The sequence below is a fragment of the Pseudomonas sp. 1176_21 genome (assembly GCF_052850635.1).
Genome location: NZ_VXCV01000005.1, coordinates 1 through 113,351 on the forward strand (window position 1 = coordinate 1; position 113,351 = coordinate 113,351).

Annotated in this window: 99 protein-coding genes, 1 tRNA gene, 1 rRNA gene and 1 pseudogene (1 of these 102 running past the window's edge); 63 read left to right on the top strand and 39 right to left on the bottom strand. The window is 65.5% G+C overall.

Annotated elements, in window-relative coordinates; genetic code table 11:
• Nucleotides 1-84: 84 nt before the first annotated feature.
• Nucleotides 85-200, top strand: a 5S ribosomal RNA gene (rrf, locus tag FW760_RS13310).
• A 140-nt stretch (nucleotides 201-340) separates the two neighbouring features.
• Here the strand turns inward: rrf and FW760_RS13315 are convergent.
• The 5 genes from FW760_RS13315 to FW760_RS13335 form a co-directional block, all read right to left on the bottom strand.
• Nucleotides 341-1,519, bottom strand: a complete 1,179-nt coding sequence (locus FW760_RS13315) for a PepSY-associated TM helix domain-containing protein (RefSeq protein ID WP_116052466.1) — start codon at nucleotides 1,517-1,519, stop codon at nucleotides 341-343.
• A gap of 86 nt (nucleotides 1,520-1,605) precedes the next feature.
• Nucleotides 1,606-4,110 (bottom strand): TonB-dependent siderophore receptor, encoded by a 2,505-nt coding sequence (locus FW760_RS13320; RefSeq protein WP_054915877.1) that lies wholly within the window; start codon nucleotides 4,108-4,110, stop codon nucleotides 1,606-1,608.
• 92 nt (nucleotides 4,111-4,202) lie between these two features.
• Complete coding sequence (locus FW760_RS13325; RefSeq protein WP_043861333.1) at nucleotides 4,203-5,171, bottom strand: FecR domain-containing protein; 969 nt, start codon at nucleotides 5,169-5,171, stop codon at nucleotides 4,203-4,205.
• Nucleotides 5,161-5,658: a sigma-70 family RNA polymerase sigma factor gene (locus FW760_RS13330; protein WP_043861340.1), complete on the bottom strand. Its 498-nt coding sequence runs from the start codon at nucleotides 5,656-5,658 to the stop codon at nucleotides 5,161-5,163. Before FW760_RS13330 ends, FW760_RS13325 begins: the two co-directional genes overlap by 11 nt.
• Before the next feature lie 95 nt (nucleotides 5,659-5,753).
• On the bottom strand, nucleotides 5,754-6,443 hold the full coding sequence (locus FW760_RS13335) for a GntR family transcriptional regulator (RefSeq protein ID WP_116052467.1): 690 nt from the start codon (nucleotides 6,441-6,443) through the stop codon (nucleotides 5,754-5,756).
• Nucleotides 6,444-6,654: 211 nt separating this feature from the next.
• Between FW760_RS13335 and lapG the strand changes: the two genes are divergently transcribed.
• Both lapG and lapD read left to right on the top strand, forming a co-directional pair.
• On the top strand, nucleotides 6,655-7,347 hold the full coding sequence (gene lapG, locus FW760_RS13340) for a cysteine protease LapG (RefSeq protein ID WP_043861331.1): 693 nt from the start codon (nucleotides 6,655-6,657) through the stop codon (nucleotides 7,345-7,347).
• A gap of 9 nt (nucleotides 7,348-7,356) precedes the next feature.
• Nucleotides 7,357-9,294 carry a cyclic di-GMP receptor LapD gene (lapD, locus tag FW760_RS13345; RefSeq protein ID WP_116052468.1) on the top strand — a complete coding sequence of 646 codons (1,938 nt, stop codon included), beginning with the start codon at nucleotides 7,357-7,359 and terminating at the stop codon, nucleotides 9,292-9,294.
• 76 nt (nucleotides 9,295-9,370) lie between these two features.
• Here the strand turns inward: lapD and FW760_RS13350 are convergent, their stop codons facing one another.
• Nucleotides 9,371-9,682: a hypothetical protein gene (locus FW760_RS13350; protein WP_043861329.1), complete on the bottom strand. Its 312-nt coding sequence runs from the start codon at nucleotides 9,680-9,682 to the stop codon at nucleotides 9,371-9,373.
• A gap of 168 nt (nucleotides 9,683-9,850) precedes the next feature.
• Here FW760_RS13350 and FW760_RS13355 point away from each other — a divergent pair, with 168 nt between their 5' ends.
• From FW760_RS13355 to FW760_RS13410, 12 genes are all read left to right on the top strand, one after another.
• On the top strand, nucleotides 9,851-10,750 hold the full coding sequence (locus FW760_RS13355) for a TauD/TfdA dioxygenase family protein (RefSeq protein ID WP_043861328.1): 900 nt from the start codon (nucleotides 9,851-9,853) through the stop codon (nucleotides 10,748-10,750).
• Nucleotides 10,751-10,770: 20 nt separating this feature from the next.
• Nucleotides 10,771-11,790: an ABC transporter substrate-binding protein gene (locus FW760_RS13360; RefSeq protein WP_043861327.1), complete on the top strand. Its 1,020-nt coding sequence runs from the start codon at nucleotides 10,771-10,773 to the stop codon at nucleotides 11,788-11,790.
• Nucleotides 11,791-11,794: 4 nt separating this feature from the next.
• Nucleotides 11,795-12,658 carry an ABC transporter ATP-binding protein gene (locus FW760_RS13365; protein WP_043861326.1) on the top strand — a complete coding sequence of 288 codons (864 nt, stop codon included), beginning with the start codon at nucleotides 11,795-11,797 and terminating at the stop codon, nucleotides 12,656-12,658.
• A gap of 15 nt (nucleotides 12,659-12,673) precedes the next feature.
• Nucleotides 12,674-13,543, top strand: a complete 870-nt coding sequence (locus FW760_RS13370) for an ABC transporter permease (protein ID WP_054915880.1) — start codon at nucleotides 12,674-12,676, stop codon at nucleotides 13,541-13,543.
• A gap of 90 nt (nucleotides 13,544-13,633) precedes the next feature.
• Nucleotides 13,634-14,446, top strand: a complete 813-nt coding sequence (locus FW760_RS13375; RefSeq protein ID WP_043861324.1) for a tetratricopeptide repeat protein — start codon at nucleotides 13,634-13,636, stop codon at nucleotides 14,444-14,446.
• Nucleotides 14,447-14,543: 97 nt separating this feature from the next.
• Nucleotides 14,544-14,996: a MarR family winged helix-turn-helix transcriptional regulator gene (locus FW760_RS13380; protein WP_043861339.1), complete on the top strand. Its 453-nt coding sequence runs from the start codon at nucleotides 14,544-14,546 to the stop codon at nucleotides 14,994-14,996.
• On the top strand, nucleotides 14,993-17,083 hold the full coding sequence (locus FW760_RS13385; RefSeq protein WP_116052469.1) for an FUSC family protein: 2,091 nt from the start codon (nucleotides 14,993-14,995) through the stop codon (nucleotides 17,081-17,083). The genes FW760_RS13380 and FW760_RS13385 overlap by 4 nt, the downstream gene beginning before the upstream one ends.
• Nucleotides 17,080-17,292: a DUF1656 domain-containing protein gene (locus tag FW760_RS13390; protein WP_043861322.1), complete on the top strand. Its 213-nt coding sequence runs from the start codon at nucleotides 17,080-17,082 to the stop codon at nucleotides 17,290-17,292. Before FW760_RS13385 ends, FW760_RS13390 begins: the two co-directional genes overlap by 4 nt.
• Nucleotides 17,289-18,164: an efflux RND transporter periplasmic adaptor subunit gene (locus tag FW760_RS13395; RefSeq protein WP_054915882.1), complete on the top strand. Its 876-nt coding sequence runs from the start codon at nucleotides 17,289-17,291 to the stop codon at nucleotides 18,162-18,164. Before FW760_RS13390 ends, FW760_RS13395 begins: the two co-directional genes overlap by 4 nt.
• Nucleotides 18,161-19,561, top strand: coding sequence for an efflux transporter outer membrane subunit (locus tag FW760_RS13400; RefSeq protein ID WP_043861320.1), 1,401 nt, complete (start codon nucleotides 18,161-18,163; stop codon nucleotides 19,559-19,561). The genes FW760_RS13395 and FW760_RS13400 overlap by 4 nt, the downstream gene beginning before the upstream one ends.
• 278 nt (nucleotides 19,562-19,839) lie before the next feature.
• Complete coding sequence (locus tag FW760_RS13405; RefSeq protein WP_116052470.1) at nucleotides 19,840-20,082, top strand: DUF2789 domain-containing protein; 243 nt, start codon at nucleotides 19,840-19,842, stop codon at nucleotides 20,080-20,082.
• A 69-nt stretch (nucleotides 20,083-20,151) separates the two neighbouring features.
• Nucleotides 20,152-20,790: a hypothetical protein gene (locus tag FW760_RS13410; RefSeq protein WP_054915884.1), complete on the top strand. Its 639-nt coding sequence runs from the start codon at nucleotides 20,152-20,154 to the stop codon at nucleotides 20,788-20,790.
• A 3-nt stretch (nucleotides 20,791-20,793) separates the two neighbouring features.
• Here the strand turns inward: FW760_RS13410 and FW760_RS13415 are convergent, their stop codons facing one another.
• Nucleotides 20,794-21,234 (bottom strand): CBS domain-containing protein, encoded by a 441-nt coding sequence (locus FW760_RS13415; RefSeq protein WP_043861317.1) that lies wholly within the window; start codon nucleotides 21,232-21,234, stop codon nucleotides 20,794-20,796.
• Between the two features lie 104 nt (nucleotides 21,235-21,338).
• Entirely contained in the window at nucleotides 21,339-21,965 is a 627-nt protein-coding gene (locus tag FW760_RS13420; protein WP_116052471.1) for a LysE family translocator, read from the bottom strand.
• Nucleotides 21,966-22,089: 124 nt separating this feature from the next.
• On the opposite strand from FW760_RS13420, the gene FW760_RS13425 reads away from it, so the two are divergent.
• The 8 genes from FW760_RS13425 (at nucleotide 22,090) to FW760_RS13460 (ending at nucleotide 39,625) form a co-directional block, all read left to right on the top strand.
• Entirely contained in the window at nucleotides 22,090-23,508 is a 1,419-nt protein-coding gene (locus tag FW760_RS13425; RefSeq protein ID WP_043861315.1) for an aminotransferase-like domain-containing protein, read from the top strand.
• A gap of 58 nt (nucleotides 23,509-23,566) precedes the next feature.
• A complete protein-coding gene (locus FW760_RS13430) occupies nucleotides 23,567-25,564 on the top strand; it encodes a TonB-dependent receptor family protein (protein ID WP_446443820.1) in 1,998 nt (665 codons plus the stop codon).
• A 367-nt stretch (nucleotides 25,565-25,931) separates the two neighbouring features.
• On the top strand, nucleotides 25,932-27,704 hold the full coding sequence (locus FW760_RS13435) for a ShlB/FhaC/HecB family hemolysin secretion/activation protein (RefSeq protein ID WP_054915887.1): 1,773 nt from the start codon (nucleotides 25,932-25,934) through the stop codon (nucleotides 27,702-27,704).
• A gap of 8 nt (nucleotides 27,705-27,712) precedes the next feature.
• Nucleotides 27,713-28,231 (top strand): protein-lysine palmitoyltransferase, encoded by a 519-nt coding sequence (locus FW760_RS13440; protein ID WP_116052472.1) that lies wholly within the window; start codon nucleotides 27,713-27,715, stop codon nucleotides 28,229-28,231.
• A gap of 40 nt (nucleotides 28,232-28,271) precedes the next feature.
• Entirely contained in the window at nucleotides 28,272-37,352 is a 9,081-nt protein-coding gene (locus FW760_RS13445; RefSeq protein ID WP_116052473.1) for a hemagglutinin repeat-containing protein, read from the top strand.
• Nucleotides 37,352-37,966 carry a GAD-like domain-containing protein gene (locus tag FW760_RS13450; protein ID WP_043861310.1) on the top strand — a complete coding sequence of 205 codons (615 nt, stop codon included), beginning with the start codon at nucleotides 37,352-37,354 and terminating at the stop codon, nucleotides 37,964-37,966. Before FW760_RS13445 ends, FW760_RS13450 begins: the two co-directional genes overlap by 1 nt.
• Nucleotides 37,967-37,970: 4 nt before the next feature.
• Nucleotides 37,971-38,588 (top strand): hypothetical protein, encoded by a 618-nt coding sequence (locus FW760_RS13455; RefSeq protein WP_043861309.1) that lies wholly within the window; start codon nucleotides 37,971-37,973, stop codon nucleotides 38,586-38,588.
• 131 nt (nucleotides 38,589-38,719) lie between these two features.
• Nucleotides 38,720-39,625 carry a hypothetical protein gene (locus tag FW760_RS13460; RefSeq protein WP_043861308.1) on the top strand — a complete coding sequence of 302 codons (906 nt, stop codon included), beginning with the start codon at nucleotides 38,720-38,722 and terminating at the stop codon, nucleotides 39,623-39,625.
• 69 nt (nucleotides 39,626-39,694) lie between these two features.
• Here the strand turns inward: FW760_RS13460 and FW760_RS13465 are convergent.
• Nucleotides 39,695-39,771, bottom strand: a tRNA-Arg gene (locus FW760_RS13465).
• 262 nt (nucleotides 39,772-40,033) lie between these two features.
• Between FW760_RS13465 and gabD the strand changes: the two genes are divergently transcribed.
• The 3 genes from gabD to FW760_RS13480 all read left to right on the top strand — a co-directional run bounded on the left by gabD (nucleotide 40,034) and on the right by FW760_RS13480 (nucleotide 44,278).
• On the top strand, nucleotides 40,034-41,476 hold the full coding sequence (gene gabD, locus FW760_RS13470; protein WP_043861307.1) for an NADP-dependent succinate-semialdehyde dehydrogenase: 1,443 nt from the start codon (nucleotides 40,034-40,036) through the stop codon (nucleotides 41,474-41,476).
• A 182-nt stretch (nucleotides 41,477-41,658) separates the two neighbouring features.
• Nucleotides 41,659-42,939 (top strand): 4-aminobutyrate--2-oxoglutarate transaminase, encoded by a 1,281-nt coding sequence (gene gabT, locus FW760_RS13475; protein ID WP_043861306.1) that lies wholly within the window; start codon nucleotides 41,659-41,661, stop codon nucleotides 42,937-42,939.
• 136 nt (nucleotides 42,940-43,075) lie between these two features.
• Nucleotides 43,076-44,278 (top strand): response regulator, encoded by a 1,203-nt coding sequence (locus FW760_RS13480; RefSeq protein ID WP_043861305.1) that lies wholly within the window; start codon nucleotides 43,076-43,078, stop codon nucleotides 44,276-44,278.
• Nucleotides 44,279-44,374: 96 nt separating this feature from the next.
• On the opposite strand, the gene FW760_RS13485 is transcribed toward FW760_RS13480, so the two are convergent.
• Nucleotides 44,375-45,364, bottom strand: a complete 990-nt coding sequence (locus FW760_RS13485) for a sensor domain-containing diguanylate cyclase (RefSeq protein ID WP_058541701.1) — start codon at nucleotides 45,362-45,364, stop codon at nucleotides 44,375-44,377.
• A 150-nt stretch (nucleotides 45,365-45,514) separates the two neighbouring features.
• On the bottom strand, nucleotides 45,515-46,699 hold the full coding sequence (gene desA, locus FW760_RS13490) for a delta-9 fatty acid desaturase DesA (protein ID WP_043861303.1): 1,185 nt from the start codon (nucleotides 46,697-46,699) through the stop codon (nucleotides 45,515-45,517).
• 150 nt (nucleotides 46,700-46,849) lie between these two features.
• Between desA and dibA the strand changes: the two genes are divergently transcribed.
• The 6 genes from dibA (at nucleotide 46,850) to FW760_RS13520 (ending at nucleotide 53,004) form a co-directional block, all read left to right on the top strand.
• A complete protein-coding gene (dibA, locus tag FW760_RS13495) occupies nucleotides 46,850-48,745 on the top strand; it encodes a phosphodiesterase DibA (protein ID WP_043861302.1) in 1,896 nt (631 codons plus the stop codon).
• A gap of 236 nt (nucleotides 48,746-48,981) precedes the next feature.
• Nucleotides 48,982-49,164 (top strand): sulfur starvation response protein OscA, encoded by a 183-nt coding sequence (gene oscA / locus FW760_RS13500; protein WP_007941032.1) that lies wholly within the window; start codon nucleotides 48,982-48,984, stop codon nucleotides 49,162-49,164.
• Nucleotides 49,165-49,210: 46 nt separating this feature from the next.
• On the top strand, nucleotides 49,211-50,218 hold the full coding sequence (locus FW760_RS13505; RefSeq protein ID WP_446443821.1) for a sulfate ABC transporter substrate-binding protein: 1,008 nt from the start codon (nucleotides 49,211-49,213) through the stop codon (nucleotides 50,216-50,218).
• 87 nt (nucleotides 50,219-50,305) lie between these two features.
• Nucleotides 50,306-51,124: a sulfate ABC transporter permease subunit CysT gene (gene cysT / locus FW760_RS13510; RefSeq protein WP_043859898.1), complete on the top strand. Its 819-nt coding sequence runs from the start codon at nucleotides 50,306-50,308 to the stop codon at nucleotides 51,122-51,124.
• 14 nt (nucleotides 51,125-51,138) lie between these two features.
• Complete coding sequence (gene cysW, locus FW760_RS13515) at nucleotides 51,139-52,011, top strand: sulfate ABC transporter permease subunit CysW (protein ID WP_043859899.1); 873 nt, start codon at nucleotides 51,139-51,141, stop codon at nucleotides 52,009-52,011.
• 3 nt (nucleotides 52,012-52,014) lie between these two features.
• Nucleotides 52,015-53,004, top strand: coding sequence for a sulfate/molybdate ABC transporter ATP-binding protein (locus FW760_RS13520; RefSeq protein WP_043859900.1), 990 nt, complete (start codon nucleotides 52,015-52,017; stop codon nucleotides 53,002-53,004).
• Between the two features lie 119 nt (nucleotides 53,005-53,123).
• Here the strand turns inward: FW760_RS13520 and FW760_RS13525 are convergent, their stop codons facing one another.
• Nucleotides 53,124-54,722: an alkaline phosphatase family protein gene (locus FW760_RS13525; RefSeq protein WP_116052474.1), complete on the bottom strand. Its 1,599-nt coding sequence runs from the start codon at nucleotides 54,720-54,722 to the stop codon at nucleotides 53,124-53,126.
• Nucleotides 54,723-54,822: 100 nt separating this feature from the next.
• On the bottom strand, nucleotides 54,823-55,767 hold the full coding sequence (locus tag FW760_RS13530) for a LysR family transcriptional regulator (RefSeq protein WP_088514085.1): 945 nt from the start codon (nucleotides 55,765-55,767) through the stop codon (nucleotides 54,823-54,825).
• A gap of 144 nt (nucleotides 55,768-55,911) precedes the next feature.
• Here FW760_RS13530 and FW760_RS13535 point away from each other — a divergent pair, with 144 nt between their 5' ends.
• The 12 genes from FW760_RS13535 to FW760_RS13590 all read left to right on the top strand — a co-directional run bounded on the left by FW760_RS13535 (nucleotide 55,912) and on the right by FW760_RS13590 (nucleotide 67,471).
• Nucleotides 55,912-58,251 carry a TonB-dependent receptor gene (locus FW760_RS13535; protein WP_116052475.1) on the top strand — a complete coding sequence of 780 codons (2,340 nt, stop codon included), beginning with the start codon at nucleotides 55,912-55,914 and terminating at the stop codon, nucleotides 58,249-58,251.
• Between the two features lie 252 nt (nucleotides 58,252-58,503).
• Complete coding sequence (locus tag FW760_RS13540; RefSeq protein WP_116052476.1) at nucleotides 58,504-59,301, top strand: energy transducer TonB; 798 nt, start codon at nucleotides 58,504-58,506, stop codon at nucleotides 59,299-59,301.
• Between the two features lie 29 nt (nucleotides 59,302-59,330).
• Nucleotides 59,331-60,053 carry a MotA/TolQ/ExbB proton channel family protein gene (locus FW760_RS13545; RefSeq protein WP_043859905.1) on the top strand — a complete coding sequence of 241 codons (723 nt, stop codon included), beginning with the start codon at nucleotides 59,331-59,333 and terminating at the stop codon, nucleotides 60,051-60,053.
• A 1-nt stretch (nucleotide 60,054) separates the two neighbouring features.
• A complete protein-coding gene (locus FW760_RS13550; RefSeq protein ID WP_043859906.1) occupies nucleotides 60,055-60,456 on the top strand; it encodes an ExbD/TolR family protein in 402 nt (133 codons plus the stop codon).
• 226 nt (nucleotides 60,457-60,682) lie between these two features.
• On the top strand, nucleotides 60,683-61,264 hold the full coding sequence (locus FW760_RS13555; protein ID WP_043859907.1) for an alpha/beta hydrolase: 582 nt from the start codon (nucleotides 60,683-60,685) through the stop codon (nucleotides 61,262-61,264).
• Between the two features lie 66 nt (nucleotides 61,265-61,330).
• Nucleotides 61,331-62,272 (top strand): sigma 54-interacting transcriptional regulator, encoded by a 942-nt coding sequence (locus FW760_RS13560; RefSeq protein WP_043859908.1) that lies wholly within the window; start codon nucleotides 61,331-61,333, stop codon nucleotides 62,270-62,272.
• A gap of 163 nt (nucleotides 62,273-62,435) precedes the next feature.
• On the top strand, nucleotides 62,436-63,074 hold the full coding sequence (locus FW760_RS13565; protein WP_116052477.1) for a hypothetical protein: 639 nt from the start codon (nucleotides 62,436-62,438) through the stop codon (nucleotides 63,072-63,074).
• A gap of 211 nt (nucleotides 63,075-63,285) precedes the next feature.
• On the top strand, nucleotides 63,286-64,071 hold the full coding sequence (locus tag FW760_RS13570; protein ID WP_043859910.1) for a MetQ/NlpA family ABC transporter substrate-binding protein: 786 nt from the start codon (nucleotides 63,286-63,288) through the stop codon (nucleotides 64,069-64,071).
• Between the two features lie 449 nt (nucleotides 64,072-64,520).
• Nucleotides 64,521-65,186, top strand: coding sequence for an amino acid ABC transporter permease (locus FW760_RS13575; protein WP_043859911.1), 666 nt, complete (start codon nucleotides 64,521-64,523; stop codon nucleotides 65,184-65,186).
• Nucleotides 65,167-65,826, top strand: a complete 660-nt coding sequence (locus FW760_RS13580) for an amino acid ABC transporter permease (RefSeq protein ID WP_446443822.1) — start codon at nucleotides 65,167-65,169, stop codon at nucleotides 65,824-65,826. The genes FW760_RS13575 and FW760_RS13580 overlap by 20 nt, the downstream gene beginning before the upstream one ends.
• Nucleotides 65,823-66,596 carry an amino acid ABC transporter ATP-binding protein gene (locus FW760_RS13585; protein WP_078481739.1) on the top strand — a complete coding sequence of 258 codons (774 nt, stop codon included), beginning with the start codon at nucleotides 65,823-65,825 and terminating at the stop codon, nucleotides 66,594-66,596. The genes FW760_RS13580 and FW760_RS13585 overlap by 4 nt, the downstream gene beginning before the upstream one ends.
• Entirely contained in the window at nucleotides 66,593-67,471 is an 879-nt protein-coding gene (locus FW760_RS13590) for a transporter substrate-binding domain-containing protein (protein ID WP_116052478.1), read from the top strand. Before FW760_RS13585 ends, FW760_RS13590 begins: the two co-directional genes overlap by 4 nt.
• A gap of 115 nt (nucleotides 67,472-67,586) precedes the next feature.
• On the opposite strand, the pseudogene FW760_RS13595 reads toward FW760_RS13590, so the two are convergent.
• Nucleotides 67,587-67,724 (bottom strand): annotated as a pseudogene (locus tag FW760_RS13595) (AAA family ATPase); the annotation flags it as partial.
• 101 nt (nucleotides 67,725-67,825) lie between these two features.
• On the opposite strand from FW760_RS13595, the gene FW760_RS13600 reads away from it, so the two are divergent.
• Genes FW760_RS13600 through FW760_RS13610 form a run of 3 tightly spaced genes read left to right on the top strand, consistent with a single transcriptional unit; the run spans nucleotide 67,826 to nucleotide 73,022 of the window.
• The gene (locus FW760_RS13600; RefSeq protein WP_043861586.1) at nucleotides 67,826-68,914 is read left to right on the top strand and encodes an efflux RND transporter periplasmic adaptor subunit; all 1,089 of its coding nucleotides are present in this window, start codon (nucleotides 67,826-67,828) and stop codon (nucleotides 68,912-68,914) included.
• Nucleotides 68,911-69,978, top strand: a complete 1,068-nt coding sequence (locus tag FW760_RS13605; RefSeq protein ID WP_043861587.1) for an efflux RND transporter periplasmic adaptor subunit — start codon at nucleotides 68,911-68,913, stop codon at nucleotides 69,976-69,978. Before FW760_RS13600 ends, FW760_RS13605 begins: the two co-directional genes overlap by 4 nt.
• Nucleotides 69,975-73,022 carry an efflux RND transporter permease subunit gene (locus FW760_RS13610; RefSeq protein ID WP_058541695.1) on the top strand — a complete coding sequence of 1,016 codons (3,048 nt, stop codon included), beginning with the start codon at nucleotides 69,975-69,977 and terminating at the stop codon, nucleotides 73,020-73,022. Before FW760_RS13605 ends, FW760_RS13610 begins: the two co-directional genes overlap by 4 nt.
• Nucleotides 73,023-73,107: 85 nt before the next feature.
• Here FW760_RS13610 and FW760_RS13615 read toward each other — a convergent pair whose 3' ends face one another.
• The 12 genes from FW760_RS13615 to FW760_RS13670 form a co-directional block, all read right to left on the bottom strand.
• Nucleotides 73,108-73,563, bottom strand: a complete 456-nt coding sequence (locus FW760_RS13615) for an REP-associated tyrosine transposase (protein WP_043861589.1) — start codon at nucleotides 73,561-73,563, stop codon at nucleotides 73,108-73,110.
• Nucleotides 73,564-73,733: 170 nt separating this feature from the next.
• Nucleotides 73,734-74,378: a methionine ABC transporter permease gene (locus tag FW760_RS13620; protein ID WP_054915900.1), complete on the bottom strand. Its 645-nt coding sequence runs from the start codon at nucleotides 74,376-74,378 to the stop codon at nucleotides 73,734-73,736.
• Entirely contained in the window at nucleotides 74,368-75,489 is a 1,122-nt protein-coding gene (locus FW760_RS13625) for a methionine ABC transporter ATP-binding protein (RefSeq protein ID WP_043861591.1), read from the bottom strand. Before FW760_RS13625 ends, FW760_RS13620 begins: the two co-directional genes overlap by 11 nt.
• A gap of 1 nt (nucleotide 75,490) precedes the next feature.
• Nucleotides 75,491-76,297, bottom strand: a complete 807-nt coding sequence (locus FW760_RS13630) for a MetQ/NlpA family ABC transporter substrate-binding protein (protein ID WP_054915901.1) — start codon at nucleotides 76,295-76,297, stop codon at nucleotides 75,491-75,493.
• Nucleotides 76,290-77,672: an LLM class flavin-dependent oxidoreductase gene (locus tag FW760_RS13635; protein WP_116052479.1), complete on the bottom strand. Its 1,383-nt coding sequence runs from the start codon at nucleotides 77,670-77,672 to the stop codon at nucleotides 76,290-76,292. Before FW760_RS13635 ends, FW760_RS13630 begins: the two co-directional genes overlap by 8 nt.
• Complete coding sequence (locus tag FW760_RS13640; protein WP_446443823.1) at nucleotides 77,672-78,877, bottom strand: SfnB family sulfur acquisition oxidoreductase; 1,206 nt, start codon at nucleotides 78,875-78,877, stop codon at nucleotides 77,672-77,674. Before FW760_RS13640 ends, FW760_RS13635 begins: the two co-directional genes overlap by 1 nt.
• Before the next feature lie 21 nt (nucleotides 78,878-78,898).
• On the bottom strand, nucleotides 78,899-80,140 hold the full coding sequence (locus tag FW760_RS13645; RefSeq protein ID WP_078481611.1) for an SfnB family sulfur acquisition oxidoreductase: 1,242 nt from the start codon (nucleotides 80,138-80,140) through the stop codon (nucleotides 78,899-78,901).
• A gap of 183 nt (nucleotides 80,141-80,323) precedes the next feature.
• Nucleotides 80,324-81,049, bottom strand: coding sequence for a hypothetical protein (locus tag FW760_RS13650; protein ID WP_043861596.1), 726 nt, complete (start codon nucleotides 81,047-81,049; stop codon nucleotides 80,324-80,326).
• A gap of 182 nt (nucleotides 81,050-81,231) precedes the next feature.
• Nucleotides 81,232-81,993 (bottom strand): L-cystine ABC transporter ATP-binding protein TcyN, encoded by a 762-nt coding sequence (tcyN, locus tag FW760_RS13655; protein WP_116052480.1) that lies wholly within the window; start codon nucleotides 81,991-81,993, stop codon nucleotides 81,232-81,234.
• A gap of 3 nt (nucleotides 81,994-81,996) precedes the next feature.
• Entirely contained in the window at nucleotides 81,997-82,665 is a 669-nt protein-coding gene (gene tcyL, locus FW760_RS13660) for a cystine ABC transporter permease (RefSeq protein ID WP_088514101.1), read from the bottom strand.
• Nucleotides 82,662-83,456 carry a cystine ABC transporter substrate-binding protein gene (gene tcyJ, locus FW760_RS13665; RefSeq protein WP_116052481.1) on the bottom strand — a complete coding sequence of 265 codons (795 nt, stop codon included), beginning with the start codon at nucleotides 83,454-83,456 and terminating at the stop codon, nucleotides 82,662-82,664. Before tcyJ ends, tcyL begins: the two co-directional genes overlap by 4 nt.
• 21 nt (nucleotides 83,457-83,477) lie before the next feature.
• A complete protein-coding gene (locus FW760_RS13670) occupies nucleotides 83,478-84,491 on the bottom strand; it encodes a D-cysteine desulfhydrase (protein ID WP_116052482.1) in 1,014 nt (337 codons plus the stop codon).
• Nucleotides 84,492-84,684: 193 nt separating this feature from the next.
• Between FW760_RS13670 and epsC the strand changes: the two genes are divergently transcribed.
• Entirely contained in the window at nucleotides 84,685-85,617 is a 933-nt protein-coding gene (epsC, locus tag FW760_RS13675) for a serine O-acetyltransferase EpsC (RefSeq protein ID WP_043861603.1), read from the top strand.
• Between the two features lie 236 nt (nucleotides 85,618-85,853).
• Nucleotides 85,854-87,851, top strand: a complete 1,998-nt coding sequence (gene betT / locus FW760_RS13680; RefSeq protein ID WP_054915907.1) for a choline transporter BetT — start codon at nucleotides 85,854-85,856, stop codon at nucleotides 87,849-87,851.
• Between the two features lie 150 nt (nucleotides 87,852-88,001).
• On the opposite strand, the gene tauD is transcribed toward betT, so the two are convergent.
• Genes tauD through tauA form a run of 4 tightly spaced genes read right to left on the bottom strand, consistent with a single transcriptional unit; the run spans nucleotide 88,002 to nucleotide 91,480 of the window.
• Nucleotides 88,002-88,835 carry a taurine dioxygenase gene (tauD, locus tag FW760_RS13685; RefSeq protein WP_116052483.1) on the bottom strand — a complete coding sequence of 278 codons (834 nt, stop codon included), beginning with the start codon at nucleotides 88,833-88,835 and terminating at the stop codon, nucleotides 88,002-88,004.
• Between the two features lie 21 nt (nucleotides 88,836-88,856).
• Entirely contained in the window at nucleotides 88,857-89,696 is an 840-nt protein-coding gene (tauC, locus tag FW760_RS13690; protein ID WP_116052484.1) for a taurine ABC transporter permease TauC, read from the bottom strand.
• The gene (gene tauB / locus FW760_RS13695; protein ID WP_043861607.1) at nucleotides 89,693-90,487 is read right to left on the bottom strand and encodes a taurine ABC transporter ATP-binding subunit; all 795 of its coding nucleotides are present in this window, start codon (nucleotides 90,485-90,487) and stop codon (nucleotides 89,693-89,695) included. Before tauB ends, tauC begins: the two co-directional genes overlap by 4 nt.
• 15 nt (nucleotides 90,488-90,502) lie before the next feature.
• Nucleotides 90,503-91,480: a taurine ABC transporter substrate-binding protein gene (tauA, locus tag FW760_RS13700; protein WP_043861608.1), complete on the bottom strand. Its 978-nt coding sequence runs from the start codon at nucleotides 91,478-91,480 to the stop codon at nucleotides 90,503-90,505.
• A 490-nt stretch (nucleotides 91,481-91,970) separates the two neighbouring features.
• Here tauA and FW760_RS13705 point away from each other — a divergent pair, with 490 nt between their 5' ends.
• The 8 genes from FW760_RS13705 (at nucleotide 91,971) to FW760_RS13740 (ending at nucleotide 99,117) form a co-directional block, all read left to right on the top strand.
• The gene (locus FW760_RS13705; protein WP_116052485.1) at nucleotides 91,971-93,323 is read left to right on the top strand and encodes an OprD family porin; all 1,353 of its coding nucleotides are present in this window, start codon (nucleotides 91,971-91,973) and stop codon (nucleotides 93,321-93,323) included.
• Between the two features lie 157 nt (nucleotides 93,324-93,480).
• Complete coding sequence (locus FW760_RS13710) at nucleotides 93,481-94,119, top strand: peroxiredoxin (protein ID WP_054915909.1); 639 nt, start codon at nucleotides 93,481-93,483, stop codon at nucleotides 94,117-94,119.
• Between the two features lie 277 nt (nucleotides 94,120-94,396).
• On the top strand, nucleotides 94,397-94,990 hold the full coding sequence (gene ssuE / locus FW760_RS13715; RefSeq protein WP_043861611.1) for an NADPH-dependent FMN reductase: 594 nt from the start codon (nucleotides 94,397-94,399) through the stop codon (nucleotides 94,988-94,990).
• Between the two features lie 96 nt (nucleotides 94,991-95,086).
• Nucleotides 95,087-96,052 carry a sulfonate ABC transporter substrate-binding protein gene (locus tag FW760_RS13720; RefSeq protein ID WP_054915910.1) on the top strand — a complete coding sequence of 322 codons (966 nt, stop codon included), beginning with the start codon at nucleotides 95,087-95,089 and terminating at the stop codon, nucleotides 96,050-96,052.
• A gap of 58 nt (nucleotides 96,053-96,110) precedes the next feature.
• Nucleotides 96,111-97,259 (top strand): FMNH2-dependent alkanesulfonate monooxygenase, encoded by a 1,149-nt coding sequence (ssuD, locus tag FW760_RS13725; protein ID WP_043861613.1) that lies wholly within the window; start codon nucleotides 96,111-96,113, stop codon nucleotides 97,257-97,259.
• Between the two features lie 10 nt (nucleotides 97,260-97,269).
• Complete coding sequence (gene ssuC / locus FW760_RS13730; RefSeq protein ID WP_043861614.1) at nucleotides 97,270-98,064, top strand: aliphatic sulfonate ABC transporter permease SsuC; 795 nt, start codon at nucleotides 97,270-97,272, stop codon at nucleotides 98,062-98,064.
• The gene (ssuB, locus tag FW760_RS13735) at nucleotides 98,061-98,873 is read left to right on the top strand and encodes an aliphatic sulfonates ABC transporter ATP-binding protein (protein ID WP_446443824.1); all 813 of its coding nucleotides are present in this window, start codon (nucleotides 98,061-98,063) and stop codon (nucleotides 98,871-98,873) included. Before ssuC ends, ssuB begins: the two co-directional genes overlap by 4 nt.
• Before the next feature lie 28 nt (nucleotides 98,874-98,901).
• Complete coding sequence (locus tag FW760_RS13740; RefSeq protein ID WP_043861616.1) at nucleotides 98,902-99,117, top strand: TOBE domain-containing protein; 216 nt, start codon at nucleotides 98,902-98,904, stop codon at nucleotides 99,115-99,117.
• Nucleotides 99,118-99,223: 106 nt separating this feature from the next.
• Here the strand turns inward: FW760_RS13740 and FW760_RS13745 are convergent, their stop codons facing one another.
• The 4 genes from FW760_RS13745 to FW760_RS13760 form a co-directional block, all read right to left on the bottom strand.
• Nucleotides 99,224-99,850, bottom strand: coding sequence for a TetR/AcrR family transcriptional regulator (locus FW760_RS13745; protein ID WP_043861617.1), 627 nt, complete (start codon nucleotides 99,848-99,850; stop codon nucleotides 99,224-99,226).
• 1 nt (nucleotide 99,851) lies between these two features.
• Nucleotides 99,852-101,438 carry a glutamate--cysteine ligase gene (gshA, locus tag FW760_RS13750; protein WP_043861618.1) on the bottom strand — a complete coding sequence of 529 codons (1,587 nt, stop codon included), beginning with the start codon at nucleotides 101,436-101,438 and terminating at the stop codon, nucleotides 99,852-99,854.
• 153 nt (nucleotides 101,439-101,591) lie between these two features.
• Complete coding sequence (locus tag FW760_RS13755; RefSeq protein WP_052504261.1) at nucleotides 101,592-101,978, bottom strand: PaaI family thioesterase; 387 nt, start codon at nucleotides 101,976-101,978, stop codon at nucleotides 101,592-101,594.
• Nucleotides 101,975-104,290, bottom strand: coding sequence for a Tex family protein (locus FW760_RS13760; protein ID WP_058541685.1), 2,316 nt, complete (start codon nucleotides 104,288-104,290; stop codon nucleotides 101,975-101,977). The genes FW760_RS13755 and FW760_RS13760 overlap by 4 nt, the downstream gene beginning before the upstream one ends.
• A 242-nt stretch (nucleotides 104,291-104,532) precedes the next feature.
• Here FW760_RS13760 and ompR point away from each other — a divergent pair, with 242 nt between their 5' ends.
• Both ompR and FW760_RS13770 read left to right on the top strand, forming a co-directional pair.
• Nucleotides 104,533-105,273 (top strand): osmolarity response regulator transcription factor OmpR, encoded by a 741-nt coding sequence (gene ompR / locus FW760_RS13765; RefSeq protein ID WP_043861620.1) that lies wholly within the window; start codon nucleotides 104,533-104,535, stop codon nucleotides 105,271-105,273.
• Nucleotides 105,274-105,397: 124 nt separating this feature from the next.
• A complete protein-coding gene (locus FW760_RS13770; RefSeq protein ID WP_116052486.1) occupies nucleotides 105,398-106,711 on the top strand; it encodes an ATP-binding protein in 1,314 nt (437 codons plus the stop codon).
• Nucleotides 106,712-106,723: 12 nt separating this feature from the next.
• Here FW760_RS13770 and rimK read toward each other — a convergent pair whose 3' ends face one another.
• Together rimK and rimB are read right to left on the bottom strand one after the other, a co-directional pair.
• The gene (gene rimK / locus FW760_RS13775; RefSeq protein WP_043861622.1) at nucleotides 106,724-107,629 is read right to left on the bottom strand and encodes a 30S ribosomal protein S6--L-glutamate ligase; all 906 of its coding nucleotides are present in this window, start codon (nucleotides 107,627-107,629) and stop codon (nucleotides 106,724-106,726) included.
• On the bottom strand, nucleotides 107,626-108,108 hold the full coding sequence (gene rimB, locus FW760_RS13780; RefSeq protein ID WP_054915912.1) for a retropepsin-like aspartic endopeptidase RimB: 483 nt from the start codon (nucleotides 108,106-108,108) through the stop codon (nucleotides 107,626-107,628). The genes rimK and rimB overlap by 4 nt, the downstream gene beginning before the upstream one ends.
• Nucleotides 108,109-108,217: 109 nt before the next feature.
• Here rimB and FW760_RS13785 point away from each other — a divergent pair, with 109 nt between their 5' ends.
• On the top strand, nucleotides 108,218-108,619 hold the full coding sequence (locus tag FW760_RS13785; protein ID WP_043861624.1) for an RNA-binding S4 domain-containing protein: 402 nt from the start codon (nucleotides 108,218-108,220) through the stop codon (nucleotides 108,617-108,619).
• Here FW760_RS13785 and FW760_RS13790 read toward each other — a convergent pair.
• The gene (locus FW760_RS13790) at nucleotides 108,616-109,419 is read right to left on the bottom strand and encodes a phosphatase PAP2 family protein (RefSeq protein ID WP_058541684.1); all 804 of its coding nucleotides are present in this window, start codon (nucleotides 109,417-109,419) and stop codon (nucleotides 108,616-108,618) included. The two genes, FW760_RS13785 and FW760_RS13790, sit on opposite strands and share 4 nt — an antisense overlap.
• Nucleotides 109,420-109,524: 105 nt before the next feature.
• On the opposite strand from FW760_RS13790, the gene hslO reads away from it, so the two are divergent.
• Both hslO and FW760_RS13800 read left to right on the top strand, forming a co-directional pair.
• On the top strand, nucleotides 109,525-110,427 hold the full coding sequence (hslO, locus tag FW760_RS13795; RefSeq protein ID WP_043861626.1) for an Hsp33 family molecular chaperone HslO: 903 nt from the start codon (nucleotides 109,525-109,527) through the stop codon (nucleotides 110,425-110,427).
• A gap of 179 nt (nucleotides 110,428-110,606) precedes the next feature.
• Nucleotides 110,607-112,148 (top strand): phosphoenolpyruvate carboxykinase, encoded by a 1,542-nt coding sequence (locus FW760_RS13800; RefSeq protein WP_043861627.1) that lies wholly within the window; start codon nucleotides 110,607-110,609, stop codon nucleotides 112,146-112,148.
• A 63-nt stretch (nucleotides 112,149-112,211) separates the two neighbouring features.
• On the opposite strand, the gene FW760_RS13805 is transcribed toward FW760_RS13800, so the two are convergent.
• Nucleotides 112,212-112,499 (bottom strand): helix-turn-helix domain-containing protein, encoded by a 288-nt coding sequence (locus FW760_RS13805; protein ID WP_043861671.1) that lies wholly within the window; start codon nucleotides 112,497-112,499, stop codon nucleotides 112,212-112,214.
• On the bottom strand, nucleotides 112,499-112,813 hold the full coding sequence (locus FW760_RS13810; RefSeq protein ID WP_043861628.1) for a hypothetical protein: 315 nt from the start codon (nucleotides 112,811-112,813) through the stop codon (nucleotides 112,499-112,501). The genes FW760_RS13805 and FW760_RS13810 overlap by 1 nt, the downstream gene beginning before the upstream one ends.
• Nucleotides 112,814-112,992: 179 nt before the next feature.
• Between FW760_RS13810 and FW760_RS13815 the strand changes: the two genes are divergently transcribed.
• Nucleotides 112,993-113,351 carry the 5' portion of an acyl-CoA thioesterase gene (locus FW760_RS13815; RefSeq protein WP_088514113.1) on the top strand. The gene runs 70 nt beyond the window's last position, so 359 of the gene's 429 nt are visible here — the first part of the coding sequence; the start codon lies at nucleotides 112,993-112,995; its stop codon lies beyond the right edge, outside the window.

Sequence of the window (113,351 nt, forward strand, 5' to 3'; positions counted from 1 at the left end):
CTGCAGGTAGGGGTTTTGTCTTTAGAGTAGAAGCATCAAGAATTCGCCGGCACGTCGCAATGTACGGGCCAGCACACAGAATTTCTTGACGACCATAGAGCATTGGAACCACCTGATCCCATCCCGAACTCAGCAGTGAAACGATGCATCGCCGATGGTAGTGTGGGGTTTCCCCATGTGAGAGTAGGTCATCGTCAAGATTCAATTCCAGAACCCCTGTCTGCGCTGCAGACAGGGGTTTTGTCTTTTCAGGGGCTAGGGTAGCGGGTTGTTCCTGGCACCCTCTGCGCCGGCCAGGCCGGCCCCTGCACACAATGGGCTGCAGGAGCCGACCTTCAGTCTATGCAGTGCGCCGAGCCCGGCTACTGCGCCGCGCCAGCAACTTGCGCCACCAGATATACACCCCTGTCACCGACAGCACCGCAATCACTACCCCCAGCACCGCGATCATCACCTGGCCTGTAGTGCCGAGGATCCTGCCGCCATGTATGGGTAGTTGCAGCCGGTAGAAGCGTTCCCCCAGGGTGCCCTGGCCAGCGATCTCCTGCCCCAGCAGGCGCCCGTCGGTGCCATGGAAGAACAACCACGACTTGCCCTGGGCATCGGTGTCGTGCTGTCCGAAACCGGCGCCATAGAAGTTGTACTCGAAGCTGTAGTACAACTCGCCGATCGGCGCCGTCAGCCCCAGCCGCTGGCCCTCCTGCTGCGCCAGCTGATGGGCTTGATGCCATGTCAGCTGGGTCTGCCCCAGTTCTTCTCTGGGCAGCCTGCCACGGGCCTCATAGACGCTTGGTTCCACCGGCGAGAACAGCGACACTGCCGGCTTGAACACCTGGCTGGGCAGGTTCATCGCCACACTGCTGACGGCCACCGGCAACAGCAGCAGCCACAGCCACAAGCCCCCAGCCCTGTGGATATCCATGTTCAGTCGATACGCATGCCCGCCCTTGATCTTCCAGGCCGTGCTCCATTTGCGCCAGAACGGACGACCACGGGGCAGGGTCAGCAGCAGGGCGATGAAGCAGTCGAGCACCCACAGGATCGCCACCACGCCCATCAGCCACAGCCCCCAGTTGCCCGGCAGGGTCAGGTTGTAGTGCAGCTCGAGGACGAACGGCATGAAGTTCTCCCGCGAGAAACAGCACTCGCCCCAGTAGCGCTGGCCCAGCGTCTGGCCGCTGACCGGGTCGAGGTAGAACACCGTGTTCTTCTCGGCATACGGCTTGTCGGTGGCCGGGTCGTTGCGCGGCACCATCGCCAGCAACGCCGAATGGCCGGGCTCGTCGGGGTATTCCATGTACCACACCTGCAGGCGCGGGTATTCGGCCTGCACCTTGTCCACCAGGTTGCCGGGGTCCTGGCGGGGGCCTTGTGCCGGGGCTTCATAGAACGAAGGGTTCAGCCATTCGTCGATCTCGTGGTTGAACGCCAGCACGCTCCCGGTGAGCCCTGCCAGGGCAAGGAACAGCGCGGTGGCCAGGCCGATATAGCGGTGCAGCAATACGTAGAGGTGGCGCATATAAAAGGATTCCAGATCAGGTCGCCAGATGCGACAAAGCCAGCGCCTGGAATCAGGCACTGGCTTTGCGGCTCACGGGGGTGTGGTCAGAACTGATAGCTGACCGTGGCGCTGACATTGCGCTCTTCACCCATGTAGCAGTAGTTCAGGCTCGCGCACGAGGCGATGTAGCTCTCGTTGGTGAGGTTGTTGGCATTGAGCCGCACATCCACGCCCTTGAGCCCGACCTTGCCCAGGTCGTAGCCCACCGACGCATCGAACAGGGTGTACGACGGTACCTTCATGGTGTTTTCCGCATCCACCCAGCTGTAGCCCACGTAACGCACGCCACCGCCTACGCGCACACCGTCCAGCACCCCCTGGCGGAAGTTGTAGTCCGCCCACAGCGAGGCCATGTGCTTTGGCGCCTGGGTTGGCGAGTTGCCCTTGTTGTCGAGTGTGCTGCCAGCCAGGGTGCTCGGCATCGTCTTGCTGTACTCGATGTCGGTGAAGGTGTAGCTGCCTAGCACCTTGAGGTTTTCGCTCAACTGCATGTGCGCTTCCAGCTCCAGGCCTTGGGAGCGTACCTGCCCGACCGGGTAGTAGAAGTCGTCCTGCGGCTGTTTGGTGGCCAGGTTCTCCTGCTCGATGCGGAACACCGAGGCGGTGAACAGGTTGTCGGTGCCCGGCGGCTGGTACTTGATACCGGCCTCCCACTGGGTGCCTTCGGTCGGTGCCAGCGGGTTGCCGGCGGCATCGGCGTAGGAGTTGGGGTTGAACGACTCCGAATAGCTCAGGTAAGGCGCAATACCGTTGTCGAACAGGTACAGCACGCCCGCGCGGCCGGTGAGCTTGGTGCGGTCATCGCTGATCTTGGTGCCCAGTGGGCGGGTAGGCTCGGCGATACGATTCTCATCCGAGGTCTTCACCCAGTCCTGCCGCAGCCCCAGCGAGAAGCGCCACTTGTCCAGCTCGATCAGGTCCTGGGCGTAGATGCCGGTCTGCTGCAGGCGCCGGGTGTAGCTGGTCGGTGCGTAATAGGTGATCTGCGAATTGCCGTACTGCGGGTTGAACGCATCGATCGACGCCAGGCCGCCGCTGCTCCAGTCCACCACGGTCTTGCGTCGCTGGTAGTCCAGGCCCACCAGCGTGGTGTGCTTGGCCGCGCCGGTGAAGTACTCGGCCTGCAGCATGTTGTCAATGATGTAGGAGTGCAGTTTCTCGTCGGCACCGGTGTAGTAGCGGTTCAGCTTGTTGCTGGTGGGCGACTCGTAGCCCCAGGCGTACACCTGGTCCATCTTCACCGTCGAGTCCAGGTAGCGGAAGTTCTGGCGTGCGGTGAACACATCGTTGAAGCGATGCTCGAACTGGTAGCCGAACGACTGCTGATTGCGCTCGTAGCTGTCGATGCCCGGCTCGCCCTCGAAGAAGTGTTCCGAGATACGCTGGCCGTTGCGTTTGTGCAGCGCGCCATCGGCGGGCACGCCGGCGTGGTAGCCGCCTTCCGGATCGTTCTGCAGGTAGGCCTGCAAGGTCAGCGAGGTGTCCTCGGTGAAGTCGATGCTCAGGGTCGGCGCCAGCGCATAGCGCTTTTCTTCGTTGTGATCGAACTGGGTGTCGGACTGATGCGTCAGGCCGGTCAGGCGGTAGGCGATACGCTTGTCGTCGTCCAGCGGGCCGCTGAAGTCGAAGCCCACCCCACGCTGGCCCTGGGTGCCGACGGTAGCCTGCACCTGGCGGAAGGTCTCGTACAGTGGCTTCTTGGTGGTCAGCGCCACCAGGCCACCTGGCGAACTGCGGCCATACAGCACCGACGACGGACCTTTGAGAATATCCACGCGCTCGAGGAAGTACGGGTCGATCTGCATGGTGCTGAAGGTGCCGCTGTCACCCATCGACTTCAGGCCGTCGATGTAGATGTTGTCCACCGAGCCATCGTTGAAGCCGCGCATGGCCACATAGTCATAGCGGTGGGTCGCGCCATACGGGTTGGTCAGCACGCCCGGGGTGTAGCGCATGGTCTGCGAGACCGTCTGCGCGCCCTGGTCGTCCATCTGCTGGCGGGTTACCACAGACACCGACTGCGAGGTCTCCAGCAGCGCGGTGCTGGTCTTGGTCGCGATCTGGCTGTGGGTGGCGTTGTAGCCCTCCATGCTGCCCAGCGCGTTGCCCAGGGCAAAGCCGCGCACGTCGGTGGTAGGCAATGCCAGTGCGGCGTCCTGCGGGGCCGCATGCAGCACATAACTGGTGCCATCCTGGCTCACCGCCTCCAGCCCCGTGCCATTGAGCAACTGGCGCAGCGCCTGGTCGGTGGCGTAGCTGCCCTGCAGGCCGGGCGACTGCGCGCCCTGGGTCATCTGCGGGGTGCTCGACAGCGTGATGCCGGCCTGGCGTGCGAACTGGTTCAGCACCTCGTCCAGCGAGCCGGCGGGGATGTTGTACTGCTGGCTGGCGCTGCCCGCAGGTTCGGCCATCACTACCATCGGCACGCTGGCCAGGCCCAGCGCGGTACCGAACAGTGCGGCGCGCACCGCCTTGCCCAGGCGTGAATCTAAGAGAGGTTGAAACTCATTACTGTCAGTGAGCCGCGGCTGGGCCAGGGTATCGCGCATGAAGAGCATCCGTAGGGTCGGTAAGGGCAGAAGGGAGTCGCTTACTGTCCTAGCCGGACGTGCCGACAAAACCCGCCAAAAAAATCAGCGCATCACGCCTGGCGTTCCAGGCGTACCCACCAGCGCGTGCGATAGCTGACATGCACCGGCAGGGTCTGCGGCAGCAGGTGCAGCAGCTTGTCGGTGTCTTCCAGGCGGAACACCCCGGACAGGCGCAGGTTGGCGATATCGTCGGAGCAGCTCAGGTAGCCGTGGCGGTAGCGCGCCACCTCGTCGATGAAGTCCCCCAGGCGCATGTTGCGCGTGACGATCAGGCCATCGGCCCAGGCACCGGGGTCCATGTTCTGCTGCGCCACGGGTGTGGCGCCCTGGGCATTCACCAGAAAGGCTTCGCCAGCAGCCACCCATTGCAGCCCGGCGGGGCCGGGGTGATGGATCGCCACCTTGCCCTGGCTGACCGTGACGCGGGTGCAGTCGCGCTCCTGGCGCACCACGAAGCGCCCATCGAAGCCTTCGAGCAGCGCATCGCGGCTCTGCACCAGCAACGGCCGCCCAGCCGGGCCGAGCGGGTGTTCGGCGCAGGTCAGCATCAACTCCCCGTGCTTGAGGCGCACCAAGCGCTGGCGGCTGTCAAAGGCCAGGTCTGCCGCGGTATGGGTATTGAGATTGAGCAGGCTGCCATCGGGCAGGCGGACGCTGCGCCGCTCGCCGGTGGCCGTGGCGAAATCCGAGGTCCACGGGTCGAGCAGGCCAACGTCCTTGCTGACCCAGGCCGCTGAGCCAAGCATCACCACGCCGCCCAGCAGCTTCAGGGCCTGGCGCCGGTGCAGCCGCTGCTGGCTGTTCTCCAGGGTCTGCAGGGCGACGACACCGGCGCCCGGCACCGCACGCAGGTTCATTTCCTGCTGCAGGCTGTGCACCCGCTGCCAGGCCAGTTCGTGCTCGTGGCTGGCGCTGCGCCACTGCTCGCACTGGGCCTGCAACTGCGGGCTGGCGCCGTTCTCGCGCACCCGCAGCATCCAGTGAATGGCCTGCTTGACCACGCGCGGGCTAGGGTTCATAGCGCAGCAGGTAGCAGTGATAGAGGGCGTCGGCCACATACCGCTCCACCGAGCGCAGCGAGATACCCATCTGCTCGGCGATCTGCTTGTGGCTCAACCCTTCGCACTGGGCCAGCAGGAACGCGGTGCGCACCTTGGGCCTGAGGCCGTCGAGCAGGCACGCAATGCGTTCCAGTAGCTCCAGCAGCAGCTCGCGGGTTTCCGCTGATGGCACCTCGGCCTCGGGCAGCTGCGCCAGGGCTTCGAGGTAGGCACGCTGCAGCTCTTCGCGGCGCCAGTGATCGATCACCAGCCCCCGTGCGATGGTACGCAGGAATGCGCGTGGTGCATTCAGCTCCAGTTGTTCGCGCCGCTGCAGCAGGCGCAGGAAGGTGTCCTGGGCCAGGTCCGCAGCATCGGCCGCATTGCCCAGGCGGCAGCGCAGCCAGGTGTTCAGCCAGCTGTGGTGTTGCTGATAGAGCCTGTGCACAGAGTCGTGGGAGGACATGAAGGCGCGCTGCAACCAAGGTCATAAATGATAATTAGTCTCATTGTTATGGGGCCTTGCGCAATTTGCAACCACTGACCGACCCGGCGGCGCGTTCAGCCCTGCGGCTGACTGGCCAGGTACTGCCTGATGGCCTGCATGCCCTTGTCCAGGTGCTGGGTCAGAAGCTGTACAGCTTCGGCCACCTGGCCGGCCTGGGCTGCGTCCACCAGCGCGATGTGATCGTCCTGGGTCAGCTTGCCCAGCCCCATCGACGACAGATGAAACCGCAGGAAGCGCGCCTCTTCGCTCAACTCGTTGTCGATCAGGCGCAGCAACTTCTGATTGGGCGCCTTGCGGTACAGGGCCATGTGCAACAGGCGGTTGAGCTGGCCCATCTCGGCGTGCCGGGTCTCGTTCTGCAGTTGCTCGATGTAGCCCCGGGCCAGGGCGATGTCCTCGGCGTCCAGCAGCGGGATCGACTGGCGCAGCGCCTCGCTCTCCAGGATCACCCGCAGCCCGTAGGAGTCCATTGCATCTTCGCTGATCAGCGGGGCCACCACCGCGCCCTTGTGCGCCACCACCTGCAGCAGCGACTGCGCCTCCAGCTGACGCAGGGCCTCGCGCACCGGCATGCGGCTGACCCCGAACAGCGTCGCCAGCTCCTGTTGGCGCAACGCCATGCCGGGTGCCAGGCGCCCGTCGAGGATGGCGCTGCGCAGGCGCTCTTCGATCACGCTGCGCGCCAGGTGAGCAGGCACCTGCTCGTCACCCAGAATGCTCAGGAGTTTGATTTTTTCGGCCACGCTGACTGCCCTGCTAGCAAAGATTGGATCCAATGACCCTAGTGATGACGGTTGCGCCTGTCAAATTCAGGCCGGCGCGGGCCTGCGGGCGTTCGCGGCGGCTATCCTGAATGAAGTCGCAGCGCTTTGGAAGCTTGCCGCCGTGCGCCATTGTCTTTTGCCCGCCCAGCCTGCACCATCGCGATTCCACGATCTGCATGGACCGCCGGCCTTGGCGATACGTTGGGCTTTGCCTCTGACCCCGCGCCGGGCTGGCCTGGCGCTGTTGCTCGGCTGCGTATTGCTGGGCAACCTGCGCGCGGACTGGGACTTTTCCCAGATCAGCCGCAAGGCCCAGGCCCTGTACGGCCCCCTTGGTGCCGGCCAGCAGCGTATCGATGCCTGGCAGCAGTTGCTTGCCACCCAGCGCCAAGGCAGCGAAGCCGAGCGCCTGCAGGTGGTCAACCAGTTCTTCAATCGCCAGTTGCGCTACGTCGAAGACCCCGAACTGTGGCAGCAGGCCGACTACTGGTCCACCCCGATCCAGTCACTGATCAAGGGCGCCGGCGACTGCGAAGACTACGCCATCGCCAAGTATTTCAGCCTGCGCCGCCTGGGTATCCCCAGCGAGAAACTGCGCATTACCTACGTCAAGGCGCTGCGCCAGAATCGCGCGCACATGGTCCTGACCTACTATTCCACTCCAGAGGCGATGCCGCTGGTGCTCGACAGCCTGATCGACACCATCGAGCCGGCCAGCCAGCGCACCGACCTGCTGCCGGTGTATGCCTTCAATGGCGAGGGCCTGTGGCTGACCGGGGCGGGTGGCAATCGCAAGGTCGGCGACAGCAAGCGCCTGTCGCGCTGGCAGGATCTGTTGAAGAAGATGCAGGCCGAGGGGTTTCCCACCGAGCCGGCTTACTGAGGATTGCGGATGTCACTGTTCAAGCAATTGTTGCTCGCCATCTGCCTGTTTCTGGTGGTCGCCTTCAGCGGCAGCTTCATGGTCGGCCTGGAAAGCTCGCGCAGCCAGTACGTCAATCAGCTGCGCGCGCATGCGCAGGACGCCGCCACCGCGCTGGCGCTGTCGCTCACGCCGAACATCGACGACCCGGCAATGGTCGAGCTGATGGTCAGCTCCATCTTCGACAGCGGCTACTACGCCAGCATCCGCGTGATCGACCTGGGCCCCAATGCCCTGCTGGTGGAGCGTCACGCCGAGCCGGACAGCAGCGGTGTGCCGGCCTGGTTCATCCGCCTGATCAACCTGGAGCCGGCCGGCGGCGATGCCATCGTCAGCCGCGGCTGGCAGCAGGCGGCGCGGGTCGAGGTGGTCAGCCACCCGATGTTCGCCCTGGCCAAGCTGTGGCGCAGCGCGCTCGGCAGCCTGGCCTGGCTGCTGGCCTGCGGGGTGGTCAGTGCACTGCTGGGGGCGCTGCTGCTGCGCCGTCAGCTGCGACCGCTGGACTACCTGGTGGCGCAGTCCCAGGCCATTGCGCGTCGCGAGTTCCTCAGTGCGCCGCGCCTGCCGCGCACCCCGGAGCTGCGCCGGGTGGTGCAGGCCATGAACCAGATGGTCGAGAAACTCAAGGCGCTGTTTCTCGAGGAGGCCCAGCGCAGTGAAGCCCTGCGCGCCGAGGCCTGGCAGGACAGCCTGACCGGCCTGGGCAACCGGCGCTTCTTCGAGATGCAGCTGTCTGCCCGGCTCAGCGCCCAGGACGATAGCCCCGGCTACCTGATGCTGGTGCACGTGCAGGACCTGGCCGGGCTCAACCTGCGCCTGGGCGGCCAGCGCACCGATGCCCTGCTGCAGGCTCTTGCGCAGCAGGTGCAGCGGGTGTGCGCGCACTATCCCAAAACCCTCGACCTGATCGCCCGTAGCCGTGGCGGCGAGTTCGCCGTGCTGGCACCGGGGCTGGTGCATGACGAGGCCGTGCACCTGGCCCAGGAACTGGAGCAGACCCTGCACAGCCTGTACGACACCGGCGCTTCCGACCGTAACCCGGTGGCCTGGATCGGCCTGGCCCCCTACAGCCCGGGCGACGCCCCGCAGGCCCTGCTCGAGCGCTGCGACGAAGCCCTGGCCCAGGCGCAGAGCCAGCAGCTGCCGACGTGGGTCTGCCTGCCCGCGCACGCCCCGGCGCTGCTGGACCACGACTGGCATGCCCTGCTGCAGCACGCCCTCGACCAGCGCCGTTTCGAGCTGTTCTTCCAGCCGGTGGTGGCGACGCACGAGCTGGGCCGCGTATTGCAGTACAAGGTGCTGTCGCGCCTGCCCGACGGGCATGGGCAAACCCTCCCCGCCGGGCGCTTCCTGCCCTGGCTCGAGCGTTTCGGCTGGTCGATCCGGCATGACCTGCTGATGCTCGAACAGGTGCTGGCCCACCTGCAGCGCCATGACCAGGCGCTGGCGCTGAACCTGTCGGCGGCCACCCTGGCCGACCCCCAGGCGTTGCAGGCGGTGTACGGGCTGCTGGGGCGTCACGCGGTGCTGGGCCCGCGCCTGACCCTGGAGATCGGCGAAGAGCAGTTGCCCGACCAGGCCGCGCTCGAGCAGCTGGCACGGCAACTGGGCGCGTTAGGCTTCAAGCTGAGCCTGCAGCACTTTGGCGGGCGCTTCAGCATGATCGGCAACCTGGCGCACCTAGGCCTGGCGTACCTCAAGGTCGACGGCAGCTTCATCCGCGCCATCGATCAGGAGCCGCACAAGCGCCTGTTCATCGAGGCGATCCAGCGCGCAGCGCACAGCATCGACCTGCCATTGATTGCCGAGCGGGTGGAAACCGAAGGCGAACTGGAGGTGCTGCGCGAAATGGGGATTTTCGGGGTGCAGGGGCGCTTGATCGGCGAGCCCCGGCCCTGGGCGCCGTAGTGGCTTCTTCGCCGGCCAGGCCGGCGCCTGCAGGCGGCGGTGAACCCCGCAGGCGCCGGCCTGGCGGGCGAAACTGCTAGATCAACGGCCGCTCCTCATCGATCAGCTTGTTCAAACCCCCCATGGTCTGGCGCGCGCTCGAACGGCTGAGCAGCTTGGCCTGTGCGCTCGCCGGCAGGTCGGTGATGCTGATCACGCCCTTGCTGGTCAGTACCTCGATCAAGTCCTCCAGCACCCGGATCATGTCCAGGTCGCTCTGCTGCAGCTTCTTGGCAAACCAGGCCTGGGCCTCCGGCGAATCGTTGGGCAGCGCTTCGTTCTCCTCGGCAAAGGGCGTCGACTCCAACCGCACGATCTGCCCACGGGTGTCGCGTTGCACATAGAACATGGCTTTTCCCCCTGATGACATCTGCTTGATGGCCTCAGCAGCATAGGCCACGCGAGGCGGACAACCCTCTCTATGCTTATTCTCTAAAGGTATTTAAATTATTTTTCTTATGCATTTATATTTATTTCCACGCGCAGTTACCGACCCGACACGTGGGAGTGAAAAGATATGTCAGCGGCCCCTGGCGCCTTGTCGTACACCGACAGCGCCCAACCCCAAGCCTTCGAGATTCGTCCGTTTGCCGGTGCCGTGGGCGCCGAGATCATCGGCCTGGACCTGAGCCGTCCGGTCAACGCTGGCGATTTTGCGCGCATCCACCGCGCGCACCTGGACCACCACGTGGTGGTGTTCCGCGACCAGCGCATCACCCCCCAGCAGCAGATCGACTTCAGCCGCCGCTTCGGCGTGTTGCAGATCCACGTGCTCAAGCAGTTCCTGCTCGGCGGCCACCCCGAGATCCTGATCGTCTCCAACATCATCGAGAACGGCCAGAACATCGGCCTGGGCGATGCCGGCAAGTTCTGGCACTCGGACCTCTCCTACAAGGAACTGCCCAGCCTGGGCTCGATGCTGCATGCCCAGGAGCTGCCCAGCGAGGGCGGCGATACCCTGTTCGCCGACATGCACAAGGCCTGGGACCAGTTGCCCGCCCACCTGCGCGCCGCCGTCGAAGGCCGCAGCGCCGCGCATTCCTACACCGCGCGCTACAGCGAAACCAAATTCGAAGGCAACTGGCGCCCCACGCTCACCGCCGAGCAACTGGCCCAGGTGCAGGAAGTGATCCACCCGGTGGTGCGTACCCACCCGGAAAACGGGCGCAAGGCGCTGTTCGTCAGCGAGGGCTTCACCACCCGCATCGTCGGCCTGCCCGAGGACGAAAGCCGCCAGATCCTAGCCGAGCTGTACGCCCACAGCGTGCTCGAACACAACATCTACCGCCACCAGTGGCAACCCCACGACCTGGTGTTCTGGGACAACCGCTCGCTGATCCACCTGGCCGCCGGCTGCCCCGCGCACCTGCGCCGCAAGCTGTACCGCACCACCATCCAGGGCGACGCCCCGTTCTGACCCGTCTTCAGGAGTACCGCATGCGCAACTCAATCAGCCGCCTGGCGGCCAGCATCGGCCTGGGCGTCAGCCTGCTCGCCGGCAGCCTTGTCGCCCCCGCCACGGCCCAGGCCGAAGGTGAAATCCGCATCGCCGAACAGTTCGGCATCGTCTACCTGCTGCTCAACGTGGTGCGCGACCAGCACCTGATCGAGAAGCACGGCAAGGCCCAGGGCATCGACATCAAGGTCGACTGGACCCAGCTCTCGGGCGGCGCCGCGATCAACGACGCGCTGCTGTCCGGCTCGGTGGACATCGCCGGTGCCGGCGTCGGCCCGCTGCTGACCATCTGGGACCGCACCTACGGCCGCCAGAACGTCAAGGCCGTGGCCTCGCTGGGCAACTTCCCGTACTACCTGGTCAGCAGCAACCCCAACGTCAAGACCATCGCCGACTTCACCGAAAAGGACCGCATCGCCCTGCCGGCGGTTGGCGTCTCGGTGCAGTCGCGCTTCCTGCAGTACGCCGCCGCCCAGCAGTGGGGCGACAAGGACTACGCGCGCCTGGACAAGTACACCCTGGCGGTCCCGCACCCCGACGCCACCGCCGCGCTGCTGGCCGGCGGCACCGAGCTCAATGCGCACTTCTCCAACCCGCCGTTCCAGGACCAGGCGCTGGCCAACAAAAGCGTGCACGTGGTGCTCGACACCTACGACCTGCTCGGGCCCAACTCGCCCACCGTGCTGTTCGCCACCGAAAAATTCCGCAACGACAACCCCAAAACCTACCAGGCCTTCGTCGACGCTTTGGCCGAGGCGGCCGACTTCGCCCAGCACGACAAGGGCGCGGCGGCCGATACCTACATTCGCGTGACCAAGGCCAAGATCGACCGCGAGGCGCTGCTCAAGATCATCGACAACCCGCAATACGAATTCAGCGTCACGCCGAAGAACACCTACAAGCTGGCCGACTTCATGTACCGCATCGGCGCGATCAAGCACAAACCCGAATCGTGGAAGGACTACTTCTTCCAGGACGCCAAGCCACTGCAGGGGAGCTGAGCGCATGACCGCCCGCTTGCCAGGCCACACGGCCAGCAACCTGAGCCCCGTGAGCGCACCGGCGCTGCTGCAGGTGGACAACCTCAGCCTCGAATACCGCACCGCCCAGCGCGTGGTGCGGGCCACCCACCAGGTCAGCTTCGAAGTGGACAAGGCTGACCGTTTCGTCCTGCTCGGCCCCTCAGGTTGCGGCAAGTCGACCTTGCTCAAGGCCGTGGCCGGCTTCATCGAGCCCCGTGAGGGCGCGATCCGCCTGCAGGGCCAGCCGGTGCACGGGCCGGGCCCGGACCGCATCGTGGTGTTCCAGGAGTTCGACCAGCTGCCGCCGTGGAAAACCGTCAGGCAGAACGTGATGTTCCCGCTGCTGGCCTCCGGCACGCTCAAGCGCGCCGAGGCCGAACAGCGCGCCCTGCATTACCTGGACAAGGTCGGCCTGGCGGCATTTGCCGATGCATACCCGCACACCCTCTCCGGCGGCATGAAGGCGCGCGTGGCCATCGCCCGGGCGCTGGCCATGCAGCCCAAGATCCTGCTCATGGACGAACCCTTTGCCGCCCTCGACGCGTTGACCCGGCGCAAGATGCAGGAAGAACTGCTGCTGTTGTGGGAGGAGGTGCGCTTCACCCTGCTGTTCGTCACCCACTCCATCGAGGAGGCGCTGGTGGTGGGCAACCGCATCCTGCTGCTGTCGCCGCACCCGGGGCGCGTGCGCGCCGAGATCCACAGTCACCAGTACGACCTGCACAGCCTGGGCGCTGCCGACTTCCAGGCCAGCGCGCGGCGCATCCATCGTCTGCTGTTCGACGATGATGCCGCCGCCGAGCAGGACGCCGCCCTGGATTTCACCGACATCCGCATCGCCTACTGACCGGGAGCCCCACCGATGACCACCTCTGCACCGGCTCCGCGTCAGGAGTACGAAGTCACCCTTGAACCCCTGCTCAGCGTACCGCTGGAACGCGAGCTGCCCCTGGGCCAGCGCCTGTGGCAACAGGGCTGGCTGCGCAAGAGCCTGATCCTGATCCTGCTGGCGCTGGCCTGGGAAGCCGTGGCGCGCTATCAGGGCAACGACCTGTTGCTGCCCAGCTTCCTGCAAACCGCCGCGGCGCTGTACGACGGCCTGCTCAGCGGCGAACTGCCGGCCAAGGTGGGGGTGTCGCTGGTGGTGCTGCTCAAGGGCTACCTGCTGGGCATCGTGCTGGCCTTCGGTCTCACCAGCCTGGCCGTGTCGACCCAGATCGGCCGCGACCTGCTCAGCAGCCTGACCTCGATGTTCAACCCGCTGCCGGCCATTGCCCTGCTGCCGCTGGCGCTGCTGTGGTTCGGCCTGGGCGACAACAGCCTGATCTTCGTGCTGGTGCACTCGGTGCTGTGGGCGCTGGCGCTCAACACCTATGCCGGCTTCATGGGTGTGTCCGAAACCTTGCGCATGGCCGGGCGCAACTACGGGCTGCGCGGCTTGCGTCTGGTGGTGCACATCCTGATTCCGGCGGCGCTGCCGTCGATCCTGTCGGGGCTCAAGATCGGCTGGGCGTTCGCCTGGCGCACCCTGATCGCCGCCGAACTGGTGTTCGGTGCCACCAGCGGCAAGGGCGGGCTGGGCTGGTACATCTTCCAGAACCGCAACGAGCTGTACACCGACAAGGTGTTCGCCGGCCTGGCCGTGGTGATCCTCATCGGCCTGCTGGTCGAGAGCCTGGTGTTCAATACCCTCGAGCGCGTCACAGTACGGCGCTGGGGCATGCAGCGCTGAGCGCATCGGGGCGACAAAAGTGCGCGTCCTTGTCTAGGCTTGCCTCACAGGGTGGCATGGGCCACCCACCGGTCAGTCAGGGATGAACCGTTGTCTGCTGCCAGCACCATCTACCCACTGCTCGCGCGGCTGTTGCCCAGGGCGATCGCCCCCGATCCGGGCGGGCAGACCCAGCGCCACACGGCCGGCATCGGCATGCCGGCCCAGCGTGCGGTGCTCGGCAGGGGCTTCTGCCTGGTCAACCGCCTGGACGAAGCCGTCGACCTGCAGGCGGTGTATGCCGACCTGCGCCAGCAGGCGCTGGATGGCAGCGTGGTGGCGCTCAACGACCTCGGCTGGGTATGGCTCAACGGCAAGTACTGGCGTGCCGAACCGGCCCTGGCCGGGCGCCTGCTGCGCATGGCGGCGCTGCAGGGCAGTGCGGTGGCCTGGTACAACCTGGGCCAGCAGCACTATTTCGGCAAGGGCGTGACCATCGCCTACGCCAGCGCCGCCGAGTGCTACCGGCAGGCCTTCGAGCGCGGCCTGGACGAAGCCGCCGCGGCGCTGGGCGACCTCTACGAAGAAGAGATCTGCGATACCCACCTGCAAACCTGGCAGGTCGATCCGCAGCGCGCCTACGACTGGTTCATGCAGGGCGCCCAGCGCGGCGATGGGCGCTGCCGGTTCGAGATCGGCTACCGCCTCCTGCATGGCCAGCAGGTGCGGGCCGATGCCAGGCTCGCCGTGTACTGGCTGGAGCTGGCGGCCGCAGCGGGGGTGATGCCGGCGGCCGAGGAACTGGCCATGCATTTCAGCGTGGCCGGCAACCCCATGCGCTATCTGTTCTGGCGTGACCGGGCGATCAGCCTGGGCAGCCCGCGGGCGCTGACCCTGAAACACGAAGACCAGTACCGGCGCTGACCTCGGCCGACGGATGCCGCATTGCCGCTATTGACGCCCGGGGCGTTGATCGAAGAATATTGATAGTTAGCAAACTATGAATCTCGACACCTTGCCCATGAATCTTGATGCACTGCAACTGAACATCAGCAGCGGCATGGTCGCGGCCAGCCGTCACTGGCGGCGCATCTGCCAGGCCACGCTGGTCGGCTACGGCATCTCCGAAGCCTGCGCGGTACCACTGCTGATGATCGTGCGCCTGGGCGATGGCGTGCACCAGGTGGCGGTAGCCCAGGCCGCAGGGCTTGAAAGCCCGTCGCTGGTGCGCCTGCTCGACCAGCTGTGCAGCGCCGGTTTCGTATGCCGCAGCGAAGCCCCCGGTGACCGCCGCGCCAAGGCCCTGAGCCTGACCCCGCGCGGGCGCGAGCTGGCCGAGGCGATCGAGGCCGAGCTGGTGCGCCTGCGCCGCCAGGTGCTGCACGACATCCCGCCCGCCGACCTCGAAGCGGCGCTGCGTGTGGTGCGCGCCTTCGAAGACGCCGCGCAGCGCTCGCCGGGCGTGCCTTCATGAAGGACTTCTTCAGCTCCATGCCGCCGGCGCGGGACTGGTTCTACGGCGTGCGCACCTTCGCCGCGTCGATGATCGCCCTGTACATCGCCCTGCTCATGCAACTGCCGCGCCCCTACTGGGCGATGGCCACGGTCTACATCGTCTCCAGCCCGTTCGTCGGGCCCACCAGCTCCAAGGCCCTGTACCGCGCCCTGGGTACACTGCTGGGCGCGGCGGGGGCGGTGTTCCTGGTGCCGCTGCTGGTACAGACCCCGGTGCTGCTCACCTGCGCCATCGCCCTGTGGACCGGCACCCTGCTGTTTCTCTCGCTGCACCTGCGCACCGCCAACAGCTACGCGCTGATGCTGGCCGGCTACACCCTGCCGATGATCGCCCTGCCGGTGGTGGACAACCCGCTGGCGGTATTCGACATCGCCTCCTCGCGGGCCCAGGAAATCTGCCTGGGCATCGTCTGCGCGGCGGTGGTCGGGGCGATCTTCTGGCCGCGCCGGCTCACCCCGGTGGTGGTCGGCGCCACCGGCAACTGGTTCGCCGAGGCGATCCGCTACTGCGACACCTTTCTTGCCCGCCAGGCCACGCCCGAAACCGTGGGCGGGCTGCGCGCCTCGATGGTCACCACCTTCAACTCGCTGGAGATGATGATCGGCCAGCTGTCCCACGAGGGCGCGCGGCCGCAGACGGTCAAGAATGCCCGCGAGCTGCGCGGGCGCATGATCCACCTGTTCCCGGTGATCGACGCCCTCGACGACGCGCTGCTGGCCCTCGAAGGCCGCGCCCCGGCCCAGGCGGCGCAAGTGCAAGGCTTGCTGGAGCAGGCCCGCAGCTGGTTGCAGGCCAGCGCCGAAGACGCCTCGGTGGCGCGCTGGACGGCCCTGCGCGAGCAGCTCGAACGCCTGCAACCGAGTGTCGCCGCCCTCGACGAGCGCCCCGGCCTGCTGCTGTCCAATGCCCTCTACCGGCTAGGCGAATGGATCGACCTGTGGCAGGACTGCTGCAGCCTGCAGCACGCCATCCGCGACGAAGACCTGTCGCCCTGGCGCGCGGTGTACCGGCACTGGCGCCTGGGCCGCCTGACGCCGTTCTTCGACCGTGGGCTGATGCTCTACTCGGTGTTCTCCACCTTCACCGCGATCCTCGCCGCCACCGCGCTGTGGATACTGCTCGGCTGGCCCGACGGCGCCAGCGCCGTGATCCTCGCGGCGGTGGCGTGCAGTTTCTTCGCGGCCATGGACGATCCCGCGCCGCAGATCTACCGGTTCTTCTTCTGGACCACCCTGTCGGTGGTGTTCGCCAGCCTCTACCTGTTCCTGGTGCTGCCCAACCTGCATGACTTCCCGATGCTGGTACTGGCGTTCGCCGTGCCGTTCATCTGCGTCGGCACCCTCACCGTGCAGCCGCGCTTCTACCTGGGCACCTTGCTCACCATCGTCAACACCGCCTCGTTCATCAGCATCCAGGGCGCCTACGACGCGGACTTCCTGACCTTTGCCAACGCCAACCTGGCCGGCCCGGTGGGGCTGCTGTTCGCCTTCATCTGGACCCTGGTGGTGCGCCCGTTCGGCGTGGAGCTGGCGGCCAAGCGCCTGACCCGCTTCAGCTGGCACGACATCGTCGGCATGACCCGCCCGGCCAGCCTGGCCGAACACCGGCGCCTCGGCGTGCAGATGCTCGACCGCCTGATGCAGCACCTGCCGCGCCTGACCCAGACCGGCCAGGACACCAACAGCGCGCTGCGCGACCTGCGCGTGGGGCTCAACCTGCTCGACCTGCTGGCCTACATGCCACGGGCCACGCCGCCGGCACAGGCGGCGCTGGCGCAGGTGATCGCTGAGGTGGGTGCGCACTTTCAGACGTGCCTCAAGGCCCGCCGCCGCCTGCATGCGCCGGCCGACCTGCTGCGCAGCATGGAGCGTGCGCGGCATGCCCTGAACCTTGAGGCCATGGCCGACTGCGGGGAAACCCGCGTGCACCTGCTGCATGCCCTGAGCGGCCTGCGCCTGGCGCTGCTGCCGGGGGTGGAGGTGGTGCTGGAACCGTCCGACGATCAACCGCAACTGCCCTACGGCATCGATGGAGCCCCCCTGTGATCGGTGAACTGGATATCAGCGGGGTATTTCTGCCCACGCTGCTGGTGATGATGGTGTTCACCTATGTGCTGTTCCTGGGGGTGCACGCGGTACTCACGCGCCTGCACTTCTACCGCCTGGTCTGGCACCGGGCGCTGTTCAACGTTGCTCTCTACGCCGTGCTGCTGGGCACGGTCGACCACTTTTGCCGAAGCCTGATGCTGCCATGAAAAAACCCTTACTGACCCTGGGCCGCGTGGTCCTGACCCTGCTGGTGGTATCGCTGGCAACCGTGCTGGTGTGGCAGATGGTGCTGTACTACATGTTCGCCCCCTGGACCCGCGACGGCCACATCCGCGCCGACGTGATCCAGATCGCCCCCGATGTGTCCGGGCTGATCCAGCAGGTGTCGGTACGCGACAACCAGGTGGTCAAGCGCGGCGACGTGCTGTTCAGCATCGACCAGGACCGCTTCCACCTGGCCCTGCGCCAGGCCCAGGCGACCCTGGCCGAACGCCGTGAAACCCTGGCCCAGGCGCAGCGCGAGGCGCGCCGCAACCGTGGCCTGGGCAACCTGGTGGCGCAGGAGCAGCTCGAAGAAAGCCAGTCGCGCCAGGCCCGCGCGCAATCGGCCCTGGCCGAGGCGCAGGTGGCGGTGGACGCGGCGCAGCTGAACCTCGACCGTTCGGTGGTACGCAGCCCGGTCGACGGCTACCTCAACGACCGCGCCCCGCGCGCCCACGAGTTCGTCAGCGCCGGGCGCCCGGTGCTGTCGGTGGTCGACAGCAACTCCTACCACGTCGATGGCTATTTCGAAGAGACCAAGCTGGGCGGCATCCATATCGGCCAGGCCGTGGATATCCGCGTGATGGGCGACGACGCGCGCCTGCGCGGTCGCGTGCAGAGCATCGCCGCAGGCATCGAGGACCGTGACCGCAGCAGTGGCGCCAACCTGCTGCCCAACGTCAACCCGGCCTTCAGCTGGGTGCGCCTGGCGCAGCGCATACCGGTGCGCATCGCATTCGACGAGGTGCCGGAAAACTTTCGCATGATCGCCGGGCGTACTGCCACGGTGTCGATCATCGAGGATGCCGCCCGATGAAACGCTTTGCGCTGCTGGGCGCAGGGTTGCTGCTGTCGGCCTGCCAGATGGTCGGGCCCGACTACAGCGTGCCCAAGGAGGCGGCGGTCAATCGCGGCGACCTGCAGGGCGCGCTGCGCAGCGACGCCGACAGCGTGGTCTCGGCGCCGGTGCCCGCCAACTGGTGGCACCTCTACCAGGACCCGCGCCTCGACGCGCTGGTCAACCAGGCGCTGGCCGCCAACACCGAACTGCGCGTGGCCGCGGCGAACATCGCGCGGGCGCGGGCACAGGTCGAGGAGGCCGAGGCCCAGGGCGGGTTCAATGGCGGGGTCAAGCTGGGTGCGCAGCGCCTGCAGGAGTCCGGCGAAGCCTTTCTGCAACCCGACAAGGTGCCGGTGGCCAACATCGGCGAGGCGATCCTCAGCGCCTCGTACCAGTTCGACCTGTGGGGCACGCTCAAGCGCGGCGTCGAGGCCGCCCAGGCCCACGCCGACGCCACCCAGGCTGCCGCCGACACCGCCCGCATCACCCTGGTGGCGGATGTGGTGCGGGCCTACACCCAGGTGTGCGCGGCCAACGAGGAATACCACATCGCACGGGCCTCGCTGGACCTGCAGGAGCAGAGCGTGACCCTCACCCAGCGCCTGCGCGATGCCGGGCGCGGTGACGAAACCCAGGTGACGCGCACCGAGACCCAGTTCAAGTCGCTGCGCGCCGAACTGCCGCGTTACCAGGCCATGCGCGAGGCGGGCCTGTACACCTTGTCGATGCTGCTGGCCAAGCCGGTCGAGCAACTGCCGGCGGGTACCGCGCACTGCGCCGAGCTGCCGCACATCGCGCAACGTGTGCCGGTGGGCGATGGCGCCGCGCTGCTCAAGCGCCGCCCCGACATCCGCCAGGCCGAACGCAGCCTGGCGGCGGCCACTGCCGGCATCGGCGTGGCCACCGGGCAACTGTACCCGGACATCAGCATCGGCGCGCAGGTGGGCACCATCGGCATCCTCGAGAACCTGGGCAAGCCGGCGACCAACCGCTGGGGCTTTGGTCCGCTGCTGACCTGGACCGTGCCCACCAATGGTTCGCGGGCACGCATTCGCCAGGCCGAGGCCTCGACCCAGGCGGCGCTGGCGCATTTCGACGGGGTGGTGCTCAACGCCATCCGCGAGACCCAGACCAGCCTGGCGCAGTACAGCGCGCTGCTTGACCGGCGCGACGCGCTGGCCGAGGCCGAGCGCTCGGCGCAACTGGCGGCCGACCAGACCCACCGGTTCTTCAAGGCCGGGCGTGAATCGTTCCTGGCCGACCTGCAGGCCACGCGCACCTACACCGACATGCGTGCGCAGCTGGCGGCGGCCAATACCCAGGTCGCGATGGGGCAGATCGGCTTGTTCCTGGCGCTGGGCGGCGGCTGGTAGCAACCGTTATCTTGCAGGGCCATTCTGGCCCGCTCCCACATGGGCAGCGGTGATCCTTGTGGGAGCGGGCTTGACCCGCGATTGGGCCGCAAAGCGGCCCCCACCCACCCTCGAGCGACGCCATCGGCATCGGAACGTCTGCATGTACCGCAACTGCAGCGACTAAACTCCAGCGGTCGGGACCGGCGGTGAAATTAAACGCCAACCCGACTGACCTCGAACGACCTGTGCGCTGTCTACCCCATTCAACCCGGCCTGACGCCCAGAAGGAGTGACCCATGGAAGCACCTACCCACAGCTTTAGCGCCCTGTTCAAGCAGCTTGGCCTGCCCGATGATCCCAAAGGCATCGACCAGTTCATCACCAGCCACTCGCCGCTCAAGGGCGACATCAAGCTGGTGGATGCGCCGTTCTGGACGCCGGCACAGCGCGAATTCCTCAAGGAGGCGATTCAGGAGGATGCCGACTGGGCTGTTCAGTTCGACCAGCTCAACGAGGCGCTGCGCAATCCCCGCAAATAAGCGCTGAGCGGCACCTGTACCTGCAGTTGGCGTTGCTATGCTCAGAAAAACAATAAGGGGATGGCGCCAATGAAAGATCCCTACGCACCCGGCTTCTGGGCGGCCGTGACCGCCCTGGGCCTGCTGAGCACCGGCTACTTCTACGGCGTTCGCCAGCTCTACCAGCTGGTGGAGGCCATGCACTTCATGTACGCGGCCGCCGCCGTGATTGCGGCGCTGGCCCTCACGGCTCTTGCCTGGAGCAGCTGGCAGCAGCTCAAGGTGCGCAAGCGCCAGCTCGAGCAGGGCCGCACCCTGGTGGCCATCTGGAACACCAAGGTTGCCCTGCGCCGGGTCGAAACCGTATTCGACCGCTACTTCTGGGGCAGCTACTGGCAGCCGGGGCGCACTTTTCAGGAAGTGATGGGCGAGCTTGAAGGCACCCCGCTCGAACAGAGCCTCGAAGCCCTCAAGCGCCAGTGCCAGCAGCTCGACCAGCAGACCCGCGGGCGCCACCGCTACTGGCTGAACAACGCCCGCGAACTTTCCAGCGTGGCCACGGCCATGGCCCGCGAACGCTACCAGCTCGACCTGTGCGACTCGCAGCAGAGTGCCGGGCGCGGTAGCGCCGTGCTCAACCGCGACCTCGAAGTGCTGGTGTACACCTGGTCGGCGCGCCTGCGCAGCTTCGACCACCAGCTCGACGAGCTGGAGGGCGAATACCGCTGAGGTTCATTCGCCGCGGATGTACTGCTCCAGTTGCAGGATCAGGTTGGCCTGTTCGGCAATCGCCGCCTTGACCAGGTCGCCAATCGACAGCAGACCGATCAGCTGGCCGTTCTCCACCACCGGCAGATGGCGCAGATGGCTGTTGGTCATCAGGTTCATGCACACCTCCACGCTCTGGTGCGGGTCTACCGTGACCACCGGTGCGCTCATGATGTCGCGTACCGGCGTGCCCACCGACGAACGCCCCTTGAGCACCATCTTGCGGGCGTAGTCACGCTCGCTGATGATCCCGACCACCTGGCCGTCATCGACCACCGGCAAGGCGCCGACGTTCTTCTCGCCCATCACCATCAGCGCCTCGAGCACCGTCTGGTGCGACCTGATGGTGTGTACCGCATGGTGTTTTTCTTCTTTGGTATTGAGCAGCTCTTTCACGGTTTTCATGTGCAGCCTCGGCGGTGGATAAGCGGCGATGCCTATCCCCTAAGAATCGTGCACGGATGCCCACTCGGCAAGGTTGAAAACGCCATGGGGCCGATTGAAAAACGTCATGCTCCGTGGAAACCGCGCATCAGCATCAACGCCACGCCTGTCAGCAGCACCGCCGTGGCCCGTTGCAGCAGGCGCCGACGCGCCGGTTGCTGCAGCACATGACGGATGCGCTGGCCGAAGTAGCAGTACAGGCAGCCGCTGGCAAACTGCAGCAGCAGGAAGGTCAGGCCGAGCACGGCGATGTCGCGGGTGTGGCTGGCAAACTGCGGGAACACCGCGCTGAACATCAGGATGCTCTTGGGGTTGGACAGCCCGGTCAGCAGGCCCCTGGCGAACAGCGCCCGAAAACCCTCCAGCGCCGGCCCGCCGCTATCGCCCAGCGCCAGCCCGGTACTGGTCCACTGCCGCCAGGCCAGGTACAGCACATACGCGACCCCCAGGGCCTGGATCAGCTGGCGCACCAGCGGGTAGCCCTGGATCAGCGCCGAAAAGCCCAGTGCAAACACCAGAATCGACAGCAGGTAGGCCACGCTGGCGCCCAGTTGCGCCGGCAGCGACTGGCGCAGGCCGGCCTTGAGGCCCAGGCTCAGCAACAGCAGGGTCATCGGCCCGGGGCTGAAGGTCATGCTGGCGCAGAACACTACGAAGTAACCGAAAGAGGAGGGCGTCAGGCCGAGGCTCATGGGGCAGTGCTCACAGTGCAAAGGCCGCAGTCTAGAGCGCGGGCCACGCTGCGGGCAGGCCAAGCAGCGGGCAATCGCGCCCGACTTTACTGGTAGGATTACCGGTAAACCTGTGGAGACCTGCATGCTGCCCGTCATCGAGTTCTGCCCCGGAACACCCAAGGTCCAGCAGATCGCCGAAGCCTGGGCGCGTGCCATCGAGGCCGGCGAACTGCCGGCGGGCAGTCGCCTGCCGCCGGTGCGCGAACTGACCGCGCAACTGGGCGTGAGCAAGTTCACCGTGATCGAAGCGCTGGACCGCCTGCGTGCCCGCAACCTGATCACCTCCAGTCAGGGCCGCGGGCACTTTGTCGCCAGCCGTCACGCGCCGAGGGTGCCGGGGGGCGACACCGACTGGCTGCCGCAGGACCTGGCCAGCGTGCTGCGCCGCTCACTGCTGGCCGATGACAACAGCCTGCGCCCCGGCAGCGGGCACCTGCCGCCCGACTGGCTGGAGCCCGGCAACCTGCGCCAGGCATTGCGCGCCGTGGCCCGCTCCACGCGCCTGCGCATTGGCGGCTACGGTACGCCGGCCGGTTACCTGGCGCTGCGCCAGACCCTGCAGACGCGCCTGCTCGGTCAGGGCATCGCCGCGCCGCTGGAGCAGATCGTCACCACCAGCAACACCGTGCAGGCGCTGGACATGCTGCTGCGGGTGATGCTGCGCCCGGGCGATTGCGTGGTGCTCGACAGCCCGTGCTATTTCAACTTCCACGCCAACCTGGCCCTGCACGGCGCGCGCATCGTCACCGTGCAGCGCACCGCCGAGGGCCTCGACCTGGCGCGTTTCGAACAGCTGCTGGCGCAGCACCGGCCCAGGCTGTACCTGACCACCAGCGTGCTGCACAACCCCACCGGGCACTCGTTCACTGCAGGCCAGGCGTTCGCGCTGTTGCAGCTGGCGCGCCAGTACGACTGCCATGTCATCGAGGATGACCTCTACGCCGACCTGCACCCGCAGGCGCCGGCCCGCCTGGCGGCGCTGGCGGGCCTGGAGCAGGTGACGTACCTGTCCGGGTTCTCCAAGACCCTCAGCGCCAACGCCCGGGTCAGCTATGTGGTGGCCGCGCCGCAACTGGCCGCCAGCCTCACCCACATGAAGCTGATGAGCGGCGGCATTACCTCCGAACTGCTGGAGCAGGTGGTCGACCAGTTGCTTACCGATGGCAGCTACGACAAGCACCGCAAGCGCCTGCAACTGCGCCTGCAGGAGGCGGCCGGGCGCGTCGAGCAGCGCCTGCGGGCGCTGGGCTGCGAGCCGCTGCAGGGGTATGCCGGCGGCCTGTTCATCTGGGTGCGGCTGCCCCCCGGTTGCGACGCCCAGGCCCTGGCCCGTGCAGGCCTGGCGCGGGATGTGCTGCTGGGGCCGGGTAGCCTGTTCGGCCCCGAGCCCGGCCTGTTGCAGTGCATGCGCTTCAACGTCGCCTGCAGCGACGACCCGCAGCTATGGTCGGAGCTGGCGGTACTATTGGACAGTTTTGCCGACCCGGCATCTGCGTTATAACGAACCCCCAAAAACGTCGGCACAGTGTGTAGCCGGCGGCCACCTTCAAGGAGTCACCATGTTGCCAAGGCGGCCCACCGTCCTCACCTTCCTGTTGCTTGGCGCGGGCTCCGCGAGCGCCGACAGTGTCGACCTGGCGCCGCTGGAAGTCACCTCCACCCGCGTGACCTCCGAATGGTTGCAGACCCCGGCCGCCGTCAGCTCGGTGAGCGTCGCCGACAAGCCCGGCGAACAGATGCTGACCCTCGACAGCCTGCTGATGGCGGTGCCCGGTGCGGTGCCGCAAAGCCGCTACAACATGGCCCAGGGCATGCGCCTGTCGATTCGCGGCTTTGGTGCCCGCTCCAGCTTCGGCATGCGCGGCATCCGCGTACTGGTCGACGGCGTGCCGTTGACCATGCCCGACGGCCAGACCGAGATGGACGGTGTCGACCTGAGCCTGGTGGAAAACATCGAAGTGATCCGCGGCTCGGCCTCCACCCTGTATGGCAACGGTGCCGGCGGCGTACTGGCGATCACCACCCGCGAGCCCTCGCTGGAGCCGCGCACCCTCGTGGACGTGGGTGGCGGTGCCGACGGCTATCGCCGCGTGCGTGCCGAAACCAGTGGCACCTCCGGCAACCTTGGCGGGTTGCTGGCGCTCAACGTCACCAACATGGACGGCTACCGCGATCACGCCGCCTCCGAAGCGCGCAACCTCACCGGCAAGCTGCGCTGGCAGGCCGATGCCGGCGTGCTGGGGGTAACCTTCCAGGCCCTCGACAACCGCTCCGAAGACCCTGGCGCCCTGACCCTCGCGCAGGTGCGCGACAAGCGCAGCCAGGCGCGCCCGCAGAGCCTGCTGTTCGACTCCGACGAACAGATGAACCAGCAACGCCTGGCGTTCAACTGGACCAGCCAGCTGAGCGACACCGACAGCTACCAGCTACGTACCTGGCTGGGCCGGCGTGACTTCGGCAACCGGCTGCCGCTGCGCGCGGGCGGGCAGACCACCTACGAACGCCTGTTTGCCGGTGTCGGCGGGCAGTACACGCACCTGGCCAACTGGTTCGGCCTGGGTCATCAGCTCACCACCGGCATCGACATCGAGCAGCAGCGCGACGACCGCGAGCGGTACAACAACGAAGTCGGTGGTCACACCGGCAACCTCACCCTGCGCCAACGCGAAAAGGCCGGTGGCTATGGGCTGTACGTGCAGGACAGCATCGACCTCACCGAGCGTCTGCAACTGACCCTGGGCGGACGCTATGACGCCACGCGCCAGTCGGTCGACGACCGCTTCCCGAGCGACGGCGACGCCTCCGATGCGCAGCGTTTCGAAGACTTCAACTACAGTGCCGGCCTGAGCTACCGCCTTACCGAGCACACCATGGCGTATGCGCGGGTGGCCACCTCGTTCGAGACCCCCACCCTCAACGAACTGAGCAACCCGACCGCAGGCGGCTTCAACACCGGGCTGCAACCGGCGCGGGCGCTGACCCGCGAGCTGGGTGTGAAGGGCGAGTGGGACGACCTGCGCCTGGAGGCGGTGGTGTACAGCATCCTGCTCAAGGACGAACTGGTGGCGCAGAGCACCGACCGCGGCAACACCTACAGCAACGCCGGCAAATCGCGGCGTGACGGCTTCGAGTTGAGTGGCGAATACCGGCCTGTGGATAACTGGCGCCTGTCGATGGCCTACAGCTACAACGACTACCACTACACCCGTTTCGAGGGCTATGACGACAACCGTCTGCCGGGCATTCCCCGGCAGACCTTGTTCACCGAGGTGGGCTACGAGTCGGATGCGTTCTATGCACGGGTCAACATGAACGCCTATGGCCCGCAGTATGCGGACAACGCCAATGAGGCGCGGGTGGCGGGCAATGCCTTGTTCAACCTGCGCGTGGGCACGGTACTCAAGCTTCAGGGCCAGGAGCTGGAACCGTACGTGGGTGTGGATAACCTGACTGACCGGCGTTACTACGACAACCTGCGCATCAACGACACAGGCGCCCGTTACTACGAGCCGGGCCCAGGTCGGACCTTGTACGCGGGCATCCGCGCGAGCTTCTGAAGACCTGACGCCGAGCGAACAAGGCTGGCACCGCCGATCCTGCAGGCCATGGCGCGTTGCAATCGATGCAGGAGCCGGCCTTGCCGGCGAAGCGCCGCGCGGGCGGCGCTCGATCTGGTGATCGCCGCAGAAGCAGTGGCTGGCACCTTGTGAGGTCACATCTGTTGCCATCCCCTGCAAAACCTTGAACCCCATCACGTTTCCCGCACCCCGTTGCAACTTTCTCGCGATATCCCCGTCAGAGCGGTGCGGAAGAGGTTGTAGGACAAATCACCGTCCCTCACAGCAGGCTTGAACATTCAGCCGCGCACAACGCTCCGCCCCCCGATAACACTCCCCCTAGAATTCCGGCCCACAAGGATGTGCCATGCTGCCGATCGCCCATTGCCGGGCGTTGACGACACGTGTTGCCCACTGCTTCGTCAGCACCTCGCGCCCCACTCCCGCTGCCGCACTGCTGCTGGCCCTCGCTGCCTGGGCCGCCGGTGCCGGCACCGCCGCACACGCCGCCGACCCGAATGCCGAGCTGCTGCGCCAGCGCGACCGCGAGCGGGTGCAGCGCGAGCAGCTCGAAGCACGCCCCGACGTGCGCCTCGAAGCACCGCTGGCCGATGAAGGCGACGGCCGCCTGCCCGCCAACGAAACCCCGTGCTTCCCCATCCGCCAACTGCGCCTGGTGGGCGATGCGGCCGAGCGCTTCCAGTGGGCGCTGCGCGCCGCCAACCCCAAGGATGACCCGGCCACCGGGCGCTGCCTGGGCAGCGCCGGCATCAACCTGACCATGAAGCGCATCCAGAACGCGATCATCGAAAAAGGCTACGTCACCACCCGCGTGCTGGCCCAGGCCCAGGACCTCAACAGCGGCGAACTGACCCTGACCCTGATTCCCGGGCGTATCCGCGACATCCGCTTCGCCGAAGGCACCAGCTCGCGCGCCAATGCCTGGAACGCGCTGCCGGCGCACTCGGGCGACCTGCTCAACCTGCGCGACATCGAACAGGCCCTGGAGAATTTCAAGCGCGTACCCACCGCCGAAGCCGACATCCAGATCGCCCCGGCCCAGGCCCGCGACGCCGGCCCCGGCGAGAGCGACATCGTGATCGCCTGGCGCCAGGCCTTCCCGGCGCGGCTCAGCCTGTCTGTGGATAACTCCGGCAGCAAGACCACCGGCAAGTACCAGGGCAACCTGGCGTTGTCGCTGGACAACATCCTCTCGCTCAACGACCTGTTCTACGCCAGCGCCACCCACGACCTGGGCGGCGGCGAGTCGGGCAATCGCGGCTCCAAGGGCAACACGCTGCACTACTCGCTGCCGTTCGGCTACTGGCTGCTGGGCTTCACCACCAGCGAGTACGACTACCACCAGCAGGTGGCCGGCGAGAACGAGACCTACCAGTACCGCGGCGAAACCCGCAACAACGAGCTGCGCCTGTCGCGCCTGCTGTACCGCGATGCGGTGCGCAAGACCACGGCCTGGGGCAGCCTGTGGACGCGTACCTCGGAAAACTTCATCGACGACACTGAAATCCAGCTGCAGCGCCGGCGCATGGCCGGCTGGGAAGCCGGCCTGAGCCACCGCGAATTCATCGGCGCCTCCACCCTCGACCTGAGCGCGGGCTACCGCCGCGGCACCGGTGCCCACGGCGCATTGCAGGCGCCAGAAGAACTCACCGGCGAAGGCACCTCGCGCTCCAAGATCATCAGTGCCGATGCCCAGCTGCAGGTGCCCTTCATCGCCTACAACCAGCGTATGCGCTACATCGGTGGCTGGCGCGCGCAGTGGAACCGCTCGGCGCTGGTGCCGCAGGACCGCTTCTCCATCGGCGGGCGCTACACCGTGCGCGGCTTCGACGGCGAGAACATCCTCTCGGCCGAACGCGGCTGGACCCTGCGTAACGAGATCGGCCTGGCCCTGGGCGATACCGGCCAGGAGCTGTACACCGGCGTCGACTACGGCGAAGTCAGCGGCCACTCCAGCGAGTACCTGGTGGGCAAGCGCCTGGCCGGTGCCGTGGTAGGGGTGCGCGGCGGCTACAAGGCGCTGTCGTATGACTGGTCCTGGGGTACGCCGCTGAAGAAGCCCGACGGTTTCGAAACGGCCAACATCACCAGTGCCTTCACTGTCTCTTTGTCGTTCTGAGGCCCGCCATGCGTATCGATCGCTTCGACATCATCGCCCCCGGGCTCTTCGACGAGCCCTGGAACGAGGCCACCGTGCTGGGCTCGGCCACCTGGCTGTGGATGCACTCCATAGCTCACCGCGACGCACCGCTGCACAGTCTGGCCACCCTGTTGCTGCCGGCGCTCAAGCACCGCCAGTTCGTGCTCGGCAGCGAGGCCGGCAAGCCGGTGTTCTACCTGTCCTGGCTCAACCTCGACGGCGCCGCCGAGCAGCGCTACATCCAGCGCTCGCCTGTCGAGATGGCCGATGCCGACTGGAACAGCGGCGAACGCCTGTGGATAAACGACTTCGTCGCCCCGTTCGGGCATGCGGCAACGCTGGCGCGCCTGGTGCAGCGCCAGCTGTTCCCCAACCGCTGCATGCGCGCCCTCGACCACCAGGGCGAAGTGCGCGGCCTGCGGGTCAAGACGCACCTGGGGATCGGCGTGATTCCCGAACAGGCCAAGGCCTGGTTTGCCGCTCACCCGCTGGAACTCACAGCGTAACCCTGACTTCTGGCGGTCTGGCACCGCAAATGGAATTGCAATGAACAAGCATCTCTACCGTATCGTTTTCAACAAGGCTCGCGGGCTGCTGATGGTGGTTGCCGAGAACGTCGCCAGCCAGGGCAAGGCGCCGGGCACCACCACCGGGCCCGTGGCCGGCTCGGCCGGCACACTGGCCGAACTGGGCCGCCTGCGTTTCGCAATGATGCTCGCCCTCGGCCTGGTGGCGCTGGACGCTGCCCCTTCCTGGGCCGCCGGGGTGGTTGCCGATGGGCGCGCGCCAGCAGCCCAGCGCCCGAACGTGGGTCAGAGTGCCAACGGCACGCCGCAGGTGAACATCACCGCCCCCAGCGCCGCTGGCGTGTCGCGCAATACCTACAGCCAGTTCGACGTGGACAAGCGCGGGGTCATCCTCAACAACGGCGTCAAGGCCAGCCAGACCCAGCTGGGTGGCTGGATCCAGGGCAACGGCAACCTGAGCAAGGGCAGTGCGCGGGTGATCCTCAACGAGGTCAACGCCAGCAACCCCAGCCAGTTGCGCGGCTATGTGGAAGTGGCCGGTCAACGCGCCCAGGTGGTGATCGCCAACCCGGCCGGCGTCACCTGCGACGGCTGCGGCTTCATCAACGCCAACCGCGCCACCCTGACCACCGGCCAGGCGCAGCTTGAGAACGGCCGCATCACCGGCTACCAGGTCAAGGGCGGTACCCTCAGCATCCAGGGCAAGGGCCTGGACAGCGCCGACGCCGACTACACCGACCTGATCGCGCAGAGCGTGCAGGTCAACGCCGGCATCTGGGCCAAGGACCTGAAAGTCACCGCCGGGCGCAACCAGGTCAACGCCGACAATACCCGCGCAACCCGGCTGGCAGGCAGCGACGAGGAGGCCCCCGCAGTCGCCATCGACGTGGCCAAGCTCGGCGGCATGTACGCCGGCAAGATCATGCTGGTGGGCACCGAGGGCGGTGTGGGCGTGCGCAACGCCGGCACGATCGGTGCCGGCGCCGGCGAAGTGGTGATCAGCGCCGACGGCAAGCTGCTCAATAGCGGCACCCTCAGCAGTGCCGGCGCCACCCGCGTCGCCGCCAAAGGCGGGGTCGACAACAGCGGCACGGTCTATGCCAAGGGCGACCTGCAGCTGAGCAGCGCCGGCGACCTGAACAACAGCGGCACCCTGGCCAGCCAGGCCAATGTCGAACTCAAGGCGACCGGCGCGCAGTCGACCATCACCAGCAGCAAGGGCTCGGCACTGGCTGCCGGGCTGGACGAGAGCGGCAAGCTGGGCAAGGCCGGCAACCTGACCCTCACCGCGCAGCGCGTGCAGGCCCACGGCGAACACCTGGCCGGCGGCGACTTGCAGGTCAGTGCAGGCGACGTCGACCTGAGCGCCAGCCGTAACGTGGCCGGCAACATCACCCTCACCGGCGGCGACATCAACCTCGCCAACGCCAGCGTCGATGCCAGCAAGACCCTCAGTGCCACCGCCCGCCAGACCCTGCGCAGCGACGCCGCCAAGGTGGTGGCGGGCAACCTGCAAGTACGCGCCGGCGAGCTGTCGAACGTGGGCGGCGAGCTGACCCAGAGCGGCAAGGGCAGCACCTCGATCAAGGTCGACGGCACCCTCGACAACCGCAGTGGCCGCATCGCCAGCAACGCGACCCATGCCACGCTCAGCGCCGCCACCGTGGTCAACACCCAGGGCCGCGTCGAGCATGCCGGCGCCGGCACCCTGCAGTTGACTGCCACGACGCTCGACAGCGCGCAGGGCACGCTGGTCAGCACCGGCACCCTGCAGGTCAAGGCCGGCCAGGTACAGCTCGACGCCGGCGTGGCTCAGGGCAAGGACGTATCGATCGAGGCCGACACCCTGTCCAACCGCGGCGGCAAGGTCCTGGCCACCCAGGGCGGCAGCCTTGCGGTCACCACCCAGGGCCTGCTCGACAACACCGGCGGCACCCTTGCGGCCAGCGGCAACGGCGTGTTCAACGCCGGCACGCTGGACAACCGCAGCGGCACCGTGAGCGCCGGCGGCACACTGTTTGCGGGCGCTGGCGAGCTGTTCAACACCGCCGGCACCTTCGCCGCGATCCGCCAGATGACGCTGACTGCGGCGCACCTGAACAACAGCGGCGGTACGGTCGGCTCGGTACAGGGCGCCCTGCTGCTGACTGCCCGCGACAGCCAGCTGGGCAACGTGGGCGGGCGCCTGGAAGCGGCGGGCGACATCGTGGTGAACGCTCAGGGTATCGACAACAGTGGCGGCGTGATCAGCGGCCTGGCACTCAACCTGAACAGCAATGGCCAACTGCTGCAGAACGCCCAGGGCACCCTGGATGCGCGCAGCACCCTGGACCTGCGCAGCGGGCGCCTGGAAAACGCCGGCGGGCTGATCCAGTCCCAGGGCAGGCTGTACATCGATACCGGCGAACAGGCACTGGTCAACCTCGACGATGGCAGCGGCAAGGGCATCATCAGCCAGGGTGCGCTGGAGATTCACAGCGCGCATCTGAGCAACGCCGGCGGTTACATTTCGGCCAAGGGCGCGATGCAACTGCTGGCCGCCGACGTGACCAACGCCGGCGGGCGCATCGTCGGCGCCGACAGTGTGCAGGTGCAGGGCCTGCGGCTGAACAACCAGGCCGGGCAGATCCAGGCGCTGGGCGCCATCGACGTGGCCTCGGCCGAGCGTGTGGACAACCAGGGCGGCCTGATCCGCTCCGCCGGTTTGCTGCATGTGTCGACCGGCACCCTCGCCAACAACGCCACCCAGGCCGACAACCAGGGCCTGCAAGGGCACGCCCTGCGCCTTGAGTCCGACGTGCTGGGCAACCAGGCCGGTGTGATTCGCGCCGACACCACGCTGGACATCGGCGTCAGCCAACTGCTGGACAACGCGGGCGGGCTGATCAGCTCCAGCCAGCACCTGAACATTACCGACCGTGACCCCGCTGCGCGCCGCCAGAGCATCAGCAACCTCGACGGGCGCCTGCTGGCCGGCCAGTCGCTGAGCCTGAACGCCGCCTACTACAGTGGCAACGGTCAGGCCGTGAGCCTGGGCGACCTGACCCTGCGCCTGCTCGCAGGCCTTGAACTCAGTGGCCTGCTGCAGGCCAACGGCACCCTCGACGTGCAGACCGGCGGTGCGCTGAACAACAGCGGCAAGCTACTGGCCGGCCGCTCCATGCTGCTCGACGCCAGTACCCTGGACAACCGCGCCGAGGGTGAAATCAGTGCCGACCAGGTGCGCATCACTGCCCACCAGAGCCTGACCAACCGTGGCCTGATCGACGGCCAGAAGGTACGCCTGCAAACCGGCGTGCTGTACAACCTGGGCACCGGTCGCATCTACGGCGACCAGCTGGGCATCGCTGCCGGCACCCTGGTCAACGCCAACGAGGGCGACCGCTCCGGTGCCATCGCCGCCCGTGCGCGCCTGGACATCGGCGCCACGCAGATCGACAACAGCGAAGCGGCGCTGATCTTCAGTGCCGGCGACATGGCCATCGGCGCCACGCTGGATGACGCCGACCACGCCAGCGGCCGCGCCGCGCTGCTGACCAACGCCAGTGCCACCATCGAGTCGCTGGGGCACATGGCGCTGGACGTGCAGACCCTGCGCAACCTCAACAACCACTTCAGCACCCGCGACGTGGAAATCAGCCGCCAGAGCTTCCAGGAATTCCAGCTGGCCGGCTCGCCCAACCGCTACCAGGCCGACCAGGTCACGTTCCGCCACAACGAAGTGCAGTACCTGATCACCCCCGAGGGCCAGAAGGACAACTGGAACCGCTACGACGTGACCCGCGTGGTGCGCGAAACCCAGATCGCCACCTCGGCGCCGGGGCAGATCCTGGCCGGCGGCAACCTGGTCATCAACGCCGGCGAAGTGCTCAACGACAAGAGCCGGATCATCGCCGGCGGCCTGCTGCACGGCGCCATCGGCAGCCTGGTGAACACCGAGTTCAAGGGCCAGCAGGTCACCACCGACAGCGGCACGGTGACCAACTTCTACCGTATCCAGCGCAAGGGCCGCGACCGCCAGGGCGCCCGCGTGGCCGGTTATGTGCCCGCGCCGCTGATCCAGGAAATCTCGCTGCAGCCCACCGTATGGCAGGAGCTGGCCGCCGTCACCGGCAGCGGCACCCAGCTCGGCGGCCATGCCAGCCAGCTGAGCGACCAGCAGGCCGCCGGCGCCGGCGCGGTGGACAGCGCCGCCGCCAATGCCTACCAGGTGGCGCCGATCATCGAGGTGGCGGCGCAGGCCGGGCTCAATGCCGAAGGCGTCGGCGAGCAGATCCGCACCGGCGGCCCGGTGCTGACCCTGCCGAGCAACAGCCTGTTCGACAGCAACCCGCAGGCGGTGCGCCATTATCTGGTGGAGACCGACCCGCGCTTTGCCGGCTACCGCAACTGGCTGTCGTCCGACTACATGCTGCAACAGCTGCACCTGGACCCGGGGCAGACCCTGCAACGCCTGGGCGACGGCTTCTACGAACAGAAGCTGATTCGCGAACAGGTCGCCCAGCTCACTGGCCGGCGCTTCATCGACGGCTATGCCAACGACGAGGAACAGTACCGCGCGCTGCTCGACAACGCGGTTACCGTGGCCAACACCTGGCAACTGGTGCCGGGTGTGGCGCTGAGCGCCGAGCAGATGGCCCAGCTGACCAGCGACATCGTGTGGCTGGTGGAAAAACAGGTGACCGTGGCCGGCGGCGAAACCCGCAGGGTGCTGGTGCCGCAGGTGTACGTGCGGGTGCAGCAGGGCGACCTCAACGGCGCGGGTGCGTTGATGGCCGGCCAGCAGCTCAAGCTCGACGTGAACGACACCCTGAGCAACAGCGGCAGCCTCGGCGGGCGCAGCATCCTGGCGCTCACCGCGCAGAACGTGGAGAACCTCGGCGGGCGCATCCAGGCCGACAAGGTGTCGGTGCAGGCACGCGAGAACCTCGACAACCTCGGCGGCCTGATCGGCGCCGTGGACAGCCTGGCGATCAGCGCCGGCAACGACCTCAACGTCATCTCCAGCACCCATGACAGCAGCAGCGAGCAGGGCACGCGCAGCAACCTGTCGCGGGTGGCCGGGCTGTTCGTCAGCGGCGCCGGCGGCACGCTCACGGCCTCGGCCGGCAACGACATCAACCTGGCCGGCGCCCAGGTGGTCAACGCCGGTGCCAACGGCAGCACGCAACTGGTGGCCGGCAACAACCTGAACCTGACCACCGTCACCGAGTCGCACCAGCAGTCGATCACCTGGAACAGCAGCAACTGGCGCGAGGACGCCAGCCGCACCGAGGTGGGCAGCAATGTGCAGGGCACCGGCGACGTCAGCCTCAAGGCCGGTCAGGACATCAACCTGCGCGCCAGCCAGGCCAGCAGCGAGCAGGGCATGGTGATGGCCGACGCCGGCCGCGACGTGAACCTGATGGCCGGGCAGAACTACCAGTTCGCCGACGAGGCGCACAAGGTCACCGGTGGCAACGGCATGTTCTCCAAGACCACCAGAACCACCCGTGACACGCTCAGCGAAACCACCGCCCAGGGCTCGACCCTAAGCGGCGAGCACACCTACGTGCAGGGCGGGCGCGACATCAACCTGCAGGGCGCCAACGTGGTGTCCAGCCAGCAGACCATCCTGGTGGCGGGCAACGACGTCAACATCGCGGCGGCCAGCGACAGCCGCAGCGAGCGCCACGACAAGACCGAGAAGACCAGCGGCCTGTTCAGCGGTGGTGGCATCGCCGTGACCGTCGGCACCCAGGAGCAGCGGGTCAAGGACATGACCACCAGCACCACCGCGGTGGCCAGCACCGTAGGCTCCACCGAAGGCGACGTGCTGATCGAGGCCGGCAAAAGCTATCGCCAGGTCGGCAGCCAGGTCATGGCGCCCAAGGGCGACGTGGATATTCGTGCCGAGAAGATCGCCATCGTCGAGGCGCGCAACACCAGCGAGCGTGAGCGCCAGACCCTGTTCAAGCAGACTGGCGTGTCGCTGACCCTGACCAACCCGGTGATCAGCGCCATCCAGACCACCCAGCAGATGAAGCAGGCCTCGGACAAGACCGAAGACGGGCGCATGAAGGCGCTGGCCGCGGCCACCGCGGCGCTGGCGGCCAACAACGCGGCCACCGCGGTGGCCACCGATCCGGGTTCGGCGGGCGGGATCAACCTGAGCCTGTCGCTGGGCACCAAGAAGAACCAGAGCACCACCGAGCAGCACAGCGATACCGCTGCCGGCTCGACCATCGTCGCTGGCAACGACGTGCGCCTGATCGCCACCGGCGCCGACGAGGACAGCACCCTCACCGTACGCGGCAGCCAGATCAAGGCCGGCAACAATGCCAGCCTGCTGGCCGACGGCGACATCAACCTGCTGGCCGCCACCAACACCAGCACCCAGCAGACCGACAGCACCGGCAGCAGTGCCAGCGTCGGTATCGGCCTGTCGCTGGGCGGCACACGCAACGGCTTCACCCTCGACCTCGGGGTGTCCGGCAATCGCGGCGAAGCCGATGGCGAGGACCTCACCCATACCAACACCCATATCGATGCCGGCAACCAGCTGGTCATGGTTTCGGGCGGCGACACCAACCTCAAGGGCGCGGTGGTCAGCGGCAAGCAGGTGGTGATGGACGTGGGCGGCAACCTCAACATAGAGAGCCTGCAGGACACCAGCACCTACACCGTGGACGAGAAGAGCCTGGGCGTGGGTATCAGCCTGTGCATTCCGCCGTTCTGCTATGGCATGAGCTCGGTCAGTGGTGCCAGCGGCAGCTTCGGCGCCACCGACATCGACTCCAAGTACGCCAGCGTCACCGAGCAGTCGGGGATCAAGGCCGGCGACGGCGGCTTCGATATCTACGTGGCCGGCAACACCGACCTGGTGGGCGCAGTGATCGCCAGCAGCGACAAGGCCGTGCAGGACGGCAGCAACCGCCTGGTCACCGCCAGCCTGACCAGCCGCGACATCAGGAACGAGGCCGAGTACAAGGGCAGCAGCCTGAGCCTAGGCGGCGGTTACCGCGAGGTCGGCAAGGACCAGCAGGGCAACGCCACCAGCGGCGCCACGCAAACCCCTGGCACCGACCTTGCGAAAAACGAGAACGACATCGGTGTGAGCATGCCGATCGCCATCAGTGCCAGCGATAGCGCCAGCAGCGTGACCCGCAGCGGTATCAGTGGTGGCAGTATCGTCATCACCGATGCGGCCGAGCAGCACAAACGCACCGGCAAGAGCGTGGACGAGGCCATAGCCAGCCTCAACCGCGACGTGTCCAGCGACCGCGATGGCAGCAATGCGCTGAAGCCGATCTTCAACGAGGAGCAGATTCGCGCCGGGTTCGAGATCGTCGGCGCGTTCGCCAACGAGGCGGGCACCCTGCTCAACAACAAGGCCAAGGAAGTCGACGCCAAGCGCAACCAGGCCAAGGAGGCCGAAGCCAAGGCCGCCAACCCGGAACTGGGCGACGGCGAGCGTACTGCCTTGCTGCTGGCGGCCAGCGACCTGCGCCATCAGGCCGACGGCATTGCCGAAAACTGGGGCGCCGGCGGCACCTACCGGCAGATCACCACCGCGCTGGTGGGCGCGGCCAGCGGCAACATCAGCGCCGGCAACACGGCGTTCATGCAGGGCCTGGTGGTCAACTACGTGCAGCAGCAGGGCGCGGGCTATATCGGCGAGCTGGTGGCCAACGGCAGCCTTATCGAAGGCTCGCCGGTACACGCGGCGCTGCACGGCATCCTCGCCTGCGCGGGCGCGGCGGCCAGCAGCCAGAGTTGTGGCAGCGGTGCGGCCGGGGCGGCGGCATCGAGCGTGCTCACCGGGTTGTTCTCCGAAGCCAGCCCCAACGAGTCCGAGGCGCAACGTGAAGCCAAGCGCAACCTGATCACCAGCCTGGTCACCGGGCTGGCCGCCAGCACCGGCCTGGATGCCGCCACCGCCAACACCGCCGCTGGCGCCGCCACCGACAACAACTGGCTGGCCACCCAGCAACTGGTGCAGGCCAAGAAGGAGCTCAAGGAAGCCGAGGGCCTGGCGGACGAGCTCAAGGTCATTGCCAAGTGGGGCTTCATCAGCAAGAAGCAGGACCTGCTGACCCAGGTTGGCGTGGGGCGTGGCCTGGTCGAGGCCGGCATCAACGATATCGAGGGGCTGGCGCAGTTCATCGCGCACCCTATCGATGGCCTCAAGGGCATCAAGGAACTGATTTCCAACCAGGAGGCGCGCGACAAGCTGGGCGCCGATGTGGTGGATGAACTCAACGCCAAGATCGACCGCGTGACCCTGGCGCTGGAGGTAGGCGGTGACGAGCACGCCATGCAACTGGGGCGTGACCTGGGCGAGATCGTGTGGCAGGCCGGCAGCATTGCCACCGGCGTGGGCGGCGCGGCCAAGGCCGGCGTGACGCTGGCCAAGACCGGCATCAAGATGGGCCGGGCGGGTCTGGAAAAAATGGCCGCCAAGGCCGAAGTGCTGGTCAAGGAAGCGCCGGTGGCCAAGGTCGAGCTGCCCCCTGCCGGCAAGCCGGCGGCGGGTGCGGGCACCGTGGCCACCGTCGAGCGCCTGGACGAACTGCCCGTGAAGCAGTTCAACCCCTATGACAACCCGCGCTACAAGGAGATGACGCCCACCGAGCAGCAGGCGTACCTCAAGGAATACAACAAGCAGTTGCAGGCCCAGCAGGACGCCATCAACAACATGACCGCCGACGAGTTCAAGTTCGCCCGCGAGGCGTTCGACAGCACCGGGCGCAACCCCGACGCGGTGGCGCTGCAGCGCAAGTTCGGCCGCGAATTCGAGCGCAGCGTGGCCGAGAACATCCAGAAGGGCCTGGTCAACAACGGCGTCGACCCCAAGGTCGCGGCGCAGATGGCCAAGGCACGGGCCAAGGAAATCAAGTCGAACCTGGCCGCACTGCACGAGCCCGACATGGTAGCTGGCGGGTGGGTAAAACCCGACCCTGTTAGAATGGGCAATTCGAACGTCAACTCGTCGATCGGCGCCAGCTGGTCGAGCCGGTTGCCGCTGCTGGACGAAACCGTGCGCAAGGCGGTGGAGGCGGGCAACGGCAGTGCCAAATTGAACATCAGGTTAGAGCTAGCCAGGGGAGCCAGTCAGTGATGAAGGACGCATTTCTCGAGATGTTTATCGAGGCCATGGGCGAGCCTGCCCATCAGCGGCCCGTGCCGGCCGAAAGCATCGCGCAGTACCGTGGCCGCCTGCCGGACAAACTGCTGGAGTATTGGCAGGAGCAGGGGTGGGGCAGCTATGCCGACGGCCTGTTCTGGCTGGTCAACCCGCACGACTACCAGCACCTGCTGGACATGTGGCTGCAAGGCACCGAGTTCGAAAAGCTGGACACCTACCATGTGATCGGCCGCACGGCCTTTGGCGACCTCTATGCATGGGGCGAAACCTATGGCCGCAAGCTGATCGTGCTGTGTGCGTACAACCGCGTGTACGCCATGAGCAGCGAAAAGAACGTGCCCTGCAGCAACCCGGACCTGGAGCTGCAGTCGTTCCTGTCGATGGTCGAGCGCGAGGACTTCGACATGGAGGACGCCGATGGCGAGTTCCTGTTCGAGCGTGCGCTGCAGGCCCTGGGCCCGCTGGGCGAGCAGGAGCTGTACGGCTTCGAGCCCGCGCTGGTGATGGGCGGCAAGGCGGTGCTGGGCAACCTGCGCAAGCTGCAGCTGGACGTGCACCTGACGATTCTTCGCCAGTTCGGTCGCTGAGCGCATGACCCTGCTCGATGACTGGATAGCGTGCCGCGAAGGTCGCGTCGTGCTCGACAGCTCGCATTTTCTCGGCTTGTTCAAGGAGCATGGCAGCGACGCGGAGCTGGCGCAGATCTTTGCCGGCTTTGCCCAGGCCGATGCCTTGCAGGCGCGGGCGCAGCAGGTGCTGGCGGCAGGTTCGCTGGACAGCAGCCTGTACCTGTTGCCGCAGCGCGGCTGCGATGAAGGCCGGCTCAAGGCCGCGGCGCTGGCCTGGTGGAACGAACAGGCACGGTACTGCCTGTCCACCCAGGGGCCGTGGCCGGAGCAGGCCCACTGGCAGCCTGTGGTCGAGGTGGTAAGCCGCGAGGTGGCGTTGAAGGCGTTGCAGAGCGATGCGCCGAATGCCTGGGTGTTCGAGCATTTCGCCGACACGGTCATCGAGGACGTGCGTGACAGCCAACTGCCGATGTACGCGCTGCTCGAAGCGTTGTACGGGATTGCCGCTGACTATTACCTGGCGTGGTACATCGCGGCGCCGCTGCTGGCGCTGGAGGTGGATTTTGCGCGTTATTTCGAGCTGTGGCGGCTGGGGGGCATGAGCGTGGTGCTGCAGGACCGGCTGCTGGTGGCCGGTTGACAGGTATCAGCAGAGCCGGCATCGACGGCGAACAGGCCCGCACCGCCTGCCAAAACCTCCGGCACTGCCTGTAGACTCTCCAGCGCCCCGCACCTGTGCGGTTGATCGATCAAGCGTTGAGAGGATAGAGAATGAGTCTCTGGGATGACCTGAAAAAGAAAGCCGTCGACGCCAACCCCGAACTTGCCGCCAAGGCGGCCCAGGCGCTGACCAAGGCCAGGGAACTGGCCGTGGAGGCCGGCCAGAAGGCCGCGCCGGTGCTCAAGGAGGCCAGCGAAAAGGCCGCCGCCTACGCCCAGGAGAAAACCCCGATCCTCAAGGCCCAGGCGCTCAAGGCCATCGACGACGCCAAGGTGCGCCGCGCCGAGCTCAAGGAGCGCGCCAGGCACGACAAGGCCGCGCGCGAGGAAATGGTGCGCACCATGTACGACATCAGCCTGTCGCCCGACGACCCCAACTTCATCGACGAGCCGTTCAACCACTACGATCGCCAGTTGCATTTCTTCGTGGTCACCGGCGAGATTCTCGACACTCAGAAGCGCAACCAGACCCACCTCAGCGCCAGCCACTCGCACCATTCCGGCGGCGGCTACATGATCGACGGCTACGGCTCCATCGGCGGCAGTTCGTCGTCGATGCACGTGAGCAGCCACAACATCCAGGAGCATGAGTTCTGGGTGAAGCTGCGCGATGGCAGGGAAGCGTGTTTCCAGTTCGCCGACAGCGCCGTGCGCATCCGCACCGGGCAGACAGTGAGCATGCTGTTCGCCCGCCCTGCCGACACCCAGACCGGGCAGATGGTGGCGCTGTACAACCACAGCTCGCAGGAAAACCATGTGATCGCCGGGCCGGCCGCGATCAACCAGATATTCAACCTGTATACCGTCGAGCCCGGGCTGTTCAACGGCAATGAGGTGACCACCCGGCGCAACCGCCTGCTGCAGGAGCTGGATCGGCGGCTGGGGCAGTTGGCCAGGTACTCGGCATTGCATGGCAACAGCCAGGGGCAGCTGATAGAGGGCGAGCGCACGGTCTGAGCCCGGCCTGTCCCTTTTGCGCGCCCATGAAAAAAGGCCCGGGTTTTCACCTGGGCCTTTTGTCGTAGATGGCGCACTCGGCGGGATTCGAACCCACGACCCCTGCCTTCGGAGGGCAGTACTCTATCCAGCTGAGCTACGAGTGCAACGCGGGCGCCATGATACCCATCTGCACCCTTGGCGTCCATCGCCAGTAATGTTGTGTTCGATTCCGAACACTCGCTGGCGCAAAAGTGACGTTGATCTGAAATTTCAGGGTCTGCTAGGCTTTTTGTTCTTTTTTTCGAACACCCTATTGTCCTTTGTTCCCGTTGATCCTAGGATTCGTTTGAGATTTCAAACGCTCTCCTTTTTCTACAAATCAATAATTCGCCCTGTGTTCGCACGGTGCAGTTAAGGAAGCCCGACATGCAGCTCAAAGACGCCCAGTTGTTCCGCCAGCAAGCCTTCGTCAACGGAGAGTGGCTGGACGCGGACAACGGTCAGACGATCCAGGTGACCAACCCGGCCACCGGTGAAGTGCTCGGCACCGTGCCTAAAATGGGCGCCGCCGAAACCCGTCGCGCCATCGAGGCCGCCGACAAGGCCCTGCCGGCCTGGCGCGCACTGACCGCCAAGGAGCGTGCTGGCAAGCTGCGCCGCTGGTTCGAACTGATGATCGAGCACCAGGACGACCTGGCCCGCCTGATGACCTCCGAGCAGGGCAAGCCACTGGCCGAAGCCAAGGGCGAAATCGCCTATGCCGCCTCGTTCATCGAGTGGTTCGCCGAAGAAGCCAAGCGTGTCTATGGCGACACCATCCCGGGCCACCAGCCCGACAAGCGCCTGATCGTGATCAAGCAGCCGATCGGCGTTACCGCGGCCATCACCCCGTGGAACTTCCCGGCTGCGATGATCACCCGCAAGGCCGGCCCGGCCCTGGCCGCTGGCTGCACCATGGTGCTCAAGCCCGCTTCGCAGACCCCGTACTCGGCCCTGGCCCTGGTCGAGCTGGCCACCCGTGCCGGCATCCCGGCTGGCGTGCTGAGCGTGGTCACCGGCAGCGCCGGCGACATCGGCAGCGAACTGACCGGCAACCCGATCGTGCGCAAGCTGTCCTTCACCGGCTCGACCGAAATCGGTCGCCAGCTGATGGCCGAATGCGCCAAGGACATCAAGAAGGTTTCCCTGGAGCTGGGCGGCAACGCTCCGTTTATCGTGTTCGACGACGCCGACCTGGACAAGGCCGTCGAGGGCGCGATCATCTCCAAGTACCGCAACAACGGCCAGACCTGCGTCTGCGCCAACCGTATCTACGTGCAGGACGGCGTCTACGACGTGTTCGCCGAGAAGCTCAAGGCGGCAGTCGCCAAGCTCAAGATCGGCAACGGCCTGGAAGACGGCACCACCACCGGCCCGCTGATCGACGGCAAGGCCGTGGCCAAGGTGCAGGAGCACATCGCTGACGCGGTGAGCAAGGGCGCCAAGGTACTGAGCGGCGGCAAGCTGATCGAAGGCAACTTCTTCGAGCCGACCATCCTCGTCGACGTGCCGAAAAGCGCTGCCGTGGCCAAGGAAGAAACCTTCGGCCCACTGGCTCCGCTGTTCCGCTTCAAGGACGAGGCCGAAGTCATCGCCATGTCCAACGACACCGAATTCGGCCTGGCCTCGTACTTCTATGCCCGTGACATGAGCCGTGTGTTCCGTGTCGCCGAAGCCCTGGAATACGGCATGGTCGGCATCAACACCGGCCTGATCTCCAACGAGGTCGCGCCGTTCGGTGGTATCAAGGCCTCGGGCCTGGGCCGCGAAGGCTCCAAGTACGGCATCGAGGACTACCTCGAAATCAAATACCTGTGCATCAGCGTCTGATCGCAGCGTAAGGCTTTACCTCTGCCAGCGGGGCGCGAGAGCGCCGTCCCGCTGGCCTTTTTTACACCGTGACATCCGGCCGCCTGGGCCCCTGCAGCAGTCGATCAACGCATGCTGCTGCAGTCGAATACCGGCCGCCCCGATCGAATCGCGCCACCTGCGTGTGGCGAAATGAGGACATTATGAGCAAGACCAACGAATCCCTGATGCAACGCCGTGTAGCCGCCGTCCCACGTGGCGTCGGCCAGATCCACCCGATCTTCGCCGAGTCGGCCAGGAACGCCACCGTGACTGACGTCGAAGGCCGCGAGTTCATCGACTTCGCCGGCGGTATCGCGGTACTCAACACCGGTCACGTGCATCCGAAAATCATCGCTGCCGTTGAAGCTCAACTGCACAAGCTGACCCACACCTGCTTCCAGGTACTGGCCTACGAGCCGTATGTCGAAGTGTGCGAAAAGATCAACGCGCTGATCCCGGGTGATTTCGCCAAGAAAACCCTGCTGGTCACCACCGGTTCCGAAGCCGTTGAAAACGCCATCAAGATCGCCCGTGCCGCCACCGGCCGTGCCGGCGTGATCGCTTTCACCGGCGCCTACCACGGTCGCACCATGATGACCCTGGGCCTGACCGGCAAGGTCGTACCGTACTCGGCCGGCATGGGCCTGATGCCAGGCGGCATCTTCCGCGCCATCTACCCGAACGAACTGCACGGTGTGAGCATCGACGACTCGATCGCTTCGATCGAACGCATCTTCAAGAACGACGCCGAAGCCAAGGATATCGCTGCGATCATCCTGGAGCCGGTCCAGGGCGAAGGCGGTTTCTACGTCGCGCCTAAAGAGTTCATGAAGCGTCTGCGCGCCCTGTGCGACCAGCACGGCATCCTGCTGATCGCCGACGAAGTACAGACCGGCGCTGGCCGTACCGGTACTTTCTTCGCCATGGAACAGATGGGCGTCGCGCCTGACCTGACCACCTTCGCCAAATCCATCGCTGGCGGCTTCCCGCTGGCCGGTGTGTGCGGCAAGGCCGAGTACATGGACGCCATCGCTCCAGGCGGCCTGGGCGGCACCTACGCCGGTAGCCCGATCGCCTGCGCCGCGGCCCTGGCCGTGATGGAAGTGTTCGAAGAAGAAAAACTGCTGGACCGCAGCAAGGCAGTCGGCGAGCGTCTGGTCACTGGCCTGCGCAAGATCCAGGACAAGCACCCGATCATCGGTGACGTGCGTGCCCTGGGCTCGATGATCGCGGTCGAGGTGTTCGACAAGGCCGGTTCCCACACCCCTAACCCGACTGCCGTTGCAGCCGTCGTGGCCAAGGCGCGTGACAAGGGCCTGATTCTGCTGTCGTGCGGTACCTACGGCAACGTGCTGCGTATCCTGGTTCCACTGACCTCGCCTGACGAGCAGCTGGACAAGGGTCTGGCCATCATCGAAGAGTGCTTCGCCGAACTGGCGTAAGTGTGACGCGATAGGAAAAAACCCGCCTCGGCGGGTTTTTTTTCGCCCAAAGCCCGACAAGGGCGCTAAGGTTTGCACAGGAGCTACCTTGGAAGACGCCCTGGATGGCGTGCATCGAGATGTCAGGAGAAGCCCGATGACCGTTTCAAACCCACCCACCGCACCCTGTGTGCTGATTGCCGAAGGCGACCCGTGGGTGCGTGACATGCTCAAGGACATGCTGCTCAGCGTGCGCTGCGATGCCCGCCTGCACGTCTGTGCCAATGGCCACGAGGCGCTGTCCGCGCTGGCCAGCCAACCCGATCTGATCATCGCCGCCCGCGAGCTGCCCGGCATCGACGGCCTGGACCTGCTGCGCAGCGTGCGCGCCAAGCGCCGCAGCTTGCCGTTCATCCTGATCAGCAGCCGCAGCGATGTGGCCAGCGTGCGCGAGGCGCTGCCGCTGGCGCCCACGGCGTACCTGAGCAAGCCGCTCAATGCCGAGCTGCTGCGCCAGCGCCTGGAGGAGCAACTGCTTGGTGCCGGCGAGGCGGTGGCCTGCCCGGTGCCGGCATTGCGCCCGGGCATCACCTTGTCGCGGTTTCTCGAAGACCACCGCAGCACCGCCGATGGCGGGCCGTTGCTGGCTGATGTGAAGCAGGCGATCAAGCACGCACTCAACCCCGAGGGGCTCAACCTCAAGGCACTGGAAGAAGAGATCCGCAACGACCCACAGATCACCGCGGTGCTGATCGCTGCGGCCAACAGCGCGGCGCTGCATCGTGACGGTGCGGTGCAGACCCTGCTGCAGGCGTTGAACAAGCTGGGCACCACCCAGAGCATGAACCTGATAATGGGCCTGGCACTCAAGCGCAGCGCCAGGCTCAGCGACCCGTTGCTGTCACGCCATGCCGAGCATTTCTGGGGCCTGTCGCTGCACACGGCCGAGTATGCCGCCAGCCTGGCGCGGTCGATGGAGCTGGACCAGGAGCGTTGCTACTGTGCCGGCTTGCTGCATTGCCTGGGCGACCTGGCGTTGCTGCGCTGCCTGCAGGAGTGGAGCCTGGCCGGGGGCGAGCTGGACGAGGACGCGGTGCAGTTGTCGTTGAACGAGTATGGCGCTGCGTACGGCTCGGCGCTGCGTACCCGCTGGCGCTTGCCGCTGGAGCTGCGCGAACTGATTGCCTCGGTGTATCAGTTGGGGGGCGGGGTGTACTCGCGGGAGAACCTGATCTTGAACCTGGCCGGGCAGCTGGCGCGGCTGCCGGCCGAGCAGGGCCTGGAGCAACTGGCCGAGAGCAAGACGGCGCGCCTGCTGAGGGTGGGGTTGGCGCAGCTGGAGCTGCTGCGCAAGGCCTGAGACCGCTTCGCCGGCAAGGCCGGCTCCTACAGACGCCACCGCCGCTCGTAGGAGCCGGCCTTGCCGGCGAAGCGGCCCGCCCGGGCAACCAAGCTCTCAGCCCCTGACAATCTGGTTCTTGCCCTGCCGCTTGGCCTGATACATCGCCGCATCCGCCCGTGCGAACAGGCTGTCGAGCACTTCATCCTCCTCATCGATACCGGTCAGCCCCTGGCTCACCGTCACCCCGAACACCTGTTCGTCCTGGCTGAAGCTAAGGCGCTGGATCTCGCGCTGCAGACGCTGCGCCACCTGCAGCGCCAGCTCCGGCGTGCACCCGGGAAACACCGCCGCGAACTCTTCGCCGCCAATGCGCCCGAACAGGTCGCCACGGCGCAGCACCGCCTTGCCGCTGTCGGCGATGCGTTGCAGCACCTGATCACCCGTCTGGTGCCCGTAGGTGTCGTTGACCTGCTTGAAGTCATCGATGTCCAGCAGCAGGAACGCCATCGGCGCCTGCTCCTGGCGTGCCTTTTCGAAGGTGTGGTGCGCGCATTCGAAAAAGTGCCGGCGGTTGCTGCTCTGGGTCAGCACGTCGGTGGTAGCCAGGCGCTGCAACTCGCCTTCGAGCTGCTTCTTTTCGGTGATGTCCTCGGCCATGCCGACCACGATCACGCCCTGTGCGCTGTCGGCCTGCTGGTTGATGAAGCACTTGTCGCTGAGCCAGCGCACCTGCCCGTCGGCGGCGATGATGCGGTACTCGCGGTCTTCCACCGCGCCCTTGACCAGCACCTCGGCCAGGCTGCGTTCGGCGTACTCCAGGTCGTCGGGGTAGATGCTGTCGCGCCACTCGTTGTGATCGGCCAGCAGCAGACCGGCCGAGCGCCCGAAGATCCGCTCGTAGGCCGGGCTCACGTACAGCACGCGCCGGGTTTCCCAATCCATGGCCCAGAGCACCGCGTTGACACTGTCCAGCAGCGAGCTGAACAGCTGCTCGCGCTCGCTCAGGCGCGCGACTTCACCCTGGGCATGCAGCAGGGCCAGCAAGGTGTGCGCGGGATGCGACGGTGGGCTGAACGACGGGGACGGCGGGTTCTTGTTGACCATGTGCACGAAGCGTCTCGAAAAGCGGAATCGAAAGGCGAAGGGCGTGCGGCCTGACACGGCCCGCCACGCGGGCGATATGCCAGTCAGAGTGAAATTCGAAGGGAGAGTTCCTCAGGCGCGCCCCAGGACGGGGCGCGCCGATCAACGGCGTCAGGCCAGGGCAGGGCGCAGCGAATAGGTCTTGAGCTGTGCGGCGAAGTCGCGCAGCGACTGGATACCGCTGGCCTCGGCCTCGTGTACCCAGTCCTTCATCGCGGCCAGCATGTCGTGGCCGTTGGCGCTGGTGCGTGCCCAGATCTGCTGCAGGGCCAGGCGCTTCTCGTAGATGGTCTTGAGTGCCTGGCTGTGCGCCAGCATCGACTCGATGCGCTGGTGGTGGCGGTCTTCGAGCAGGCTCGGCTCACGCGAAAGCAGGCGCTTGGCGCGGCGGAACTGGTGGCGCACCGAGTCGTCCACGCGCATCAGCTCCTGCTTGACCAGCGGCGCGATCACCAGCTTGCGGTACTGCGCCATGATCTGGAAGCGGTTGTTGAGGATCGCCATGGCGGTGTCCATGTCGAGCTGGCCCTTGCCCTCGACGCGGTGCGCGATGGGCGCCACGCGCTGCACCTTGGCCAGGCGCAGCCAGGTGAACAGCTTGATCCACGCCCAGCCCATGTCGAACTCCCAGCGCCTGACCGAAAGCTTGGCCGAGTTGGGGTAGGTGTGGTGGTTGTTGTGCAGCTCTTCGCCGCCGATGATGATGCCCCACGGCACCAGGTTGGTGGCGGCATCGCGGCATTCGAAGTTGCGGTAGCCCACCGCGTGACCCAGGCCGTTGACCACGCCGGCGGCCCAGAACGGAATCCACATCATCTGCACTGCCCAGATGGTGATGCCGATGGTGCCGAACAGCAGCACGTCGATCAGCGCCATCAGCGCGATGCCGCCCAGCTTGTAGCGCGAGTACAGGTTGCGTTCGATCCAGTCCTCGGGGCAGTTCTTGCCGTAGATGCGCAGGGTCTCGGGGTTCTGCGCCTCTTCGCGGTACAGCTCGGCACCCTTGCGCAGCACCGTGGACAGGCCCTTGATGACCGGGCTGTGCGGGTCGTCGACGGTTTCGCACTTGGCGTGGTGTTTGCGGTGGATGGCGGTCCATTCGCGGGTGTTCTGCGCCGTGGTCAGCCACAGCCAGAAGCGGAAGAAGTGCTTGAGCCCGGCATTGAGCTCCAGGGAGCGGTGCGCGGAATAGCGGTGCAGATAAACCGTGACCGCGACGATCGTCACGTGGGTCATCAGCAGGGTGACGGCCAGCAGTTGCCAGGCTGACAGGTCGAGAAAACCGTTGTACCACATAGGCGGGTGGGCCCTCGTAAAGCGAAAGAAACAGCGCAAAGTATTATCCCTACCCTACTAAATAAAACCAGTCGGCGTTTTAGATAGGAGGTCACGGGATATTTCTACCCCTATAATGGCCATCATTTTGCCCTGGGTTCCAGCGACTCTATGTCTGTATCCGTTCGAGACGCCCTGCGTATGTCCGCGCTGTATCTGGTGCTGTCGGTCATGTGGTTGGTGCTGTCTGATCAAATACTGAGCAATCTTTTCGATGATCCCGCCCAGCTGGCACGCTGGGAGCTGATCAACGCCTACGCGTGGATGGGCTGCAGCGCTGCGCTGATCTTCGTGTCGCGCTGGCGCCTGCTCAATTTCATCGGCGTGGGCGCGCGCCTGCGCCGCGAGGACCGCGAGCGCCTGCGCATGGCCGCAGCGGTGTTCGACAGCACCCTCGAAGGGGTGCTGGTGAGCGACCGCGACGGCCTGATCGTGCACGTCAACCGGGCGTTCATGCAGATCACCGGCTACCAGAAGGACGAGGTGCTGGGCCAGCGCCCGAGCAAGTTCAAGTCGGGCCGCCACGACACCGCGTTCTACCAGCAGATATTCGCCACCCTGGCCGAGAAGGGCGAATGGAGCGGCGAAATCTGGAACCGGCGCAAGAACGGCGAGATCTACCCGCAGTGGCAGACCATCTGCGCCATTCACGACGACAGCGGCCAGCTGACCCACTACGTGGCGGTGTTCAGCGACATCAGCGCGATCAAGCACACCGAGCGCGAGCTGGCGCACCTGGTGCACCACGACCCGCTCACCGACCTGCCCAACCGCCTGCTGTTCAACGACCGGGTCAAGCAGACCCTGGCTGCGGCCCAGGCCAACAAGCGCGGCTGTGCCCTGTTGCTGCTGGACCTGGACCACTTCCAGAGCATCAACGACAGCCTCGGCCACAACACCGGCGACCAGTTGCTCAAGGCCGTGAGCGAACGCCTGCTGGCCCAGCTGGGCACCGGCATGACCCTGGCGCGGCTGGGCGGCGACGAGTTTGCCGTGCTGTCCGAGAACTGCGCCCAGGTCGGCCAGGCCGCTGCCCTGGCGCAAGGCATCATCGATTGCCTCAAGGAGCCGTTCGAGCTCGACCACCATCGCCTGTTCACCAGCGTCAGCATCGGCATCAGCCTGTTCCCCAGCGATGCGCTGAGCGCCGAGCAATTGCTGCGCAACGCCGACTCGGCGCTGTTCAAGGCCAAGGGCAATGGCCGCTCGGGGTACGCCCTGTACACCGAGGAGCTGACCGCCCATGCCCAGCAGCGGGTCGAGACGGCCGGCGAGTTGCGCCGGGCCCTGGAGCAGCAGGAGCTGCGGGTGTACTACCAGCCGGTGCACGACCTGCTCACCGGTGCCATGATCGGCGTCGAGGCACTGGTGCGCTGGCAGCACCCCGAGCGCGGGCTGGTGCCGCCGGGCGAGTTCATCCCGATTGCCGAACGCACCGGGCTGATTGCCGAGATCGACACCTGGGTGATGCGCCAGGCCTGCCAGCAGATGGTGCAGTGGCAGGCCGAGGGCAAGGCCCTGAGGTTTGTCGCGGTCAACGTGTCCAGCCGCCTGTTCGGCAAGCGCAGCCTGTACCAACTGGTGGCCCAGGTGCTGCACGACACCGGGCTGGACCCGGCGCGGCTGGAGGTCGAGGTGACCGAAAGCGCGGTGATGGAAGACCCCGAGGTGGCGCTGGAGCAGTTGCACCGCCTGCGCGAGCTGGGCCTGCAACTGGCCATCGACGATTTCGGTACCGGTTACTCCTCGCTGCTGCGGCTCAAGCGCCTGCCGGTGCAGAAGCTCAAGATCGACCAGGGCTTCGTGGCGGGCCTGCCCCATGACGATGATGACGTCGCCATCGTGCGGGTGATCATCGCCCTGGCGCGCAGCATGGGCATGCAGATCCAGGCCGAGGGCATCGAAGAGGCCGAGCAGGCGCGCTTCCTGCTGGAGCAGCAGTGCGACATGGGCCAGGGCTACTGGTACGGTCGACCGGTGCCTGCGCAGCAACTGCGCTGGTCCTGAGGGCCCTTTCGCGGGGCAAGCCCGCTCCCACAGGGGCCGGTGGAGAACCGTGTGGGAGCGGGCTTGACCCGCGATGGGCTGCAAAGCAGCCCGCCTCTGCACTTTTTAGTTATATAAAAATTCTTAAATAGTATTTTTAAGAATATTCCACCCTCTCTAAGATTGCCCTCAAGCCAGGCGCAGTCGTCCCCTTCAGATGCAGCTGCACGGCACCCCTTATTTCCAGGAGCACGAGCATGAGCGCATCTCTGCGTAGCGTTGACGGACAGGACGAAGCCACCATTCTGCGCGAGATCCAGAGCGCATTGCGCGACCTGCGTTTCGGCGCGGTGGAAATCACCGTGCACAACGCCCAGGTCGTGCAGATCGAACGCAAGGAAAAATTCCGCCTGCAGAATCCAGGCAACAAGCCCAGCTGATTCAGCCCTCTAATTAGAAAAAAATACGCCAATCGGGAGCTTCACCATGTCCATCCGCCGTTATGCCCTGGCCGCACTGGCCAGTGCCGTGTTTGCCGGTTCCGCCATCGCCAAGGACTACGAGCTGTTGAACGTGTCCTATGACCCCACCCGCGAGCTGTATCAGCAGTACAACGCCGAATTCATCAAGCACTGGCAGCAGGCGCACCCGGACGACAAGGTCAAGATCCAGCGGTCCCACGGTGGCTCGGGCAAGCAGGGCCGTGCGGTGATCGACGGCCTGCGCGCCGACGTGGTGACCCTGGCCCTGGCCGGCGACATCGACGAAATCGCCAAGCTCGGCAAGACCCTGCCGGAGAACTGGCAGACCCGCCTGCCCGACGCCAGCACCCCGTACACCTCGACCATCGTGTTCCTGGTGCGCAAGGGCAACCCCAAGGGCATCAAGGACTGGGGCGACCTGATCAAGAAGGACGTGTCGGTGATCACGCCCAACCCGAAAACCTCCGGTGGCGCGCGCTGGAACTTCCTCGCCGCCTGGGCCTACGGCCTGAAGGCCGGCGGCAGCGAAGCCAAGGCCCAGGAATACGTGCAGGAGCTGTTCAAGCACGTGCCGGTACTGGACACCGGCGCCCGCGGCTCGACCATCACCTTCGTCAACAACGGTCAGGGCGACGTGCTGCTGGCCTGGGAAAACGAAGCCTTCCTGGCCCTCAAGGAAGACGGTGGCGCCGACAAGTTCGACATCGTCGTGCCGTCGCTGTCGATCCTGGCCGAGCCGCCGGTGGCGGTGGTGGACAAGAACGCCGAGAAAAAGGGCAATACCGCGATCGCCACCGAATACCTCAAGTACCTGTACAGCCCGGCTGGCCAGAAGATCGCCGCCGAGAACTTCTACCGCCCGCGTGACGAGAAGGTCGCTGCCGAATACGCCAAGCAGTTCCCTAAACTCGAACTGGTGACTATCGACAAAGACTTCGGTGGCTGGAAAACTGCGCAGCCCAAGTTCTTCAACGATGGTGGTGTGTTCGACCAGATCTACACGGCGCAGTGATGCGTGGCCGTTAGGATAATCGCCATTCAGTAGCCAGCATGGGCCCGGGATTCGTCTCGGGCTTCGTGCGTTAAACCAGGGACTTCTATGTCGCGTCGTATCTCCCCCGTCATACCCGGCTTCGGGCTGACGCTGGGCTACACCTTGGTGTACCTCAGCCTGATAGTGCTCATACCGCTGGCGGCCATGTTCATCCATGCCGCCCAGCTCACCTGGGACCAGTTCTGGACCATCGTCACCGCACCCCGGGTGCTGGCCGCGCTCAAGCTCAGCTTCAGCACCGCGTTCTATGCGGCGCTGATCAACGGCGTGATCGGCACGCTGCTGGCCTGGGTGCTGGTGCGCTACACCTTCCCAGGGCGCAAGGTCATCGATGCGATGATCGACCTGCCGTTCGCCCTGCCCACCGCTGTGGCCGGCATCGCCCTGACCGCGCTGTATGCGCCGTCCGGTCTGGTGGGCCAGTTCGCCACCGACCTGGGCTTCAAGATCGCCTACACGCCGCTGGGCATCACCCTGGCGCTGACCTTCGTGACCCTGCCGTTCGTGGTGCGCACGGTGCAGCCGGTGCTGGCCGACATCCCGCGCGAGGTCGAAGAGGCCGCCGCGTGCCTGGGGGCCAAGCCGCTGCAGGTGTTCCGCTACGTGCTGGCGCCGGCGCTGCTGCCGGCCTGGCTGACCGGCTTCGCGCTGGCCTTCGCACGGGGTGTGGGCGAGTACGGTTCGGTGATCTTCATCGCCGGCAACATGCCGATGAAGACCGAGATCCTGCCGTTGCTGATCATGGTCAAGCTCGACCAGTACGACTACACCGGCGCCACCGCCATCGGCGTGATGATGCTGGTGGTTTCCTTCATCCTGCTGCTGCTGATCAACCTGTTGCAGCGGCGCATCGAAACCCCGTGAAGGAGGCCTGACCCATGTCTGCATCATCTGTTGGTGTGGCCGCTTCGGCCAACGCTGCCCGCCGTGGCAGCGCGATTTCACGGCGCGTGCTGATCGGCCTCGGCTGGCTGATCTTCGCGCTGTTTCTGCTGCTGCCGCTGTTCATCGTGGTGTCCCAGGGCCTGAAGATGGGCCTGGGCACCTTCTTCGAGGCGATCTTCGAGCCCGACGCGCTGTCGGCGCTCAAGCTCACCCTGATCGCGGTGGCCATCTCGGTGCCGCTGAACCTGGTGTTCGGGGTCAGCGCGGCGTGGTGCGTGAGCAAGTACAGCTTCCCCGGCAAGAGCATCCTGGTGACCCTGATCGACCTGCCGTTCTCGGTGTCGCCGGTGATCGCCGGTCTTGTCTACGTGCTGATGTTCGGTGCCCAGGGCTTCTTCGGCCCGTGGCTGCAGGACCATGACATCCAGATCGTGTTCGCCCTGCCCGGCATCGTGCTGGCGACCATCTTCGTCACCGTGCCGTTCGTGGCGCGCGAGCTGATCCCGCTGATGCAGGAGCAGGGCACCCAGGAAGAGGAGGCCGCACGCCTGCTCGGGGCCAACGGCTGGCAGATGTTCTGGCACGTCACCGTACCCAACATCAAATGGGGCCTGATCTATGGCGTGGTGCTGTGCACGGCGCGCGCGATGGGCGAGTTCGGTGCGGTGTCGGTGGTGTCCGGGCATATTCGCGGGGTGACCAACACCTTGCCGCTGCATGTCGAGATCCTCTACAACGAATACAACCATGTCGCGGCCTTCAGCGTGGCCAGCCTGCTGCTGATCCTGGCGCTCTTCATCCTGCTGCTCAAGCAGTGGAGCGAGTCCCGCATTAACCGCCTGCGCCACAGCGCCGCGGAGGAATAATTCATGTCGATCGAAGTTCGTAACGTCAGCAAGCGCTTCAACGCTTTCCAGGCCCTGGACAGCATCAACCTGGATATCCACAGCGGCGAGCTGGTGGCGCTGCTGGGCCCGTCCGGCTGCGGCAAGACCACCCTGCTGCGCATCATCGCCGGGCTCGAGACGCCGGACCAGGGCAGCATCGTGTTCCATGGCGAGGACGTGTCGGGGCACGACGTGCGTGATCGTAACGTCGGCTTCGTGTTCCAGCACTACGCGCTGTTTCGCCACATGAGCGTGTTCGACAACGTCGCCTTCGGCCTGCGCATGAAGCCCAAGGGCGAGCGCCCGAACGAGACGCGCATTGCCGAGAAGGTCCACGAGCTGCTGAACATGGTGCAGTTGGACTGGCTCAGCGACCGCTACCCCGAGCAACTGTCCGGTGGCCAGCGCCAGCGTATCGCCCTGGCGCGGGCGCTGGCGGTAGAGCCCAAGGTGCTGCTGCTGGACGAGCCGTTCGGTGCGCTGGACGCCAAGGTGCGCAAGGAGCTGCGTCGCTGGCTGGCGCGGTTGCACGAAGACATCAACCTGACCTCGGTGTTCGTGACCCACGACCAGGAAGAAGCCATGGAAGTGGCCGACCGTATCGTGGTGATGAACAAGGGCGTGATCGAGCAGATCGGCTCGCCGGGCGAGGTATACGAGAACCCGGCCAGCGACTTCGTCTACCACTTTCTGGGCGACTCCAACCGCCTGCACCTGAGCGAGGACCACCACGTGCTGTTCCGTCCGCACGAAGTGTCGCTGTCGCGACAGGAGGTGGAAGGCCACCACGCAGCTGAAGTGCGTGACATCCGCCCGTTGGGCGCGACCACGCGGGTGACGCTGAAGGTGGAAGGGCAGAGCGAGCTGATCGAGGCCGAGGTGGTCAAGGACCACGACAGCCTGACCGGGTTGGCCCGTGGCGAGACGTTGTTCTTCAAGCCGAAGGTGTGGCAGAAGGTCGGCAATATCTGAGGCCTTACGGGCCTCATCGCGGGTCAAGCCCGCTCCCACAGGTACTCCACTGCCCCTTGGATCAGTGATATCCCTGTGGGAGCGGGCTTGACCCGCGATGGGCCGCGAAGCGGCCCGCCTCACCACACCCCGATCTTCACCAAGCTGTCCGCCTGCGGCTCCCCGTAGCGGAACCGCTCCCCCCGCCGCTCGATCTCCGCATGGCTGATCGTGGTGCGGCGCTTGAGCCCGCGCAGCCACTGCAACAGGTACCCCTGATGCACCTCGCGCACGCCGGCATGCGCCGGATCATCGCCCAGGTCGTGCCGCTCCTGCGGGTCTTCATGCAGGTCGAACAGCTGCGCCCTGAAGCCGTCATACGCGATGTACTTGAAGCGCTCGCTGCGCACCATGGTCATGCGGCAACGGTCGATCGGCTGCCCCAGCCGCTCCCGCGCCGGGGTCTGGAACGCATAGTCGTACTCGGCAATCGCGTATTCGCGCCATCCCTGCGCCGTGCCGTGCAGCAACGGTACCAGTGACCGCCCCTCCAGCCGATGCTCGGCCCCCGGCAATCCCAGTGCGTCCAGAAACGTCGGCAGCGCATCGATGGTCTCCACCAGCCGCGCATCCACCGTGCCACGGGTGGCATCTGCCGCCCCACGCGGGTCGCGCACGATCAACGGCACACCCACCGCCTGCTCCAGCAGAAACTCCTTCTCCCCCAGCCCGTGGTCGCCCAGAAAATCACCGTGGTCGCTGGTGAACACGATCAGCGTGTCGTCCCAGCGCCCGGTGCGTCGAAGCACTTCGAACAGCCGTCCGAGCTGGTCGTCCACCTGCCTGATAAGCCCCATGTAGGTGGGGATCACCTTCAGGCGCACCTCTTCGCGGGAGAAGTTCACGCTCTCCTGATGCTGGCGGAACGCGCCATACACCGGGTGATCGCTGCGCCCGCCCGGCACCGCTGGCAGCACCTGCGCCGCGCCATACAGCGCGTGGTACGGCGCCGGTGCGATGTACGGCCAGTGCGGCTTGATGTACGACAGGTGCAGGCACCACGGCTGCTCGCCCTGTTCGGTGATGAAGTCGATGGCGCGGTCGGTGGTGTACACCGTCTCCGAATGCTGCTCGGGCAGGCGCGTGGGGCGGTCGGCGTGGCGCATGTGCCAGCCGCTGAGCACCTCGCCATCTTCGCCCTGCGCTGCATTGGCCCAGTCGTGCCAGGGGTTGTCGCCGCCATAGCCGTGTTCGCGCAGGTAACGGGTGTATGGGGCGCTCTCGCGCTTGTCGGCGAACTGCGGGTCGTCGGGGTAGATACCGTCATGGCGCACATAGGCTTCGAAACCCACTTCATCGAGCTGCCTGGCCATGTCGGCGTCGATGCCCAGCTGCTGCTGCGCCTGAAGGTTCGGCGTGGCGTGGGTCTTGCCCACCAGCGCGGTGCGGATGCCGGCCGGGCGCAGGTAGTCGCCCAGGGTCAGCTCCTCCAGCGGCAGCGGCACGCTGTTCCAGGCCACCTGGTGGCTGCTCACATAGCGCCCGGTGTATGCCGACATGCGCGACGGCCCGCAGATGGTGCCTTGGGTGTAGGCGCGGCTGAAGCGCACCCCGGCAGCGGCCAGGCGGTCGATGTTGGGCGTGTGCAGGTGCGGGTGGCCGTAGCACGACAGATAATCGCGACGCAGCTGGTCGCACATGATGTACAGCACGTTGCGCACGGGGGCAGGTTGGGTCATGGCGCTCACCGGTTGAAAGTCTGGTGGGTGATTTCGCCCTGCACGCCACGCGACCACAAGCGCATTTGCCGAATACCTTCGATGCGCCCGGCGCAACACCTCAGATGGCCAGGCGCTCCAGGTTGCACAGGTCCTGGTCGGCCTGATCGGTGGCGACGATCTGCGCGATCATTGCCTCGGCCAGCGGCGACAGGCGCTGGCGCGCACGGCTGACGATGCCGTAGCGGGTGTACAGCTCCTCGCAGTCGTCGTGCAGACCGTCGATGTTCAGGCGCACCAGTTGCTGGGCGGCGCTGTGCAGCGCATCGCTGTTGGCGCTGCAGATGCCGATCGCGTCGGAGTTCAGCACCACCCCCAGCAGGCTGTAGCCGTTCTCGCACTCGACGCTGGCGGTGAAGTCCGGGCGCCCGCTCAGGTCGCTGATCACCTTGCGCAGGTTGGGCGGGCGCAGGGTCACCGCCAGGGGGTAGGCCAGCAGTTGCTCGGCGCTGACGTTCGGCAGTTGCGCCAGCGGGTGCGCGGCGCGGCAGCAGAAGTGCCAGCGGCGCGGGCGCAGGCGCACGGTGTGGTAGGCCGGGTCGGCCTCGAAGCGGCGGGTGTCGGCCACGAAGAACTCGAACTCCTCGGCCAGCAGGCGCTTGTCCAGGTTCTGCCAGTCATCCACCTGAAAGCGCACCCGTGCCCTGGGGTAGCGCCCGATGAACGTGCCGATGGCACGCGGCACCAGCCCGGCGGCCGGCGCCGGGCCGCAGCCAAAGCGCAGCTCGCCGGCCTCCAGGCCGTTGAACTGGCTGATCTCGTTGCTCAACTGATGCGCGCCGCTGACCAGCCGGCGTGCATGTTCGAGCACCACCAGGCCCTGCTTGGTCGGCGCCAGCTCCTTGCTCGACCGGTCCACCAGCAGGCACCCGGCGCTGTGTTCCAGGGCCTGGATGCTGCGGCTGAAGGCCGATTGCGAAAGGCTCACCGCGTTCGCCGCCGCCACGAAGCTGCGGTGCTCGGCAAGCGCGATCAGGTGGCGAAGCTGGCGTAGGTCGATATGCATTTTTCACATGAAAAGTATCGGGCAAATGCATTTGCTCTGCCTCGGCTGCACTCCTTATAAAGGCAATCTCTTATGCAGTAAACATATGTGAAATCATAAATAAATAACTTTAAGGAATATAAATTCCTTCCCCAGGAGCCGCCCATGCGCCCGTCTTCCCCCGCCGCACCCTTGTCTTCCCGACGGCTCAAGCGCCTGCCGCTGGCCTTGCTGCTGGCCGGCAGCGCGCATGGGCTGCCGGCCCAGGCGGCCACCGACGCGACGCCCGAGGTCAAGCCCGACAGCCAGCTCAAGGCCGTCACCGTGACTGCGCGCCGACGTGAAGAGAGCGCCCAGGACGTGCCCACGCCGATGAGCGTGCTCGACGGCCAGGCCCTGGAAAGCCAGCGCGTGTACCGCATCCAGGACCTTCAGCAGTTGGTGCCCAGCGTCAACGTGGCCTACATGCATGCGCGCCAGTCCAGCGTGTCGATCCGCGGCCTGGGCAACAACCCGGCCAGCGACGGCCTGGAAGGCAGCGTGGGGCTGTACCTGGACAACGTCTACCTCGGCCGCCCCGGCATGGCGGTGTTCGACCTCATGGACATCGAGCAGCTCGAAGTGCTGCGCGGCCCCCAAGGCACCCTGTTCGGCAAGAACACCACTGCGGGGGTCATCAACATCAGCACCCGTGCGCCCAGCTTCACCCCCGAGCGCAGCATCGAGGCCTCGGTGGGCGAGGACGGCTACTTCCAGACCAAGGGCACGCTTTCCGGCCCGCTCACCGAGACCCTGGCCGGTCGCTTCTCGGCCTACCGCACGCGCAGCGACGGCGACATCAGCAACGAGCACGACGGCCACACCCTCAACGGTGGCGCGCGCCAGGGCTTTCGCGGGCAACTGCTGTACAAGCCCAGCGAGCAGTTCAACCTGCGCTGGATCGGCGACTACAACGAGGAGGACTCCAGCGCCGGCACCCGCGTGCTGTACAGCACCGGGCCGACCATCAACGGCGTCAACCGCTATGAAAGCCGTGCGGCGGCGGCCGGCGCCACGCTGGTCGACGGCCGCCACCGCAAGGTCAACCTGGACGACGACCAGAAGGTCACGGTGTTCCAGGGCGGCACCTCGCTGGAGGCCAACTGGACCCTGGACAACGACTTCACCCTGACCTCCATCAGCAGCTACCGCTGGTGGGACTTCACCCCGCGCAACGACGACGGCCTGGATGTGCCGGCGACCTACAACGCCGGGGTGTCGGTGCAAGACAAGCAGTACTCCCAGGAATTTCGCCTGGCCTCGCCCACGGGCGGCTTCTTCGACTACGTACTGGGCGCGTACTACTTCGGCTCCAACCTGGACAACAAGTCCTTCGCCTTCTACGGCCCCCAGGCCGACGTGTGGAACGGCACGCCGACCGGTGCGCTGGCCAACGTCAGCTCGGTGGGCAAGGGGCACATCAAGACCGACAGCTTCGCCCTGTTCGGCCAGGGCACATGGCACCTCACCCCGCGCCTGGACTTCACCGCCGGGATACGCGGCACCTACGAAGAGAAAAGCGCCTGGGTCAACCGCAGCGCCCCGGTGGGCGGCGCTGCGGTCAGCGGGGCGGCGGCAGCGGTACGCCAGGGACGGGCCGGTGCGTATGACTCGGGCGACCTCAACCAGTACAGCACCAGCCCCTCGGGCCTGCTCAACCTCAGTTACCGCTTCACCGACGACCTGCTGGGCTACGCCACGCTGTCCCACGGCGAGAAGTCCGGCGGGGTCAATCTGGCGGTGGGCACCGCACCGGTGGCTGGCGCCGACTCGTTGCTGATCGGCACCGAGCGCGCCAACAACGCCGAACTGGGCTTCAAGAGCACCCTGTGGGACCGCCGCCTGCAACTGAACGCCAACCTGTTCTGGACCCAGGTCAACGGCTACCAGACCAACGCCTACGACGACGCCAACCGCGTGCAGTACCTGACCAACGCAGGCTCGGTGCGCTCACGCGGGGTCGAGTTCGACAGCACCCTGGTGCCGCTGCGCGGCCTTACGCTGAACCTCAACGGCTCGTTCAACGACGTGCGCTACCTCGCCTACAAGGACGCCCCGTGCGCGCCGGAGGTGGCTCTGCAACCGGGTGCCCCGGCCGCCTGCGACCTCAGCGGGCATCAGGTGGTCGGCGCCTCCAAATGGATCGCCAACGCCAACGGGCAGTACCAGTGGGACCTGGACAACGGCCTGCAGCCCTATGTCACCGCCAGCTATGCGTTCCGTTCCAGGGCGGTGGGCACGGTCGAGGACTCGGACTTCGCGCAGATCCCCAGCTACGCCGTGGTCAACCTCAGTACCGGCCTGCGCGGCGATGCCGAGGGCGGGCAGTGGGACGTGTCGCTATGGCTGAAGAACGCCTTCGACAAGACCTACTACACCACCCTGTGGAGCGCCGCCAACGGCGGCTACGAAGGGCTGCTCGGCACCCCGCGGACCCTGGGCGTGACCGGTCGCTATGACTTCTGAGGGGTTTTTCGATGCCTTTGGCGAATATTTTCGATGCCGCAAAGGCATTGCCAGATCAGCAATGCCCTCCAGCCCTTGATTGGCGCGGGCTAGAGCGGTTCAGCGGTTTTGTATATGCGATCAGGTTCTATCCATAACTTCAAAGATTACTTTAAGAGATAAGCAGCACGCGTCGATCATCCACCTCAGCGAAGGCCGGCCAGACCGGGCGGCCTTCGATGCACATGCACCGAACCTCCCAGGAGTTGATCAATGGGTAATGTCCAGACCGCCGCCAGTGCTCTCGATGTGCTTTGGCGCCAGGCGCCGGGCGGCGAGCTGGTCGACCTCGGTCGGCCGCACCGGTTGCCGCTGGCGCAACAGCGCTTGCAGCGCACCCCGCGTAGTGCCTTGAAGGGCCGCGAGAAGGTGCTGCTCGGGGTTTTCGCGCTGGTGCTGCATGGTGCCGTGGCCTACTGGGTCAGCCAGGCACCGGCCCCGGTGTTGCCGGTGGTTCCACCGGAAATCCCGCCGATGACCATCGAGTTTTCCCAGCCGGCGCCACCGGTTGTCGAGCCGCCGCCCCCGGCGCCGGCCGAGCCTGTGGTGGAGCCGCCACCGCCGGTGGTCGACGAGTTGGCCGTCAAGCCGCCACCGCCCAAGCCGGTACCCAAGCCCAAGCCAAAGCCGGTGCCCAAGCCCGAGCCCAAGCCTGCGCCCAAACCGGTCGAGCCGCCGCCGGCACCGCCACAACCTGCCGCCCCGCCTGCGCCACCTGCCCCGGCGCCGGTGACCCCGGCTTCGGCCAGCGCGGCGTACCTGAAGAACCCGGCGCCGGAATACCCGTCGCTGGCCCAGCGTCGCGGCTGGGAAGGCACCGTACTGCTGCGGGTGCATGTGTTGCCCAGCGGCAAGCCTGGCGAGATCCAGTTGCAGAAGAGCAGTGGTCGCCAGCAGCTCGACGACGCCGCGCTGGCGGCGGTAAAGCGCTGGAGCTTCGTGCCGGCCAAGCAGGGCGACGTGGCCCAGGCGGGCTGGGTCAGCGTGCCGATCGATTTCAAGATTCGCTAAAAATTTCGCGCTAACAGAGAGAAACCATCATGAGTGTATTGGCATCCCCCCTTGAATCCATCGAAAGCGCGGTGATCTGGCTGCTGGTGGTGTTTTCCGTCGCGACCTGGGGCCTGGCCCTGGTCAAGGGCTTGCAGTTCGCCCGCCTTAAGAACCAGGACAAGCGCTTCCACAAGCAGTTCTGGGCAGCCTCAAGCCTTGATTCGGCCGCCGAACTCACCCAGACCCAGCCCGGCGCCGCCGCCCGCGTGGCCCAGGCCGGCTACGCCGCCATCGCGGTGGGCGAGCCCGGCCAGGCCAATGACCTGAGCCAGGCGATCAATCACCAGGACCGCCTCGAACGTGCCCTGCGCCAGCAGATCGTGCGTGAGCGCCGCTCGCTGGAAACCGGCCTGGCGGTGGTGGCCAGTATCGGCAGCACGTCGCCGTTCATCGGCCTGTTCGGTACCGTGTGGGGCATCATGGAAGCGCTCAAGGGCATCAGTGCGGCGGGCTCGGCGAGCCTGGAAACCGTTGCCGGGCCGATTGGTGCGGCGCTGGTGGCCACGGGTGTGGGGATCGCGGTCGCGGTGCCTGCGGTGCTGGTTTACAACTACTTCCTGCGTCGCCTGAAACTCACGGCGGCCGACCTCGACGACTTTGCCCACGACTTCTACAGCCTGGCGCAGAAGAGTGCCTTCCGCGTGCTGGTGCACCCTGCGCTTCACAAAGCTGCAACAGTGAGCGGCCAACCTGTGAAAGAGGCGTCCTGACATGGCCTTTTCTACCCAGGACAGTGACGAGGTACTCAGCGAGATCAACGTGACGCCGCTGGTGGACGTGATGCTGGTGCTGCTGGTGGTGTTCATCGTGACCGCGCCGTTGTTGACCAACGCGATCCCGATCAGCCTGCCCAAGACCGAGGCCGTGGCCCCGGTGGAGCAGAAGGACCCGCTGGTGGTGAGCATCGATGGGGGCGGCAAGTTGTTCATCAACAAGGACGAGATCCAGCCGGACTTGCTGGAGACCAGCTTGCAGGCGGCCAAGGCCAAGGACCCGGAGGTACGCGTGCAACTGCAGGCGGACGACGGTGTGAATTATGGGGAAGTGGCGCGCGCCATGGCCTCGATCGAGCGGGCGGGTATCACCAAGCTTTCGGTGATCACCGCGCGTTGAACACGATGCAACGGTAAGGGCAACGCATTCGGGGGCCGTATCCTGGCAGGGGACGGCCCCTTTTTTTATGCCCGTTCCGAGGGCGCCGATACCAGCGCCCACAGGGTTGCACACAGCCTTCGGAAAGCAGTTTTGGTTATTAATAAATAGCTTCTTATTCCTTTACGAATATAACCCCCGCCCTATACTTGCCCTCATGCAATGCAAACCCAGCAGGAGGCATCTCATGCGCAATGAGTCGATTCGTTACCTGATTGTGCCGGGCTGGCAAGGATCGCCAGACGATCACTGGCAAACCCACTGGCAGAACAGCCTGCCCAACAGTGCCCGCGTCGAACAGGCCGACTGGATCACCCCGCGTCGTGAAGACTGGGTTGCCGCGCTCGAACATGCCATCGCCGCCGACACCTCGCCGGTGATCCTGATCGCCCACAGCCTGGGCTGCATCACCGTCGCGCATTGGGCCGCCCACGCCAGCGAAACCCTGCTGCAGCAGGTACGTGGCGCACTGCTGGTGGCCCCGGCCGACGTCGAACGCCCGGCCTGTGCACCGGCCCTGCGCAACTTCGCGCCGATTCCGCAGAACCTGCTGCCGTTTCCCAGCCAGGTGGTCACCTCCGACAACGATCCGGCGGTCAGCGCGCCACGGGCGATGCAACTGGCCCGCGCCTGGGGCGCAGAAGCCGGTGTGCTCGGCGGCGCCGGGCATATCAACGTCAAGTCTGGACACCGGCGCTGGGAGCAGGGCTTTGCCTACCTCTATCGCCTGCAGAGCCGCCTGGAACAGCACGCACTGCGTCGCGCCTGACCCCGGGCGCTACCCTCTTTTTCATCAAGACGTCCGCGCCGTGAGTCGCTCGGGCGGGAGTTTGCCATGAGCCTTCACGACACCTACGGCCAGCCACTGCTGACCTTCCCCGAGAGCGACAAGAGCCCGTTGAGCATCCGCGCCAAGGCGCTGGTGTTCGTCGACCCGCGCTCGCGCCAGCTGCGCGAAGAGCTGGAGCTGCTGGCGCCGCTGGCCTTGCCCGTGCTGATCCGCGGCGAAAGCGGCACCGGCAAGGAGCTGCTGGCCCGGCAGATCCACCGCGCCAGCGACCGCGGCGGGCTGTTCGTCTCGGTCAACTGCGGCGCCATCAGCCCCACCTACGCCGACGCCGAACTGTTCGGCTACAGCGCCGGCGCCCACAGTGGTACCGCCAGCAGCCGCGCCGGCTGGTTCGGCTCGGCCAACGGCGGCACGCTGTACCTGGATGAAATCGCCGACCTGCCGCTGCCGATCCAGGTCAAGCTGCTGGCTGCCCTGGAAAACCGCGAAGTCACCCGCGTTGGCGCCCAGCAACCCAACCCGGTGGACGTGCGCCTGGTGGCCGCCTCCAGCATCGACCTGGCCCAGGCCGTGGCCGCCGGCAAGTTCCACGACCGTCTCTACCACTACCTGCACGAAGGCCGCCTCGAGCTGCCCGCGTTGCGCGAGCGGGTGGGCGATATCCTGCCGCTGGCCGAGTACTTCGTGGGCATCTACAGCCCGCGCCTGAACCTGGCCGTGCCGCCGCTGCTCAGCGAGGCCGCGCAGCGGGTGCTGGAACTGCACAGCTGGCCGGGCAACACCCGCGAACTGGAAAACGTCATTCACTTCGCCCTGCTGGTCAGCAGCGGGGAGGAAATACTGCCCGAGCATCTGAACCTGCCGGAAACCTTGACGCCGCTGGCCGCGTTGGAGCGGCAGATCGAGGTGTTGCTGCGCGCAGGTGCAAGTGAGCGCAGTGGCCTGAAGGCCTTGCTGGAGAAGGTGGCGCTGCGGTTGGGTGTGTAGGCGTAACGCACAGGCGGTTGTCTGCGGAGCAACCGTTGCAGATGCGAATGAGGTGGATTACCTTCTTGCTTCGCAAGCCTTGGATCGCTTGAAGCATTGAAAGGATATTCATGAAAAACCTACCTTGCGCGGTACGTGTCTTCCTTGCCCAGGCCAGCCGCTGATGCGCCTGTCGATGCTGTGCATGAGCACGCTGCTCGCTTCCTTTTCGGCAAGCGCCGAGCTGGAGATTCTACCGCTCAGTGGCAATACCCATATCCAGAAGGTCATTGAGAAAAGGGCGGTCTCGCCCACGGCCGAGCCAGAGAAGAACTCGACCTTTCCTGGTTTCGAGCAATTCAGTTCGATGATCACACTCGCCCAGGCGAGCGACAGAAGGCTGGCTCAAGCCGTCCGATTCAAATCGCAATCCCGAGCAGCGATCGAGAAGTTGCAATGTCGGCTGTCCAAAGCACTGCCCTCCGGGGTCGAGATGAAGGAGGGCGGCTTGAACGGCGTCATGTCGCTTTATTCGTGCGGCGATGATTATGTGGTGACCTACGAGACCCACTATGAGCGCGAGCTGACACAGCGCGTGGTGGTTTACGACGATGATTACGCCAAGCCTCAGGACCCCGGCAAGCCCCTGGTGAAAACGTCGGAAAAAGTAATGGGTGGGGTCAGGAGGACAGGATTGCGCTGGATGAATTCCACGCATGAGATCAGGTATGACATCTACGCCAATGTGCAGGGTGATGGTGCACTCGAGAAGGAACTGGCCACTGTCATCACCGAGGTTGCCATCGAGACCGCTAATCGATAGACCGCGAGCATTGTCTGTTGCGGCGCCGGATGCACCTGGCAGGCCAGCCGGTGCTCTCTTCTTTATCAGTCAAAAAGATATAAGAGTCTGCATAAAAGATATTGTTAAGGAATAAAAAATCTCGGTATTGTCGCCTCCACGCCAGCTAGCACAATACTGGCACCCTCTCTTTCGCCGTCGACGATGGCTGTGATTCGAATAAGGACTGCGCATGAAAAAGGCTTTGTTGTTGACTGCATTGGCAGCCGCTCTGTCGGTTGCAGGTTTCGCCCACGCCGGCCAGAAGCTGGTGGTTGCCGCCACCCCGGTGCCCCACGCCGAGATCCTCGAGCTGATCAAGCCAACCCTGGCCAAGGAAGGCGTGGACCTGGAAATCAAGGTGTTCACCGACTACGTGCAGCCCAACGTGCAGGTCGATCAGAAGCGTCTGGACGCCAACTACTTCCAGACCCTGCCCTACCTCAAGAGCTTCAACGAAGGTAAAGGTACCCACCTGGAAACCGTGATCGGCGTACACGTCGAACCGTTCGGTGGCTACTCGAAGAAGGTCAAGAGCCTGGCCGAGCTCAAGGACGGCGCCACCATCGCCATCCCCAACGAAGGCTCCAACAGTGGCCGTGCGCTGATCCTGCTGCAGAAGGCCGGGCTGATCGAACTCAAAGATCCGAAAAACGCCCTGGCCACGCCCAAGGACATCGCCAAGAACCCGCACAACTTCAAGTTCAAGGAGCTTGAGTCGGCCCTGCTGCCACGCGTGCTGGACCAGGTCGACCTGGACATGATCAACACCAACTATGCGCTGGAAGCCGGCCTGAACCCGGCCAAGGATGCCCTGGTGATCGAGGGTTCCGACTCGCCTTACGTGAACTTCCTGGTGGCGCGCCCCGACAACAAGGACAGCGACGCCATCCAGAAGCTGGCCAAGGCCCTGACCAGCCCTGAAGTGAAAGCCTTCATCGAGCAGAAATACAAAGGCGCGGTACTGCCGGCGTTCTGATTCGCCCGCTGTAGACCGCACGATGCAAAACGCCGACTCCGGTTACCGGGTCGGCGTTTTTTTTGAATGGGGTTTCAGCGTGGTGTGTTGACCGCGCGGCGCAGGGCCGTCAGCCATTTGATCAGTTCGCTGGGGTCGAGGGTCGGCTGGTCGCTGTTCATGGTGTTGTTTTCCTTGTGGGTTGAACGGCCCACGGGGCCGCGCACGACAGCTGTTTGATGGCGCGCGCGCGGGAAAGATCCCGCCTGCCACGAGGAAATTTGCGGTTAGTTTTTTGCGTGATATCAATATGCAATAACGATATTTAAATAAATATTTTTATAGCTTTAGAGTATTACCAAAGTGCTTACCGGCACGCCCAACCTAGCCGCCACCGCCCGTCTACCCTCGGGCCGGTTCGAGACCACCCCCATGCAGCGCACCCTGTTTCGGGCGCCGAGGCCACGCCGATGAGCTTCGACGTCGCATTCATCCTCAGCACATTGCCCGCGTTTCTCAAGGCCGTCGGGGTCACCCTGCAGGTCGGCCTGATCGCCATCGCCACCTCGCTGGTGGTGGCCGTGATCAACACCGCGATCCTGGTCTACCGCACGCCCTACCTGCAGCGTGCCGTGGGCCTGTACGTGGAGCTGGCACGCAACACGCCGCTGCTGATCCAGCTGTTTTTCGTGTACTTCGCGCTGCCCAGCCTGGGCCTGAAGATTTCCGGCTTCGCCGCCGCGATCATCACCATGACGTTTCTCGGCGGGGCCTACCTGACCGAGGTGCTGCGCGCCGGTGTCGAGGCGGTGCCTGCCGCACAGCTGGAGTCCGGCCGCTCCATCGGGTTGTCCGAAGGCCAGCTGCTGCGCCACGTGATCCTGCCCCAGGCCGGCATCCTCAGCCTGCCGGCGCTGTTCGCCAACTTCATCTTCCTGCTCAAGGAAACCACCGTGGTGTCGGCGGTGGCGGTGCCCGAGATTCTCTACACCACCAAGAGCTACATCGCCCTGTACTACAAGACCTACGAAATGCTCGCGGTGCTGACGCTGATCTGCGTGCTGCTGTTCTTGCCTTTGTCGCTGCTGCTGAGCCGCCTGGAAAGGAGGTTGCAACATGGCCAGTTCGGGTCTTGAACTGCTGCTGGTGTCGCTGCCGCAACTGGCCCAGGGCGCCGCGCAAACCCTGTCGATCTCGGCCCTGGGCATCGCCTTCAGCACCCTGGGCGGGGTGCTCTACGGCGTGCTCGCCACCCTCGGCAAGCGCAGCGTGAACCTGGTGCTGCGGGTGTACCTGGAGCTGTTTCGGGCGATACCGGTACTGGTGTGGCTGTACCTGCTGTTCTTCGGCCTGCCGATCTTCTTTGCCGTGAGCATTCCCAGCTTCTGGTGCGCGGTGCTGGTGCTGTCGCTGTGGGGTGCCAGCGAGGTGGGCGAGGTGGTGCGCGGTGCACTGCATTCGCTGCCGCGCGGGCAACGCGAGGCGGGGCTGTCGATCGGCCTGGATGGCTGGCGGCTGTATGGCTACGTGCTGCTGCCCCAGGCACTCAAGCGCATGACCCCGCCGACCATCAACATCTACACGCGCATCATCAAGACCAGTTCGCTGGCAGTGCTGATCGGCGTGGTGGACGTGATCAAGGTGGGCCAGCAGATCATCGAGCGCACCTATGAGTCGGTGCTGATCTACGGCGCGCTGTTCCTGTTCTTCTTTTTCATCTGCTACCCGCTGTCGGCCGCCTCGCGGGCGCTGGAGCGGCGCTGGACACACGCATGAGCGCATTGATCGAGTTCAAGGGTTTCAACAAGTTCTTCGGTGAGCACCAGGTGCTCAAGGGCATCGACCTGCAGGTGCGCAGCGGCGAAGTGGTGGTGATCCTGGGCCCCAGCGGCTGCGGCAAGAGCACCCTGCTGCGCTGCCTCAATGGCCTGGAAGTGGCCCACGGCGGCAGCCTGACACTGGCCGGTAAAGAGCTGCTGAGCAAGGCCACCGACTGGCGCCAGGTGCGCCAGCAGGTGGGCATGGTGTTCCAGAGCTACCACCTGTTCGGCCACATGAGCGTGATGGAAAACCTGCTGCTCGGGCCGCTCAAGGTGCAGAAACGCGAACGCCTCGAGGCCCAGGCCCAGGCCGAAGCACTGCTGGCGCGGGTGGGCCTGCTGGACAAGCGCGACGCCTATCCGCGCCAGCTTTCCGGTGGCCAGCAGCAGCGTATCGCCATTGTGCGTTCGCTGTGCATGAACCCGCAGGTGATGCTGTTCGACGAGGTGACCGCCGCCCTCGACCCGGAGATGGTCAAGGAAGTGCTGCAGGTGATCCAGGGCCTGGCCCGCGACGGCATGACCCTGTTGATCGTGACCCATGAAATGGCCTTCGCTCGCGCGGTGGCCGACCGCATCGTGTTCATGGAGGCCGGCAGGATCCTTGAACAGAGCGCCCCTGAGAGCTTCTTTACGAACCCGCAGACCGCACGCGCGCAGCAGTTCCTGGAGAAATTCTCCTTTGTCGAAAGCCTGCCCAAGACACCACACAAGGAACTGTCATGAAGACTGCCCACGCTTCAAAACTGCTGCTGTCGCTGTTCACCCTGGCCGTACTGGCCGGGTGCAACAAATCCGAAGCGCCGAGCAGGCCTGCCGCCAATGCCGCAGCGCCGGCCACCAGCTACCTGGAAACCATCAAGGCCCGCGACAAACTGATCGTCGGCGTGTTCACCGACAAGCCGCCATTCGGCTATGTGGATGAAAGCGGGCGCTATGTGGGCTTTGACACCGACATCGGTCGCGAGCTAGCCAAGTCGCTGCTGGGCGACGAGAACAAGGTCGAGTTCGTGGCCGTGGAGCCGGCCAGCCGCATTCCCTTCCTGCAGAGCGACAAGGTCGATCTGATTCTGGCCAACATGACCGTGACCCCGGAGCGCAAGGAAGCGGTGGAGTTCACCAACCCCAACCTGCGCGTGGCGGTACAGGCGCTGGTGCCCGAGGGCAGCGAGGTGAAGAAGCTCGACGACCTGGCGGCCAAGACCACCATCGTCACCACCGGCACCACGGCGGACATCTGGCTGACCAAGAACCACCCGGACTGGAAACTGCTCAAGTTCGAGAAGAACTCCGAGTCGTTGCAGGCGTTGGCCAATGGCCGTGGCGATGCGTATGCGCAGGACAACCTGATCCTGTTCAGCTGGTCCAAGCAGAACCCGGGCTACCGTGTGCTGGACGAGAAGCTGGGCGAGGAAGCGCCGATTGCGCCGGCGGTGAAGAAGGGCAACATCGAGCTGCGTGACTGGGTCAACAGCGAGCTGGCGCGCCTGGGCGAGCAGAAGTACCTGCTCAAGCTGTATGACCAGTACGTGCGCAAGGAGCTTAGCGACGACACCAAGCCGGAGAGCGTGATCGTCGAGGGCGGCAAATGGCAGGGCTGAGGCCCTGACACCGCGTCGCTCTTATCGCGGGTCAAGCCCGCTCCCACAAGGACCGTCGCTGTCTGTGTGGGAGCGGGCTTGACCCGCGATGGGCCGCCCCGCGGCCCCGCCTTCTCTCCGGCCACCGCCCTTGCCCCACCCCCCGCGTCTGCCCCAACGCCTTCTCCAGCACGATGCAGTTGCTCTGCGCATCCTGCTCCAGCGCCGCGATCAAACGCGATGCAGGCGACAGCCCCCACCCCTCGCAACGTCGCCGCTGTGCTCAATTGCCCCCAGGGCAAGCGGCACGCGGAACCCTGATCTACGCTAACAGTCGCATCTAGCAACTGCCCAGAACCCACGCAAGGAGCCCGCATGACGGTGTCGCCCCCCAACCTGATCGTCTGCCTGGGGCTTGCGCTGCTGCTTGGCTGCGGCGAGAAGAAAGCCGCCGCACCCGACCTGCCCAGGGTGGCGGTGCAACAGGTCAAGGCCGGCGACTTTGCAGCCTCCGTGACCCTCACCGGCGATGTTCAGGCACGGGTGCAGGCCGACCTGTCGTTTCGCGTGGGCGGCAAGATCATCGAGCGCAACGTCGACGTGGGCGATCACGTCAGCGCCAATCAGGTGCTGGCGCGCCTGGACCCCAAGGACCTGCAAACCAATGTCGACTCGGCCAAGGCCGAGGTCTTCGCTGAACAGGCTCGCGTGACCCAGACTTCCGCCGCCTTCGTGCGCCAGCAGAAGCTGCTGCCCAAGGGCTACACCAGCCAGAGCGAATACGACGCGGCCCAGGCCGCCCTGCGCAGCAGCCAGAGCGCGCTCAAGGCCGCCCAGGCGCAACTGGCCAACGCCCGCGAACAACTGAGCTACACCGCGCTGATCGCCGAGGCGCCCGGGGTGATCACCGCGCGCCAGGCCGAGGTGGGGCAGGTGGTGCAGGCCACCGTGCCGATCTTCACCCTGGCCCGCGACGGCGAGCGCGACGCGGTGTTCAACGTCTACGAATCGCTGCTGATGGCGCCACCCACCCAGCAGGCGATCATCGTCAGCCTGCTCGACGACCCCAAGGTGCAAGCCAAGGGGCACGTGCGTGAAATCACCCCGACGGTCTCGGCGCAAAGCGGCACGGTGCAGGTCAAGGTGGGCCTGAGCGAGGTGCCGCCGGCCATGCAGCTGGGCTCGGTGGTGAGTGCCACCGCCAGGGCCGAGGGCACCCCGAGCATCGAGCTGCCGTGGTCGGCGCTGACCAAGGATGTGCATGACCCGGCGGTGTGGCTGGTGGGCCAGGACAACAAGGTCAACCTGCGCAAGGTCAAGGTGCTGCGCTACCTCACCGGCAAGGTGGTGGTGGGCGACGGCCTCAAGGGCGGCGAAACCGTGGTGATCGCGGGTGGGCAGCTGCTGCACCCGGACATGCAGGTGGAAGTGGCAGACCCAGCCGACATCGGGGTGACGCAATGAGAACCCTGTGGCTGATGTTCGCTTGTGTGTTGCTGGCCGCCTGCGCCGATGACGAGCCGCCGCCCGAGCCGGTGCGCCCGGTGCTGTCCCAGGTGGTGCAGGCGCAGGACCAGGCGCGCCTGGGGCGCTTTGCCGGCTCCATCCAGGCGCGCTACGAAAGCACCCTGGGCTTTCGCGTGGGCGGGCGCATCGCCCGGCGCTGGGTGGATGTGGGCGCCACGGTGAAGGCCGGCGACACCCTGGCCACCCTCGACCCCACCGACCAGCAGAACCAGTTGCGTGCCGCCGAAGGCGACCTGGCCAAGGTGCAGGCGCAGTGGATCAACGCCCAGGCCAACGCCCGTCGTCAGCAGCAGCTGTTCGACCGGGGCGTGGGTGCCCAGGCCCAGCTGGACATCGCCCAGACCGACCTGAAGACTACCGGCGCCTCGCTCGAACAGGCCAAGGCGGCGGTCAACCAGGCCCGCGACCAGCTCGGCTACAGCACCTTGCAGGCCGACCACCCCGCCGTGGTCACTGCCTGGCAGGCCGAGGCCGGGCAGGTGGTCACCGCCGGCCAGGGCGTGGTCACGCTGGCGCGCCCGGACGTCAAGGAGGCGGTGATCGACCTGCCCGCAGGCCTGGCCGACGAACTGTCGGGCGAGGTGAAGTTCCTGGTGGCCGCGCAGCTCGACCCCAGCGTGAACACCAGTGCCGTGCTGCGCGAGATCGAGCCCCAGGCCGACGCGGCCACGCGTACCCGGCGCGCGCGCCTGACCCTGGCCGACACCCCCGAGGCCTTTCGCCTGGGCACGGCCATCAGCGTCACCCTGAGCTCGGCGATCCAACCGCGCAGCGAGCTGCCGTTGAGCGCCCTGCAGGAGGTCGACGGGCACACCCGGGTATGGGTCGTCGACCCGCAGCAGCATACGGTTTCATTGCGTGACGTGAAGGTCAGCGAGCGGCTGGACAACAGCGTGGTGCTCAGTGCCGGCCTGCAGCCGGGCGAGCGTGTGGTCACGGCGGGGGTCAACAGCCTCAAGCCTGGCCAGAAGGTAAAAATCGATGAGGAAGGCCCGCGATGAAAGGAAGCTTCAACCTGTCGGAATGGGCACTCAAGCACCAATCCTTCGTCTGGTACCTGATGTTCGTCGCGTTGCTGATGGGGGTGTTTTCCTATTTCAACCTGGGCCGTGAGGAGGACCCCTCGTTCACCATCAAGACCATGGTCATCCAGACCCGCTGGCCCGGCGCCACCCAGGACGAGACCCTGCTGCAGGTCACCGACCGCATCGAGAAGAAACTCGAGGAACTGGACTCGCTCGACTACGTGAAAAGCTACACCCGGCCCGGCGAGTCGACGGTGTTCGTCAACCTGCTCGATACCACCAAGGCTGGCGACATCCCGCAGATCTGGTACCAGGTGCGCAAGAAGATCCAGGACATCCGCGGCGAGTTCCCCCAGGGCATCCAGGGCCCCGGCTTCAACGACGAGTTCGGCGATGTGTTCGGCTCGGTATATGCGTTTACCGCCGATGGCATCTCGATGCGCCAGCTGCGCGATTACGTCGAGCAGGTACGTGCAGAAATCCGCGAGGTGCCGGGGCTGGGCAAGGTCGAGATGATCGGCCAGCAGGACGAGGTGCTGTACCTGAACTTTTCCACCCGCAAGCTGGCGGCCCTGGGTATCGACCAGCGCCAGGTGGTGCAGGCGTTGCAGGCGCAGAATGCGGTGACCCCGGCCGGGGTGATGGAGGCCGGCCCCGAGCGCATCTCGGTGCGCACCACTGGCCAGTTCGCCTCGGAGAAAGACCTGGAGCAGGTCAACCTGCGCCTGGACGACCGCTTCTATCGCCTGGCCGATATCGCCGAGATCAGCCGCGGCTACGCCGACCCGCCCACGCCGATGTTCCGCTACGACGGCAAGCCTGCCATCGGCCTGGCCATCGGCATGAAGAAGGGCGGCAACATCCAGGCCTTCGGCAAGCAGCTGCACGAGCGCATGGAGGCCGCCACTGCCGACCTGCCGGTGGGCGTGGGCGTGCACACCGTGTCGGACCAGGCGGTGGTGGTCGAGGAGGCCGTGGGCGGCTTTACCAGTGCGCTGTTCGAGGCGGTGGTGATCGTGCTGGTGGTCAGCTTCATCAGCCTCGGGGTGCGTGCCGGGCTGGTGGTGGCCTGCTCGATCCCGCTGGTGCTGGCCATGGTGTTCGTGTTCATGGAGTACAGCGGCATCACCATGCAGCGGATCTCCCTCGGCGCGCTGATCATCGCGCTGGGCCTGCTGGTGGATGATGCGATGATCACCGTGGAGGTGATGGTCACGCGGCTGGAGAAGGGCGAGAGCAAGGAGCAGGCGGCCACGTTCGCCTACACCTCCACTGCGTTCCCGATGCTCACCGGCACCCTGGTGACGGTGGCGGGTTTCGTGCCCATCGGCCTGAACGCCAGCTCTGCGGGCGAGTACACCTTCACCCTGTTTGCGGTGATCGCCGTGGCGCTGCTGGTGTCGTGGGTGGTGGCGGTGCTGTTCGCGCCGGTGCTGGGGGTGCACCTGCTCAGCGCCAAGGTCAAGGCCCACGACGCCGAGCCCGGGCGCATCGGTCGCGGTTTCAACCATGGCCTGCTGTGGTGCATGCGCCACCGCTGGATCACCATCATCGGCACCGTGGTGCTGTTCGCCCTGGCGGTGTTCAGCATGCGCTTCGTGCAGAACCAGTTCTTCCCGTCCTCGGACCGTCCGGAGATCCTGGTGGACCTCAACCTGCCGCAGAACGCCTCCATCGACGAGACGCGCAAGGCGGTGGACAAGCTGGAGGCGACCCTCAAGGACGACCCGGACATCTTGCGCTGGAGTACCTACATCGGTCAGGGCGCGATCCGTTTCTACCTGCCGTTGGACCAGCAGCTGGAGAACCCGTACTACGCCCAGCTGGTGATCGTGAGCAAGGGTCTGGAGTCGCGCGAGGCGCTGACGGCGCGTCTGAAGGAGCGCCTGCGCAAGGACTTTGTCGGCATCGGCAGCTACGTGCAGTCGCTGGAGATGGGCCCGCCGGTGGGGCGGCCGATCCAGTACCGGGTCAGCGGCAAGGACATCGACCAGGTGCGCAAGCATGCGATCGAACTGGCGGCGCTGCTCGATGGCAACTCCCATGTGGGCGAGATCATTTACGACTGGAACGAGCCGGGCAAGGTGCTGCGCATCGACATTGCCCAGGACAAGGCGCGCCAGCTTGGGCTGTCGTCCGAGGACGTGGCCAACCTGATGAACGGCATCGTCAGCGGCTCGCCGGTGACCCAGGTGAACGATGACATCTACCTGATCGACGTGATCGGGCGCGCGGTGGACAGCGAGCGTGACTCGCCGCAGACCCTGCAGAACCTGCAGATCGTCACGCCCAGCGGCACCTCGATTCCTTTGTTGGCGTTTGCCACGGTGCGTTACGAGCTGGAGCAGCCGCTGGTGTGGCGGCGTGACCGCAAGCCGACCATCACGGTCAAGGCGGCGGTGCGTGACGAGATCCAGCCGACTGACCTGGTGGCGCAGCTCAAGCCGCAGATCGACGAGTTTGCGCGTAAGTTGCCGGCCGGTTATCAGGTGGCGACGGGGGGCACGGTGGAGGAGAGCGGCAAGGCCCAGGGGCCGATTGCCAAGGTGGTGCCGTTGATGCTGTTTCTGATGGCGACGTTCCTGATGATTCAGCTGCACAGTGTGCAGAAGCTGTTCCTGGTGGCGAGCGTGGCGCCGCTGGGCTTGATTGGCGTGGTGCTGGCGCTGATCCCCACGGGTACGCCGATGGGGTTCGTGGCGATATTGGGCATTCTGGCGCTGGCGGGGATCATCATCCGCAACTCGGTGATCCTGGTGACGCAGATCGATGCGTACGAGGCTGATGGGTATGCGCCGTGGGATGCGGTGGTGGAGGCCACGGACCATCGTCGCCGGCCGATTCTGCTGACGGCGGCGGCGGCGAGCCTGGGCATGATTCCGATTGCGCGGGAAGTGTTCTGGGGGCCGATGGCCTACGCGATGATTGGCGGCATCATTGTCGCCACGTTGCTGACCTTGCTGTTTTTGCCGGCGCTGTATGTGGCCTGGTACAAGATCAAGGAGCCGCAGCGCGAGTGATGGCCATCGCGGGTCGAGCCCGTTTCTACAGGTCCGGAGTTGTCCCTGTGGGAGCGGGCTTGACCCGCGATGGCCGTTACCGGTTCTAGAGCCATACGGCGTCCCAATGCGGATAGTCGCCGAGCCGCTTTACCAGCCCCGCCCGCAAAGGATTGGCAACGATGTAGCGGGCGACTGCGCGCACATCGTCTTCCCGTCTTAACGCACGATCATGAAACCCGGGCTGCCAGATGCGCCCCTGATGCCTGCAAGCCTTGAGTACGGCACAACCCGTGCGTGACTTGAAACGTCGCATGAGTGTCGCCAGGGTCAGGTTCTGCAACTCGATCAACCAGTGAACGTGGTCAGGCATGACGACCCAGGCCAGCGAGTGTGCACTGCCTTCTCGCTGCGCCTGCATGAACTGGGCTACCACCAGGCGCGCGATGTGGAAGTCCTGAAGAAGAGGTTTGCGGTGTTCGATGATGCTGGTAAGCAGGTAAAGTCGGCCAGGTTCCGAGAAACGGCCGCGGCGCAGGAAACGAGAGCTTGGACAGTCCATGTCGATCTCCTTGAGGTTGAAATCTCAAGGTAGTCAGGTGTGCACCTGCATGAAGGGTGTCATTGACTCCGGATGTGTCCGGGCTGGCCAATCGCGGGTCAAGCCCGTTCCCACAAGGACTTCAGCGGACCTGTGGGAGCGGGCTTGACCCGCGATACGGACGCTGCGGTCTATCTTTTGTTCAACCCCCGCGCCAACCGGTCCCCGCCCAGCTGGATCAACGCCACCAGCACTACCAGCATCACGATCACCGTCAGCATGATCTGGCTGTCAAAGCGCTGGTACCCGTACCGGTACGCGATGTCCCCCAACCCTCCGGCACCAATCGCACCGGCCATCGCCGACGAATTGATCATGGTCACCAGGGTGATGGTGAAGCCGCCCACGATGCCCGGCAGCGCCTCGGGTAACAGCACATGCCAGACGATGTGCCAGCGCCGGCACCCCATCGCCTGCGCCGCCTCGATCAGCCCATGATCCACCTCGCGCAGGCTCACCTCGGCAATGCGCGCAAAAAACGGCGTGGCCGCAATCGTCAGCGGCACCACCGCCGCCCACACGCCATACGTGGTGCCCACGATCAGCCGCGTGAACGGGATCAACGCCACCATCAGGATCAGAAACGGTATCGAGCGGAACAGGTTGACGAACGCCCCCAGCACGCGGTTCACCAGCGGCGCCTCGTAGATGCCGCCCTTGCCGCTGGTCACCAGGATCACCGCCAGCGGAATGCCCGCCAGCAACGCGATCAGCGACGACACGCCCACCATCAGCAAGGTGTCGAGTACCCCCTGCAACAAACGATCAAACCACATAGCCCAGCACCTCCACCTGCGCCGCCCACTGGCGTGCCCGTTCGATCACCTGCGCATGCCCGTGCGCCGAGTTGGCCACCGACACCACCAACTGCCCCAGCGCACGTTCCTGGATTGGTTCGATACCGCCCTGCAGCAGGCTCACCTGGCCGCCCAGCAACGCGAACAGCGTCGACAGTTCCGGCGCCTCGCGGTCGCGCCCGCTGACGCGCAGGCGCAGTACCAGCGCGGCCTGCGCATTCGGCGCCTCGGGCAGCAGGCGGGCCTGCAGGTGCTGCGGCAAGGCTGGCTGCAGCGGGGCCAGCAAGGTCTTGCTGACCGCGTGCTGCGGGTCGCCGAACACCTGCCACACCGCCCCCTGCTCGACGATGCGCCCGCGCTCGAGCACCACCACGCGATGGCAGATATCGCGGATCACCGCCATCTCGTGGGTAATCAGGATGATGGTCAGGCCCAGGCGCTGGTTGATGTCGCGCAGCAGCGCCAGAATCGAGCCGGTGGTCTCCGGGTCCAGCGCCGAAGTGGCCTCGTCGCACAGCAGTATCTGCGGGTCGTGCACCAGCGCGCGGGCAATCCCCACGCGCTGCTTCTGCCCGCCCGACAACTGCGCCGGGTACACCCCGTGCTTGTCCTGCAGGCCCACCAGCTCCAGCAGTTCGGCCACCTTGCGCTGGCGCTGGGCCTTGGGCACGCCGGCCACCTTCAGCGGCAGTTCGACGTTCTGCCACACGGTCTTGGCCGACATCAGGTTGAAGTGCTGGAAGATCATGCCGATGCGTCGGCGCAACGCCACCAGGTGGTCCTCGTTGTGCTCGCCGATATCGACCTGGTCGATCAGCACCCGGCCGCTGCTGGGTTGCTCCAGGCGGTTGAGGGTGCGGATCAGCGACGATTTGCCCGCGCCGCTGCGGCCGATGATGCCGAAGATCTCGCCGCGCTGGATGTTCAGGTCGATGTCCGCCAGCGCCGCCGTGGCCTGCCCGGGGTAGGTCTTGTTGACGCCGATCAGGCGCACTTGCGCGCTGCTCAACTCAGGGTGCAGCGCGTGCCGTGGCGCGGGCTGCGCAGGTGGGCTGGGGTGCGCCGTCTGGCGGGCGGTGGCAGCACTCATCTCAGCTCTCCCAGCCCGGCTGGTAGAGCTTGCCGTAGGCTTTGTCGAGGGCTGCGCGCACCACCGGCGAGTGCTGGTAGATATCCACGAACCTGGCCAGGCGCGGGTCGTCCTTGCTCTGCGGGCGGATCACGAACTGGATCACGTATTCCTTGTGCTCCACGCCGTCGAACATCAGTGCCGAACCTGCATCGAAGGTGTTGGCCAGGCGGATGTAGTGCGGGTAGCCCTGCACCAGGTCGGCGTCGTCATAGGCACGCACCAGTTGCACGGCCTCGACCTGCAGGATTCTGAGCTTTTTCGGGTTGGCGACGATGTCGTCCTCGGTGGCCTTGTAGCCCACCCCCGGCTTGAGCGTGATCAGGCCGGCCTTGGCCAGCAGTTGCAGGCCGCGTCCGCCGTTGATCGGGTCGTTGGCGATGGCGGCGGTGGCGCCCTGGGGCAGCTCGTCGAAGCTTTTGTACTTTTTCGAGTACAGCCCGACGTTGTTGATGATGCCCGGTGCATACGGCACCAGCGTCGAGCCCGCCGCGGCGTTGGCGTTTTCCAGGAACGGGATGTGCTGGAAGTAGTTCACGTCGAGGTCGCCGGCGGCGAGGCTGACGTTGGGCGCGATCCAGTCGCTGAACTCCACCAGTTCCACCTTGAGGCCCTGCTTCTTGGCCTCGTCCACGGCCGCTTCCAGGGCCGGGGCGAAGGCTGCGGTGGTGCCGACCTTGAGCGGTGCATCGTTGGCATGGGCGCCACCGATCAGGCCGAGGGCCAGGGCCAGGGCCGCGACAGGGCGGGCCAGAAATGTCTTAAGCATGCGGTTGCGCTCCAGTCGGGTTGAGGGTGCGATAGCCCGCGCCGGTGTGGTCGGCGGGCAGGTGCGGGCCGGCGGCGAAGAGTTTTTCGCGCAGGCTGCCGTCGGTGTAGGCGGTTTTGTACGAACCGCGACGTTGCAGCTCGGGGATCACCAGATCGATGAAGTCCTCATAGCTTTCCGGGGTGACGGTGCGGGCCAGGTTGAAGCCGTCCAGGCCGGTCTCCTCGATCCAGCGCTCCAGTTCGTCGGCAACCTGGGTCGGCGAGCCGACCAGGGTGATGTAGCGCCCGCCCAGGGCGTGCTGGTCGAGCAGCTTGCGCCGGGTCCAGTCGTTGTTCTGCAGGTGCTTGGTGGCGGACTGGATGGCGTTGCTCTTGACGTACTGGATCGGCTCGTCCAGGTCGTATTCGGCAAAGTCGATGCCGGTGGAGCTGGCAAAGTGCGCCACGCCGGCCTCGGGGCTGGCATGGCGCAGGTACTCGGCGTGCTTGGCGCGGGCCTGCTCCTCGGTGCGGGCCACGATCACGGTGAGGCCCATGAACACCTTCACCGCGTCGCCATCACGCCCGGCCGCCGTGGCCGCGGCGCGCACCTTGTCGACTTGGGCGCGGGTCGCGGCCTTGTTCTGGCCACTGATGAACACGCATTCGGCATGCTGCCCGGCAAACGCCAGGCCACGCTCGGAGGCGCCGGCCTGGAACAGCACCGGGGTGCGCTGTGGCGACGGTTCGCACAGGTGATAACCCTCCACCCGGTAGAACTCGCCGTGGTGCTGCACCTTGTGCACCTTGGCCGGGTCGGCGTACACGCGCTGTTCGCGGTCATTGCGCACGGCGTCGTTTTCCCAGCTGCCTTCGAGCAGCTTGTACAGCACCTGCAGGTACTCGTCGGCCTGGTCGTAGCGCCGGTCATGCTCGGGCTGCGCGTCCAGGCCCATGGCCTTGGCCGCGCTGTCGAGGTAGCCGGTGACGATGTTCCAGCCCACCCGACCATTGCTCAGGTGGTCGAGGGTCGAGAGCCTGCGGGCGAACAGGTACGGCGGCTCGTAGGTGAGGTTGGCGGTGAGGCCGAAACCCAGGTGGCGGGTGACCGCGGCCATCGCCGGAACCAGCAGCAGCGGGTCGTTGACCGGCAGCTGGATGGACTCCTTGAGGGGCACATCGACCGACTGCTGGTACACGTCGTACACCCCGACGATGTCGGCGATGAACAGGCCGTCGAACAGCCCGCGCTCGAGCAACCGCGCCAGGTCGGTCCAGTACTCGAGGGTCTTGTACCGGGTCGAGGTGTCGCGCGGGTGCGTCCACAGGCCGTGGTTGATATGCCCCACGCAGTTCATGTTGAACGCGTTGAGCAGGATCTTCTTTTTCGCCATCAGATGGTGCCCCGCAACGGTGGGTTTTCATCGTTGAGGTAGAAGTTGCCGATGGCGTGGTACTTCCAGCGCACCGGGTCGTGCAGGGTGTGCACGCGGGCGTTGCGCCAGTGGCGGTCCAGGCCGTGTTCGGCCAGGGTGGCCTGGCTGCCGGCCAGTTCGAACAGCGTGCTGCCGGCGGCCAGGGAGATCTCGGTACTGATGGCGCGTGCCTCGGCCACGGCGATGGAGGCCGCCGCGACGGTGTCGGCATTGGTCTCGGCCTGGGCTCGGTCGAGGTATTCGCTGGCGCGTTCGAGCAAGGCTTCGGTGGCATGCAGGCGGATCGCCAGGTGACCGAAGGACTTGAGCGTCAACGGGTCGTCGACTGCCTTGTCGATGCCCGAGTCGATCCATGGCCGGGTGCGCGTGCGCACAAAATGCAGGGCATCTTCATAGGCGGCGCGGGCGATGCCGGTGTCGATGGCGGCGTGCAGAATCTGCGCCAGCGGGCCGACCGGGGTCGGGCGCTCGAAGGCGCTCTGGAACGGCACCACATCGTCGGCCTCGACACGCACGTTGTCGAACACCACCGAGCCACTGCCGGTGGTGCGCTGGCCGAAGCCGCTCCAGTCGTCGATCACGTCGAGCCCGGCGCTGTCGGCGGGCACGAAGGCCAGCTGTTGTACGCCCTGTTCGTCGATCACCGAGGTGGGGATGCGCTGCGCGTACAGCGCGCCAGTGGCGTAGAACTTGCGGCCGTTGATGCGGTAGCCGTCACCGTCACGGGTGAGGGCGGTGGTGCGGTCGTGGGCGGTCTTGGTGCCCAGTTCGGCCAGGGCGTTGCCGAAGCGCCTGCCGGCCAGCACCTCGGCGTACAGGCGTGCCTGCTGCTGCGGGCTGCCGTTCACGCGCAGCACTTCAAGGGCGTAGAAATGGTTCTGCGGGATCTGCCCCAGCGAGGCGTCGGCCTGGGCGATACGGGCGATGACCTTGGCCAGGGTGACGTTGGACACGCCCGCGCCACCGAAGGCTTTCGGCACGCTGATTCCCCACAGGCCCGAGCGCGAGAACAGCGCCAGTTCCGGGTGCGGCAGGCGGCGTTCGCGATCGCGCTCGATGCTGTCGCGGCGCAGTTGTTCGGCAATCTGTTCGGCAGTTTCCAACGCCTGGGCATCAGAAGAGATGACCGCCACGAGATCGTGCGGTTGCGGCAATAGGCTCATGAGAGGGCTCCAGTGGTCTGGTCAGATCCAGGAATGCCGGGCAGGCAGGGTCGCGTTGAGGTGGTAGGCGCCCACGGCGTGGTACTTCCAGCGCACCGGGTCGTGAAGGGTGTGCACGCGGGCGTTGCGCCAGTGCCGGTCGAGGTTGAACTCGGCCAGGGTGGCGCGGCTGCCCGACAGCTCGAACAGCTTCTCGCTGGCCTGCAGGGCAATCTCGGTGGTCAGCACCTTGGCTTCGGCCACGGCAATCGAGGCACGTGCGGCAGCGGCGGCGTCGATGGGCGCGGCGTTGACCTCGTCGAGCACGCGCGCGGCGCGGCCGAGCAGCGCCTGGGCGGCATGCAGTTCGAGGGTCAGGCGGCCGATGTCGGCAATCACATACGGGTCGTCACTGGCGCGATCGACCTTGGCGTCGATCCACGGCCGCGCGCGTTCGCGCACGAAGCTGATCGCATCGGCCACTGCGGCCTCGGCGATGCCGGCGTCGATGGCGGCCTGCACCAGCTGCGAGGCGGCGCCCTGGATGTTGGGGCTGTCGGCCTGGCGCCAGTTGTCGAGCACCAGCTCCGCGTCCACCGGCACTTCGTTGAGCAGCACCGTGCCGCTGGCGGTGGTGCGCTGGCCGAAGCCGGACCAGTCGTCGACGATACGCAGGCCCGGGCTGCCACGGCGCACGAAGGCCATGACCTGGCGCCCGTCGTCGTTCAGCGCCTTGACTGCCACCCAGTGGGCGAACAGCGCGCCGGTGGAATAGAACTTCTGCCCGGTGAGCAGAAAGTGATCGCCCTGGCGCACGGCGCGGGCCTTGAGTTCGAGGGTGTTCTTGCTGCCGCGCTCGGGGCCGGCATTGCCGATGCGCCAGCCGTCGAGCACCGACTTGAACAGCAGGTGCTTCTGGCGTTCGTTGCCGGTGTTCTTGACCTGCTGGAGGATGCCGAACTGGTTCTGCGGGATCTGCCCCAGGGCCGGGTCGGCCGCACTGATGATGCGGAACACCTCGGCGATGGTGGCGAAGGAAACGTCCGGCCCGCCGTGCTCGCGCGGGATGCTGATGCTGCCCAGGCCGCTGCGGGTGAACTGCTCGATCTCGGCCCACGGCAGCTTGCGCTGCTGGTCGCGGCGGGCGGCCTGCAGGCGCGCGGCGGCGGCCAGTTCATGGGCGGCCTCCAGGGCCTCTGCGTCATTGCGCAGGACCTTGGCCGGCAGCAGTAATGGGGCGTTGTCCAGATCGCTGTGGACTGCGTCGTGTACCAAGCTGGACATCAGTACCGCTCCTTGGCTGCACTCAATGCCCTGGCGTTGCGCACTGGGGTGATTGTGTTCCTGACCATACCTACCTCACGTATTGGAAACGTCGCCGTGATCGATATGGGCGACAGAAATGCGCTGGTCCGGTGGTCCGGTCTATATACCCTAAGCGTGTATAAAAATTAAATAAACTAACCTTTAGGAATATGCATAGAAGTGCCTCCGCGGCCCTTGGCCGAACACCCGCAGGCGCACGGCCGGGGCCCACTGCGAGCAGTTGCCGACCTTGTCCAGAATGCAGTAGCTGGCGTCCAGGTGCTCGTCGTTGCCGGCTTCCAGCAGCACTTGGGTCGGGATCAGGCCCTGTATCGGGCAGCCGATACCGTCGCCGGGCAGTGGCGCCAGGTCGATGCGCAGGTCGGCCCAGCGCAGGGTGATCGCATCGCCTTCGGCCATGTGCCGGTACGGCGCGATGTTGAACGGTACACCCTGCCCGCAGCGGCTCAGATCCAGCCCTTGGCGCAGCAGCCGGCCAGGCAGGCGCAAGGGCGTCAGGTGCGGGTTCTCCGGGGTGGTCACGTAGCCGCCGGGGCAGTTCAGCTTGACCGCTACCTGCAATGGCGCGGAGCGTCGCGGGTGCTGGCCGGGCTGGAGCAGGCGGTAGTGCAGGGTGTTGAGCCCCGGGTAGAGCATCTGCCTGGGCACGCCGAGGGCGATCGAGGTGCCGGGCTCGCCGGCGCGCAGTAGATGCGCGGCCACGTAGCGGTTGCCCCAGAACAGCTCCAGCAGGTCGCCGGCCTGCAGGGTCGGTGCGGTCTGGATGCTGGCTTGCAGGTGGCTGGCGGTGTGCACGCCAATGCCATGGGGCGCGATATGGAGCAGGGCGGGGGGCGGCAGTTCAGATCCTTTGGCTGCGCGGTGCATGGTCCGTTTCCTTGTGCGGGTGGTGGCACGAGGCTTTGGTTATTGGCTGGATCGGCAGGTGAGTCAAGGTGCCCGATGGCCGTGACCGGGCAGTCGGCAGCGCTTCAGAGCGGTCCTACCCGAAGCGGCATGGGGGCTGTGGATAAACTCGGATTTGTCTGTGCTCGGGCGGTGCATCCGGGTCAGTGGGCGTGGCCCTGCGCGCCGAGAAACTTGCCCAGAAACTGGCGTGTGCGTTCTTCCTTCGGCGCGGCGAACAGGGCCTTGGCCTCGCCCTGTTCGACGATCACGCCCTTGTCGAAAAAGATCACCCGGTTGGCCACGTCGCGGGCGAAGTTCATTTCGTGGGTGACGATGATCATGGTGCGGTTTTCCTGGGCCAGGCCGCGAATGGTCGCCAGCACCTCGCCCACCAGCTCGGGGTCCAGCGCCGAGGTGGGTTCGTCGAACAGGATCACCTGCGGCTCCATGGCCAATGCCCGGGCAATGGCCACGCGCTGTTGCTGGCCACCGGACAGGCGCCGCGGGTAGGCATCCTCCTTGCCCGCCAGGCCGACCTTGGCCAGCAGCACACGGCCCAGGGCCAGGGCCTTTTCGCGGGGGGCCTTCTTGACCACCAGCGGCCCCTCGATGACGTTCTCCAGGGCGGTGCGGTGCGGGAACAGGTTGAAGTTCTGGAACACGAAACCGACCTGCTGGCGCAGGTGGCGAATCAACGTGGCCTGCTTGGCCAGCGGACGGTCGCCGTCGATCTCGATGTCGGCCACACGAATGCGTCCGCTGCTGGGGGTCTCCAGCAGGTTCAGGCAGCGCAGGAAGGTGGTCTTGCCCGAGCCGCTGGGGCCGATGATGGCGATCACTTCACCGGCCTCGACTGTCAGGCTGATGTCGTCGAGCACGGTCAGGCCGTTGAACTGCTTGCTCAGGCGGGTGACTTCGATCATGCCTCAGGGCTCCAGGTCATGGCGGTTGACCCGCGCTTCCAGACGGTTCTGCAGGTGGGCCAGCGCGCTGGCCAGCACCCAGTAGATCAGGGCGGCGGCCAGGTACATGGTGAAGATCTCGAAGGTGCGTGCGGTAATCAGCTGGGCCTGGCGGAACAGCTCCGGCACCTGGATGGTGGCGGCCAGCGCGGTGTCCTTGACCAGCGAGATGAAACTGTTGCCCAGCGGCGGCAGGGCGGTGCGCGCGGCCTGCGGCAGGATCGCGCGGCGCATCGCCTGGCCGCGGGTCATGCCGATGCTGGCGGCGGCCTCCCACTGGCCGCGGTCGATGGAGCTGATCGCGGCGCGCAGGATTTCACAGGCATAGGCGGCCATGTTCAGGGAAAACCCGATCAGCGCCGCGGGCAGCGGGTCCAGCTCGATGCCCAGCTGCGGCAGGCCGTAATAGATCATGAACAGCTGCACCAGCAGCGGCGTGCCGCGAAAGAACGACACATAGACCCGCGCCGTCCAGCTCAGCAGCTTGATCGCAGACAGGCGCATCAGCGCCAGGCCGAAGCCGATCAACAGGCCGAAGAACATCCCGCCCAGGCTCAGGAACACCGTGAAGTAGGCGCCCTTGAGCAGAAAGGGCGCGCTGTCCAGGGCCAGTTGCAGGCTCTCTTCGATCATTGCGTCACGTCAGCACTGAAATACTTCTCGGAAAGCTTTTTCAGCGTGCCGTCGGCGCGCAGTTTGCCGAGGGCCTTGTTGATCGCGTCGAGCAGTTCCGGCTCGCCCTTGCGCAGGGCCACGCCGGCTTCCTGGCGCGAGAAGGCGTCGCCGGCGGCGATGGTGTCCTTGGCCTTTCTGGCGTATTCCAGTGCCGCCAGACGGTCGATCATGATGGCGTCGATGCGGCCCACGCGCAGGTCCTGGAATTTGCTCGGGTCATCGTCGTAGGTCTTGATGATGGCCTTGGGCACGTTGTCCTTGAGCCATTGCTCGTAGTTGGTGCCCAGGCCCACGCCCACCTTCTTGCCGGCCAGGTCCTGCGCGGTCTTGAGGGTGTCCTTGTTCTTGGTCAGCACCAGGGCCTGGATGCCGGAAACGGTGTAGGGCTCGGAGAAGTCGTATTTCTTCTTGCGCTCGTCGGAGATGGTCACCTGGTTGACCACGATGTCCAGACGCTTGGATTCAAGGGCGGCGAGGATGCCGTCCCACTTGGTCGGCTGCAGCCTGGCCTTGACCCCCAGCTCCTTGGCCAGGGCCTCGGACAGCTCGACCTCGAAGCCGGTCAGCTTGCCGTCGGTGTCGACGAAGCTGAATGGCGGGTAGGTACCCTCCAGGCCGACACTGATGCTGCCGCTGTCCTTGATCTTCTGCAATTGCTCGCCGGCGACCGCCTGGCCAAGCAGGCCCAGGCCAAGTACCAGGGCAGCCCCTGTGCCCAGCAACTGTTTACCGAATACGGAAATCGTCATGACTGGCCCCGCTGATATCAATTAAGCCGTTATTGGTTGCCTGCTCCAGACCTCAGGGTAGGCGAATAATGCAGGTGCCCCACCGGTATGCAGAAAAATCAGCGGGCCTTCGTCGAAACGCTGGCGCGCGATGCCATCGAGCAGCCCGGCCATGGCCTTGCCGGTGTACACCGGGTCCAGCAGCAGGCCCTCGTGGCTGGCCAGCAGGCGGATGGCGGCCAGGGTGCCGGCATTCGGTTCGCCGTAGCGCGGCGCGAAGTACTCGTCCCACAGCTCGACCTTGAAGGCGTCAGGCAGGTCGATGCCCAGCAGCTCGGCGGTGCGTTCGGCCAGGCCCTGTACCTTGGGACGCTGGGCCTCGTCGCTGCGCGACACGGTCACGCCGATCAGCGGCAGTTGCGGCAGCGCTTGGGCCAGCGCCAGGCCCAGGCCGCTGTGGGTGCCCGCACTGCCGGAGGCCAGCACCACCCCGGCGAAGGTCTGCCCGCTGCGGGTGATCTGCTCGGCCAGCTCCAGCCCGGCGCGCACATAGCCCAGGGCGCCACGCGCATTGGAACCGCCAATCGGCACGATGTAGGGCTTGCGTCCGCTGGCATGCAGGCGCACGGCCAGCGCCTGCAACTGGTCATCGGCATCGTCGAGGTTATCCACAAGCTCGACCCTGGCGTCGAACAGCTCCAGCAGCAGGCGGTTGCCGTTGTGCTGGTAGGCGGGGGAATCGGTGCCGATGGGGTTTTCCAGCAGGGCCACGCAGCCCAGGCCCAGTTGCGCGGCCAGTGCTGCGGTCTGGCGCACGTGGTTGGACTGGATGGCGCCGGCGGTGATCAGCGTGTCGGCACCGCTGGCCAGCGCGTCGGCGGCCAGGTACTCGAGCTTGCGCAGCTTGTTGCCGCCCAGGGCCAGCGGGGTGAGGTCGTCGCGCTTGATGTAGATGTCGCGCCCGGCCCAGGCCGACAGGCGTTCGAGCCGGTGCAGCGGGGTGGGTGCATCGAGCAAGGGCAGGCGTTTGAAGCGTTCGAGCTGGTGTTCGATCATGGCATCGGGCTGACTGGGGAAACTTCGACTATAGGCAGCCGTGGGCGTCTCTTCCACTGGGCCGGCTTATGCCGGATTTATAGCCAAAGCGCATAAAGGGATATTTTTTCCGCCGTGGCCATTTGCCGTAAAGTGATCCGCAACAAGGCGGCCACCCCCTCCACAAGCCGCCGCCGCGTCAGGAGAGACAACCGTGAGCGACAACGCGCAAACAGGCCATTGGCAGTTGCAAACCCTCGTCAGCCAGCTGCGTTCAGCCCGTGACCAATGGCGCAGCCGCAATGGCCGCAGCAGTGGCGAGCAGGGCGGGCGCGAGCTGCCCTCGCGCGAGGCGATGCGCCAGATTCTCGAGCAGTTGTGTGGCGCGCTGTTCCCCATGCGCCTGGGCCCTGTGGACCTGCGCGAAGAGAGCGAAGACTTCTATGTGGGCAACACCCTGGACGCGGCGCTGACCGCATTGCTGGCCCAGGCGCGCCTTGAGCTGCGCTACGCCGCGCGCCAGGGCAAGGCCGAGTCGCTGGAGATTGACGCCCAGGCGCTGCGCCTGATCCAGGATTTCGCCGCCGCCCTGCCGGGCCTGCGCACGTTGCTCGATACCGATGTACTGGCGGCCTATCACGGCGACCCGGCGGCGCGCAGCGTGGACGAGGTGCTGCTGTGCTACCCCGGCGTGCTGGCAGTGATCCACCACCGCCTGGCGCATCACCTGTACCGCGCCGGGCTGCCGCTGCTGGCGCGCATCAGTTCGGAGCTGGCGCATTCGGCCACCGGCATCGACATTCACCCCGGCGCGCAGATCGGCCCGAGCTTCTTCATCGACCATGGCACCGGTGTGGTGATCGGCGAGACGGCGATCATTGGCGAGCGGGTGCGTATCTACCAGGCCGTGACCCTGGGCGCCAAGCGGTTCCCGGCGGACGAGTCGGGGCAGTTGCAGAAGGGCCAGCCGCGCCACCCGATCGTCGAGGACGACGTGGTGATTTACGCCGGCGCGACTATTCTGGGGCGTATCACCATCGGCAAGGGCTCGACCATCGGCGGCAATGTGTGGCTGACCCGCAGTGTGGCGGCAGGCAGCAACCTGACCCAGGCCAATCTGCAGCATGATGATGGGACGCAGAAGTAGATCTTCAGTGTTTTTGAAGGCCTCATCGCGGGCCGAGCCCGCTCCCACAACGATCACCGCTGTTCTTGTGGGAGCGGGCTTGACCCGCGATGGGTCGCACCGTAACCCCCATCCATGTTTAACTTGAACGCTCGTTCAACTTAAACGGTGGTCCGCTGCCGGTGTTCAACAGGAGGAAACCCTTTGCTGAACCCGTACAACTCAACCCTCACACACCCCCGCGAGGTGCACACGCAATGAGTGCACCGTCTTCGAATACCCCCAGCACTATCCGCATGAACCCCCCGGTGTTCTATTTTGCCGCCAGCTTCATCCTGCTGTTCGGCCTGGCCGTGATCAGCAACCCGCAGGTGGCCGGTGAATGGCTGCTGGCGGCGCAGAACTGGGCCGCCAACACCGTGGGCTGGTACTACATGCTGGCGATGACCCTGTACCTGGTCTTCGTGGTGGTCACCGCCTTGTCCGGCTACGGCAAGATCAAGCTCGGTGCCGACCACGACGAACCCGAGTTCAGCTACCTGTCGTGGGCCGGCATGCTGTTCGCCGCCGGCATCAGCATCACGCTGTTCTTCTTCTGCGTCTCCGAACCCCTGACCCACCTGCTGCAGCCGCCCCAGGGCGAAGCCGGCACCGCCGAGGCCGGGCGCCAGGCGATGCAGCTGCTGTTTCTGCACTGGGGCCTGCACGGTTGGGGCGTGTTCGCCTTCGTGGGCATGGCGCTGGCCTACTTCGCCTACCGCCACAACCTGCCGCTGGCGCTGCGTTCGGCGCTGTACCCGCTGATCGGCAAGCGCATCAACGGCCCCATCGGCTACGCGGTGGACGGCTTCGGCATCATCGCCACGGTGTTCGGCCTGGGCGCCGACATGGGCTTTGGCGTGCTGCACCTGAACTCGGGCCTGGACTACTTGTTCGGCATCCCGCACACCCAGTGGGTGCAGGTGATCCTGATCAGCCTGATGATGGGGGCAGCGGTGGTGGTGGCCATCGCCGGGGTCGACAAGGGCGTGCGGGTGATGTCCGACATCAACATGGTGCTGGCCTGCGCACTGCTGCTGTTCGTACTGTTCGCCGGGCCTACCCAGCACCTGTTCAACACCCTGATCCAGAACCTGGGCGACTACCTGGGCGCGTTGCCGCGCAAGAGCTTCGATGTGTACGCCTACAACGAACCGAGCGACTGGCTGGGCGGCTGGACGGTGTTCTACTGGGCCTGGTGGATTGCCTGGGCGCCGTTCGTCGGGTTGTTCATCGCACGGATTTCCCGTGGGCGCACCATCCGCGAATTCGTGTTCGGCGTGCTGCTGATTCCGCTGGGCTTCACCCTGGCGTGGATGTCCATCTTCGGTAACAGCGCGATCCTGCAGGTGCTCAATGGCGCCACGGCGCTGGGGCAGTCGGCGCTGGAAAACCCCTCGATGAGCCTGTACCTGCTGCTGGAAACCTACCCGTGGAGCAAGGTGGTGATCGCGGTCACGGTGTTCATCAGCTTCGTGTTCTTCGTCACTTCGGCCGACTCGGGCACGGTGGTGCTCTCGACCCTGTCGGCCCGTGACGGCAGCCCGGACGAGGACGGCCCCAACTGGCTGCGGGTGTTCTGGGGTGCGATGACGGCGCTGGTCACCAGCGGGCTGCTGTTTGCCGGCAGCATCGACTCGCTCAAGTCGGCGGTGGTGCTGACCTCGCTGCCGTTCTCGGTGATCCTGCTGGCGATGATGTGGGGCCTGCACAAGGCGTTCTACCTGGAGTCGCAGCGTCAGATCGCGCAGATGCATTCGCTGGCACCGTTCGCCAACTCGCGGCGCGGGCGTGGCGGCTGGCGGCATCGCCTGAGCCAGGCGGTGCACTTCCCCTCGCGGGACGAGGTGTACCGGTTCATGGATGACGTGGTGCGCCCGGCGATTGCCGAGGTGACCGACGTGTTTGCCGAGAAGGGCCTGAATGTCATCACCCAGGAAGACCCGAGCCACGACAACGTGAGCCTGAAGATCGGCCATGGCGAAGAGCAGCCGTTCATCTACCAGGTGCAGATGCGCGGCTACTTCACGCCATCGTTCGCACTGGCCGGGCTGGGCACGCAGGAGTTGAAGAACCGGCGCTACTACCGCGCCGAGGTGCACCTGAGCGAAGGCAGCCAGGATTACGACCTGGTGGGCTACAGCAAGGAGCAGATCATCAACGACATCCTCGACCAGTACGAGCGTCACCTGCAGTTTTTGCACATGGTGCGTTAGGGCTGCCGGCCCCTTCGCCGGCAAGGCCGGCTCCTACAGGAGCCGGATTTGCCGGCGAATGCCCCCCTCTTGCCAGCTACGCCCAACGGGGTGTTTTCATACCTTGATTCGTACCACGTAGTACGTAATCAATGGCCGCGGCGCACCGCCTCAAAACGGCTTGTCGCCCAGAATAGTCGCCCGATGCATTACCCGCCGCTGCGGTCGGTAATCGTCCACCGCGTAATGCTGCGTTACGCGGTTGTCCCAGAACGCCACGTCGTTTTCCTGCCAACGCCAGCGGATGGTGAACTCCGGGCGCGTGGCGTGGGCGAACAGCAGTTTCAGGATCGCCTCGCTCTCGGCCTCGCCCAGTTCGTTGATGCGGGTAGTGAAGCCTTCGCTCACGAACAGCGATTTGCGCCCGCTCACCGGGTGCGTGCGGATCACCGGGTGCGACAACGGCGGGTTGTTGCGCCGCGCCGCTTCCCAGCGCGCCAGGTCTTCGGCGGTGTTGCCAAAGCGCTCCAGCGGAAACGACTTGGTGAAGTCGTGGGTGGCGGTCAGCCCGTCGAGCAGCTGGCGCAGCGGCGCCGACAGTGCCTCATAGGCGGCAATGCCGCTGGCCCACAGGGTGTCGCCACCATAGGCCGGCAACTGCTTGGCGCTGAGCACCGCACCCAGCGCCGGGGTGGGCAGAAAGGTCACGTCGGTATGCCAGATGGCGTTGTCGCGTACATCGGTGACGGCCGTGTCGAGCACCAGCACCTGTGGCGTGTCGGGCACGTTGGGGTAGATGGGGTGAATGTGCAGATCGCCGAAACGCGCGGCAAAACTGGCCTGCTGCTGCGGGGTCAGCGGCTGCTCGCGAAAGAACAGCACCTGGTGCTGGAGCAGCGCCTGCTCCACGGCGTCACGGTGTTCACGGCTGATCTCGCGGGTCAGGTCGATGCCGCTGATCTGGGCGCCGAGCGCGGGGCTCAGCGGGGTAATGGTCAGGCTCATGTCGGTCTCTTTGTGCAAGTCTCAATGGCTCTGGCCATGCCAGGGCACCAGCTTGCGCTGCAGGGCGCGCAAGCTCATTTCCAATGCGAAGGCGATCAGGGCAATCACCAGAATGCCCAGCACCACCACGTCGGTCACCAGGAACTGCGCGGCTGACTGCACCATGAAGCCCAGCCCGCTGGTGGCGGCAATCAGTTCGGCGGCCACCAGGGTCGACCAGCCCACGCCCAGGCCGATGCGCACGCCGGTAAGAATGTCGGGCAGCGCGCTGGGCAGGATCACGTGGCGAATCAGTTGTGCCCGGGTGGCCCCCAGCGACTGTGCGGCGCGCAGCCTGGCCGGGTCGACGGTGCGTACGCCGGTGGCAGTGGCGATGGCGATCGGGGCGAAGATCGCCAGGTAGATCAGCAGCACCTTGGACAACTCGCCGATGCCGCACCAGATCACGATCAACGGCAGGTAGGCCAGCGGCGGGATCGGCCGGTAGAACTCGATCAGCGGGTCGAAGATGCCGCGGGCAATACGGTTGTGGCCAATGGCGATGCCGATCGGGATCGCGGTCAGGATCGCCGCGCCCAGGGCCAGGCCGATACGCTGCAGGCTCGCGCCCAGGTGCTGCCACAGGGTCGATTCCATGTAGCCCTGGGTCATCAGTAGCCAGGCCTTGCCCAGCACCGCCTCGGGCGAGGGCAGAAACAGCGGCTCGATCCATTCGGCGGCGGTCACCGCCCACCAGGCCAGCAACAGCGTGGTCAGGGTCAGTACGCTGATCCAGCGTGTGCTCAGGCTGCGCCGCACCTTCACGGGCACCGCTGCAGCAGCGGCAGGTTTGGCCGTTACCGGCAGGTCGAGGCTGCTCATGCGAGCTCCTTGCGCGGGGTGGCGCTGCGTTGGGAGAACACCCGCGACAGTACGTGCTCGCGGGTTTCGATGAAGCGTGGGTCGGACTTGATCGCGCGTGCCGATTCGCCTGCGGCGTAGCGCTGGCCGAAGTCCAGTTGCAGGCGCTCGACGATCTGCCCCGGGTTGGGCGCCAGCAGCACCAGCTCGGTGGCCAGGAACACCGCCTCCTCGATGTCGTGGGTAATCAGGAACACCGGCTTGGCGGTGCGTTGCCACACCTGCAGCAGCAGTTCCTGCATCTGTTCGCGGGTGAATGCATCCAGGGCGCCGAACGGCTCGTCCATCAGCAGGATGCGCGGGTCGGCAGCCAGTGCACGGGCCAGGCCCACACGCTGCTTCTGCCCGCCCGACAACTGCCAGATACGCCGGCTGCCGAAGTCGGCCAGGTCCACCAGGGCGAGCATTTCGCGGGCCCTGGCTTCACGTTGTGCACGGGGTACGCCGGCCAGTTCCAGGCCGAAGCCGACGTTGGCCAGTACGTCCTGCCAGGGCAGCAGGGCGTCGTCCTGGAACACCACGCCACGGTCGGCGCCGGGGCCCTGCACCGCTTGGCCATCGAGGGTGATGCGCCCGGCGCTGGGGGTGACGAAGCCGGCGATCAGGTTGAGCAGCGAAGTCTTGCCGCTGCCGGAAGGGCCCAGGGCCACCAGCAGCTGCTGCGGGCCCAGGCTCAGTGAGATGTCGGCCAGTACGGGTTCGGCAGCGCCGGGGTACTGTGCGCTGATGCGCTCCAGTTGTAGCAGGGCCATGAAGGGGCTCCGGTGTCAGTTGGTGATGAACTGGGCGCTGACATAGGGCGCGTAGTCGGGCAGTACCGCGTCGACCTTGCCTTGTTCCTTGAGGAAGGTGGCGGTGTCGGTGATGGCCTTGGTGGTCGGTGCGCCCAGGGCCGCGACCTGGTCGGCGGCCAACGGGAACACGTTGCCCTGCAGCAGGCCCGGAATGTCCGCGGCTTTGGCGCCGGAAAGCTTGACCAGCTTGTCGACGTTGGCCTTGTCGGCCAGCCAGGCTTGCGGGTTTTTGCGGTAGTCGGCGTAGGCGTCGAGGGTGACCTTGGCGAAGGCCTTGACGATCTCGGGGTGCTTGGCGGCGAAGTCCTTGCGCACGATCCAGGCGTCGAAGGTCGGTGCGCCTTTTTCGGCCAGCTCGCCGGAGGTGATCAGCACCTTGCCGTTTTCCTTGGCCACGCCCAGGGCTGGGTCCCATACGTAGGTGGCGTCGATGTCGCCGCGCTTCCAGGCGGCAATGATCGCCGGTGGCGCGAGGTTGAGGATCTGCACCTTGGACGGGTCGATGTTCCACTGTTTGAGTGCGGCCAGCAGGCTGTAGTGGCCGGTGGACACGAACGGTACGGCGATCTTCTTGCCGATCAGGTCCTGCGGCGAGTTGATGCCGCTGCCCTCGCGAGCCACCAGTGCCTCGGCGGCGCCGATCTGGGTGGCGATCAGGAAGGTTTCCACCGGCAGCTTGCGGGTGGCGGCGGCGGCCAGGGGGCTGGAGCCCAGGTAGCCGATCTGTACGTCACCGGAGGCGACGGCGGTGATCACGTCGGCGCCGCTGTCGAACTTGCGCCAGTCGATGCTGGCCTTGCTGGTCTTTTCATAGGTGCCATCGACCTGGGCCACCTTGGCCGGATCGACGGTGGTCTGGTAGGCCACGGTCAGGTCGGCGGCCTGGACGAAGAAGGCGGCACCGGCCAGGGCCAGGGCGGTGAACAGGCGCAGCGGGGCAGGCAGGGTCATGGAAAACTCCTCGTCAGGCGGGTAGGCGGTGTGGATGACGAGAAGACTAGTTGATCTAAGAATGCCGAAATAAATAACTTTTTGGCATTAGCTTAGGAGTCATTGGCTGGATGACCCGGGTCAAGGTGGTCGCTGCCAGGGTGGTGAACAATCGCGGGCTGCCGGGGCAATGAGGAAGATGATCGGTATAAAAAATATCTTTTTAAGAAGATATGGGTATTAGCTTATGGGCTATCCTGCAAAGCGCTGAAATAATCGGACTATATTCCGTAATAATCTGAAAAATTCACAAAATTGTCTTTTTTGATTTATAGGATTGTCATTATCCTTCGCACCCAAGGCCGGCGCCTTAGACCAAAGTAGTGAAACGACTGGTTACGATTGACTTATCAGTCACGCTTTGGTGCTAATCGCCAATCGTCTTTGGAGCGGAACGACAGAGTCTGCCCATCAAGCGACACACAAAAATTAGAATCGAAAGGAGTGATGCATGAATAAGTCCAGCCTGGCACTTGCCGTGGCCGTAGGGGTACTGGCCCAGCAAGCGGGTGCAGCCGGTTTCGTAGAGGACAGCAAGCTGTCGCTCAGTTCGCGCACCATGTACTTCAATAACGATGACCGCGAAATCAACCTGCCAGATTCTGCGCGTGGTCGCGGTGGTGATTCGCGTGAAGTAGGCCAAGGCTTCAAGCTTGACTACCTGTCAGGCTTTACCGAGGGCACTGTAGGTTTCGGCGTTGACGTTCAAGCGCTGTGGGGTATCCACCTGGATGGCGGCCGTGGTCGTCACCCGGACAATAGCTCCTTCTTCCCAAGTGATACTGACGGTTCGGCTTCCAGCCAATGGGCGCGTATTGGCGGAAACGCCAAGGCTCGCTTCTCCAAGACAGAAGCTCACTTCGGTAGCGCATTGGCACCTAACCTGCCAATCCTGGTATCGAACGACGGTCGTCTGCTGCCGCAGACCTTTGAAGGCGGTACCATCCAGTCGAAAGAAATCGACAACCTTACCCTCAATGGCGGCCAACTGACCCACGCCATGGGTCGTGCTTCGAGCAACCGTACCGGTCTGGCCGTTGCCGGTGGCGAGCAGGACAGCAACAAGTTCCAGTTCGCCGGCGGCGACTGGAAAGTCACTAAAGACCTGACCTTGCAGTACTACTACTCGAACCTGGAAGACTACTACAAGCAGCACTTCCTGGGTTTGGTACACGTCCTGCCGATCGCGGAAGACCAGTCGTTCAAGACTGACCTGCGCTACTTCGACAGCAGCAGCGATGGCAAGAATGGCGACGCTGGCTACCAGTTCAGCAACAACGGTGGTTATGCCAAGAACAGTGGCAAGGTTGACAACAAGACCTGGAGTGCGATGTTCACGTACTCTCTGGGAGGTCATGCCTTGCTGCTCGGGCACCAGCAGATTGGGGATGACGGTGGCTTCGTATGGGCTGGCCAAGGCAACGTGCTGGACAGCAATGGCCGCAACGAAGGCGCTGGCGGCTCGAGCTTCTACCTGTTCACCGATAGCATGATCAACCAGTTTGCTCGTGCAGGTGAAAACACCACGTTCGGTCAGTATTCGTATGATTTCGCGCGCTTAGGTGTGCCAGGTTTGAAAACTGCGATCTCCTACCTGCGTGGCGATGACATTCGTTACAAGAGCGGTAACGGTTCGTACAACGAATGGGAACGTGATGCGCGTATCGATTACGTGATTCAGGAAGGCCCACTCAAAGGTCTGGGCACCAGCCTGCGTCACGGTGTTTATCGTGGCAGCGGCGAGTCCTCGCGTGACCAAGACCAAACCCGCCTGATCTTCAACTACACCTACAACTTCATGTAAGTGTGATTGATGAAGAAACCCCGCCTTGCGCGGGGTTTTTTTCGCCTCCATTCCAATAGATCTAAAAATTATAAATAAATCGATATTTATTCTTTTTAACCTTATGCACAGGCAGGCTACAGTGAGGTCATAAACAACCCAGCCAAGGAGCCGCACCATGAGCCTCAGACTCGGCGATATCGCCCCCGATTTCGAACAGGATTCCAGCGCGGGCAAGATCCGCTTCCACGAGTGGCTGGGCGACAGCTGGGGCGTGCTGTTCTCGCACCCCGCCGACTTCACCCCGGTGTGCACCACGGAACTGGGCTTCACCGCCAAGCTCAAGGACCAGTTCGCCGAGCGCGGGGTCAAGGCCATCGCGCTGTCGGTCGACCCGGTGGACTCGCACCACCGCTGGATCGAAGACATCAATGAAACCCAGAACACCCTCGTCAACTTCCCGATCCTGGCCGACGCCGACCGCAAGGTGTCGGACCTGTACGACCTGATCCACCCCAACGCCAGCGACACCCTGACGGTACGCTCCCTGTTCGTGATCGACCCGAACAAGAAGATCCGCCTGACCATCACCTACCCGGCCAGCACCGGCCGCAACTTCAACGAGATTTTGCGGGTGATCGATTCGTTGCAGCTCACCGACAACCACAAGGTCGCCACCCCGGCCAACTGGCAGGACGGTGACGAGGTGGTGATCGTGCCGTCGCTCAAGGACGAAGAGGAAATCAAGCGGCGCTTTCCGAAGGGCTACCGGGCGGTCAAGCCGTACCTGCGCCTGACCCCGCAGCCTAACCGTTGAATGTTTTGATGTAGCCACAGCAGGGCATTTCGGGGCCGTTTCGACGGCCCTTTTTTTATGTCCGCGCGGGCCTCTTGCGCCGGCAAGGCCGGCTCCTGCAGGGTTGCACTGCCCCCTGTAGGAGCCGGCCTTGCCGGCGAAGCTCTTATAGTTCCATATAGAATAAACAAATGAAAAAATATGATTTATTGGTATATATGCCGAGCTGTTATGGTCACTCCACTCCAGCGAGATCCAATCTCGCGGCCCTCTAGAACACGATCAAGGAAGTGCTCCAATGCTGGTTGTTTCTCTCGGCGGTAGTCCCAGTCTGCGTTCGCGCTCCGGCGTCCTGCTCGACCGCGCGCGGCAATGGCTGAACAGCCAGGGCGTGGAAGTGGTGAGCTTCCAGGTGCGCGATTTCCCCGCCGAAGACCTGCTGCACGCACGTTTCGACAGCCCCACGGTGCAGCACTTCCTGCAACTGGTGGCCCAGGCCGACGGCCTGGTGGTTGCCACCCCGGTATACAAGGCGTCTTTCGCCGGTGCGCTGAAGACCCTGCTCGACCTGCTGCCCGAGCGTGCGCTGGAACACAAGGTGGTTCTGCCCATCGCCACCGGTGGCAGCATCGCCCACATGCTGGCGGTGGACTACGCGCTCAAGCCGGTGCTCTCGGCGCTCAAGGCCCAGGAGACCCTGCAGGGGATCTTCGCCGACGACAGCCAGATCGCCTACGGCGAAGGCAGCGCCGCCGCCCAATTGGCGCCGGTGCTTGAGCAGCGTCTCAACGAATCGCTGGAGCTGTTTCACAGCGCCCTGGCGCGCCGCCCCAAGCCGGTGGCCCCGGGCCTGCTCAACGAACGTCTGCTCAGTGCTCGCTGGAGCATCTGAAGCGCTACACCGGCTTTACCGTCTTACCCCACCTTACTCGCCCGCCAACGGGCAAGCAGGTGCAGCCTGAACCCCCACAGCAAAAAGGAGAGCGCTATGCGCACTGTCGTTTTGCGTCGCGGTCTGGTCGCTCTGTTTGCTGCGGCTGTGTCCTTCGGCGCCATCACTCAAGCCCAGGCCGAGAGCCTGCGCATCGGTTACCAGAAGTACGGCACCCTGGTGCTGCTCAAGGCCAAGGGCTCCCTTGAAAAGCGCCTGGCTGCCCAGGGCGTGCAGGTGCAGTGGACTGAATTCCCCGGCGGCCCGCAGCTGCTCGAGGGCCTCAACGTGGGCTCCATCGACTTTGGCGTGACCGGCGAAACCCCGCCCGTGTTTGCCCAGGCCGCCGGTGCCGACCTGCTCTACGTGGCCTACGAGCCACCGGCCCCCACCAGCGAGGCGATCCTGGTGCCCAAGGGTTCTCCGATCCAGTCGGTGAAGGAACTCAAGGGCAAGAAGGTCGCCCTGAACAAGGGCTCCAACGTGCACTACCTGCTGGTGCGCGCCCTGGAAGACGCCGGCCTCAAGTACACCGACATCACGCCGGTATTCCTGCCGCCAGCCGATGCCCGCGCCGCGTTCGAGCGTGGCAGCGTCGACGCCTGGGTCATCTGGGACCCGTACCAGGCCGCCGCCGAGCAGCAGTTGCAGGCACGCACCCTGCGCGATGGCAGTGGCATCGTCGACAACCACCAGTTCTATCTGGCCACCCGGCCCTATGCGCAGCAGCACCCTGAAGTGATTGCCGCGCTGGTGGACGAGGTGCGCGCGGTGGGCGAGTGGTCCAAGGCCAACCCGCAGGAGGTCACCGACCAGGTGGCGCCACTGCTGGGCCTGCCGGCCGACATCACCCTGACCTCGGTCAAGCGCCAGGGCTACGGTGCGCATTTCCTGACCCCGGACGTGGTCACCGCCCAGCAGAAGATCGCCGACACCTTCCATACCCTGAAGCTGATTCCCAAGCCGCTGAGCATCAAGGATGTGATCTGGACGCCACCGGCCAAGGTCGCCACCGCGCCTTGACGTTCGACCGCACCGGGGCGCCGCCCCGGCTTGCGCCACCCCTTAGGAGACAACTCCAATGAGCCTCAATGTTTTCTGGTTTCTGCCAACCCACGGCGACGGTCATTACCTTGGCACCGCCGAAGGTGCTCGCGCTGTCGATCATGGTTACCTGCAACAGATCGCCCAGGCCGCCGACCGTCTGGGCTTCGGTGGCGTGCTGATCCCTACCGGCCGCTCGTGCGAAGACTCGTGGCTGGTGGCCGCGTCGCTGATTCCGGTGACCCAGCGCCTGAAGTTCCTGGTGGCCCTGCGCCCGGGAATCATCTCGCCGACCGTGGCGGCACGCCAGGCCGCGACCCTCGACCGCCTGTCCAATGGCCGTGCGCTGTTCAACCTGGTGACCGGTGGCGACCCGGAGGAGCTGTCCGGCGACGGCCTGTTCCTCAGCCACGAAGAGCGCTACCAGGCCTCGGTGGAATTCACCCGCATCTGGCGCCGCGTGCTGGAAGGCGAAACCGTCGACTACGATGGCCAGCACATCAAGGTAAAAGGCGCCAAGCTGCTCTACCCGCCGGTGCAACAGCCACGCCCGCCGCTGTACTTCGGTGGCTCGTCGGAAGCGGCGCAGGACCTCGCCGCCGAACAGGTCGAGCTGTACCTGACCTGGGGCGAGCCACCGGCCGCCGTGGCCGAGAAAATCGAACAGGTGCGCGCCAAGGCCGCCAAGCAGGGCCGTAGCGTTCGTTTCGGTATCCGCCTGCACGTGATCGTGCGCGAGACCAACGCCGAGGCCTGGCAAGCGGCCGAGCGCCTGATCTCGCACTTGGACGACGACACCATTGCCCGTGCCCAGGCCTCGCTGGCGCGCTTCGACTCGGTGGGCCAGCAACGCATGGCTGCGCTGCATGGCGGCAACCGCGACAACCTGGAGGTCAGCCCCAACCTGTGGGCCGGGGTCGGCCTGGTGCGTGGCGGTGCCGGCACCGCGCTGGTCGGCGATGGCCCGACCGTGGCCGCACGGGTCAAGGAATACGCCGACCTGGGTATCGACACCTTCATCTTCTCCGGTTACCCGCACCTGGAAGAGTCCTACCGCGTGGCCGAACTGCTGTTCCCGCACCTGGACATCCAGCGCCCCGAGGCCCCGGCCGGTGCCAACTACGTGAGCCCGTTCGGTGAGATGGTCGCCAACGACATCCTGCCCAAAGCCGCGGCCAAGGCGTGAGGATCGAAGCATGAAACGATCCTCTATTCCCTTGTCGCATCGCCTGGCGCCGTGGGCCCTGCCCGTGCTGCTGCTGGCGGTGTGGCAGCTGGCGGTCAGCGCCGGCTGGCTGTCGACACGCATCCTGCCAGCGCCGAGCGCGGTGCTCAGTGCCGGCGTAGAGTTGGTGCGCAGCGGCGAAATCTGGACCCACCTGGCCATCAGCGGCTGGCGCGCCGCGGTCGGCTTCGTGATCGGCGGCAGCATCGGCCTGGCCCTGGGCTTCATCACCGGCCTGTCGAAGTGGGGCGAACGCCTGCTCGACAGCTCGGTGCAGATGATCCGCAACGTGCCGCACCTGGCGCTGATCCCGCTGGTGATCCTGTGGTTCGGCATCGACGAGTCGGCAAAGATCTTCCTGGTGGCCCTGGGCACCCTGTTCCCGATCTACCTGAACACCTACCACGGCATCCGCAACGTCGACCCGGCGCTGGTGGAGATGGCCCGCAGCTATGGCCTGAGCGGTTTTGCGCTGTTTCGCCAGGTGATCCTGCCCGGTGCGCTGCCCTCGATCCTGGTGGGCGTGCGCTTCGCGCTGGGCTTCATGTGGCTGACCCTGATCGTGGCCGAAACCATCTCGGCCAATGCCGGCATCGGCTACCTGGCGATGAACGCCCGCGAATTTCTGCAAACCGACGTGGTGGTGCTGGCGATCGTGCTGTACGCCGTGCTCGGCAAGCTCGCCGACCTGGCCGCCCGTGGCCTGGAGCGTGTATGGCTGCGCTGGCACCCGGCCTATCAAGTCAGCAAGGGAGACGGCGCATGACCGTGCTCAAGGAACAACCGCCACGGCTGCTGCGCGGAATACCGCTGGCCGTGCACAAGCTGCAAAAGACCTTTGGCCAACGTCAGGTGCTGCGTGACATCGACTTGCACATCCCGGCGGGCCAGTTCGTTGCCATCGTCGGCCGTAGCGGCTGCGGCAAGAGCACCCTGCTGCGTCTGCTGGCCGGGCTCGACCAGCCCAGTGCCGGCGAGCTGCTGGCCGGCTCTGCGGCGCTCAGCGATGCCCGCGAGGACACCCGGCTGATGTTCCAGGAGGCGCGCCTGCTGCCCTGGAAGAAAGTCATCGAAAACGTCGGCCTGGGGCTTACCGGCAACTGGCGTGAGCGTGCGTTGCAGGCGCTGGAGGCGGTGGGCCTGGCCGACCGGGCCAACGAGTGGCCGGCGGCGTTGTCCGGTGGGCAGAAGCAGCGCGTGGCTCTGGCCCGTGCGCTGATTCACCAGCCGCGCCTGCTGCTGCTGGACGAGCCGCTGGGCGCACTGGATGCGCTGACCCGGATCGAGATGCAGCAACTGATCGAGAACCTGTGGCGCAAGCACGGCTTCACCGTGTTGCTGGTGACCCATGACGTCAGCGAAGCGGTGGCGGTGGCCGATCGGGTGATCCTGATCGAGGACGGCGAGATCGGCCTGGACCTGCTGGTCGACCTGCCGCGTCCGCGGGCACGCGGCTCGCATCGCCTGGCGGCGCTGGAAACCGAAGTGCTGAACCGTGTCCTGTCGGTGCCGGGCACCCCGCCCGAGCCTGAACCTGTAGCACCTTTGCCCACGCAGCTGCGTTGGGCCCATTGATCTTTCGTCTTTAAAAGGAAACCTGCACATGACCATCAAAGCGATCAACGTACGTAACCAGTTCAAAGGCACTGTGAAAGAAATCCTGGAAGGCCCTGTACTGTCGGAAATCGACGTGCAGACGGCATCGGGCATCGTCACCTCGGTGATCACCACCCGTTCGGTCAAGGAGCTGGAACTGGTGGTGGGCAGTGAGGTGATTGCGTTCGTGAAGTCGACTGAAGTGTCGATCGCCAAGCTCTGAAACCGCGCCGTCTGCATCGCGGGTCAAGCCCGCTCCCACAGGTGTCCCGCCGTTCTCAAGGACGGCGATTACCTTGTGGGAGCGGGCTTGACCCGCGATGAGGCCGTCAGCGTTTGGGCAGAAAGGGCGGCAGGTACAATCCCAGGTACGCATCGAACACCCGCATTCCTTCCTCCGCCATGCGCGGGGTGATCTGCCCGTGCAGCTGCACCGAGCGGGCATACACCCGGTCTCCCAGCTCCATCGCCAGGGCAAACACATCCACATCGTCCGGCAACGCCGGCAGCCGGAAGTGCTCGGCAAACAGCTTGTGCATCAGGTCGCCCAGCTCGATATCGTGCTGGCGGTCGGCCTGGGTCACTTCGCTCAGCCCATGCTGCGCCAGAATCAGCTGGCGCGCCGCCGCATCCTGGTTGTAGATGCTCAGCATGCGCTGCTCCACCAGGCGCGACAGGTCGCCCCAGTGCTGCAGGCTGCCAGGCTCGATCGGCGCCTGCAGGCAGGCGCGAAAGGCGCTGTGCACATCCGCCGTCAAGGCTTCGAGCAGCGCCGGCACACTGGCGAAGAAGTGGTACACCGACGAGGGTGGGATCTGTGCGCGTTCGGCCACTGCATAGATCGACAGGCTGGCCACGCCTTCGCTGGCCAGCAGGTCGCGTGCGGCGGCCAGGATCGAGTCGATCCGGGCCTGGCTGGCAGCGCGCGGTTTGCGGGGCGTGGCTGCACGGCTCATGTCAGTTGCTGATCGCCAGGATGCTGGCCTGGTAGGCGCCCACGAACAGGTCGAAATCGACCACGTCCTCTTCGCGCTCCAGGGTGGCCTGGGCCTCCAGCGATTCACGCGCCAGGGCCTCGAAACGCTGCTGCGCCTCGCTGCTCAGCGGCGTGCCGCGCAAGTAGTCGGCATGCGCCTGGCTCTGGCGCAGGGAGAAGCGGCTGAAGCTCTCCTTGTGCTCGGTCATGCTCGCCAGCACCTGGGCCGACGGCGTCAGCGACGGGTCGCTGACCTTGGCCGCCTGCGCGGCCAGGGCCTTGGCGTGCTCGTCGCTGGCGTGGCTGCGGTCGAGCAGTTCGGCCAGCGGGGCGATACGTTGCAGCAGCTCGTCGGCCCACTGCTTGAGCGCGACCGGCTGGCCGTCACGTTGCAGTTCCAGGCCAGGCTTGCGGCCCTGCTTGACCACGCTGAGGAAGTTGCTGGTGCACTGGCCGCACTCGCCATTGTCCAGCAGCGGGCTCTGCTCCAGTGCGCAGAACAGCAGGAAGGCGTCGAGGAAGCGCGCTTCGGTGAGGTCGATGCCGGTGGGCAGGAACGGATTGATGTCCAGGCAGCGCACTTCGATGTACTGGATGCCGCGGGCCATCAGCGCCTGGATCGGCCGCTCGCCGCTGTAGGTCACGCGCTTGGGGCGGATGTTGGAGTAGTACTCGTTTTCGATCTGCAGGATGTTGGTGTTCAGCTGCACCCACTCGCCATCCTTGTGCGTGCCGATCTCGACATACGGCGCATAGGGCGTTGCGACGGCCTTGCGCAGGCTGTCGGTGTAGCTGGCCAGGTTGTTGTAGCACGGCGTCAGGCCGGCCTGGGCGTTGCTCTGGTAACCCAGGTCGCTCATGCGCAGGCTGGTGGCGTAGGGCAGGTACAGGGTGTCGGCATCGAATTGTTCGAGCTGGTGCGCGCGGCCGCGCAGGAAGCCTGCGTCCAGCGCCGGGGAGGCGCCGAACAGGTACATCAGCAGCCAGCTGTAGCGACGGAAGTTGCGGATCAGTGCGATGTACGCCGACGACTGGTAGTCGCGGTCGTCGCCCGCCTGGCCTTCGGCCTGGCGCAGCAGCGGCCAGATCTGTTCTGGCAGCGAAAAATTGTAGTGGATGCCGGCAATGCATTGCATGGTGCGCCCGTAGCGCAGGGCCAGGCCCTTGCGGTACACGTACTTGAGCTGACCGATGTTCGAGGTGCCGTACCAGGCGATCGGGATGTCTTCCTCGGCCGGCAGCGGGCAGGGCATCGACGGGCTCCACAGGTACTCGTTACCGAGCTTGCTGTAGGCGAAGCGATGAATGTTCTCGAGGCTTTCGAGGGTCTGGGCAGGGTCGGCCAGGGCAGGGGTGATGAACTCCAGCAGCGACTCGGAATAGTCGGTGGTGATCTGCTCGTGGGTCAGGGCCGCGCCCAGGGCTTCGGGGTGCGGGGTCTGGGCCAGACGACCGTCCTCGGTCACGCGCAGGCATTCACGCTCGATGCCGTGCAGGCACTGCTTGAGCAGGGAGAGGTTGTCGCCCTGGCCGAGCAGGCTCAGGCGGCGGTTGAGAAGTTCGCTCAAGATGGATTCCTTCACGCGTCAGTCGCCCCAATATGGGGGTGGAAACGACGGTCTACAAGGGTGGACAGAGGAACTGGCGTGGTCGCCTGGTTTTCGCAGGGTTCCGGCAGTGCCCGCGCACTGCCGAAAGTACCGCACATTGGGCGTTTGCGGCTAGAGCACGGTGAAGGTGCCCTGGGCCCTGGCCATCAGTTTTTCGCCTTGCAGCACGTCGGCATCGACCACCAGGATGCGCCGCCCGGCCTGCAGCACGCGGGCCACGCACAGCACCTCGCCCTCGCTGACCGGACGCAGGTAGTTGATCTTGCATTCCACGGTGACGCTCTGCTTGTCGAAGCCATGGGCGCTGGAGCAGGCCAGGCCCATGGCGATGTCGACCAGGCTGAAGATCGCCCCGCCATGCAGCTTGCCGCCGCGGTTGCGCAGGTGCGGCTCAAGGGCCAGGGCCACCTCGGCAACGCCCTGGTCGAGGCGTTGCAGGCGACAGCCGAGCAGTTGGCTGAATGCGCTGCGCACCTGCTCTTCGGGCAGGTCGGTCACTTCTTCTTCAACTGCTTGGCGTTGGCGAACAGCGAGGCCATGGCGTTGTTGGCCGGGGCCGGGGTCTCCTTGGCGCGTGCCGGCTGCTGCTGGCGCGGTGCCGAGCCCGGGCGGCTGCCGCGGGCGCCGTCGATTTTCTCGCCCGGGGTGTCGCCCATGCGCATCGACAGGCCCACGCGTTTGCGCGGAATGTCCACTTCCATGACCTTGACCTTGACCACGTCGCCGGCCTTGACCGCTTCACGCGGGTCCTTGATGAACTTCTCCGACAGCGCCGAGATGTGTACCAGGCCGTCCTGGTGCACGCCGATGTCGACGAAGGCGCCGAAGTTGGTCACGTTGGTGACCACGCCTTCGAGGATCATGCCCAGTTGCAGGTCCTTGAGGTCTTCGACGCCTTCCTGGAACTCGGCGGTCTTGAACTCGGGGCGCGGGTCGCGGCCGGGCTTGTCCAGCTCTTGCAGGATGTCGGTGACGGTCGGCAGGCCGAAGGTTTCGTCGGTGAATTTTTTCGGGTCCAGGCGCTTGAGAAAGCCGCTGTCGCCGATCAGCGAGCGGATGTCGCGGTCGGTGTCGGCGGCGATGCGCTGTACCAGCGGGTAGGCTTCAGGGTGCACCGCCGAGGCGTCCAGCGGGTTGTCGCCGTTCATCACGCGCAAGAAGCCTGCGGCCTGCTCGAAGGTCTTCTCGCCCAGGCGGCTGACCTTTTTCAGCGCGGCGCGGGTCTTGAAGGCACCGTTGGCATCGCGGTGTGCCACGATGTTCTGCGCCAGGGTGCTGTTGAGGCCCGAGATGCGTGCCAGCAGCGCCACCGAGGCGGTGTTGACGTCCACGCCCACGGCGTTCACGCAGTCCTCGACCACCGCATCCAGGCCACGGGCCAGCTTGAGTTGCGACACGTCGTGCTGGTACTGGCCCACACCGATGGATTTTGGGTCGATCTTGACCAGTTCGGCCAGCGGGTCCTGCAGGCGACGGGCAATCGACACCGCGCCGCGGATCGACACGTCCAGGTCGGGGAATTCCTTGGCCGCCAGCTCGGAGGCCGAGTACACCGAGGCGCCGGCTTCGGAGACCATGATCTTGGTCATCTTCAAGGCTGGGTATTTCTTGATCAGCTCGGCGGCCAGCTTGTCGGTTTCACGGCTGGCGGTGCCGTTGCCGATGGCGATCAGCTCGACCTTGTGCCTGGCGCACAGGGCGGCGAGCACGGCGATGGTCTGGTCCCACTGGTTCTTGGGTACGTGCGGGTACACCGTGGCGGTGTCGAGCAGTTTGCCGGTGGCATCCACCACCGCCACCTTGCAGCCGGTGCGCAGGCCCGGGTCCAGGCCCAGGGTGGTGCGCGGGCCGGCCGGGGCGGCCAGCAGCAGGTCATGCAGGTTGTGGGCGAACACGTTGATCGCCTCGCTCTCGGCGTTGTCGCGCAGCTCGCCGAACAGGTCGGTTTCCAGGTGCGTGTAGAGCTTGACCTTCCAGGTCCAGCGCACCACTTCGCCCAGCCACTTGTCGGCTGGGCGGTTCTGGTTTTTCACGCCGAAGTGCTCGCCGATCATCATTTCGCAGGGGTGCAGGGTGCCGGGCAGCTCTTCGCCGACCTTGAGGCTGGCCGACAGCACGCCTTCGTTGCGCCCGCGGAAGATCGCCAGGGCGCGGTGCGAGGGCGCGCTCTTGAGCGGCTCGTCGTGCTCGAAGTAGTCACGAAACTTTGCCCCTTCCTCTTCCTTGCCGGCCACCAGGCGAGCGCTGAGCACCGATTCCTGCTTGAGGAAGTTGCGCAGCTTGGCCAGCAGGCTGGCGTCTTCGGCGAAGCGCTCCATGAGGATGTACTTGGCGCCTTCGAGGGCCGCCTTGACGTCGGCCACGCCTTTTTCGGCGTCGACGAAGCGCGCCGCTTCGGTTTCCGGGTTCAGCTGCGGGTCGTTGAACAGGCCGTCGGCCAGCTCGCCCAGGCCGGCTTCCAGGGCGATCTGGCCCTTGGTGCGGCGCTTCTGCTTGTACGGCAGGTAAAGGTCTTCGAGGCGGGTCTTGGTGTCGGCCAGCTTGATCTCGCGGGCCAGCTCCGGGGTCAGCTTGCCCTGCTCCTCGATGCTGGCCAGGATGCTGGCGCGGCGGTCGTCGAGTTCGCGCAGGTAGCGCAGGCGCTCTTCCAGGTTGCGCAGTTGGGTGTCGTCCAGGCTGCCGGTCACTTCTTTACGGTAACGGGCGATAAAGGGCACCGTGGAGCCTTCATCAAGTAGAGCCACGGCCGCTTCGACCTGTTGCGGGCGGACACCGAGTTCCTCGGCGATGCGGCTGTTGATGCTGTCCATAAAACCACCTGACAATTCGTGAATGCAAAGGCCGCAGGCCGGCGCCACGGGGCGCGCTCGAGCAGGGCGACGCTGGATCAAAGCGGCGCATTATACCCAGCGATCCGGGCTTGCGGGGATCGCGGCGCGCCAGCCTGTCGGGGCATGCCGCTGGCGACTTGGGAAAAATCTGCTAACAATGCACACGGCACGCTCAAATGGCGCCTAAGCCATAATGCCCGCCGAGATTAAAGGAGCTACCCATGAGCAGCACTGCACAACCCGCCGAAGGCGAGAAAATCCTCATCGTCGATGACGACCCGGGCCTGAGCAGCCTGCTGGAGCGTTTCTTCACCAGCAAGGGCTACCGTGCCCGTGCCGTACCCAACACCGAACAGATGGACCGCCTGCTGGCGCGTGAAGTGTTCAACCTGATCGTGCTCGACCTGATGCTCCCCGGCGAAGACGGCCTGACCGCCTGCAAGCGCCTGCGCGGGGCAAACAACCAGGTGCCGATCATCATGCTCACCGCCAAGGGTGACGAACTCAGCCGCATCAAGGGCCTGGAACTGGGCGCCGACGACTACCTGGCCAAGCCGTTCAACCCCGACGAACTGATGGCGCGGGTCAAGGCCGTGCTGCGTCGTCAGGCCCCGGTGGTACCGGGCGCACCAGGCAGCGAGGACGAAACCGTCACCTTCGGCGACTACGCGCTGTCGCTGGCCACCCGCGAACTCAAGCGCGGCGACGAAGTGCACATGCTCACCACCGGCGAATTCGCGGTGCTCAAGGCGCTGGTGATGCATGCCCGCGAGCCGCTGACCCGCGACAAGCTGATGAACCTGGCGCGCGGTCGTGAGTGGGACGCCCTGGAGCGCTCCATCGATGTGCAGATCTCGCGTTTGCGCCGCATGATCGAACCCGACCCTTCCAAGCCACGCTATATCCAGACCGTCTGGGGTGTGGGCTATGTCTTCGTGCCGGATGGCAATGCCGGCAAGTGAAGCCTTGTACAGGAGCAGGTCAGCATAGGCAGGGCGCCCCTCGGGTTGCCCTGTTTTTGCCTGTGCCGAAATCCGCAACGCCTGCGAGCCGCGCTCGCTCCTGCCAACCGTGTAGCCGTCGCCCATGAAAACGCCATTGTGGTTCCCCCAAAGCTTCTTCGCCCGCACGCTGTGGCTGGTGCTGGCCGTGGTGCTGTTCTCCAAGGCACTGACGCTGGTGTACCTGCTGATGAACGAGGACGTGCTGGTGGACCGCCAGTACAGCCACGGCGTCGCACTGACGCTGCGCGCCTACTGGGCGGCCGATGAGGAAAACCGCGAGAAGATTGCCGAAGCCGCCGGCTTGAGGCGGGTGGTCGGCACCGGTGTGCCCGAGGGTGAGCAGCACTGGCCCTACAGCGAGATCTACCAGCGCCAGATGCAGGCCGAGCTGGGCGAGGACACCGAGGTGCGCCTGCGCATACATGCGCCGCCGGCGCTGTGGGTACAGGCCCCGAGCCTGGGCGATGGCTGGCTGAAGGTGCCGCTGTACCCGCACCCGTTGCGCGGCCAGAAGATCTGGAACGTGCTGGGCTGGTTCCTGGCCATCGGTCTGTTGTCCACGGCTTCGGCCTGGATCTTCGTGCGCCAGCTCAACCAGCCGCTCAAGCGCCTGGTGTTCGCCGCCCGGCAACTGGGCCAGGGGCGCAGCGTGCGCCTGCCGATCAGCGACACGCCCAGCGAGATGACCGAGGTCTACCGGGCCTTCAACCAGATGGCAGAGGATGTCGAGCAGGCGGGGCGCGAGCGTGAGCTGATGCTGGCCGGGGTGTCCCATGACCTGCGCACGCCGCTGACGCGCCTGCGCCTGTCGCTGTCGCTGCTGGCCAACGAAAGCGACCTGACCGATGACATGGTGCGCGACATCGAGGACATGGACGCGATTCTCGACCAGTTCCTGGCGTTCATCCGCGATGGCCGCGACGAGCCGGTCGAGGAGGTGGACCTCAGCGACCTGGTACGCGAGGTGGTCGCGCCGTTCAACCAGCCCGAAGAGCAGGTGCGGCTGTGCCTGGAGCCGATCCCGCCGTTTCCGCTGCGCCGGGTATCGATCAAGCGCCTGCTCAACAACCTGATCGGCAATGCGCTGCATCACGCCGGGCAGGGCGTGGAAGTGGCGGCCTATGTCTCGGGTGACACCAGCGCGCCCTACGTGGTGCTGAGCGTGCTCGACCGCGGCGCCGGCATCGATCCGGGTGAGCTGGAGGCGATCTTCAATCCGTTCATTCGCGGTGATCGCGCCCGCAGCGGCAAGGGCACCGGCCTGGGCCTGGCTATCGTCAAGCGCATCGCCGCCCAGCACGGCGGCAATGTGGAGCTGCGCAACCGTTCCGGTGGCGGCATCGAGGCGCGGGTACGCTTGCCCCTGGGCCTGCTGCTGCCACGCGACGCGGTCTAGGGACGCAAGGGCTCAGCCCTTGCCCTTGGTGCGGGTCAGGTTCGGCCCGCCGTTCTTCTCCAGGTGTTCGATGATCATCCCGGCCACGTCCTTGCCGGTGGTGACCTCTATGCCTTCCAGGCCCGGCGAGGAGTTGACCTCCATCACCAGCGGGCCGTGATTGGAGCGCAGGATATCCACGCCGGCCACGCTCAGGCCCATGACCTTGGCAGCGCGGATGGCGGTCATGCGCTCTTCCGGGGTGACCTTGATCAGGCTGGCGGTGCCGCCCCGGTGCAGGTTGGAGCGGAACTCGCCGGGCTTGGCCTGGCGCTTCATCGAGGCGATCACCTTGTCGCCCACCACAAAGCAGCGAATGTCGGCGCCACCGGCCTCCTTGATGTACTCCTGCACCATGATGTTCTGCTTCAGACCCATGAAGGCCTCGATCACCGACTCGGCCGCCTTGGTGGTTTCGCACAGCACCACGCCGATGCCCTGGGTGCCCTCGAGCACCTTGATCACCAGGGGGGCGCCGTTGACCATCTGGATCAGGTCGGGAATGTCGTCGGGCGAATGGGCAAAGCCGGTGACCGGCAGGCCGATGCCACGGCGCGACAGCAGTTGCAGCGAGCGCAGCTTGTCCCGCGAGCGGGCGATGGCCACCGATTCGTTGAGCGGGAACACGCCCATCATCTCGAACTGGCGCAGCACCGCGCAGCCATAGAACGTCACTGACGCGCCGATGCGCGGGATGACGGCGTCGAACCCTTCCAGCGGCTTGCCGCGATAGTGGATCTGCGGCTTGTGGCTGGCGATGTTCATGTAGGCGCGCAGGGTATCGATCACAACCATTTCATGGCCTCGTTGCGTACCGGCTTCGACCAGACGACGAGTGGAATACAGACGCGGGTTCCGCGACAGCACAGCGATCTTCATGCAACACCTGTGGAGGGGGTAATGGTGGCCGGAGAGGCCGGCTTGTCCTGTACGTATTTGAGGCCCGGGTTGACCACCAGCTGGCCGTGTACCAGGGCCTTGGAGCCGAGCAGCAGGCGATAGCGCATGGCCTTGCGGCAGGCCAGGGTGAACTCCACTTCCCACACCCGGTCGCCGAGCGCCAGGGGCGTGCGGATCACGTAGCGGGTTTGGGCATGGCCATTGGAGCTCTTGATGGTCTTCATCGTCACCAGCGGCGCTTCGCAGCGCCGGTGACGCAGTTGTACCACCGAACCCAGGTGCGCGTTGAAGCGGACCCAGGTTTCACCATCGCGTTCGAAGGTTTCCACTTCGGTGGCGTGCAGGCTGGAGGTGCTGGCGCCGGTATCGATCTTGGCGCGCAGGCCTGCCACGCCGAGGTCGGGCAAGGCCACCCACTCGCGCAGGCCGATCACGCTCAAATGGTCAAATGTCTTCAAGATGCACAACCTGGGTAAAAGTCGGTGAACTGTAAGCACGCCGCGTATTTTTTGCATCCGCCAGTTACGGTAGTACAGTTCCATGAAACAAATGAATCGGGGAAATGCCATGGCACAAAAGCCGGAAGAGGACGACAAGGTTCGCCTGGACAAATGGTTGTGGGCGGCGCGCTTCTACAAGACCCGCGCCCTGGCCAAGGCGGCGATCGAGAGCGGCAAGGTGCATTGTCGGGGCGAGCGTTGCAAGCCGGGCAAGGAGCCGCGGGTGGGTGACGAGTTCGTGCTGCGTACCGGTTTCGACGAGCGTACCGTGGTGGTCACGGCGCTGTCGGTGGTGCGCCGCGGCGCACCCGAGGCACAGGCGCTGTACGAGGAGACCGCACAGAGCCTGGCACGCCGCGAGCAGGCCGCGGCGCTGCGCAAGGCCGGCGCCCTTGGGGTAAGCACCGACGGGCGGCCCACCAAGAAGCAGCGCCGCCAGCTACATCAGTTGCACGACAGCGCCGGTTAGCCCCGCGCGCCGATCACGCTCAGGCGGCCGAGCAGCGGCAGCCGTGCCAGCCAACCGAACAAGGGCGCGGTGGCACGCACCAGGCCGGCGCTGGTCCGGGCAGCAAACGGCGTATAGTAACTCCAGCCCAGCGCCAGGATGGCCATGCCCAGGCCGCCGATATAGTCGTCCTGGCCCCAGTGGGCACCCGCCACCAGGCGTGGCAGCATGAACAGCACCGCCAGTGCCCAGATCAGCACATGCTGCATCAGGCGGCGGCTGAACAGGCTCATGAACAGTGCCCACAGCAGCAGCACCGAGGCGTGGTCGCCGGGGAAGCTCTGGCTGGAACGGTCCTTGAGCTCCCAGCGCGCTTCGAGCGCCGGGTAGTAGTCGCTGAGCATGATGGCGTCACTGAACACCATCGACGGGCTATGGTGCTGCCAGCCCATCAGGCGTACCAGCTTGGAGAAAAGGGCGCGGATCACCACCAGCACCAGCAGGGTCACCAGGAAGCCGAAAAAAGCCCGGCGCACCTCGACGGCCTTGAATACCCAGTCGCCGCGAATCAGCAGCATCAGCATGATGAGCCCGACCACGATGTCGAACGGGCGCAGGCTGCCCAGGGTCCAGATGCTGCGCCACAGGGTGTTGTCGGCCAGTGGGCGATTGAGGGCGTGGAACAGCCATTCGTCGAGCGCCATGCAAAGGGCCTGGCCAACGGGCCATAACCAGAAACACAGTAGTGCAACGGGAATCAACGTAGCCAGACACAGGGGGCCCCAAGCCCACCTGGCTTGGAACAGGGGTGGATTGTCCATAAACTACCTCTTTTACAGCGCTATCGTTCGCACCATTCTGGTGCTCTAAACGGGGCTTTATAGGCCCTTGAAATTATTTTGTCATCTTTCAGAAAGCCAGAAACCATGTCCGATTTGCCAGATACCGACTTCACCCAACGCTTCATCTTCGACGAGCGCGACGTACGCGGCGAACTGGTTTCGCTCGAGCGCAGCTACGCCGAAGTCCTGGCCAAGCACCCCTACCCGCAGCCGGTGGCGCAACTGCTCGGTGAGCTGATGGCCGCGGCGGCGCTGCTGGTGGGCGCGCTCAAGTTCGACGGCCTGCTGATCCTGCAGGCACGCTCCGAAGGGCCGATCCCGCTGCTGATGATCGAGTGCTCCAGCGAGCGCGACATCCGTGGCCTGGCGCGCTACCACGCCGAGCAGATCGCCCCCGATGCCACCCTGGGCGACCTGATGCCCGATGGCCAGCTGGCGCTGACCATCGACCCGGCGCAGGGCCAGCGCTACCAGGGCATTGTCGACCTGGATGGCGAGAACCTCTCGGAGTGCTTCACCAACTACTTCGTGATGTCCCAGCAGGTGGGCACGCGCTTCTGGCTCAACGCCGATGGCCAGCGCGCCCGCGGCCTGCTGCTGCAGCAGTTGCCGGCCGACCGCCAGAAGGACGAGGACGACCGCGAAGACAGCTGGAAGCACGTCACGGCCCTGGCCAATACGCTGAAGGCCGAAGAGCAACTGGGCCTGGACAACGAGACCGTGCTGCACCGTCTGTACCACGAAGATGCCGTGCGCCTGTTCGATATCCAGCCGCTGCAGTTCCGCTGCAGCTGCTCGCGTGAGCGCTCGGGCAACGCGCTGGTCAGCCTCGGCCAGGACGATGCCCTGGCCCTGGCGGCCGAGCATGGCGGGGCAATCGAAATCGACTGCCAGTTCTGCAACCAGCGCTACCTGTTCGATGAAACCGAAATCGCACAATTGTTCGCCGGCGGGGGTGTTGACGCACCGTCAGATACTCGTCACTAAAACGTTTAAGCTCAGGTAAATCTCCTGTCGAACGCCGGAAACACGCCGTTCTGACAGGAGGGCCCTACTTTTTTTGGGCGTTTCTGGCATAATCCCGCCACTTTTTTCGCTGTAGTAGTTTTAAAAGCTCTACTACAAAACGTTCGGAGCACTCGGCCGCAGGCCGGATGGGGAATCTCATGACGCAAGCCAACAACACCGTGTACACCGACCTGAGCGTCGATGAACTGGTAAAAGAAGCGCTGAACCGCGGTGAAGGCGAGCTGGCCGATACGGGCGCGCTGGTCGTGAAAACTGGTCACCGTACCGGTCGTTCGCCGGTCGACCGTTTCATCGTCGACGAGCCGTCCACCTCGTCTGCCATCGCCTGGGGCCCGATCAACCGCAAGTTCCCGGCCGACAAGTTCGATGCCCTGTGGGACCGCGTCGAGGCGTTCAACAACGCCCAGGATCATTTCGTTTCCCACGTGCACGTAGGTGCGGCCGCCGAGCACTACCTGCCGGTACGCATGACCACCCAGACTGCCTGGCAGAACCTGTTCGGCCGTTGCCTGTTCATCAACCCGGCGCAGTACAACCCGGCCGGTCGTGATGAGTGGCAAGTGCTCAATGTCGCCAACTTCGAATGCGTGCCCGAGCGTGACGGCACCAACTCCGACGGTTGCGTGATCCTCAACTTCGCCCAGAAGAAGGTACTGATCGCTGGCATGCGTTACGCAGGCGAGATGAAGAAAGCCATGTTCTCGGTGCAGAACTTCCTGCTGCCGGCTGCCGACGTGCTGCCGATGCACTGCGCCGCCAACATCGGCGAAGCAGGCGACGTGACCCTGTTCTTCGGCCTGTCGGGCACCGGCAAGACCACCCTGTCGGCCGACGAAAGCCGTTACCTGATCGGTGACGACGAGCACGGCTGGGGCGAGGGCGTGGTGTTCAACATCGAAGGCGGTTGCTATGCCAAGTGCATCGACCTGTCGGAGAAGAACGAGCCGGTCATCTGGAAAGCCATCAAGCATGGTGCCGTGCTGGAAAACGTCGTCATCGACGACGCCAAGCACGCTGACTACTCCGATGTCAGCCTGACCCAGAACAGCCGTGCGGCCTACCCGCTCGAGCACGTTGCCAAGCGTTCCGAGAAGAACCTGGGTGGCGAGCCCAACGCAGTGATCTTCCTGACCTGCGACCTGACCGGCGTACTGCCACCGGTATCGATCCTCAGCGAAGAGCAGGCGGCCTACCACTTCCTGTCCGGTTACACCGCGCTGGTGGGCTCCACCGAAATGGGTTCGGGCAGCGGCATCAAGTCGACCTTCTCCACCTGCTTCGGCGCGCCGTTCTTCCCGCGTCCGGCTGGCGAATACGCTGAACTGCTGATCAAGCGTATCCGTGGTTTCGGTTCCAAGGTGTACCTGGTCAACACCGGCTGGACCGGTGGTGGCTACGGTGTGGGCAAGCGCTTCAACATCCCGACCACCCGTGCGGTGATCGCGGCCATCCAGAGCGGCGCACTGGTCGGTGCTGAAACCGAGCACCTGGACATCATCAACCTGGACGTGCCGAAACTGGTACCGGGTGTTGAAACCGTACTGCTCAACCCGCGCAACACCTGGGCTGACAGCGCTGCCTACGACGAAGCGGCCAAGGGCCTGGCTTCGCTGTTCATCGAGAACTTCAAGAAGTTCGACGTTTCCGACGCCATCAAGGCAGCGGGTCCGCAACTGTAAGTTGCTGCTCGCCAGCTGAGAAAAAGCCGCCCGAATGGGCGGCTTTTTCGTTTGGGCTGTGATTCAGGCCAATGCGGCCAGAACATGTTCCGGGTCATTGTGAATCGCACGCAGCAGTGCCCGTGCTGGCCCTTCTGGAGCACGGCGTCCTTGCTCCCAATTGCGCAACGTACCCAGCGGTACATCGATACACTGCGCAAATTTTTCCTGGGTAAGCCCGGTTGCCTCGCGTATGGCCCTGACCCGCATGGCGTCTACCTGGAACTCGCGTGAAGGTTTGCGCTCCCCACGATCGATTTCAGCCATCTCGGTCATGCTGTCAACGAGACGACCGAAAAGATTCCTGTCCATCATTTCCACCCTTGGTTGAGGCTTCGAAGTACGGCTTTCTGTTTTTTAGTCAATGTATCGTGGATGCCTTTGCGGTAGATAAGCAGCAAACGGATCTGGCTGGCTGACACGGCGTAGTAATAGATCACTCGAACCCCGCCGCTTTTTCCTTTGCCTTTTGCTGCCCATCGAATTTTTCGCAGCCCGCCGGTATCTTCGATCAGGTCACCTGCTTCAGGGTGCTCGGCAAGATATACCTGAAGCGACAGGTACTCGTGATCGTCGAGATGGCTTGAAACGTCGCTGGTAAATACGCTTGTTTCGATGAAGAGCATGCCAACCTTTGTACGCCATTGGCGTAGTTAGAGTCTATGCCTTGCGCAGTAGCGGCGCAACCGCATGGATGTTTCGAGTAGGCGCCCATGCTATTCAGCCCTGCTACGGTTTACTGTCACCGTGCTTCTGAATTCGTTGTGGAATGCTTCCCGCCCCCTTCACTGCATACAGGTCATTCATGTCTGCCACACCCGAACGCCACCACTACCCCCACGTCCACCCCCTGCCGACCCGCTGGCAGGACAACGACGTCAACGGCCACATCGCCAGCGCCACGGTCTACGCCTTCTTCGACAGCGCCGTGCAGGCCTACCTGATCGAGCATGCCGGGCTCGACCCGCAGGATGGCGAGGTGGTGGGGTTCGTGGTCAGTTCGGGGTGCGACTTCTTCGCCTCGGCCGCCTTCCCCGAATGCCTGGAAGTCGGCCTGCGCGCGGCGCGGGTGGCCGGCAGTTCGGTGGAGTACCAACTGGCCCTGTTCAAGGTCGGTGAAGCTCAGCCCTGCGCCGCCGGGCGCATGGTGCAGGTGTTCGTCGA

Excerpts from the sequence above, each read along its gene's own strand:
- FW760_RS13315 (WP_116052466.1), bottom strand. The coding sequence starts at position 1,519 with ATGCGCCACCTCTACGTATTGCTGCACCGCTATATCGGCCTGGCCACC.
- FW760_RS13320 (WP_054915877.1), bottom strand. The coding sequence starts at position 4,110 with ATGCGCGATACCCTGGCCCAGCCGCGGCTCACTGACAGTAATGAGTTT.
- FW760_RS13325 (WP_043861333.1), bottom strand. The coding sequence starts at position 5,171 with ATGAACCCTAGCCCGCGCGTGGTCAAGCAGGCCATTCACTGGATGCTG.
- FW760_RS13330 (WP_043861340.1), bottom strand. The coding sequence starts at position 5,658 with ATGTCCTCCCACGACTCTGTGCACAGGCTCTATCAGCAACACCACAGC.
- lapD (WP_116052468.1), top strand. The coding sequence starts at position 7,357 with ATGTCACTGTTCAAGCAATTGTTGCTCGCCATCTGCCTGTTTCTGGTG.
- FW760_RS13350 (WP_043861329.1), bottom strand. The coding sequence starts at position 9,682 with ATGTTCTATGTGCAACGCGACACCCGTGGGCAGATCGTGCGGTTGGAG.
- FW760_RS13355 (WP_043861328.1), top strand. The coding sequence starts at position 9,851 with ATGTCAGCGGCCCCTGGCGCCTTGTCGTACACCGACAGCGCCCAACCC.
- FW760_RS13360 (WP_043861327.1), top strand. The coding sequence starts at position 10,771 with ATGCGCAACTCAATCAGCCGCCTGGCGGCCAGCATCGGCCTGGGCGTC.
- FW760_RS13365 (WP_043861326.1), top strand. The coding sequence starts at position 11,795 with ATGACCGCCCGCTTGCCAGGCCACACGGCCAGCAACCTGAGCCCCGTG.
- FW760_RS13370 (WP_054915880.1), top strand. The coding sequence starts at position 12,674 with ATGACCACCTCTGCACCGGCTCCGCGTCAGGAGTACGAAGTCACCCTT.
- FW760_RS13380 (WP_043861339.1), top strand. The coding sequence starts at position 14,544 with ATGAATCTTGATGCACTGCAACTGAACATCAGCAGCGGCATGGTCGCG.
- FW760_RS13385 (WP_116052469.1), top strand. The coding sequence starts at position 14,993 with ATGAAGGACTTCTTCAGCTCCATGCCGCCGGCGCGGGACTGGTTCTAC.
- FW760_RS13395 (WP_054915882.1), top strand. The coding sequence starts at position 17,289 with ATGAAAAAACCCTTACTGACCCTGGGCCGCGTGGTCCTGACCCTGCTG.
- FW760_RS13400 (WP_043861320.1), top strand. The coding sequence starts at position 18,161 with ATGAAACGCTTTGCGCTGCTGGGCGCAGGGTTGCTGCTGTCGGCCTGC.
- FW760_RS13405 (WP_116052470.1), top strand. The coding sequence starts at position 19,840 with ATGGAAGCACCTACCCACAGCTTTAGCGCCCTGTTCAAGCAGCTTGGC.
- FW760_RS13410 (WP_054915884.1), top strand. The coding sequence starts at position 20,152 with ATGAAAGATCCCTACGCACCCGGCTTCTGGGCGGCCGTGACCGCCCTG.
- FW760_RS13415 (WP_043861317.1), bottom strand. The coding sequence starts at position 21,234 with ATGAAAACCGTGAAAGAGCTGCTCAATACCAAAGAAGAAAAACACCAT.
- FW760_RS13420 (WP_116052471.1), bottom strand. The coding sequence starts at position 21,965 with ATGAGCCTCGGCCTGACGCCCTCCTCTTTCGGTTACTTCGTAGTGTTC.
- FW760_RS13425 (WP_043861315.1), top strand. The coding sequence starts at position 22,090 with ATGCTGCCCGTCATCGAGTTCTGCCCCGGAACACCCAAGGTCCAGCAG.
- FW760_RS13430 (WP_446443820.1), top strand. The coding sequence starts at position 23,567 with ATGTTGCCAAGGCGGCCCACCGTCCTCACCTTCCTGTTGCTTGGCGCG.
- FW760_RS13435 (WP_054915887.1), top strand. The coding sequence starts at position 25,932 with ATGCTGCCGATCGCCCATTGCCGGGCGTTGACGACACGTGTTGCCCAC.
- FW760_RS13440 (WP_116052472.1), top strand. The coding sequence starts at position 27,713 with ATGCGTATCGATCGCTTCGACATCATCGCCCCCGGGCTCTTCGACGAG.
- FW760_RS13445 (WP_116052473.1), top strand. The coding sequence starts at position 28,272 with ATGAACAAGCATCTCTACCGTATCGTTTTCAACAAGGCTCGCGGGCTG.
- FW760_RS13450 (WP_043861310.1), top strand. The coding sequence starts at position 37,352 with ATGAAGGACGCATTTCTCGAGATGTTTATCGAGGCCATGGGCGAGCCT.
- FW760_RS13455 (WP_043861309.1), top strand. The coding sequence starts at position 37,971 with ATGACCCTGCTCGATGACTGGATAGCGTGCCGCGAAGGTCGCGTCGTG.
- FW760_RS13460 (WP_043861308.1), top strand. The coding sequence starts at position 38,720 with ATGAGTCTCTGGGATGACCTGAAAAAGAAAGCCGTCGACGCCAACCCC.
- gabD (WP_043861307.1), top strand. The coding sequence starts at position 40,034 with ATGCAGCTCAAAGACGCCCAGTTGTTCCGCCAGCAAGCCTTCGTCAAC.
- gabT (WP_043861306.1), top strand. The coding sequence starts at position 41,659 with ATGAGCAAGACCAACGAATCCCTGATGCAACGCCGTGTAGCCGCCGTC.
- FW760_RS13480 (WP_043861305.1), top strand. The coding sequence starts at position 43,076 with ATGACCGTTTCAAACCCACCCACCGCACCCTGTGTGCTGATTGCCGAA.
- FW760_RS13485 (WP_058541701.1), bottom strand. The coding sequence starts at position 45,364 with ATGGTCAACAAGAACCCGCCGTCCCCGTCGTTCAGCCCACCGTCGCAT.
- desA (WP_043861303.1), bottom strand. The coding sequence starts at position 46,699 with ATGTGGTACAACGGTTTTCTCGACCTGTCAGCCTGGCAACTGCTGGCC.
- dibA (WP_043861302.1), top strand. The coding sequence starts at position 46,850 with ATGTCTGTATCCGTTCGAGACGCCCTGCGTATGTCCGCGCTGTATCTG.
- oscA (WP_007941032.1), top strand. The coding sequence starts at position 48,982 with ATGAGCGCATCTCTGCGTAGCGTTGACGGACAGGACGAAGCCACCATT.
- FW760_RS13505 (WP_446443821.1), top strand. The coding sequence starts at position 49,211 with ATGTCCATCCGCCGTTATGCCCTGGCCGCACTGGCCAGTGCCGTGTTT.
- cysT (WP_043859898.1), top strand. The coding sequence starts at position 50,306 with ATGTCGCGTCGTATCTCCCCCGTCATACCCGGCTTCGGGCTGACGCTG.
- cysW (WP_043859899.1), top strand. The coding sequence starts at position 51,139 with ATGTCTGCATCATCTGTTGGTGTGGCCGCTTCGGCCAACGCTGCCCGC.
- FW760_RS13520 (WP_043859900.1), top strand. The coding sequence starts at position 52,015 with ATGTCGATCGAAGTTCGTAACGTCAGCAAGCGCTTCAACGCTTTCCAG.
- FW760_RS13525 (WP_116052474.1), bottom strand. The coding sequence starts at position 54,722 with ATGACCCAACCTGCCCCCGTGCGCAACGTGCTGTACATCATGTGCGAC.
- FW760_RS13530 (WP_088514085.1), bottom strand. The coding sequence starts at position 55,767 with ATGCATATCGACCTACGCCAGCTTCGCCACCTGATCGCGCTTGCCGAG.
- FW760_RS13535 (WP_116052475.1), top strand. The coding sequence starts at position 55,912 with ATGCGCCCGTCTTCCCCCGCCGCACCCTTGTCTTCCCGACGGCTCAAG.
- FW760_RS13540 (WP_116052476.1), top strand. The coding sequence starts at position 58,504 with ATGGGTAATGTCCAGACCGCCGCCAGTGCTCTCGATGTGCTTTGGCGC.
- FW760_RS13545 (WP_043859905.1), top strand. The coding sequence starts at position 59,331 with ATGAGTGTATTGGCATCCCCCCTTGAATCCATCGAAAGCGCGGTGATC.
- FW760_RS13550 (WP_043859906.1), top strand. The coding sequence starts at position 60,055 with ATGGCCTTTTCTACCCAGGACAGTGACGAGGTACTCAGCGAGATCAAC.
- FW760_RS13555 (WP_043859907.1), top strand. The coding sequence starts at position 60,683 with ATGCGCAATGAGTCGATTCGTTACCTGATTGTGCCGGGCTGGCAAGGA.
- FW760_RS13560 (WP_043859908.1), top strand. The coding sequence starts at position 61,331 with ATGAGCCTTCACGACACCTACGGCCAGCCACTGCTGACCTTCCCCGAG.
- FW760_RS13565 (WP_116052477.1), top strand. The coding sequence starts at position 62,436 with ATGCGCCTGTCGATGCTGTGCATGAGCACGCTGCTCGCTTCCTTTTCG.
- FW760_RS13570 (WP_043859910.1), top strand. The coding sequence starts at position 63,286 with ATGAAAAAGGCTTTGTTGTTGACTGCATTGGCAGCCGCTCTGTCGGTT.
- FW760_RS13575 (WP_043859911.1), top strand. The coding sequence starts at position 64,521 with ATGAGCTTCGACGTCGCATTCATCCTCAGCACATTGCCCGCGTTTCTC.
- FW760_RS13580 (WP_446443822.1), top strand. The coding sequence starts at position 65,167 with ATGGCCAGTTCGGGTCTTGAACTGCTGCTGGTGTCGCTGCCGCAACTG.
- FW760_RS13585 (WP_078481739.1), top strand. The coding sequence starts at position 65,823 with ATGAGCGCATTGATCGAGTTCAAGGGTTTCAACAAGTTCTTCGGTGAG.
- FW760_RS13590 (WP_116052478.1), top strand. The coding sequence starts at position 66,593 with ATGAAGACTGCCCACGCTTCAAAACTGCTGCTGTCGCTGTTCACCCTG.
- FW760_RS13600 (WP_043861586.1), top strand. The coding sequence starts at position 67,826 with ATGACGGTGTCGCCCCCCAACCTGATCGTCTGCCTGGGGCTTGCGCTG.
- FW760_RS13605 (WP_043861587.1), top strand. The coding sequence starts at position 68,911 with ATGAGAACCCTGTGGCTGATGTTCGCTTGTGTGTTGCTGGCCGCCTGC.
- FW760_RS13610 (WP_058541695.1), top strand. The coding sequence starts at position 69,975 with ATGAAAGGAAGCTTCAACCTGTCGGAATGGGCACTCAAGCACCAATCC.
- FW760_RS13615 (WP_043861589.1), bottom strand. The coding sequence starts at position 73,563 with ATGGACTGTCCAAGCTCTCGTTTCCTGCGCCGCGGCCGTTTCTCGGAA.
- FW760_RS13620 (WP_054915900.1), bottom strand. The coding sequence starts at position 74,378 with ATGTGGTTTGATCGTTTGTTGCAGGGGGTACTCGACACCTTGCTGATG.
- FW760_RS13625 (WP_043861591.1), bottom strand. The coding sequence starts at position 75,489 with ATGAGTGCTGCCACCGCCCGCCAGACGGCGCACCCCAGCCCACCTGCG.
- FW760_RS13630 (WP_054915901.1), bottom strand. The coding sequence starts at position 76,297 with ATGCTTAAGACATTTCTGGCCCGCCCTGTCGCGGCCCTGGCCCTGGCC.
- FW760_RS13635 (WP_116052479.1), bottom strand. The coding sequence starts at position 77,672 with ATGGCGAAAAAGAAGATCCTGCTCAACGCGTTCAACATGAACTGCGTG.
- FW760_RS13640 (WP_446443823.1), bottom strand. The coding sequence starts at position 78,877 with ATGAGCCTATTGCCGCAACCGCACGATCTCGTGGCGGTCATCTCTTCT.
- FW760_RS13645 (WP_078481611.1), bottom strand. The coding sequence starts at position 80,140 with ATGTCCAGCTTGGTACACGACGCAGTCCACAGCGATCTGGACAACGCC.
- FW760_RS13650 (WP_043861596.1), bottom strand. The coding sequence starts at position 81,049 with ATGCACCGCGCAGCCAAAGGATCTGAACTGCCGCCCCCCGCCCTGCTC.
- tcyN (WP_116052480.1), bottom strand. The coding sequence starts at position 81,993 with ATGATCGAAGTCACCCGCCTGAGCAAGCAGTTCAACGGCCTGACCGTG.
- tcyL (WP_088514101.1), bottom strand. The coding sequence starts at position 82,665 with ATGATCGAAGAGAGCCTGCAACTGGCCCTGGACAGCGCGCCCTTTCTG.
- tcyJ (WP_116052481.1), bottom strand. The coding sequence starts at position 83,456 with ATGACGATTTCCGTATTCGGTAAACAGTTGCTGGGCACAGGGGCTGCC.
- FW760_RS13670 (WP_116052482.1), bottom strand. The coding sequence starts at position 84,491 with ATGATCGAACACCAGCTCGAACGCTTCAAACGCCTGCCCTTGCTCGAT.
- betT (WP_054915907.1), top strand. The coding sequence starts at position 85,854 with ATGAGTGCACCGTCTTCGAATACCCCCAGCACTATCCGCATGAACCCC.
- tauD (WP_116052483.1), bottom strand. The coding sequence starts at position 88,835 with ATGAGCCTGACCATTACCCCGCTGAGCCCCGCGCTCGGCGCCCAGATC.
- tauC (WP_116052484.1), bottom strand. The coding sequence starts at position 89,696 with ATGAGCAGCCTCGACCTGCCGGTAACGGCCAAACCTGCCGCTGCTGCA.
- tauB (WP_043861607.1), bottom strand. The coding sequence starts at position 90,487 with ATGGCCCTGCTACAACTGGAGCGCATCAGCGCACAGTACCCCGGCGCT.
- tauA (WP_043861608.1), bottom strand. The coding sequence starts at position 91,480 with ATGACCCTGCCTGCCCCGCTGCGCCTGTTCACCGCCCTGGCCCTGGCC.
- FW760_RS13705 (WP_116052485.1), top strand. The coding sequence starts at position 91,971 with ATGAATAAGTCCAGCCTGGCACTTGCCGTGGCCGTAGGGGTACTGGCC.
- FW760_RS13710 (WP_054915909.1), top strand. The coding sequence starts at position 93,481 with ATGAGCCTCAGACTCGGCGATATCGCCCCCGATTTCGAACAGGATTCC.
- ssuE (WP_043861611.1), top strand. The coding sequence starts at position 94,397 with ATGCTGGTTGTTTCTCTCGGCGGTAGTCCCAGTCTGCGTTCGCGCTCC.
- FW760_RS13720 (WP_054915910.1), top strand. The coding sequence starts at position 95,087 with ATGCGCACTGTCGTTTTGCGTCGCGGTCTGGTCGCTCTGTTTGCTGCG.
- ssuD (WP_043861613.1), top strand. The coding sequence starts at position 96,111 with ATGAGCCTCAATGTTTTCTGGTTTCTGCCAACCCACGGCGACGGTCAT.
- ssuC (WP_043861614.1), top strand. The coding sequence starts at position 97,270 with ATGAAACGATCCTCTATTCCCTTGTCGCATCGCCTGGCGCCGTGGGCC.
- ssuB (WP_446443824.1), top strand. The coding sequence starts at position 98,061 with ATGACCGTGCTCAAGGAACAACCGCCACGGCTGCTGCGCGGAATACCG.
- FW760_RS13740 (WP_043861616.1), top strand. The coding sequence starts at position 98,902 with ATGACCATCAAAGCGATCAACGTACGTAACCAGTTCAAAGGCACTGTG.
- FW760_RS13745 (WP_043861617.1), bottom strand. The coding sequence starts at position 99,850 with ATGAGCCGTGCAGCCACGCCCCGCAAACCGCGCGCTGCCAGCCAGGCC.
- FW760_RS13760 (WP_058541685.1), bottom strand. The coding sequence starts at position 104,290 with ATGGACAGCATCAACAGCCGCATCGCCGAGGAACTCGGTGTCCGCCCG.
- ompR (WP_043861620.1), top strand. The coding sequence starts at position 104,533 with ATGAGCAGCACTGCACAACCCGCCGAAGGCGAGAAAATCCTCATCGTC.
- FW760_RS13770 (WP_116052486.1), top strand. The coding sequence starts at position 105,398 with ATGAAAACGCCATTGTGGTTCCCCCAAAGCTTCTTCGCCCGCACGCTG.
- rimK (WP_043861622.1), bottom strand. The coding sequence starts at position 107,629 with ATGAAGATCGCTGTGCTGTCGCGGAACCCGCGTCTGTATTCCACTCGT.
- FW760_RS13785 (WP_043861624.1), top strand. The coding sequence starts at position 108,218 with ATGGCACAAAAGCCGGAAGAGGACGACAAGGTTCGCCTGGACAAATGG.
- FW760_RS13790 (WP_058541684.1), bottom strand. The coding sequence starts at position 109,419 with ATGGACAATCCACCCCTGTTCCAAGCCAGGTGGGCTTGGGGCCCCCTG.
- hslO (WP_043861626.1), top strand. The coding sequence starts at position 109,525 with ATGTCCGATTTGCCAGATACCGACTTCACCCAACGCTTCATCTTCGAC.
- FW760_RS13800 (WP_043861627.1), top strand. The coding sequence starts at position 110,607 with ATGACGCAAGCCAACAACACCGTGTACACCGACCTGAGCGTCGATGAA.
- FW760_RS13805 (WP_043861671.1), bottom strand. The coding sequence starts at position 112,499 with ATGGACAGGAATCTTTTCGGTCGTCTCGTTGACAGCATGACCGAGATG.
- FW760_RS13810 (WP_043861628.1), bottom strand. The coding sequence starts at position 112,813 with ATGCTCTTCATCGAAACAAGCGTATTTACCAGCGACGTTTCAAGCCAT.